A 108,938-nucleotide genomic window follows, 5' to 3' on the forward strand; every position below is an offset into this window, starting at 1 on the left:
ATGTGTGGGAGGTACTCGATCTACGAGAGCATGGACGACTACCTGCGGCAGTTGGCCCTCGATCTGGTGGTCATCAACGGATATGACCATGAGCGGATCAACCGTTACAACGTGGCGCCTTCTACTCGCGTGGAGGTGATAAGGCCCGCCCCGGGAGGACTGAACGTCGATCGGGTGAAGTGGGGATGGTCGCCTTTCTGGGCGAAGGGGAAGAGGGTCGACCCGATCAATGCGCGGGCCGAGACGGTGATGACAGGGAAGTTCTTCAAGTCGCTTTGGCCGAATGGCCGAGCCTTGGCGCCGGCCAATGGGTGGTTCGAGTGGATACCCGATGTTGCAGATCCGAAGCGCAAGCAGCCTTACTACATCCAAGCGGCGGACGGTAGGTCATTGTTTTTCGCGGCGTTGGCCGAGGTTCATCCAGGGCTGGAACCAGATGAACGCAGTGGCTTCGTTATCGTGACTGCTGCGGCTGATGAAGGTTTGGTGGATATCCATGATCGTAAGCCGTTAGTGCTTACTCCTGAGCTTGCCCGAGAATGGATTGATCCAGGCATAACAACTGAACGGCTGGCAGAAATAGTCCAAACAGGCTGCCGGCATAGTACCGACTTTCAATGGTTCCCAGTGAGCAAACAGGTCGGGAATGTTCGCAATCAGGGGCCGGAGCTGATAAAACCGGTTTAACCGTTTTGGGTAAAGTCGGACAAAATACACATATCTGTAAATATGCAAGGTGATCGATTGAAAATAAAGGTTGGTAGGGTCCGCGATTACTTGGTTGCCACACTGGAAAATACCCAGGCTCACGCAAATGAAGCCCCTGAGCTCATGCATTTGATTGCTGAGATGGATGATATTTTTCACGATGAGATTTTCTCTATTCCGCTCTCACAAGAGCCGACAGCAAACTTGCTTATGATAAATGCATATACCATGCTTCTGGCTGGGATTAGAGAGGCCTTGTCTGGGCATGTTGTTTGCGTTTTTCCAATAGTTAGAGCTGCGTTAGAGTCTGCCTGTTACGCTTATCTCATAGCAAATGACGCTACCAAGGCTGATGTTTGGCTTGAAAGACATTCGTCGGATAATGCTGTAAAGAGGTGTCGGAATGTATTTACTGCTAAAAAAGCTGTGGATATTTTAAAGTGCAGTGATCCGGTGATGGCCGATTATGTCTGGGGGTATTACGAGGCCTCAATAGATTTTGGTGCGCACCCTAACACCAAGTCTGTGATTGGTCATCTGTCTGACTCCGGGTCGGTTGGAGAAGGTTTGCATGGGTTTGAGCTTACTAGCGTGTACGGAGAAAATAGCTGGCAAGTCAACCACGCCTTGTTTGTCTGCGTTGAGGCAGGGCAGGCCATCGCGTATTTAATAGCGGCCTCAATCGCAAATCACCCTTTGATTCACGAGCGTAGTACAGTATTCCAAGGCTGGGTAGATGCCAAAAATCGGATGGTTGAGGAGCTAACTGGTGAAGCTTGCGATCGCAGTACGCCAGTCTATTCTTCCGTTAGCCCGCCGCTTTGACTACATCGAAGAGGTTGCTATGCTGAATATAAGTGAGAATGCATTCAGGGATTATATATTCAATAACCATAGAGAAGATTTTTCCTCTTTGATTGCAGGGCGGAGGGAGCCGGTGGAGTGGTACGGCGAAGAATTTCCACCGCTTCATTTCTTGCTACGCCGAAAGGTTGAACGTGCCATAAATGAAATTCTGGATCAGCTGGAAGAATTGGTCTTAACGGCTAAGGAGCTACGGCTTGAAAAAAATGGTCCTCATCCGACTCGCGTGGATCTTTTTGGGTGCTCAGAGTCTACGGGCATCACTATCATCGAGTTGAAAAAGTCGCAGCAAACCGAACGCCAAGCTTTTACTGAACTCTTAGCCTATGCAAATCACTTCTGCTCGATATTTCCTGGAGTTAACGAGACGGCAATCACCACTGTGTTGGTTGCGCCGATGGAGACCAGAACGGTAAAGGATGCATACGTTCAAGAGCTATTGCTGAATAAGAAGAACATTGTATCTCTTATTCCTTCTTGTCAGGATGGGCGCTATTGTCTTAATGTATTTTACCCTGATGAGAATTACTACAAATGGTTCGAGAATAACGTATTCAATGATCACTCCATGACCTGTGTGACCATGTCGTTTCCGCTGATTAAAGGCTGGATAGACTCTGAATATAGCGAGCCTCCGCAGTACGCAAAAGATGCGCTGAATCAAATAAGCAACTCTATTGCGCAGGTTTTAGAGTCCAAAGGGTTCCATTCTATAGTTTATGCCTCTCAGAAGTGGAGCGAGATCGCGGGTCTATTCCCCTATCCTAATATGATTGTTGTGGCGGCAATGAATCCATTTTCTTCGGTGAGAACGTATGCTGAGGATGATGAGATAGGGGGAAGATCTGCACCCGGGAGGCTGACTGAAGTTCAGTTAATTTATAACCAGCTAACCAAAGACGGTCAGCGCTTTAACTGGCTTGAGACGATGGAAAGTGACTTTACCGGTCGTTTGATTCGAGCCGTCCGCGATCAGCTGGAGTTCTGCCTTCTGAATGATTCGCGATCAATACATGTCGAAACTGGACTGCCGGATTGGTATGGGTTCAAGACGAGTATGGTGGATGCGGTATTTACACACAATTTGGAGGCGCATACTACTGGGCTCTTGAGGGAAGTGTATACTGAATATGTTTGTTATCTATATGAAACTGGCCAACAAGAAGTGATGTTTGGTTATCAGATGTTAACTCCGTTTCTCGCAGTGTGGGAGATTTGTCGTGGCTTCGGTTACGAATCGGAGTAATAGCATTCAGGGAAAAAGGCCACCGATTGGTGGCCCTTTTTTCATGTAGCTATAAGCTGTCTAGCAAGAGCCATTTCAACAGAGTCCCCATCCTGGTTCAGTGAGTCGAGCCCGGATTCCGGTACATCGCCCGAAGTGCTCTGCGCCACCGCGATCTTCTTGGCCATCAGTTGCAGGCAGGTAATCTGCGAGCTGCCGGCGTAGCCGAAGAAAATCACGCGGACCGGATGTTTCTGCCCAATCCTCCACGACCGCCGCGCGGCTTGCTGTAGGGTGTACACGTTGTACCCCGTCTGCAGGAACGCGATGGTTGGGAAGTCCAGCAGGTCCAGCCCGGTCTTGACCAGCTCCGGGTTGGTGAGCAGCACGTCGATACCGCGGTCGACCTGGTCGAGGATCCAGTCCTCGCGCCGAGCCGTTTCAACCGTGGCCCGCAGTACCGCAACGCGCAGACCGGCCTGCTCGAGGACCTTCTTCAGCCTGGACGTGGTATCGCGCGTCCCGCTGTAGACGGTGTATGCAAGGACCTTGCGGCCTTTCGCTTTCTCCTCGAGGCATAGGTTCAGCAGCGCCTGCTCCTTGGGCATCAGTTCATCGTCGCCGAAGAGCGCCGGCACAAAGGCTAGCGTGTCTCGGGTGCGAGGATGTTTGACCATCTCCGATCGGAAGCAGCAATCCGGCCAGGCCAACAGCACATTGAGCACCACTCCCAGAAGGGTGGTGTCTCTCCGGGCCAGAGCCTGGCGGAGTTCAGCTGTCAACGTGGCCGCCAAGCGCAGGTAGGCCGAGGCCTGCTCCGGCGCCATGGGCACGTCGATGAATTCCTCCTGGTAGCTGGGCAGCACATTGCCGCCGATATCCTTGAGTTTCAGGAACACGGTGAATGGCAGCACGAACCGGTGGATGCCTTTAGGGCCGAAGCCTGGGGCCTTCACGGTGCGTACCGACAGCTTCTTGCCCTTGGCGGTCTTGTGCGAATCGCCATCGCGCTCGGTGTAGATGTCCTTGAGCACGCCGTGATCGCGCATGAACGACATGGCTGCAGGCGCCATGCTGCCGCGTGCGTTGGGTCGGTAGCCGTCCTCGATCATGCGCTGGGTGAGGATGCGGAACAGGAGGTAGAACAGGTCGTCGGCGTAGCCCCCCATCAAGGTCCCGGTGAGGAGCAAGGTTTTACGCGCCTTCGCGGCCAACACTCCCATGGCCTGGCCTTGGGCCGAGCCGCTGTTCTTGTACTCATGCCCCTCGTCGACAACCAGCAGGTCGAAGAAGCCATCGGGTAAGTAGCGCTTGATGAACTCTGTCGGCTGGTAGCCGCCTTCGCCGAATCCGAACTCGATGTTGGCCATCGCCCGCTCCATGCGTTTGGCCTGGCGGTCGCTGAAGACGAAGTTGCCTTTCGCGTCCATCAAGTTGATGAACTCTGAGACGTTGTCCACCAGCATCGAGGCCAGAAAGTCCTCGCCGAAGTCGTTCAGCAGCCGGTCCGCCCGGACCGGGCCGATCGTCGGTATCCGGCACATCGACTTCAGGATCGTCGAGCGTCGGTCCCCACCATCGGCTTTGCCTGGGCGCATAAGCGTCCAGAGGGCAGCGTTGCAGGCCGTGCAGTTGCGACGGCGATCACCGCGCTCGAATTCGTCCACGGTGACCAGGTTGCCCTCCAGGTCCTCGAGGACCTGGCCACAATCTGGACATGCTGCCAGCAGCTGGCCACCTGCAGTACGCCGTTTCCAGCAGGCGAGTCGCCAGTGGAAACCCATCCGCATCCTGACTCGGCCGAGAATGAAGAACTCCGGCCGGCCGTCGTAGGTTTGCCCCGACTGGTCACGCAGCTTGAGCAGCTTGACCAGCGTGTCCGGGCCGTTGAGTACCCAGACGCGGGCGTCTGGCGTGGTTTCCAGGATCTCACGTCGCCACTTGTAGACCAGGTGGGGCGGTGAGATGACGAGTGTCCGACGGTAGCCTGATGCATGCATCACTGCAGCGACAGCGATGGCCATCATCGTCTTCCCGGTACCCATCTCGGCGTTGATGATCGCGGCTTGCTCGTTGCGATCGAGCAGTAGCGCCGCAATAGCTTGGACAACCTCAGCTTGCGCCACGAATGGCGTTCGCTTGAGGTTCGCCATCACGGCCTGCCGCTGTTCGTTAATGCTGCCGGTGTAGACCGGAGGGTTGGAGCGGTTGAGAGATTCCAAGAGCTCGTCGCCGAACTCGTCGATGAAATCGGTCAGGTTGATATTCAGGGGGGAGTTGGCCGAGGCGGCCGCCTGGGTCAGTGCGTTCATGTGCATCTCCTGCAGGGAAAACAGGGCATGCACAAACCCAGACGGGTATGGACATACCCTGTGGGTTGGTGTGGGGTGGGGAGCTGTTGTGGCGCTGGTCAGTAGTCGCTGGGAAGTAGCAGGGTAGTGGAGCTGCGGTCGGCTTCGGTGATGATCCAGAGCCTGGACTCGTCGCCGGCGTCGATGTCGTAGCTTGAGAACAAACGGTCTCCATGGGTAAGCGCGAGCTGATTGGAGGATCGATCGTCATCGCATAGCTCACCCCAGTCGCCAGCAAGATGGCGTTTCAGCGCGGGAGTAGGGTTGAGCTGCCCGGTTTCGACCAGATGGCTGACAGCAGCGGTCATCATGATCTGCCCCGGGTTGAACAGCGGCGTTGCAACTGACTGGTCGGTTGCAGGCGTTTCGTCGTTGCTCGCCGGTGAGGAACTGATGATCAGCACCTGGCCGTGGTTCACCGAGGAAGGTGTCATTTCCCAGGCGCGGATGATCGGAATGAACCGGTCGGTGAGGATCCTGACTTCTGAGACGTTACCCTTCTCGTCCTCAGTGAATTCGGTCTTGCGCACCTTGTCCTTGTAGGTATCACCCTTCACGACCAAGGTCCGCCCCGACTTCGAACGTACAACACCGGAGATTGCGCCGGCGGCCAGGGCCAGTGCGAGGTGCCAGCGTGAAAGCTCGCGGACAGGGGCTCGGGGTTGAAGCCCGGTTTTCCCGAAGTGCAAGTTGAAGTCTGGCCAGAGGCCCCGCAACCGCAGGATCTCGGAGGCGAATTGCTCCGGCTCCAGGGTAATGCGGTAGAAGTGCTCCAGCTCGCTAGCAGCTGACGGGACGAGGTACGGCTCCCATGTCCAGTTGGCTGGGATCTCCTCAGCTTGCTCCTGGCCGGCGCCGATCGCCTGCAGGCGAGACCTCACCTGGTTGGTGGAAACCCGGGCCAGGTCCTGCCGACGTACACGGATGCCGAAGATCACCACCTGTTTGAAGGTGGGGTCTGCAGCACCGTATACACGCATTTCGGTGAAGTGGTTGCTCAGCCATCCAGTGAACTCGTCGTCCAGCACGTAGTGAGGAACGATGAGCACCATGACGCCGCCGTACTGCAGAAGCGGGAGGCAGCGTTGATAAAAAGCTTTCTCCAAGCGCCGGCGGCCGCTGCCTTGGTACTGGGATGCACCGGAGTGATCCGCGACGAGGTCACCGTAGGGTGGGTTGAGCCAGAGCAAGCCGAACGACTGGCGGCTGATCAAGGTGTCGAAGAGGTCGCTGTGCAGCACCCGATCGAGCAGGCCACGCGCGTGATCCGCGCGTTCGCGATCGTACTCGACGGCGAATGCTTGGACCTGGTCGCGGCCCAGGAGGTGAGCTGCTTCAGCAAGGGCAACACCCTCGCCGGCGCAGGGGTCGCAGATCCTCATCCTGCCCGAGGTGGCGGGAGTGAGCGCCTGCAGCGTGCGTTCGAGCGTGATCTCATCGGTGGGGTAGTAGCCGTTGCGGGCAAAGTTGCGCGCCAGGCGCGGAAACATAAGGGCCATAAGCGTTCCTTGAGTCATAGGTGAGCCCAGGCCTACGCCTGAGCTTCGATAGTGAGTTCGCCGCGACGGATCAGCTCTCCGAGGGAGGGCTCGAGCACGTCGAGCTGAAGAGCGAGCCGCCAGGCGCAGACGTTGCCGATCGCCCCGGGTAGGGCAGTCAGCATGCGGTGCTGGGTGAGGACTTCCATCACGGGCTCGTGCCAGTGGGGGAGAAGGGGAAGCGGGCAGGTCTCGATCACCAGTGGCCAAAGCCGTTGGTGAGGGGCTTCATTGCGCTCCAGGAGGGCAAAAGCGAAGTGATTGGCTTGGTCGGGCACCGAAGCGCGCCGATCGAACAGCCAGAGGTGCAACATGCTGCCGAATAGGGTGCCGCGGAATTGCCGTGTGGTGCGCTTTTCCAGTAGGTCATGGTTAGGGAAAACGGGAATGCTCCGCCCGTCGACGAGAATGTGGAACTGCTCGATGCCATTCTCTTCTCGGCCAAGTGTGAGCCTGGCCAGAAACTCCTGCAGTGCGGTGTCACGACCCCAGGCCGACATGAACACCAGGTTGCGTTGCTCGTCGCACACACAGGCGTCGACGTACAGGTCCGGGCATTCTTCGATCTGGAACAAGGGGGATGGGTGCATGATGGCCTCCGTAGTGGAGGCGTCCGTCCCAGAGGGCGGAAGCCCCCCGGGGTGGTCTGGTGGTTAGTTGAAGGTCCTGGTGTCTGGATCGAACACCACGGGTTTCTCATTGTGCAGTGGCCCGTGACCAGCAAGGAAAATCTGGATGCGATACTGGTCACGCAGGCGGATAGCGGCCTCCGCCTGGTCCAGTGTGAGCTCCAACTCCTCGATGAACAGGTCGACGAGCTCCTCGTCAGTCGACACCTCGTTGTTGGACAGCTGGTCCTCGATGTTCGCGAGGGTTTGTTTGCTCAAGTTGCTGAAGATGGCGTTCATGGTGGTGCTCCAGGTAGAGAATGGAGCCCCCCGAGGAGGCCCCTCAGGGTGCGTGGTTCAGGTTGACCACGGCAGTGGTGTGGCAGGGCGCTTTAAAGCGAGGCCCTGGTCCAGGTTTGAGTTTTGAAGTCCATGGTGAAACCGAGCTGGTCCAGTCGGGTGCATTGGGCGCGAAGCCGTTGTCGGTCAACGGTAGTGTCGAGCCTCACGGTTTCGCCCAGTGGCCACACCGTGCCAAACAGCTCGGCATCGATGTCGTTCGTGCTTGGTGGTGCCGTTGGACTCATCCCGAAGGGCTCATCCGAGGCGAAGGCATCAGTTTGGGGCCGTCGCGCCGGTGTATTTGGAGTCCGACGTGGCGGTATCGGTGTGGATGGTGGCCCGTCCTCTTCAAGAGGGTCAGGGACGTTTGTTGGCAGGTGTTCTTCGTCCTCGCGACTGAGACCTGTGACATCCTCCAGGGTCATGCCCTCAAGTTCAGCCCTGATCTCAACAACGAGTCGACCGCCGTGCGAGTAGTACGAAGGTCGAATCTGCTTGATTGCGAAGTCACCTCGGTATTTACCCTCCTGGTACTGATCCAGGAGAGCATCCTTGATGGTGAACTCACCGATCGAGGTACTGAGGCGGCCGACGTTGAAGAGCCCGAGTCGACCGGAGATGGTGCGGATGGCCAACTGGCCGGTGATGGAGATCATGTGCGCTCCCCGTAAGGCATGGGGAACACCAGCGGGTGCTCCCCGCGAGGTGGAAGGTGATCAGTAGTCGAACAGAGGCAGACCGTAGAGAACGTTGCTGTTGGGGTCGATGACCAGGAACCTCACTTCAGCCTGAGCGGCAAGGGTGAGCACTTGGATGGTCTCCTCGCTGAAACCCTCGGCGGCTTGCAGAGCTTGAAGTGTCGACAGGTCGTACCCCCAGTGCTGTCCCAGATGTTGGTCGGTCCAGGGCGTACTGAGAAGTTTGAAGCCGATGGCGTCACTGTCGGGCAGGGTGAAGCACTCGAAATGAAGCAGAGCTGTATCAGCAGTTTCTACGAGTGCCTGCAGCTCCTCCCAGTCCTCCTCGGGCAAGTGTGCCGAGGCGATCTCGAACGCTTGGCTGTAGCAAGGATGAGGTACAGGGTGATCGCCGGTAGCGATGTGGAATGGGTTGGGTGATTGTGCCATGTGGCGTGCTCCTGGTTGAGAGAAGCCACCCCAGAGGGTGACCCCTCTGGGTGAGTAAAAATGGCTGTGTCAGGCGGGGTCTGCAGTGTGCTGCAGCTGGATCTGGATGTAGGATGGCTCGTCCTCGGGGGTCACGATTTGCAACATGAGGGCGACCCAGTCACGGTCGCGGCCGGTGTGGCGCTTCGTGTACACACCGAAGGACAGAGCACTGGCCTGAGGCTGCTGCTTGAGCTCTTGCCACGCCGCCTGGACGACAGTGGCGAGGCGTTGGCTCATCTCGGCCACCCGCATGGGGTTTTCGAGATAGACCGCCCGCATCCAAGCCGGGTTGTCCAAGACTACAGGAAGGGTGAGGTATGCCTCGGATGAGGCGGGGGAAAACGACATATGAGGTCTCCAAATAAAGCGAGGCCTCGTCCGCGAGGATGAGATCCCCGCAGGTAGGTAATGTAGAAGGCACTCCATCACTGGGTGATGCGATCGCGCTGCCGAGTGCTCGGCGATCTTGGGTGGGTTGGCGCAACGCGCTGGAGCCTTAAACCCTGGCTCCGGGAGGCACTGTCAACGACAGTGAACCAATACGGAATTCGTTTCCCGGACTGTAGGCTGAGGCCTCACAGTTGCCAGGTGTCTGCTTTGAAAGTCCCCCCGAAGGGATACCCTTCGGGGTGGAGGACTGGTGATACAGGGTGGGTCAGATCATGTCTTCGTAGATCTCTTCCCAGAGGTTGGAACTAGCTTCCTGTACAGCGCGGTAGTGCTCATCATCGAGCTGGAAGCCTTGCCGTTCTGCCTCACGTTTGAACAACTGGTCGTGAGGAAAGGTGAGAGCTGCATACTGATCGCGCAGCGTAGTGAGCAGGCTCATCTCGTACAGTTCGAAGTGTTGGCCACAGCGATCCAGGGCGAGGTTCGAGCTAGCTTTGATTGAGTCCGCGAACCGCCGCTCAAGCACGTCTACGCGGATGAAGGCCCCGGCAACTCGTTTCTCGAAGGGATTGGTGATGAACATGACGCCATTGAAGACTTGGGTGGCTTCAGACATGGTGATTCTCCGATGAGGGGGTCACCAACCCGCTCGGGTGATGTACCCGATAAGGTTTATAAGAGCGCAGCCGAAGGATGTCTGGTTGTTACAGCACGATGGCATACGTCGCATCGATTGGTACGTAGAGGAGTTCGAAATTTCGCTCGAAGTTCAGCGGAGGCATGATGTCTCTCCATTGAGGATCATCAGCCAGATCGGGTGATGTTCCCGATACGGTTAAGTGAAATGCTACAGATCATTCGGATCCATAAGACCCTGTATGACCCTGATAAGGCATGTATTAACCCGAAGATCCTTGGGAGTTATCTCGCCTCGGGCATAGGCCATGTCAGCTAGATGGTATTCACGGCCGCTGAGTTGCGCATAGACATCAACAAGACGATATCTGTCATTTGACAGTTCATCATCCGTGATTGACCAGGATGAGGCGAAGTGAGGAAGCAGCTTGGCGTAATCGCACCACTGCATGTTCGTGTAGTCTGGGATTCGCACCCCGTTATCATCGATCTCACAGCCCAGATGCGCGAATGAGGTCGAGTAGTACAGCCTAGGTTTCTGACCCTGGTTACGCAGCTCCTGAATATCTGAGCGCGCGGTAGCGAAGTCAGGGAAGCACTGCTGAATATCTCCAGCGACAGTGATGCAGTAGGGCATGGCGAAGTCCTTTGTGAGGAAAACGCCTCCCGAAGGGGATCGTCGTCCCCTATTGGGTAGGAATCAGGTTAGTGATCAGTGGGGGAGCGCAGTCGGGACTGTGCTGGCTTTGCGGTTGAGCACGTTAATCGCGAAACCGCTCAGCCCAATGAAAGCGCAGGCACCGAAAACAATGTCGCCGAGGATTACAGCGGCGACCAGGATTAGAAGGTTCAACGCGAACAGGATTTTCATGACTGCCTCCTTGGCAGAATATGAAGGCGCTGAAATCAGCGCCTTGATAGGGGTTATGCAGCCTGGTTGGCTTCCTTGGGAAGATCATTACCGAGGACAGGGTCGAGTTGCTCACCGAATTGGTCGGCGACTGGCTGTCCCTGATTCACGGGTTGCTCAGGTTGTTCCTGATTCAACGTTTGATCAACACCAGGTTGTCCCTGATTGTCAGTGGGCGGGGTGGCATTTTTCGGCTTCGCTTCGTAAACCAGCTTGCCGTCAACTTTGATCCAGCCGATGAAGAGCAGACGGCCTTTGAGGCTTGCGCCGGCCTGGCCCTTCTTGTCGCCTTTATCATAGGTGAAAGCGTCAGCCCAGATGTCGCCGATTCGGAAGGAGACGAGCACCTTCTTTTTGGCTTCAACGGCCTGCTGGCAGCGTTTAACCAGCGATTCTGCCTCAGCACCGACAACGTTGCAGTCGATGTAGGAATACTCGGCTTTATCAGTCGCGCCGTGCAAAGCTGCAACGGTGACACAGGTGAAGGGCTTGCCCTTGCGGGGGCTTACTTCACGGATACGGTTGAGGTAGCCGATGCCAGTGGTGTGCAGGTCGAAGAATTTGGCTTCGTTGGATTGGTTGCTCATGGTGATTCTCCAGTTTCAATAGCGAAAGCGGAGAAACACTTCGCCCATGGGGGAAAGTATTCCCCGCGTGGGTTGGGATGTAGCAAGTTGGGTGGGCTTCCATCAATCTCTCGATTGATCAATCGCGCTTCCGGAAGCTTGGCGATTTTGGGGAGATCAACACCGCAGTGGGTGTAGCAGTCTTTCAGATCATGACTGCTCGGGCTTGGGTTACTGACGACGTCAGCAGCTCACGGTCACAAGGATGGAAACGGAGAAACACATTGTCAAGCCCTGAAAGAAAAAAACCCTCCAGGTGGAGGGTTAAGTAGGGAAAATCGATGATCAATGTGCTCGAAGAATCTTCTGGCACCGGCGTTTGATATTAGGCCAATCGGCCCAAACTGCCATGCCGACGCAGATGACGAGCAGGGCGGTGAACATGAGGATGCCGAATGTGGTTTGGCTCATGTCATTCCTCCGGGGTGAGGTAAATGCCTGTGATCCAGATTACAACACCTACCACGAGGGCGAAAGCGGTCAGGAGACGGCTAGTGCTGAGGAAGATACCTACGAGGGCGGCGGCAACGGCCGTCGTTCCGATCTTGCGAAGGTCGTCTGCCACAGCGGCACGTTTTTTTGAAACCATGGCGTTCCTTTGATCGCCAGGCCCTCACCTTGCCAGGTGGGGTGCCTGGCACTGGGTGAGGTTGGAGGGAGTTAGATCGCAACTGGAGCTATGAGGTCGTTCAGCGGGCCCATACGCAGCTCTGATGCTTTGGGTTTGCTCGGCTTGCGCTGACGGGTACGGCGCTTGGTCGGTGGTACCGCTTTGGTGTTGTTTTCGAACCACTGGTTCAGATCAACACCGCGGCGTGCGAGGGTTGGAATGCGGCAAAGCTCATCCCAGTCGCTGCGGGTGGGTGCTATGTTCGCGAGTTGTACAACAGGCCGAACATGTGCTGGGACTACTGGGGCTGGACGTTTCATGGCGCGCAGGAACTCACGGGTGAGGGTGCCGAGCGCGTAGCCAAAACGGAAGCCGATGGAGGGTGCGGACATTGCGGTCATGGTGTTTCTCCTGCGGTTAAAAAATGCGGAGAAAACACTGTCCCTAACGGGGAAATGTATTCCCCGCTGGGTTTGCGGAAGGAGCTTCTATCGACGGAGGTCGACCGGTCGTGCTACCAGAAGCTAAACGACCTTGGGCTGGTGGATCACACAGACTTCGTGCTGCAGCATTACGGATCCGAGCTGCATGGGGCATGTTGCTGACGACGTCAGCAGATCACGGCTTAATAATCGGAGCGGGGAAGGGTTGTGTCAAGCGGAGGGGGAAAGGGGGGAGAGATGGAGGGAGAAGTCCGGCTGGATCAGCCCTTGAAAGGTGACCCAGCCGTGGTTGAAAAAAAAAGTTGAAGGAGCCACCTGTGTCGGAATCGTCGATCCCTGGGCATTGATCGTTTCGACTCTCATCACCTGGCCATTCTCGTGGCTTTGGCCAGCAAACATGAGGCACGCATCCGCGCACAAAAGGAGCCCGGCTTATCGCCGGCGGGCCACCGGCAAAGGAGAGAGTACCCATTGGGTAGCCTCATGGACCTTCGACAAGTCCATCAGGCTACCCAAGGGGAAGGAAAGAGGAGGGGCCACATTACCAATGTGGCCCTTGGATCAAAGAAGCACCGAACCTCTTGAAACTCTATGTGCCTGTGAACTCGATCATCACGAGTTAGACGGCTGCGCGACTAGAGAGAGCAGGGAGACACAGGGAGAGCTTTCAACCAGATCCGCACGCCCTTCCCGGAGCTATAGCGTGCTTACGGTTTGGTGTTGAGGCGAACCACAACACCTGGGCGCTACTGATGACCGTCAGTAGCCAGCGGGGTTGAACCAAAACTGATGTCATTATGGGTTGTACCATGGCCGGGATGCAAGGCTCGTAGGCTTTTTCGCGAGGCGTCAACTGTCAATAGACCGCAACGACTGCCCCCTCTGGGACGGGCGCTGGAACGGCTATGGCCATGTTACCCACCTTCGGTGAGAACAACTGGCCAGACCTCTTCACACCAACGGTGGCGGACTCAGTGCGCTCGGTCAGTGCAGCCGGCAGGCCGGCAGGAACCGTTCCCGCGATGTAGGTGTAGGACACACCACTCACGATGTATGTGGCGATCCCGCTTTGCTTGGTGTACCAGCTTGGAAGGTTCAGGGATGAGTCCGTCGGTGCTCCAGTGAACCCAGGGTTGGTCCGGGCATACTCTGCTGCGGCCGAGCGGTAGATCAACATACTCCGGCTGAGGGCATCGATCGTGGCCTGCTCAGTCACGGCCTCATCGGTGTGCTGCACCTGAGTGAAGATGCCTCCTGCCACGATCAGCAGGGTCATAGCGATCCAGTAGATGTACATGAGGAAATCCTGGGGGATGAGCGTTGTGGACTATAGTCCGCTGACGATTATAGTCAACAACCCGAAAATTCTGACCTTTGATCTCGTGATCTCGGGTTGGACTTTTGGAATTACAACCAGACTCTTCGAAAAAGCACAATCATGCATTCGGCATGGTGCTGGCCGAGCTGCGCACTGCTCGGGGCATCTCGCAAGAAAAGCTGAGCTTCGAAGCTGGTGTAGATAGGTCGTACATCAGTCTGCTTGAGCGTGGCCACAAATCTCCAACCCTGGATACCGTTTTCAACCTTTGCTGCGCATTGGAAATCCAATTCGACCAGCTGGCCAGGCTGCTGCAGGCCAAACTGGAAGAGTTGAATGACCCAGGACATGACGCTCGCTGAAGGCCTGACCCTTTATCGACAGAAAGTCTCCGTACTAAAGAAAGGCTTTGTACAAGAGAGTTACCGTATCTCAAGTCTGCTTAAGTCGAAGTATGCCGACAAGAACATGCGTGATTTTCGAAGCCCTGATATCGCTAGTCTCCGCGACGAGCGTCTCTTGCAGACCAACCCTAAAACGGGTTTACCCATATCACCATCTACGGTGCGCCTGGAAATGTCGCTGCTGTCGAACGTGTTCGACATTGGCCGGATCGAGTGGGGGGTGTGCGAGTCGAACCCGGTCTCGAACGTACGCAAACCGAAAGCAGCACCTGGCCGAGATCGGCGACTAACTGCCCGCGAGGAGCGCCAGATCATGCGTTATTGCCATGCGCATCCCACACCAGACCTCTATGTCCTGGTTGTGCTGGCGATCGAGACAGCTATGCGCCAGGGGGAACTGTTGAAGCTTGAGTGGGAGCACATCAGCCTACAGCGGCGAATTGCGCACCTCCCCGATACCAAGAACGGATCGAAGAGGGATGTGCCCCTGAGCCTCAAAGCTCGTGATGCGTTGATCCAGCTCGGGGCACGGACGAAGGGCAAGGTGTTTGGCTATACCGCTAATGGGTTGAAGTCGGCCTGGCGCATCATGCTGCAACGGCTGGACATCAAGGACCTTCATTTCCACGACCTCCGGCATGAAGCCTGCTCGCGCCTCTTCGAGCTCGGCACACTCGACATTATGGAAATTGCTGCGATCAGTGGTCACAAGAGCCTGGCGATGTTGAAGAGGTACACCCACTTGAAAGCGTCCCGATTGGTGAAAAAGCTTGAGGGGAACAAGCACCGTGGCCAGCAGGTGATCATCAATCACCTGGTGCCGTATCCTGCTGTCGTTTCGGAAACACCCAGCGGCGTCACCGTGCGGGTGCTCGACTTCGATGGTGTACAAGGCGCTGGGGGTACTGCAGAGTTGGCAAAGCGAGTGGCGGAAGATGCGCTGCTACGTCATCTGATGGTGTCGTTAAGGGACAAGGAGCCTATTCCAGCTCCTGATCAGTATCTGGAGCAGGTTAACGAGGGCGAAATAATCATGCTCGACCCGTTGAGCCAGAATTGCCCCTCAGATGGGGCTCACACTTTTTTGCGGTGATTAGGTGATGTCTTGAGATTGCCCAGGCCTTGTGGATTGGGCATCTTGGGGCAATCCTATTGCCAATCCGGGGTGTGGAAATCGGGCGGTTCTGCAGATGGTGTAGGTTCTGGCTTTATGACTGGGATAACCGGGCAGTACGTGAATAGATTTACCGGTGGATATAGCTGCCCGACGGGACTGGTTCCAAACCTGATCGGAGGTGTCCAGATAGGTGGCTGTAATCCATGCCTAACTTACTCTTGCAGCAAGCCTTAACAGGTTTGCCAATCCGGGGTGTGGACAGCCGCCGGCTCGGGCGAGCTTGGCGGATGGCAAATCGGCATTAACGGCAATACTGGGTACAGCGGCACCGGTAGCGTAACGGGTAGTCTGTTTTCTGGAACCATCAAGTGTCGGTCCAATGTATGCGGTGGTTTCGGATACGTGTTCTGTGGCAGTAGCGTCAGCTGTGCTGTGGCGAATGCAGGGGTCCTTACCCATTACAATTTCTATGGGTACACGGTTGGGGTTAAAGACCTACCAATAACCTCATCGATAAGGGAGTGGTGAGATGAATAGTTTGGATTTTCTCGTTTTCATCAAGGCCACTATTTCCAGCTTGAGCTCACAGCATGCTCTTCTTGAGCAGTTGGCGACCAAAGAACACTCTGAGGCTGTTGCAGAGTCTGCTAAAGCATTAGGGAATCTCCGAACAAGCCTTCAGTTATGCGAGAATCCCCGCAACACCTGATCCGAGCCGCCCATGAGCCAGATGAGCTTTTCCGACTTTGAGTACGCCGGCAAGCGCAAGCAGACCCGCCGAGAGCGCTTCCTCGCCGAAATGGATCAGGTGGTGCCCTGGGCAGGCCTGCTGGAGCTGATCGAACCGTTCTACCCCAAGGCCGGCGGCGGTAGAAAACCCTATCCTCTGGAAACCATGCTGCGCATCCATCTGTTGCAGAACTGGTTCTCCCTGAGCGACCCGGCCATGGAAGAAGCGCTCTACGAAATCACGCCCATGCGCCAGTTCGCACTCCTGACGCTGAGCGCGCCAATCCCCGAAGACACCACGATCATGAACTTCCGGCACTTGCTGGAGAAGCATCAGCTCGCACCGGCAATCCTTGCGGTCATCAATGGTTATCTGCAGGAAAAAGGCCTGTCGCTGCGCCAAGGCACCATCGTCGATGCCACCATTATTCATGCCCCCAGCTCGACCAAAAATAAAGAAGGCAAGCGTGATCCCGAGATGCACCAGACCAAGAAAGGCGGTCAGTATTTCTTCGGGATGAAGGCGCACATCGGTGCCGATGTCGAGTCCGGCCTGGTGCATCACGTCCATGGCACCGCTGCCAATGTGGCCGATGTCACGCAGGTGGCTGAACTGCTGCATGGCGAAGAAAACGCCGTGTATGCAGATGCCGGTTACACCGGTGTCGAAAGGCGCGAAGAGCATGAAAATCGGGGGGTGATCTGGCAGATTGCAGCGCGTCGCAGCACCTATTCCAAGCTGAACCAGCGCAGCGTACTGTACAAAGCCAAGCGCAAGATCGAGTTCTGCAAGGCTCAGACACGGGCCAAGGTCGAGCATCCGTTTCGCGTGATCAAGCGGCAGTTTGGTTACGTGAAAGTACGTTTTCGTGGGCTGATGAAAAACACGGCTCAGTTGACCACGCTGTTCGCCCTGGCAAACCTGTGGAGGGTTCGAAAACAGCTCATGGGTATGGGTGAGGTTCGCGTTTAACACGGAGAACCGGTCGAAAAAGCTCTCCGTACATGATTTTTCGGTCACTTTTCGTCCAATGACGCTGTAGGTGCCTGGAAAATTGCAACTTGCCGCGGCTGCACGACAAGTTGATCGGAGCATCCTTAGAGACTTTGCGACAGATTTCTCGAGGCTTGGCCGATTCCGACCAAATTTCGTCACTAGACCAACACTTGAACAACTTATTAAAACTACAAGGCCAGGCAAGCAGTTTGAATCGCCCCTGGTTTCGTAGACACCTCCAAGCCTCATAATGAGGCCCAAATAGGAGGTGCCATGAGTCGTCAGCGTTACCCCGAAGAATTCAAGATCGAAGCGGTCAAGCAAGTGACCGAGAAAGGCAAACCTGTCGCCGATGTCGCCCAGCGCCTGGGCATGTCCGTGCACAGTCTTTACGCCTGGATCAAGGTCTACAGCAAGCCCCAAGAGCAGCGTCAGCAAGACGACGATCAGCAGGCCGAACTGCGCAAGCTACGCGCTGAACTCAAGCGCGTGACGGAAGAGCGAGACATCTTAAAAAAGGCCGCCGCGTACTTTGCCAAGGAGTGCGGCTGAAGTACGCCTTCATCAAGAAGCACTCGACTGATTACCCGGTGCGGCGCCTTTGCCAAACCCTCAAGGTGCACCCCAGCGGCTATTACGCCTGGCTGGCCGAGCCTCAATCTGCCCGAGCAAAAGAAGATCAACGTCTGCTTGGCTTGATCAAACACGCTTGGCTGGAAAGCGGAGGTGTATACGGCTACCGCAAAATTCACGATGACCTGCGTGAGCTGGGAGAGGAATGCGGCCGAAATCGAGTCAGGCGCTTGATGCAGGCGGAGGGGCTGCGTTCTCAAACGGGCTATCGGCGGCGTCCAGGGTTCTATGGTGGAAAACCAACAGTGGCCTCGCCCAACCACCTCGCGCGGCAGTTCAAGGTAAGTGAGCCGAACAAGGTCTGGGTGACAGATATCACTTACATCCGCACCTATGAAGGGTGGCTCTACCTCGCGGTAGTGCTGGATCTGTTCTCACGCCAAGTAATTGGTTGGTCAATGAAGCCAAGGATGTGCAGCGACCTGGCTATCGACGCGATGTTGATGGCTGTTTGGCGACGCAAGCCTCAGCAGCAAGTTATGATTCACTCAGATCAAGGCAGTCAGTTCAGTAGCTCGGATTGGAAAAGCTTTTTGAAGGCCAACAATGTAATCAGCAGCATGAGCCGGCGGGGAAACTGCCACGACAATGCTGTAGCCGAGAGCTTTTTCCAGCTTTTGAAGCGAGAGCGAATCCGACGAAAGATCTACACAACCCGTGAAGAAGCCCGAAGTGATATTTTCGATTACATCGAGATGTTCTATAACCCTAAACGCCGACACAGCAGTGCTATGCAGCTGTCTCCAGTAGAGTATGAGAAACGCTATTTCCTGAGCTTGGAGAGTGTCTAGAAAACCAGGGGCGATTCAGTTCGACGTAACGCATAACCATCTTGCCAATCCGGTGCTTGGAAAGCAGTGTCGGCAAGGTTTGGGGGAGCATATACAGGAGTTGGGTCAATGACCGAATCAGGATGTGGTATTGCCAACCCCCAAACAGGTGCATGTAGTTGTCCGTTGGGATTTTCCTCAAACCTCACAGGTTTCAGTTACGCAGGTGCAACTCCATACTATTGGTATCACGTTTGCCAAAAGTAACCATCTTGCCAATCCGGGGTGTGGGCTGGCAGTGGTGATAGAAAACTTAAACATGAAGTTAGTCCAGCAAACACCTGGTATGCCGCCAACCAAGTTTGCGGTTCCAAGGGTGAGAAATGGCATTTGGCAAGCCTGTCGGAAATGCACATTTTGAGATCAATGGGGCTCAATAATGGAGTCTATTACTGGACTAGTGAATGGGGCTCGGCAGCGGCCTTCACTTTCCGCCTCAGTGACGCAGCCTTAGATATAGCTTCAGGTGGAGCAGCAGTTCCATTCTTTTGTGTCCAATAGGTTTGCCAATCCGGTGCGTGGCGGCAGGCTGCAGCAAAATTTGAGCTGACCGCCGAATACATTGCCGGCTACCAACAAACAGTCCGCATGATTGCGAGCACTGAAGGATTCTGCTTTCCCACCCTGATCAGCATGGCTTCTTTGAATAACTACGATAGTTATTGGGGGAAGATTTACATAGGGGCTGATGGTTTCTGGTATCTATCAACTGCTGATAGCTCATACCCAAGAGGGCAAAGTATGTACGCGCGATGCGTGCGATCCTAGGAGTGCGATCCATGAACCCCACCTTCTAAAAGATAGGGCCTCAGCTTACCGTGGTATCTCTGGCGAGCAGTTCCATGGCAGCAAGGCTTCGTAGTCTGAGAGCTGTCGGGGCGCATCATGCAGGGCTGGCTCCAGAAGGAAATCGGGAGCACAGCATCGGGCATCAGGTAAGCGCTTTGAATGTGGGGTTCATGGAGCACTTACGATCCTAGTAGCAGCTTCAGGCGTCTAGTTACATGCGATCACATAGCTACATGCACCGCCTGGGTTGAATGCACCTTTGTCATAGAAGCCACAGGTTACGATCCGATTGCTATCAGCGTAAGCGTAATTACCGCCAGCATAATCGGGTCTCGGGGCAGGGTGAGGGTTTGACGCATCGGAAGCCGACCAAGTACAGCTATCTTGGGTACTGCCGCTTGGAAGAGGGATTTGCTGGCCGTGGGTGATAAATCCAGTAAGAACCTTTCCACCGCCAGCTGAACGCCACACCCCGGATTGGCAAGAAGGTGTGAGGCACTGGCAGGTAAGGGGCGCGCCCAGGTTGTTTTTCGACTGGATGCCGATCTTCGGGCACGCCTGTCCTTCAACAGCGGTGCTCTCGATATCCAGATACTCCCCAACTGTCACACGTCCGTCCGCCTGCAGTGTCCCGCCGCGGATTTTTCCGCCTGTCAACAGGCCCTTGTCGTTAAGAACCCTGACCCAGTCTGCATCAGCTTGGTAGATGCCGCCCCCCCACTTCTCGTTCACCCACCCAGTGTCGTTCTGGCTTCTGAACCAGCCGTCCTTACTGGTGATGTCGCTCGTCGCGGTGACCGCGCGGGCATTGTTGATGTCGTTGCCACCCATATCGATCGCGGTGTTCATCCGGTTGTATTCAGGGTGGCCTGGGACAGCGTTGCGGTAGAGGTAGTCGTTGGCCAGCTCGCCGTCCATCAAGAAGAGCGCGCTCGCGGTATGTCCCTGCCCAGGGTTGATGCCGTAGTTGCTGAGCGCCACTTCCCATCCACCTCGCACACCCTGGATGACTCCGGGCTTGAGTGACGATATGAATCCGCCCGGCCCGCCAAGATGCTCAGCGATGGTCCGAATGCCGAGTTCCGGGATGACCTGGCCACCGGTGGTCACCACAATGGCCTCGAGCTGGTTAGCGTTGAGGCGCCTGGCCAGGCCGACGATGGTCTGGCCGAAGCTATTGGTCGAGCTGAAGCCCGCCGGCAGATATTTGGTGTTTTGCATCATGTCTACGGTGACCTGGACAGGCGTAGTCGGGCCAGCATTGCTGAGCACCACGGAGTAGTTGTCCTTGAGGTACTTGGCAAAAGCGTCAGCGACAGTCCGCTGGTGTTCCGCGGCGATCCGGTAGTCCTGCTGGTTGCCGTAATTGAGCATCCACCAACCCGCGAGAGACAGCATGATGCTCATCACTATCAGGCCGAACAGGCCATCAATGGTAAAAAATCCAGCCTGCCCGCGTTTACTGGCCATGCCAGAGACTCCTGTTCGATTGGGTGACGATGTCTTGCTCGATCATCTGAAGATGTCCGCTGCGGATCTTCTCGCGGATGGACGGCGCGTCATCCAGGGTCAGTGACAGCGTTTGGAGTGTGAGTCGCGGCTGTCCGTGGTCTGGACGGAGGAGGGTTTGGTGAATGACCACAGTCAGCCCCTGTGAGAGCACCTCCAGGGCATTCGGCATGATGGGCTCGGCAAGTACAGCCAGGCGCTGGATGGAGCTCCCGATGCTGCCGCCGTGCCCAGTGGAGAAAATGAGATGGCCATTGATGGATGCTTTGATGACTTCAGCGGCAGTGGCCGTGTCTCGAACTTCACCGACCAGGATGAGGTCAGCGCGAGTTCGAAGAGCGCGTATCAGCGTTTCTGAATAGCCGCCTTGCATACGGGAAACCGGCAACTGGATGCAGCGGCCAGAGCCATGTTCGCCTTGGAGGAGCGTTTCCGGCGGGTCTTCTACAGTCAGGCCCAGGCCGCCGCGTGATGTCAGGCGGGCCTTCACCGCCGAGGCAGCACTGCTGGTCTTGCCGGTGCCCATCTCACCAGCGAAGTACACCAGGCCCCGGGTTTCTTCGGCGAGCAGGCACTCGTAAATATGGTCCGGTAACCCAAGATCCTCGAGAGGGATGATGGTTGCTCTTGACCGATTCAGCACAAAAAACGGCTTAGTGAAGACGTCCAGGTTGTACGTCACTCGCAAGAGCACGCGATCCTCTAACACGAGGGCGAATTCAGGCTCACGTGTTGTCTCGTACTGATGCAGACACCGCGCCCTCAGTTCCTGGATCTCGGTCAACCACTCCGGAGGAGCGGCGGCCTTGCGGGGCTGACCTGCCAGCCCCTTCACATCGGCAAAATCATGGCCAAGATAGAGGTCCACGAACTCAGCATCTGCAATCAAGCTCACGCTGGCAGCCTTCAGTAAGTAGTCCAGGAGATCGAGTTCATTTCGTTGGAGCAGCTTGTTGTAGCGGCGGCGGGAAGGACCTCGCCACTGGTTGCCGAGCCACCATTGATGGCGGTGGTGGTCTGCTTGTCCTTGGCGATCTTGGTGGTCAGCGTGATGCAAGCCGCTTTGGGGACGTTGCTCTCGGAGAGGGTGAAGGTCATGCCATTGCTCACAAGCGTGACGGCGCCGTTCCACTGGTTGGTCAGGGTGGTGCCCGAAACGCCCATTGAGCCGGTTCCGTCGATAGCGATCAGCGAAGGCACGAGATTAGTCCCCGATGTGCCATATCCAGAAGATCCCTTCAGCTTTTTGGCGTTGGTGATGATGGTGGTGATGTTGCTTTGCTCTACAGCGGCATCGGAACTCCCCAGCATCTTGTAGCCGATCCAGGCGATGAAACCTAAGGCGATGGTAATGAGCATGATCCACATCACGCCGTCGATGGACAGGAAGCCACGTTGGTTTTTTGGGGTAGAGAGTGTCATTGGTTGCCTCTGGGCTGTGTGCTTAGTGTTGGATTGAGTCCATCAGGCCTATGGCCAGCTGGAAGATGCCGACCATCACGAAGATCATGAGCAGGCCCATGATTACTGCGGATAGGGCTGTAAGGGACTTCGAGACCGTTTCCACCCGCTTGAGCATTTGCTCGAGCCAGCGATTGGCGAACCTCTCCATCGATGCGGCGAAACTTTGGCGTGTGGCCAAGACCTGCAGGAAATGGATGGCCATCGGATCCGGGAACTGGTGCCCGGCTAATTTGAGTGCTGTACCGAAGTCTTTACCCGAACTGACGCCGTAGTTGATGGCGTCGATCCTTTCTCGCAGCCAGGGAGAGGCGCTCCGGCTGAGAATGCTGAGCGCACTCAGTTGGCCCACCCCGGCGCGGAGCATCACTGACATGTTCAGCAGGAAGATTGAGCCGTGCAGGACTTTGTAGATTGACCAGGGGGGAATGCCTTCGAGCCGCAGCCTGGTGGTCTGCAGTAGCAAGCTGAGCTGCGTTTTCCAAACCGGGCTGTTCGGTCGAACCTGCAGGCCGCAGAAGTATGGGAGGGTCACGAACGAGACGACGACCAGGGTCAGCACGACTGCAACGATCAGAAGTCCGTAGTTCGTGACTACCTTGGAAATTACATAGAGCAGACTTGGGATGCCGGTCCACAGCTCTGGATCTTGCCGCTGAGCCATCGACGGCACCATCCAGGTGGCGATGACATACAGCAGCGCCCCCATGAGGCTCCAGGTAATCGATGGAAGCGCTACGACGGAGACAACCAGGCGAGAAATGCGTTGGCGGGCCTCGATGAGCCGAACGCAGTCCCGGAAAGCCTCCACAAGGTTGCCGGTTTTCTCCCCGGTATCGACCAGGGAAGCCTCGTCATATGGCAAATGGCTCCTGCAGGCGTCGGCGAGAGATTTTCCTCCCCGCACTAGCATCGCCACCTGACCACAAATGACTGACACGGGATGCATCGTTTTACCGTCATTGCTGAACGCCTTGGCAACGGTCTCCAGTGCTTCTTCGATCGGGATACCGTCCTCCAGGACGCCCATCAGGCTCTCGTAGAACTGGATTCGCTCGTTCTTCCCAAACTGCTTTGCATAGAAGGTGACCGCCCAGCCCTGGGCGGCCTCCCGTACACCTGTCCAGAAGTCCTGAAGCAATTCAAACATCGGATTGCTCCATCAGCTGCCTGTCGAAGTCGAGCGGCCCAGCGAAGAGCTCGGCATCGCGTGGGTCTACTATCCCGCTGGTGACTTTCATGATCCCGTGGGCGATCTTGGTGATGCCACCCATCTCGTTGACCCAGTACCTGCGCGCAGCGCTTGCACCGCGCTTGGTGAACGTATCCATGAGCTTGACGTTGGTCAGCAAGGTTTCGGCGATAACGGTGCGATCGACGACCCCAAGGTTCCTGCACTTGCTACAACCTTCACCGACCAGATTGACTTGGTCGACGATCTGCAGCTGCTTCAGCCGGGCGAAGAGATCCTTGCTGATGCCGTGGTTATGCTCACGCAGCGGGATGCGGCAAGCAGGGCAGAGCACCGGCACTAATGACTGGTTAGCGATCCCAGTGGTCAGCAGTGGATCGGTGACCAGGTAATCAGCCACGCCCATGTCAATCAGGCGCTGGATGGTGGCGATCACGTTGTTCGTGTGCAGGGTTGACCAGCTCTGGTGACCAGTCATGGCGCCGGTGTACGCCGCCTGGGCTGACGCCAGGTCGCGCAACTCACCGTACATGAGGACATCTGGGTCAAGCCGTACGGCATTGGTAATACCGTCACCCCAAGTCTCGCCGGCGTAAATCGGTGACTGGTTAGCCTTGAGCGGATACTCAGGGGGATGCTCGAGCGTGAGGATGTGCCTGGAGCCACCAGTCTCGTCATACAGCGCGTTGAGATTGACCTGCAGGGTCTTGGATTTTCCGGATCCTGTTGGGCCAGTAATCAGGTTAAGTCCGTAAGGCAGGCTCCGCAGTCTTCTGAAGTGCTCGATCTGCTGAGGCAGGAAGCCGAGCTCTTCGAAGCTCTGCTTGGAGGTATCGTCGTACAGCAGACGCATCACCATCAGCGGGCCATCCACCAGCGGCCGGGTTGCAACCCGAGCGCCGTACAAGCCCAGTTGGTCGACAAACTTACGGCTGACGCGGGCATCCTGAGCGATGTGGGGCTGGTAGTAATCGCCAGAAACATCGCACATGCTGTTGTACAGAGCAGCGCAGAATTCACGCCCTACGTCGCTCTTTTCCTGGCGTACCTCCTGAAGGACCCCATACAGCCGATACTTGATCCGGGTGACATCGTGCGAAACGACGATGTGAACATCACTGGCGCCGCGCCGGTGGGCGTCCCCCATGAACTCCACCACCTGGGCTTGGCGCTGGGTTTCGACAAGTGCCTTCATGCCCCTCGACGCCGAGGCTTGATACAGCGTCTTGATCTCAGTCATCGAGGCTAAGACCACTTCGTAGTCAATGCCTTTGTGCTCAAGCTGGTCCATGAATGCCATCACGTAGGGGTCACTGACGTGTTGGGGAGAGATGTACAGCTTCCCATCGGCGGTCATGGCCAGGACCTGGCGCAAGTCTTCCTTAATCGCATGAGGGCCGCCTGGGGCGGTCAGTACCGCCACTGGCAACGGCGCCAAAGTCAGTTCGGCAGGCTCAAGATCGACGGGCTCTGCGGATAGCTCGGTCATGGTCAATACTCCTCAGGGTTGGCCGGGCAGGAGGCCGGGGAGGCTCTGTTGTGGCTGAGATACCACCCGGTTACCGAATCCAAGTGGGTATCGCTTTCCCTCCTTGGTCAGCACGACCCCATCGAGCGTGATCTGTTGGACCCGGAAACCGTTCGGCAGCTCGCTGCCAGGCTTGGCGTCAAGCTCGCTGCCGTCGCTGTAGATCAGGCTTGCCCGTAATTTCTGTCCGGAGCCGCTGATTTCTTTCACCACCGGCAATGCCGATTGGCGCGGCCCTGAGGATGTAGCCGTCATGGCGGGAGTGAGCCCGACAGTAGGAAACTGCGTCACTGGCTGGGGGGGGCTAGGTAGTGTGCCGTTTGCCTCGAGCTCTGCCTTCGCGCGTTCGGCTTTTGCCTTGAACAAGATGGTTTCGCTCTGCACCTTGCCGAGCTCGCCGACGCTGATGGCTGAGAGATCTGTCGCTGTCTGTGCTCCGGCAATTGGCATCCAGAGCGTGAGCAGGATCAGGCTGAAGTTATTTCGCATACAGGACTCCTGTGACTGACCAGATCAGGTGGTCGGCCTTGTATTCGGTCTTGATCTCCTGCAGGCGCAGCCCTTGGGTTGGAGCGCCATTGAAGGAGTCGTAGGGCAGCACGCCAGAGGTGTACGACAGCTGGTACTGCTGCCACTGGGGAGGCGGCGGCGGAGGTGGCGTGGGTTGACCTGGCAGAGCAGGTTCCTGAGGCGTAACAACGGGGATCGGTTGCAACTGCGGTTCCTGAGAGAAACCATGGAACCAACTGGTCAAATTCTCCAGAGCATCTCTGGCCTCAATGAGGGCGTCGTCACCGGCAGCATCAAGGGAAATGTCGAATTTCAGCAGCCCGGTCTTACCCTGATTGATGAACTCCGGGCGGATAGAGAAGAGTTCTGCGACAGCCATCGTGAACTCGTGAGCGGTGCTGTTACCTGCGCGTTCGTAGGTCGCAATAACCTGTGAACTGTTGCACTTTGCCTCCATGAAGGGCCAGCCGCGGATACTCAGCGGCAATCGGTTCATGAACCTGCTGCAGGCCTCAACGAAATCGGTGACCGAGGGCTGTTTCGCCCAGGGGTGCTCCAGCGCCTGGATGGGTTGTTCCGTGCCTGTTTGCCTCTGCAGCTCGGCCAGCTCCTCGAGGCGTTTCTTCTCCGCCTCGATGGCAGCTTGACGCGCGATCTCTGCCTGATGGGATTTCCATTGTGACCAGGCCAGTAGCCCTCCACCGATCAAGAGGGCCACCAGGAGCAACTGAGCCAGCTCAGGCTTGGACATACCGAACACGAGTGGACGCAGCCGGTATTCACGCTTGAGCCGGGACGGCTGGAGCAGCTCATCGATGTCGATGAGGTCGCCGCCCATGCCAAACTCGGTTGGTAAGAACTCTCGCTCAAACTGGATGCCGCGACTGCGTTGCTGCAACACCCGTTTACGGACTTCCGATGCCGTGGCAATCAGGTCGCAACCCGGGATGATCCTGCCCTCATGGACAGCGACGATGGCATAGCGATCTTGATCGGCGTCGACGGCCCAGGCAGCAATCCATGAATCACCGAGCTGGCCAGCCAAGGTCGCAGCCAGCGAGTACATGCCTTTGTGAACGTCAGCGGAGCGGGAAACAAAGCCCGCCTGGATCATGAGCGACGTTCTTCGGATAGCCACGATGTCCAGGCCGTGCTCATGGCCATACTGACGGGCTTCCTTCATGTAGCTGGTCATGTTGCCCAGGGGCGTCCAGAGCATGCCAGTGACGAAGACACGCCCCCGGTGCTGGATGGTCTGCACCCGGCTCGAAGGTTTGTGTGTATCGGTGTTCATGAGCGCCGCCACTTACAGGTTGTCCGGGAGGACGATTGGTGTCACCAGTACCACCAGGGCGCTGTGGGACGTCGAGCGGGTTCGCCCACCGCCCAAGCCAAAGAAGCTAGGACTGCCAACGCCGGATTTACGGGCGTCATCCCCGTTCTCGTCGAACCCAGTCAGAATCAGTGTCTCACCGCTGCGCAGACGGACCTTGGGCGCCACGTTCTTGGTGTCGTAGTCCGTGGTCTGGACCTTGGAGTCGTTGCTCTCGAAGTCCTTGAAGATTGGCTTGCTGCTGATGCTGAGGGTGATCATCAGCAGCATGTTTTCTTTGTCCAGGAGCTTGGGCAGCAGCATCATGTTGAAGCCACTGGTGATCGTCGCCGGTGTCAGTGCGGTGCTGGAACCGACGGAAGCGGTGGTGGTGGTCGAGCTGGAGGCGACATAGCTTTGGACGTTGCCGATCTGGATCGGTGCCGGCTGCAGGTTCAGCGTGGTCACCGATGGCGAGCGCACTTCGGAGACGCGCCCCTGTTCTGACAGGGCTTGCACGACGGCCTTGGAGCCTGCCCACGGAGAGCTGGACGTATCCAGAATGCTGCCGCTGGCAGAGATCGCCTCGGAACTGATGCCGGCGACGGTGTTGCTCAGGCCGAAACCCCATTTCCCGGAGATGGACTTGTAGACAGCGCTCCAGTTGACAGCCGTCTGGTCGCTGTCGCTGAAGTTAACCTCGTAGACCTTGACGTTGAACAGCACCTGTCGAGTGATGCTGCGGTTGGTATCTTTCAGGTAGGCCGAAATTCGATTCAGCACCTCCGGCCGGTCGCTGACGGTGAGCGTGCCGGTAGAGCGAGAGAGATACAGCCGCCCTGGAGGCTGCATGCTGAGCATGGCCTTGACGTTGCTCTCGATGTCGCTCATCAGTGAGGTTTTGTACGTCGACTTGGTGCTCTGGTTGCTGCCGGATTCACCCGTGGCTCCCCCCGAAGATGTCGAAGAGCCCGAGTCGCCGTTGCCGGTGGAGGTCAGCAGGCCCGACTTGACGGTACTCTCGATCTCCAACTCGTCGCCGAATGTCCAGACGTCGAAGGTGCGGGTGTCGAAGTAGGTAATGCGCACGCCCTGCAGCTCAGGGTCGAAGTGCCACGACAGCCCCAGGCGTGAGGTGGCCTGGTTAAGCAGCCCGGAGGTTTTGCCGTTGTAGTTCAGGCCGGAGATCAGTCCTCCGCTGCCGAGGCCCAAGTCGAATGAGCTTGCGCTGCCAGGCATTGCCCCCGCCATGCCATTTGGCAGAAGACCCGCTAGGCTGTCTGGATCAGGTACAGCCTGAGCGGCGCCGCGAGCGGTAGTGCCGGCAGACTTCGAGGAGAGGATCCCGGGGTTCAATGCGTCAGGCGCTACAATGACCTGCAGCCCGGTTTCCTTGGTGATCAGCTGAGCCACGTCGGTGATCGACACTGGGCCTGCAGGCCGATAGGCAATGTCACGGTCCAGGCTGAACGGGAGCCCGCGCCTGGTCACCAGCGGCTCAGTGGAAACCCAGGGCTTGTTGCTGAAAACGACCGTGTCGCGGTTTTGTTGTGGCTGCTGGTTCTGCAGGAACTTGGTGTACTGGCCAGCCGTGCGGCCCTGGAACTCTGCTCGGTCGAACGACTCATTAACCCGTTGCACGGCACAGCTGCTCAGCAGGGCCAAGGCGATCGGGGTCAATGCCCAGCGGACCCAAGAAAACTTGTTCATTTCTTCTTCCTCTCAGCGACGTACAAGACGCTCTGGGAGCCTTCGCTACCGTCGACGACGAAGGATCGCGGGGCATTGTCGTAGAGCGGGAACAGCTGCTTAATGGCTTCCTGGAACGGGCCTTCGAAGTGCAGCGGTGCCTCGATCGGATAGTTGAGGTCTTCCTGGGCCCAGATCACCCGCCACCGGGCTTTTTTGGCCCATTCTTCAACGGTATCGCGCAGGGTTGATCCAACTTCGGCCGTCCATACTTGGGGCAGCGGCCGGGGTGGTGTGGCGGGCTTGACCTCGATGGCCGGGGCCACCACTGCTGTAGTGGTCACGGCAGCCGCTGGCTTGGATGCTGCAAGTTGGTTGGGCGCATTCGGTGCTGGGGACGCAGGTGTCGAAGGTTTAGCCGCGGTGGTTACCATCGCAGCCGGGATAGAGCCATCCTTGGCGGGTGCCATTGGGGGGAGCGCGGGAGCCACTGCCGCTGGGGCTGCGACAGCGGGTGTAGTCGTGGAGATGGGGGCGGGAGTAGGCACTGCGGCGACGACTACGCCTGGCGTCGAGGCTGGTGTGGCGGGGCTGGTTCCAGGAGCCCGCGCTTTGTCGGCGTAGAGTTGGCCTGCCGGCGTCGACGGGGTTGGCAATTGGTAACCGGGGCGAAGCACGAAGCACACCTGACGGTTCACCTCATCGACTTTCACCTGCCAGGCCGGGCCCGCGAGGACCTGCAGGGTGTTTCGCAGAGTCATTGGGCCGAGCTTGTACTGGGCTGCTGGCAGAGGTCGGGTGTACAGGATGTTGACGTGTTGCGAGCTGGGCGGGCAGAGGGCGTAACCTGACCGGTCGACCACGTAGAGCATGGCGTCCCGAACGCTGGGGTTCATGCTCGATGGGATGGTCACGTCGATGATCTGTGCCATCAGGTCGCGCTGGCTCGCGTCGGGTTGGGTGCTCACCAAGGTGTAGCGGCCATACCGAACGACGGGTTCCTTCTCCGGACTTGCTCCGTTCGGGTAGATGTCCGGAGACAGCCATTCGGGATTGCGGCTGCTATCGAACGCCGGCTTCGGCGGCTGCTCAGCCTTCTGAATCGCACAACCCGCAACGAGTGCGGCGAGCGAGAGAGTGGTCAACTGCCTGATCATGAGGCCCCCTGTAGTCATTGAAGGCAACGGTGACAGCCGATAGCTTTCCGCGCAGCTGGAAATCAATATCTCGCAGGACCAGATTTTTCCGGTGGGCTGATGAGTTCGTGCAACGGGTTGTCTTGGGTGCCCTCGGCAGCGGCCAGGGGGGCATGATTTTCTTGGCGTAAGGCTGATCGGCCTATCGCTGAGAGTATCTCTTGGCCTAAAGTGCATTTCATCACCGCCCAGGTCGGCGATCATGTCCGCTTCAATACCAAATTAAAAAAGATAACCATGAAAGAAACACTAGGTAGGTTGTATTTGTGGCAAATAGCACTGGCTAGGGTTTTGGATCTCCTGGCGCTTATGCAACGAGTAGACCGCTTCTGCAGAACTGGAAGGCCAAAAAATATTACTGAGCTGTATGATCAGGAACGTCGCAGATTAAAAACTGGTCTGCGACTTGAGGGCGAGGCATTAGATAGTTTTGAATCAGAGCATGGCTCCTTGTTTCCTGATGTTCACGATGTTCACCTTATTGATGAATTAATCACAGAAGAAATCATTATAAAGTTGTGCACTATTTTTAATTCTGGTTGGGGTAAACCCGGGGTTATTGCGGGAAATAAGAAATCGTTTTGGGAGCCGATTGTCGCTGAGGTGATTTCTGAGGCCTTCTCAGGTGACGTTAAAGTCAAGTTTTATGAGTTTCTAGAGGCCGCGAAGGGATACAGAGACAAGCATGGTGCCCACTTTGATCACGAAAGCTTCAACATGACTCATGGGGACAAAGAAATCGGTGAGGATGGGGTTATCTACAGCGTAGGATGGACCAGCGCCTTACTGACTTTTGATTGGGTTTTTGTGAATGAGACCCTGCCAGTATTTGCTAAGGCGTTGAACTCCTATATCGCCAAGTTACAGAGAGACGCCGGTATAATCTGATGGCCCATGTTTGGCAGCAATGCATCGGCCTGTTTTCCAAGGATTTAGGTTGGTAGTAGTCATTGGGTTCACGTTGAAAGGGTTAAGTTTCGGAGCTATATCATTCATGAGCTCAAACTGTGATTCCCAAGCGATCCTACTTATTGGATAGTCGCTGCAAGCATTGCCTTGGCCAGCGCGTCCTGCTGCTCTTCCGGCTCAATGAGCTCCAAGCTGACTTGGCGCTTCGCTAAGAGCATCTGCCAGAGCTGCTGATCGATGCTGTTCTCCACGAGGGGGATCTTCACGATCACCGTCCTGAGCTGACCATTCCGGTACGCCCGGTCCTCGGCCTGATCCTGTTGTCCGGGTGTCCAGGGCAGGCCCAGGAAGAAGACGTAGTTGGCGGCCGTGAGGTTGTTGCCGGTACCGGCGGCTTGGGTGGTGCAGATGAAAGCCCTGCAGTCGGGGTCGCCCTGGAACTTGTCGATCGCCTTCTGGCGTTTGGTGAGTGTGTCACTGCCGACCAGGGTGACGTTCCCGATACCGGCTGCATCGCACAGCTCCTTGAGGCGCGCGACGGTGGGTTTGAACTCGCAGAACAGGATGACCTTGTCTTCGGGGTCCAGCTCGCCCAGCAGGTCCATAGCGACTCTGACCTTCACCTGTTCCAGGTAATGGCGAAGCGCGCCGAGCCTGGCAAAGATGGGCCTGTCCTCGAGGCGAATGCTGTCGTACTTCTTCCGCTCCTCCACCCCCATCGCCACGGGCAGCAACTGCCGGTGCTTACCCTTGAGCCCGGGCAGAACGTCTTTGCGCCGGCGAAGCATCCAGTCGCCCAGTTCTGCCCGGAGGTTTTGCCGGAACTCTGGGCTGCCGGCGAAGCGTTCGCAGAAATCGCTGAGGGGCAACTGGCCGACCGGGTGCCCCGATAGACGTAGCAGGGTGTGCAGCTCTGTCTCGCGATTGAGGACAGGCGTGCCTGTCAGCAGATAGCGATTCGGCACCTTGGCTGCGATATCGAAGCCATGGCGTGTACGCTCGGCAGTCGGCTCCTTCAACTGGTGCGCCTCGTCGACCACTAGAACGTGGTAATGCTCAGCCAGCAGCACGTAGTCGCCGAGACGCTCGTAATTGATCAGCATCCATTGGACCAGCGGGTCGTGCTTCTGCACAGCGACTGTCGCGTCGGGGTAGACCGCCAGGATTTCGCGCTGCCAGTTGATCAGCAACGAGGAAAGGGTCACCACCAGGATCGGGCGACCGGCTGCACTGATATGCGCCGCGATAATGGCCTGGCGCGTCTTGCCGAGGCCCATATCATCAGCCAGCAGTGCGCTGGTGCGCTGGAGCAGGTGAGCGATGCCAGCAGGCTGGTGATCGAGCAGGGAATAGCCGACCAGGGCCTGGGCGATCGTGGCATCTGAGAACTCGGTGCGTTCAATCGGCGAGACGGCAGCGAGGTAGATGTCGTTGGAGCTCTCCTCACCGCTGGCGGCTGTCGAGGGTTCCTGAGGAGCACCGCCCAGGCTGATGCGTGGAATGTCTGCTGCTGGAACCACAGAGCCATCGCCCAGGAGCTCCTGTACCACGTCCAGGATCTCGAACTGCTCCTCCACAAGACCGAGCTCCAGGACCAGGTTGCTGCGCAGGATTTCGGCGGTGGCGTTGACTCGCCACGAGCTGGATTTGCCCAGGAACACTCCCCGCATCCGGCGGGCCACTGCAACTACTCCAGGATGATAATCTCCGGACAGCAGCACACCGCCGTCGGCGAGCGGGGCAATTCGCAGTAGCATTCCCGAGATGAACGCGTCCCGGCGTGGGTTGGCCAGCGCGCTCTCGATCTTCTGGCGGAAGGCCTGCCATGACTCAGTGACCTTGCCACCGGCCAGCTCGATCAGCTGGTGGTACACCAGGTCCAGCTCGTCGATGAGCTTGGCCTTGGGCACGCGCCAGTAGCGGCAGAGCGGGTGATCACTGCGGCGAATGAAGAACCCGCTCCGTGCGAACATGACCTTGTTTGCGCCTTCAATGTAAGGCATGAGGATGCCCATGTCGTAGCCGTCGAATACGGCGGCTTCGAGCAACACTGGTTGGCTATTGAGGAGGCGTGGCCGTTTCAATTGGCGTCCGCGCTCTTGGACTTCATCGGCACAGTCTGGTCCAGGTGGTAGGCAGGCACCCATCGGGTTAAGAGTACTGAGCCATGAAGCGACCCTCCCTGGCCACTGATTACGTACGCCGCAGGCTCTGAGCCCTTCGGCACACGTCTGCGTTCCTGCTTCCAGTACCCAGCGGTTTTGATGTCGTCAGGTTGTAACGGCCAGCACGACTCGCCTGGCCGGGATTCATAATGAGGGACCTTCGGATTGTCCGCCTGCTCGGCCTTCAACCGGTCAATGACTTTCTTGGAACGGGCCACAAGCACCTCCGGGAGGATGAGTAGTCAACTCGTCATCATTCAAGGTGCGCCTACCCGCACCCGTAAGAGCGAGCAGATTGGCAGTTGGGGGAAACCTGCTACAGGAGAAATGGATTACCGCCTTCGAAACATTTCGCCTACATGCCCCTGGGCTTGGTCATATCAGGTTTGTCGCCCACTGTGGGGTAGCTCACGCGGCAGTTGTTCGCTTTGAACCCGGTGCATCCCCAGAAGTCGTAACCGCCATCGCCGCGCTTCTGTCGGCGCGCGAGAGGCATCCCGCACTTGCCGCAGGAGTAGCCGTCCTGGGCGCCCGATGAGGATTCAGGCGACCGCGCCTTCATCGCCACTGTGGGCGCCTGTCGGAGGCTTTCCAGCTCACTCTGGAGGTGCTCGTAGAACTTGGCGACCACAGGGCCGTACCTATCCTCACCGCGGGCGATTCGATCCAAGTCCTTCTCCAGCGTGCTCGTGAAAGCCAGCTCGAGGAAGCTGAATCGGCCTTCCAGCTGGGCGACGGTAGCCTCTCCCAGCGGTCCTGGTACCAGCTTGCGCTTTTCCTCGACGACCAGGCCCTTGCTGGTGATGTTTTTAACGATCGCGGAGAAGGTGCTGGGCCTGCCAATCCCACGACGCTCCAGTTCCTTGATCAAGCTGGCCTTAGTAAAGCGCCCTGGCGGTTTGGTCTTCTGGTTCAACACCTCGCCCTGGAGTACGTTGAGGATCTGCTTAGGTTGCAGCGCCGGCACTGGATTTTTGGGCAGGTCGGTCGACTCCTCATCCGTGTCGTCTTGCTGCAGGAGCTTCATCCAGCCGAGATAGGCTACCGAGCTACCCGTCGCAGCGAAGCGCAGCGGCCTTTGATCCGGCCCCTTGGCCAGCAACTTTGCGGTACGCACGTCGTAGATGGCATCGGCGAGCTGGCTGGCCAGTGCGCGGATCCGAATGAGCTTGTACAGCGCCTGTTCATCGGAAGACTCTCCCGCAACCTCATCATCCCAAGCGGTTGGCGCGATCGCAGGGTGACCTTCCTGTGCGCTGTCTGCTGCCTTGAACGTCCGGCGTTCGTCTACAACGTCGAGCCCCTGGCGTCGTGCGACAGCCTGGATGTCAGGCATGGCCTCATCGGCCAGGTTGGGGTTGTCCGTCCGGTGGTATGTGATGACACCCTGCTCGTACAGGCGTTGCGCAATCTGCATCGTCTTGTCGGGGTCCCACTTCAACGCCACGCTGGCGGCTTGCTGCAAAGTGGACGAAATGAACGGTGCGGGCGGCGGACGCCGCTTCTTGCCGTCTTCGCACGATTCCACGATAACTGCACGGGTGGCGGCGACCCGGGCGGCGAGCGTGCCGTCCTGGACGTAAGGGTGTTCTTTGCTGGCAAAATCCGGCACCGGCTGCCATGCGGCAGTCCAGGCCAAGCTGGAAGCTTCGTCCCTGAAGGTCAGTTCTGCGCCGAAGTGGTGGATGACCTTGAAGTTGCGGATCTCCCGTTCGCGCAGTACAACCAGGTAGAGCGCAGGTGACTGTACACGGCCCGCAGACGTGGGTTGCCCCATGACTCGGCGCAGCTCCTGAGTGACGGGGTAGCCCACCAAGCGGTCGAGCACCCTACGGCACTGTTGTGAAGCAACGAGCTGGCCGTCGATCTTGCGGGGGTTAGCCAAACCCTCCCGCACACGATTCTGTGTGATTTCATTGAAGGTGACGCGCTTGTACTCGCTGATGCGCAGCGCCTGCTGAATGTGCCAGGCGATGCTTTCACCTTCGCGATCCGGGTCAGTGGCAATATAAACCTCGGTGGCGTCCTTTAGCGCCTTGCGGATCGTGCTGACGTTGCGGGCACTCTTGGGCAGCATCTCGTACACCGGCCGGAGGTTCTTGAGCACCCCAGTGGTGATCATCGTCTCGTCCATCCCCTTTTCAGGGAGGTCTCGGATGTGGCCACCAGTGGCTACAACCGTCCATTGCTCGCCAGGCCGGATCTTCTTCATCATGGGCCCTAGCTTCTTCAGCTTGCCCGGTGCCTCGATGATCATGAGTTTCATAAGGTGACCCTGAACAGTTCGAACAGAGCGCACTCTTGCCGCCGGCCGGAGGCGGCACAACGCGAAATGGTCAACTGAAAGGGCGGGAATTCGTTGGGATTGCTTTTATGAATTGCGTGATGAGGAGTGGTGCAATTTAGTCTCCTTGATCAGATTCCAAAGAGCTTCCTGGGGAATCCAGCTTCTGGAAGCCCAAGTGAGGAGAATTGGCAACCAGGCAAGGAGGGCTTAGAGTCGAGTAGATCTGCGACCTGTTTTATCCAGCTTGAACTTGGCCCCAAGCGTTGAACAAGCAGCCAGATGACGCTGATTAGCCCGAATATTCGAGATCGGGCATTTTGGTCAAGCGCCAGGTTTTGAAAATAAGGGTTGTCAAGAACGGAGAGCGGGTTGGCCGCTACTTGGTTCCAAATACGAGTATGATGTGCGCACCTGTTGCGCAAGGTATTTATCTCTCGTAGCCACTGAGTTAGCACGTGGGTATCACTAATACCTAGTCGAGCCGCAATGCGATTTTGATGGTTGCCTTTGAGGATTTCGAAGTATTTCGATAGTGTACCAAAATCCCATGCCTCCACAGCTACCCAGAACGGAATAGCTTTGTGCGCGCGTCTATGCCATTCAATGGAGTCTTCTTGGCTACGATCCAACAGATTTTTTTGGCGTTTTTGCCACTCTAACCAAGTATTTCGTTTTTGGTTAGTTTTGCGGTCATTCCAGTCTTCGGTCTGTTTAGGGCCCTGAATTCAACACATAAGTGCAACGCTCACCCCTGTATGCACTTCGTACGGCGTCTTCCAGCCCAAGCGCTTGCGCGGGCGTAGATTGATCCTCGCTACTGGTCATCTGCGCTTGAATCCTTCGGTGTGAGAGCCTGGATTCTACCGGTGGCTGGCTCTCTGCCTCTCGTTTCAAGCGTTGCGCTTATTCTATGAATTCAGGGGCGAATGAACTGCGAGTCCGTATACGCCATTGGTGAGTGGTAGCCAACCTCGTGAGCAATTACAGTCCTGACCTGGATCTCAATCCGTTCAATCGCGTCAAGCATGAGTTGTCTAAGTTTCTTATCAAAAAGATAAAGATCGACGGCGTCATTGAAGGTTGTGTCAGGTAGAAAATTGCTTTTTCTACGCGGTTTGCGTGTTACTTGGCAGATAAGGACATTCTGTTGCTCGTCCCTATCAAAGTCGCGCGCGGGCTGCCAGTAACCACTGAGCCGATAATAGCCGATCTGTGAAATCTTCCGTTCTGCTCGGTTGGGGTCAGGTACGAGCATGCCTCTGGTAATCAGTAGCTCAACCAGTTCGGAATAATTTTTGAATGGCTTAGGAGGGGCTAGCTGCTGCAACATCCATGTTCCAGATAAAAGAAGGCCCAAACATAATACTGGACAAAGCCAGCACCAGAGGTTCAGGCGCGATTGGGCGGTGATTCTAGGGAGAAGGCGGAGGGGTGTCAAGACAAAATCAGCAGGTTGGCTGTGAAGGCCACCGCAAGCTGGAGGCTGTAAGAGCAAGAGGTCAGAGGCTGAGGATGAGCTGCTGGGCTCGATTGTACCCTTTAAGCCAAGAGGCCAACATGGCGGGGTGCTTGTAGGGACAAGCATACACGGGCAGCCCTTTCTCGGCGGCTTCCACTCCGGCAGCCTCCACCGCAGGATGGGGGTTGTTGAACTGGCGCCTATCCGCTTTTCGCTCCTGGGCCACTACATGCTGCATCGAATGCTCCTCATCAGTGCCCCTGCACCTGCCGGGCAGATCACGCCTCAAACATTCTTGATACCGGAAGCCTCGCGACAAGGCGCTTTTTTCGACTCCAGTAGCTAATTTTTAAACACGTTAGCAGCTGTAGGGTGGAGATGCCTTCAGGAAATGGTAATTTGCCAATGCGACGATTTCAACCGCCTCCTGACCTGGGCAAGCGCTGCTTGCAGCGCCCCTTCGGCCACGACTTGCCGTCCTGGTTGCGGGAGCTTCCCGAGGCGCGCGACCCTGGGCAGTAGGTTCTGGCCGCCAGGAGTTGTGTGGCATCTGACGCCAAGTGTCGAGTGGGCGGTCGCGTCGATCTGTTCTGGCTCCCAGAAACTTCACGAATGGCGGCGGAAAAATTAGGCCCCACACCAATGCCCGTGTGCCAGACCTAGTGGGGAATCATGCTTGAGCGGTAGAGTGCCGACCAAGCCAGCAGCGTCGCGCTGGGGTCCTCCAATGCGGCACGAACCATCACCTCAGCGTGTTGGCCTGTGATGTCGCAAACTGCCTGCCCAAGTCGCAGGAGCTCAGCCGTCACTCCTGCATCCCGGGCCTTGGTCGCAAACTGATACTCCTCGGCCTGCCCATACTCAAAGGTGGCCTTGAACTGGGAGCGAAGCATTTCGATGGCCTTCACCTCAGCCTCGGGCAGGAGGATGGTTTCGCCGTCGCAAAAGACCTGGGGAACGCCTTCGAGAGCATGTACGGCTTCCATGTAGCGCGAGGAGTCTACCGTCGCTTTGACGGATGGATATTCCGGGTAGTCGTGGTGCACGGGACGTTACCTCGAAGCGGAAATAGGTGGCGAGGCGCTGTCCTTGTCATCGGCAACTTCACGAACGGCGCCTGAAAAATGCCTGCCAAGATGTAGTTGGGTTTCTACGGCGAAGCTTCATCGAAGGGAGGGGTAGCTCGTAGTGACATCCTTGTCACCAGGAGCTTCGCGATGTGGCGCGCCAAATTAAGGGGGGGCTACAGAGGGATGTCGTCGTCAAAGCCTTCGCCGTAGTGGCGCATGTCCTCGGGGCTCGGCTGAGGCACGTTTTGAGCCTGGCCACCGCTGGTCTGACTGCGCGCCTGACCCTGCGGTTGGTTGGTCGGACGCTGACCGCCGCCGCCGCCAGACAGAGATACGTGCTCGATGCGATGTGGAAGAATCGCGATCCGGCTGGCTTCGACCTTGAGCGCAGACACCTCCTGGCCACTTTGTTTATCCGTCCAGCTGTCCATGATCGCGCGGCCAATCACCACAACGCGCATGCCCTTCTGGAACAGCGCTGCGAACCGCTCGGCATCCTGGTGCCACCATTCGACGTTGGCCCAGAAGCCACCACGATCCTTGTAGCCACCCTGGCCATCAGGGATCGAGTTGTCGAACATCACATTGAGTCGCAGCATGTGCCGCGGATCTTTGTTGCCGTTGGCGAACGACCGGTGCTCGGCAGCGTTGCCGACGTTGCCTTCCCAAACTACTGGTGTACCCATGGTGTATCTCCGTTCAGTGTTGAGGTGGGTTCATGACCTGCTGCAGTCGAGCCTGATATTCGGCCTCGGCCTGCCCCATTTTTTCTGCGCACTCGGCGGCCTGTTTGCCGATTGAGTGGATGAGGCTGATCTGCATGTTCAGGGTGATTCGGTGTTGCTCCAGGGCAAACAGGTCCTGCAGCAAGTGGGTTGGTGTTTTGGGGGCGTGGATCATCTGGGCCCATACGCCGACACCCATGCGCCGACCTTGCACGCTTTGCCAGCGAAGAAAGGTTGTGCCAGCCGCTGTGTTTTGCTCGATGAGCCTGACGGGCAGCAGGGCGAATGGATGTTGACGGACCTGGGCCAGCACTTCCTGGGTAATGGCGCGCAACCCTGCCTCCAGCGATGCGCAATGCTCCGCCAACTGGATCAGCTCCCCCTTACCTTTAAAGGGCTTTAAAAGGCCTTTTAGTGAGGCACTCTGTTGCAGCGCCTGATAGGCACCCTGTTGCAGCGGTTTGAAGGCACCCTGTTGCAGGGCCTCCATGGGTTGGGGGTCCAAACGCATCAGGATCAGGCCTCGCCTTCGAGATCGTCATCCAGATCCTCGACCGGGTCTGCGGAACCACGGCGGATGGGCGGGGCAAAGTTCGACCTGCGGGTGCCTTCCAGGATGTCCTGGGGGATGTCGCCGTAGCGCTTGTACATCTCGCGCGCGTTTTCAGCCCGTGCATTGTTGGCGGCGAAGTCGTCACGCGATGCACCGGAGAATCGATGGAGCTGGGCCAGTCCAAAAAGACTGCGCAGCAGGTGAGCACCCTCGTCTATCCAGATCTCGCCATCGCGGCGGCCGATCATGGCGACGTGCTGAGCCAGCAGGATGCGGCGGACGACTTCGTCGTATTGAGTCAGTAGATGGACGCCCTTGAAGCCCAGCGGGTTGGAAATGAAGAGTGGCAGCTTCAGCGGTTGAATGGAGAGGTTCTCACCGATTTCGAGCGCCTTGGGCAACTGGGCCATCACTTCATCCAGGCGGCTGTCGATGGCCTTCAGGGCATCGTCCACTTCCTGAATCTTCTCTTCGATCCTGATCATCCACCAGTCCGAGTATGGGTCGTCCTGGGCCGCTCCACGGTCGATCTGGTTGATCTTGAGGCAGAAGCCCGCCAGCCCGAGGATGCTGTGTTTGTCATCGGTCTTCTGGCGGCCCAGCCAGATTCGGGCAGCATGGTGGGTGTGGAGAGTCAGCTGGACCTGGCTCCTGAGGGAGCCGATGTTGAGCTGATAGTTGTCAGCCATGGACATGGTTTCCTTATATAAGGTGGGTGAACGATGTCCATGCTGCTTTTAGGCTGTTGGGCGCGCAGTAATAAATGAAGAACCCGGGGTGCTGGATTTGTCATAGTCGGCGCACACCATCCTGGTGTTGCGGGCCGCAACACTCCCAGGTGGTGCCGGTGACAACACTCGATCGGGCTCACGGCGGTGCCGGTGCCGGTGAATGATGCGGGCCGCATCACTGTCAGGTGGTTCCAGTGGAACCACTCGACCTGGCTCGCGCCGGTGCCGGTGCCAGTGAATGATGCGGGCCGCATCACTATCAGGGGATTCTGGTGGAACCACTCGACCCGGCTCGCGCCGGTGCCGGTGCCAGTGAATGATGCGGGCCGCATCACTATCAGGGGATTCTGGTGGAACCACTCGACCCGGCCTCGGCGCCGGTGTCGAATCAGGTGAGTGATGCGGGCCGCATCACTATCAGGCGATTCCAGTGGAATCACTCGACCTGGCTCACGGCGGTGCCGGTGCCGGTGAATGATGCGGGCCGCATCACTGTCAGGTGGTTCCAGTGGAACCACTCGACCTGGCTCGCGCCGGTGTCGGTGCCAGTGAATGATGCGGGCCTCACTATCAGGGGATTCCGGTGGAACCACTCGACCTGGCTCGCGCCGGTGTCGATGCCGGTGAATGATGCGGGCCGCATCACTCGACTAATGGTCCATGGGTTATTAATCAATGAGTTAGAATCACAAATGCGCTCCAGCCTGCGGCGGAGATGAACGGACCAAATGGAATTCTTGCGTCGGTAGATCGCTTTCCCAGGAGTATGAGAAGCATTGCGGCTAGACCTGCACCTAGCAGAGAGCAAACTACAGTCCAGCCAAGTACCTGTAGGCCACCCCACGCACCCATCAATGCCAACAGCTTAATGTCGCCTCTACCGATGCTTTCTCGGCCAGTGATTAGTCCGGTTAGTTGACTCACAGACCAGAAGAAGCCAAAGCCAACGACACACCCCCAAAGAGCGTCCTGCAGTACCGTGAACAGTCCGAAGGAGTTGAGGACTAAGCCGGCCCAGAGTCCTGGTATTACCAGCGAATCCGGCAGTAGGTGGTGCTCACTGTCGATCAAGCTCAAAGCCAGAAGCATCCAGGTAAACAGCAGGGCACAGAAGGCCTGCATAGTTGGCCCAAAATGCATTGTCACCACGAGTGACAACGCAGCGCAGCTAATCTGCGCGGTCCAGATTACTCGCGAAGGGGTTCTGGCCGGTTGAAGGTCGGAATGTTTCTCTGAATCCAGCCCCAGCAGTTCCCGTGCATCCCGCTGCCATTGGCGCTTGAGGAGTGCAGGTAGGCAGCAAGCGCCCCAGGTACAAACGCGGCCCGCCAGCATACCAATCACAACAGAGGCAAATCCCAGGGTGATCGTAGAACCCATCCAATCACTCATCGGTGGGCTCCACGCGGCGTCGAGGGTCAAGCAGGGCCTGCAGCGAGGTCAGCGCGGAATTTGCTGTCTGCATCGCAGTCGCTGTCGGTGCCGGCTTGGGAACGGCGGGCTGAGTGGGCCGTGCTACCACGCTGGCCGCTGGCGATGACGTCGGAGTTGCAGCAGGCGCTGTAGGGCTCCACTCTGCGTTGAAGTCACCCCGTATGGCCTTGCCTGCAAGGCTCGTCAGGTACGCGAGGGGCTTGGCGACACTCCCGCTAGTACAGCGATGCTTCCACTGGTTGATCACCGCCTCTCGGAGATTCTCCGGTACCGGCCCCATGATCTCACGTGCCTTCACACGGTCCTCTGGCTTGAGGAGATCTAGGGCAAGTAACCAGTTCACACCTGCACTCTCGCGCGGTTGTACAGAGCTTTTAGATACAGACTTGTCTGTATTTGTATACGTACTAGCTGAGTTCGGAATCCGAACTGAGGGTGAACTCAGTGGTTTCAGGCTGAGTTCGGAATCCGAACTGAGGGGGAGGGCCCCCTGTTTCGCTGAGTTCGTACTGAGTTCGGATTCCGAACTCAGTCCATCCACGGCTAAGTCTTGCTGAGTTCGGATTCCGAACTCAGGCGCAGGCAGTGCATTTTGTTTGGTTTCAACTGCCCAGGTCTGGGCGTTCAGTCGATCGCTAATCGTGTCAATGCGCGAGGGAAGTCGTCGCCCAACGTCTGGATCGCTGGTGAATTCTCTCCAGGTAATTGCCGCGATGTCCTTGATCGCTTTGTTCTGATGCTCCATGGATTGCATCAGCAAGGTCATATAGTCCTTGTCGAACTCCAGGGCCTCCGCCGGCGTGACAGGCTCGTCGTGTAGGAGGTAGACGTTCCCCTGAACCTGGCCGTTGATCTCATTCCGCACCGTCCGGCCCAGGCTTAACCAGCGGGTCAGACGGAGCACCGTCAAGGCTTTTGCCACGGTTTCTCTAGAGGCGTGTTTACCTGGATTCATGCCGAGGTAGGGCCGCAGTTGGTCATAGGTGGGGAAAGCCGTGATTCCATCTTCATTGACCAGCAGTCGAAAGACTTGCCAGCAATTGCGTTCCAAGGGGGTCAACCGATTGTCGAGTAGGAGTTTACGCGGGACCGTTTCATGCGGATTTCCGCTGAAAATTATCCCGGAGTAGGGTGTAGCAGGCGCTGCAGTAGGGGCGGTGTCCTCAGCTCTCTTCTTCTGCACATGGGCCTCGAGTTGCCCCGAGGCCGAATCTAGGAGCGTGGAAATCGGGAACCGTGTGAGCTTCATCTTCTCTGATCGCCTTCTCCAGGATGGATAGAGGCGGTGCCGCTTTCATCGACATGACGTAGGCCGCCCTCATCCAAAAGGGTGAGCTGTCGTCGCTCAGTGACTCGGGAGCGTTCAGTGCTGCCTGGATACAAGCCTTGTTCGACCCACTGAGTGATCCGTGACCAGATCTGCGCAAGCGTGAGACCGTCCGTGCTCAGCTCCTCGGCAACCAGCATGGCCACGTCGAGCATGGCCAAGCTGTCCTCGAGCTCGACGCGGTGCTCATCCATCAACTTGGTCCAGCGATGCCAAATATGGTGATCCTGATCTTCAGAGAGCTCTGGCCATCGACCGCGTGGGGCACGCACCCCAATGACGGTACGCTGCAAGGCTATCTCTTGAGGTGTGAGCCCGAAGAACTTGCCGAGCAAGCTGGTCGTGGCCCCCAGCCGGATCGCGCGCTCGATAAGCCGAGTTTCCTCTTCTGTACGCGCGGCGCCGGTCAGCAGCTTGAGGATCATTGAGCTGTTGATTGACACGTTGACCCATGAAACAGGGGTATTGCGGAGCAAACTGAGGACTGTTGGGTGCTGGATCTGGCCCAGCACCTCTGGTTCAACTCCCATCTCTACACAGCGCTGAAGTTGACCGTTACGCATGAGGTCAAGCAGCTGTGAGAGAACCGCTTCGTTAAGTGTTGACTTGGACATTGAGACTCCCTCCCATTCATCTCATCGAGTGTTCAGTTGTCCTGGACTGGCGAGGACCGTTTGAACTCTTCGATTTCCAAGTCGATCAGGCGTCGAGCCAGCCGAATGATGCGGAATAACTTGACCAGCGCACCGTCACTCAAACGACCTTCGTCACCTGGTGCCTGCTCAGCACCCAGAGGTTGGCCCAGCAGCAGTTGGCCCAGGCCGGCAGCAAACTCAAATTCGCCCAATGCACTGGCAGGGTTTGGTTGCTCGTTCAGCATCTTGAGTGCGATAGCCATCGCACCGCTCAATGACTGAAGCAGTGTCAGCGTATGTTGAGCTGTTGCAGTGACTTCAACTTCGGTCTCCGGCTGTTTGTACTTGAACCCGATCCCTCCATCGATTACCTGGATATCGCCAGGGCCGTTGACAGATTCGAGGATCTCCACGGCCAGTTGGGCTACCTGGTTGCGCAACTCGCCAGGTTGGTCAATCTGACGCTCGATGTACCAGAGGTCGGTAATGGGGTGCAGTCCGCCGGCTTGCACGGGGATGGCGACCAGGCAGTTCGAGTTGAAATCGGGCAGCGTTTCCCCGCTGAGGGCGGCAACCTTCGCTTTTGTCTCGATCACCCGCTGGCTGAGGTTCGTTGGGGACGCGATATGCCCTGCAATCCGTTCCTGCTCTTGCTCTGGTGTGAGCGAAGCTCCCGGCATTGGAGCAGCTGGCTGGTGGGGAGGCTGAGAAGGCTTCGGCGAACTCCCAGTAGCTTCAGGTAGCTGTTGCGATGCCGGTACCGGTACCGGTGAAGCTGTACCAGTACCCAAAAGACTGGCGGGATGATTACTGGACTTGCCGGTACTCGGCACTTCTACCACTGGCGTTGAGCGACGGAGCTTATCCTGCTGCTGGGTAATCTCCAGCAGAATGTCCTCGTAGCCGAGCTGCAGCGATTTTTTCATCGTGCCGATGAGCTCGTCCTGGAAGCGCTGGAACAGGAATTCTTCCGCTTCTCCCTCGAACTGGGCAAGGACGTCCTGGAACAGCATTTCGAAGTCAACGCCTTCATTGCTGTAATGCTTGTCCCAGCAAGCCAATGCAGATTTTCTCAGCGCGATTATTTTCGTGATCCGGTCGATACCGAGACCGGAGTAGAGCAAACCAGGCACTGCAGGCAGCAAAAATTGCAGGGTATCCAGCATCCTGCTGATATGGGACTGAGAAATAGGGTACCCATCTTTAGATAGGCGTCGAGCGAGCTCGCGCTGGGAAATGGTCTCGCCGCTTTCCTCCTCATAAAGCGCCTTCGCTCGACCCACCGCGACAGCTCTCTCGATGAATTTGAGCTCACCTTTGAGATCCTCGGCCAGGTGACCGGTGAGCATCACGATCTCGCCTCGGATCTGATCCCATGGGCGGAACAGAACATTAATCCTCTGAAACCTTTCGTCGCCAGTTTCCTGGAACAGCTCCTTCAGAATTGTGATTCGCGTGTTCCCACCGTTGCGGATCCGGTATTTTTCCTCTCCAGGTCTGCGTGTTACAGGCGGAGGGGTGTCGAGGCCACGGTGGCGGATCGACTCCTTGAGTTCATCGTATCGTGGGTTGCGAGTGGTACGAGGGTTATCCTCCCAAGGGAGGACCTGCTCGACAGTCAGCACCAATGGGGTGTCCGCGATAGGGTCACTCATGGCCGCGGTGGTGCCTGTAGGGGTGAAGCCTGGAGCGAGAAGCTTGGCTTTGAGGTCTGTAGCGGCCATCTCAAGCTCCTACCGCAGCAACGTGCGGGTGAGCCAGAGGAGAGTGGCGAACCAGGTGCAGCACTTCCTGAATGTCGTCTTGAGTTGGAACAGCATTTTGCAACAGGCGATCGATGATCCGGTATGCGCGGGTCAGCTCGGATCTCAACTCCTCTGCGTTGGCGCCGTCGCCCTGGGCTTTCTGCGCCGGCTCAAATTGACCGTTGAGTAGCGATTGCTCGAGGCGATCGATGATTTCGCTGTTCATGGAACGATGGTTCTTGCGGGCGACTTCTGCCACTTGTTCACGCATGCCATTCGGCAGGCGAACCACGAACTTGTCAGCGGTACGGGAATTGGTTGCGTTCATGGTGGTTCTCCTTACTGGCGGCGTTTGAGTTGGTCGGTGAGCTGAGTGGGCAGGTTCTTGATCGTCAGCGAGCCGGTGTCGGCGTCGTAGGTGACGTTGGAACCGAGCAGGTGCGCCTCAAAGCTGATCGACAGACCTTCGGCGCGGCCGGTGAAACGGCGGAACTGGTTGAGTGTGCGCTTATCGGCCGGGATCTCAGGGGATAGGCCGTAGTCGCTATTGCGGATGTGGTCGTAAAACGCCTGAGGGCGGTCTTCATCGAGAGTCTGGGACAGCTCTTGAAGAGAGAGGGGCTGCCCCAGCTTCGTTTGGGTGGTGGCATAGTCGAGCAGCGCGTGGGTTTTCTCCCGGGCGCTTTCTTCTGGGAGATCCTCTTTCTCGACGTAGTCGGTGAATGCCTTGAGAAGCGTGCGGGTTTCACCTGGCCCGTCGACGCCTTCTTGGCACCCGATGAAGTCGCGGAAGTAGTCCGAACTCTTCCTGCCGTTTTTGCCTTTAACGAAGGAAATGTACTGCTTCGAGTTAGGGTTGTTGCGCCACTCGCTCAGGTTGATCCGGGCCGCGCAGGAGAAGTTGCTGGTGTCCAGGTAGCGAGAGGCTACAACATTAAGATCACCGTCCAGGCTGACGGTTTCGACCTGCTGGAGGACAGCGATCATCAAGTACTCAGTCAAGCCTTGTTGGTAATGGCTGAAGAACACGTGGCCACCGGTGGACAGGTTGACCTCTTCAAGCAGTTTCTGCAGGTGTTCGACAGACACACGGCTGAAGCTGGTGAAGTCTTGCTGCTCCTCCAGGTACTGTTTCAGCCAACCGCTGAATGGGTACGCACCCGACTCCCCATGGAAGAAGCCCCACGCTTTGCCTTGCTTGGCGTTGTAGCTGTCGTTCAGGTCGCCCTGGAGACTCACGATAGCATCGGACGGTGGGAGCTCAGTGTCACGGGCATGAAGGACGGCGGGGCTGCCGTCGGGCTGCTTGTCGAGCTGGTGAATAATTACGTGTCGGATCGGCATTATTGAATCCCCCGCGAGGAGCTGTTTTGGACTTCCGCACGTCGAAGCAACGCCCGGGTGTTGCGCTCGGAACGGTGGTCGCTAGGTGTGCAGGAAGTGAAAATCGGTGCGAAGCCGGACTTGCTGAACTTCAGGTGGCCGCTATTGGACCTGGAGAGAGTCCAGCCCTCGGAGAGGGCAAACTCAGCAAGCCGGCGGACACTGTCGTGGGCGCCGCGAAGAAGGTTACGCATTGGATCCGGCCTCCTTCGGGCAAAGTGCATCACCCGCTTGGATGGCCACGATTTCCGGGGTGCAGCCCGGATATTGGGTGGCCAGGTCGGTGAGGAACTCACGTGCAGTCTCGCGCGATCCAGGAATCCGGAAGACCACGGTGCAGTGATGAGCCTCGTCCACGGAGCTGGTCAGATGGGGGGTTACTGCAACCTTCAGACCGCAGCTCAGGAGGTGCCTTGGTACCCATACTGACCAGAAGTAATTGGTCAGCAGGGCTGGTTGGCCAAGGAGGGTCGCTGCCAGCGTTCCAGCATCATGGCTTTCCAGCTCGACGTACTGCAGCTGTGCAAGCTCTTGCAGAGCCTCATTCAGCTCAACAGGCACCGTGGTTTCACCGAACTGGGTGAGCCGTGAGACAACCTGGCTGAGAGCATCCAGCCAAACCGCGTTTACGCCAGACTGGTGCGCGAATGCCAAGGCCGATTGGTCGGTGTTTGCGATTGCAGGGATCGAAGGGTAGATCTGCTCAGCCTGCATTGGGCACCTCCGAGAGAGGAACGGGGTCATAGCTGCCGCAGACCGGGCATACCAGAACCTCTGCCTCACCTTCAGGGGTATGCTCAGCAGGATGCACCTGCCGTACCTGATGAAGCGCGAAGTGCCGGCCACAGTTAAGGCAGCCATGCGTAATCAGATGGGATTCTGTGAGCGTCATGCGGCAGCTCCTTGCCAATGGTCAGCAGTGAGGTTTGCGAAGCGAGTTTGGTTGGCGATAAAGGCTGCGCGTACATAGCCCGTAGGCCCTTGGCGTTGTTTGCCGATAATCAGCTCGGCAATCCCCTTGAACTCGGTGTTTTCGTTGTACACCTCGTCTCGGTACACGAAGAGGATGATGTCGGCGTCTTGCTCGATCGCTCCGCTGTCGCGCAGATCGGCGTTGACTGGTCGTTTGTTCTGACGTTGCTCCAGAGCCCGGTTGAGCTGAGAAAGAGCTACGAAGGGGCAGTTGAATTCCTTCGCGATTCCCTTGAGGGAACGAGATATCTCGCTGATCTCATTGGCCCGGTTCTCTTGCCCAGGGCAGCGCATGAGTTGCAGGTAATCCGCCATGATCAAGCAGGGCCTCCCAAAGCGCCGGCTAGCGCGTCGAACCTTGGCGCGCATCGCAGCAGGAGTGAGGTTTGCACTGTCATCGATGACCAGACGGTTGCCGTATGCGCTCATGCGATGCACGGCGGCGGAGAGTTTGGGCCAGTCCTCGTCCTGCAACTGACCGGACAGGAGCCTGCTCAGGTCGATGTGGCCCAAAATTGCCAGCATTCGGTAGATGAGGGCCTCGGTAGGCATCTCCATGCTGAAAACCAGCACGATCTCGTCAGGCTTACTGTTCAGCGCGGCATCTACGATGCTCAAGCAGAACGAGGTCTTGCCCATGGATGGGCGCGCGCCGACGATGATCAGGTCTGCTGGCTGCAGGCCGCGCGTCATTTCATCGAGATCGGTGATGCCTGTTGGCACCCCCGTTACGGTCACATGACCGTTGAAATTCGCGTCGATCTTGTCGACGACAGAGAGCAGTGCCTCGTTCATGTTGGCGAATTCACGTACAACGCGACCTTCGCCCAGCGCGAACAGCTTCTGCTCGAGCGTGTCCTGAACCTCCGCCGCGTCAGCAGCAAGTTCAGCTGCATCCCGTGTCCCCTGGAAACACAGGGACATGATGCGACGAAGGTGTGCGCGATTACGCACGATCTCCGCATACGATTGGATATTCGCTACAGACGGGGTGTTCTTGGCCAGCTCTGCCAGGTAGGAAAGTCCTCCAACCTCCTCGGGGACGGCCATCTGCTCGAAAATCGTGACCACGTCGAAAGGGCTGTTTTTCTCTGACAGTTCTTGGATAGCGGTGAAAATCAGCCTGTGTTCGCCCCGAAAGAAGTCATCTGCCTGCAGTAGGTCACCGACGAGATCCCAGGCTTCGTTGTCCAGCATCAGCCCGCCCAGGACGCCCTGTTCCGCCTCCATGGAGTGAGGAGGTGAATAGCTCAGGTCGGTCATCTGGCACCCCCGTGGGAAATGCCAGGCTGTTCGGTGCGGCCAACTCCGTGGTGGAGCTGAGCATGCCGGCCTTGCCGAATACCTGCGTACAGAGAGCTACGATCGTGGCCTTTGGCTTCGCTTGGCGTGATGTCGCTTTGCTTCAAGTCAGGGTGATGCACGGTCAAGTAGGCCGTGATCTCAGCCTTGATCTCCGGAGCCAGGTCACCCGCGAACTCTCGAACTTTGTAGGCCACTGCTCCAATCCAACCCTCCGCAAACAGTTGGCCGCGGCGTCGTTTGGTCTTCAGCTGGCACCGTTTCTGCTGCGAGACATGCTCGCGACGTGCTTTCTGTAACTGCAGGACGAGGCTGCTGTAGGCATAGGCAGCCAGATCCGGACCGATACCCTTGCCCAGGAACTTGAAGCAGTAACCCTTCAATGGGTGGTAGTAAGAGAGGTGGCTGCAGTCGAATGCGGCTGCACATGTTCCGGCGAGGGCATGCAACCAATCCGCTGGGGATCGACGTGTGCCCGTGGGGATACTTGCTTCAAGAACTTGGCTGGCCCGCAGTTCGTCTGCGTCGATGTTGTACTGGGCCATGAGCGAGCGGGCCTGGCGCAATGCGATTGCTGCCTCGTTCGTGTTTGCCCCTGGGCTGTTGGCCAAGGCCATCAGCTTGGTGACTTTGTCGAGGATCTTCTGCTTGTCCATCAGGAGCCCTCCCCAAGTTGGCGAGGTTGTCCACGCATAGCTGATGCGATCAGCACCAGGAGATTCAGCGTCCCGACCGTGCCGAGCGCATAGGCCGAGTAGACCGAACCCTGCAGAGCGATTTCGGCGAGCGGGGCTTTGAAGATCGAACCCAAGCCATAGGCGGTCGCCAGTGCCACAGAGCAGTTCATGAGGTACAGGCAAAGCGTGCCAGCGAACTGGGAAATAGAGGCAGGATTCATCATGCAGCCTCCGCGCGATGAGCCTTCGAAGCCGCTAAGGCCGCTTTGTAACTGGCCTTGGCGTCTTTCTTGGTCTTGCACCACTCGCCCGTAGCACGGCTTGAGCTCATGCGACAGCCGGACTCTATAGAGATCAGGCTGCCCACTTCGCTGTAGCCGAATGACTTACAACGATGCTCAATCGTGGGTTTTTCGATCCCGAGCCATTCGTGAAACTCAAGCCCGCTGTCTGCATCCAGAAACTCGTCATACCGAGTGAGTTTTGGTAGCGGAGGGAGGCTGGTCTCTGCGAAGTGCTGGCCCTGACTCGTAGCGCGATAAACAACTTCATCCTGGGGACAAAAAGCTGGAGGCTTTCCGCACGACATGAGCCCTGCTGCGACGAGCACGTCGAGCTGTCGTGCATCGCTGCAACCTGGGCTTGTGAGAAAGTAATTGCGGCTAACTGTGCGCCGGTGTCTGTTTTCGGCGGACAGACCCAAGGTGTGCCAGAGAAGGTCGAGCTGCTGTTGGCTGACGTTGTTCATGCTTGGCCCTCCTGCTTCGCCCCATCGGGGGAGAGAGCCTCTTTCCACAGGCGCAGGGTCTCGCGTTCGTCTGCTGTCAAGGCAGCCAGGCCAACAGCTTCGGCCACTTTCTCCTGCAGGAGTCGCAGACGTTCCTCAACCGACGAACCATCGTCATAAGCAAGGTGGCTGGTCAGGTCGCTGATCATGAAGTAACGGAGTGTTTGGATATTCCCGACCCGGTGTTGCTCAGGTGAGGCCCCGTAGAGTCGATCAGGCGTCTTCAGATCGCTCCTGACGTAGAGGTTGAATTCAGATGGGTTGTAGGAGGTATGGAACTGTCGTGCACGATTCAGGATGAGTGCAGCCTTGATCGTCTCGAGCCGTTCTTCATGGGTTTCGGTGGGCAAGGGGAATGTACGCGCAACGAGCTGCTTCGCCAGTGCATCACGGGCATCTTGCCGGCGTTTCGTGTCCTTCTCGGTCCGAACAAGTTTTTCCTTGGCATGAGTAACGTTGTTGCCGATGGATTCAACCAGGCGCGATGCGTCGAGCAGAAGCTGCCGTTGAGCATCGGTCAGGTGCTCTCCGAGTTTTCCGAGTAGCCCAGACTCTTTATTCCAGTGATACCCGAACTTGCGCAGATCACCTGCGATGGAGGTGAGCCGGGTTTGGACGCTGCGAAGGTCCTTGGCGGAGTGCGTTCTCCCGAGTTGCAGAACCAGTTCGGTAGTGATGTCGCTGGCATCGGTGATGACGATGGGTCTCTTGGCCATCTCAGCGCCCTTCTTTGACGATTTGGGCTACACGCTCTTCGGTCATTGCCTCGAAGCGGTCCGTCCACTCAGGGAAGGCCTCGATCGCCAAGCTGCGGATGATGTTCAGCGCCGCCGGCGACTTACGGTTCGAAGGTTGACGATATTCAAGCCGATGCGCCGGCACGCCTTGGCTCGCGGCTTTCTTGAAGATGACGGCATCTGGAATGATCGATTGCAGGACGGTGTAGTCTGGGTTCCCGTCGAAGATTTCACGGACGGTGCGGTGGATCTCGCGCGCGTCAGCAGTTTCATCCAGGCCGTTGATGATGATGTTGATGTGGGGAATGGTGAGGCCGAGACGAGCGTAACTGCGCAGGCCATCCATCATATGGATGGTTCCACGGCTGAATTCGCGCGCGGCCAACATGTTCGGGGGGAGGGGGGAGAGGATGATATCAGATGCAAGAACGACCATCTCCAGCATCGCAGAGCGGGCGCCCTGGGTGTCAAAGAGGATGAGATCGTAATCGGCATCGAAAGCCGACATCAGGTTGGCTAGTCGCAGTCTGCCATCAGGCGCCTGCAGTATGAGGTTGTTGAGCTGGTTGTTGGCATCGTTCGAAATGATGACGTCGAGATTCTTGATCGACGTGCGGGAGATGATCTTGGCCGGGTCGGTCTCGTTGTACGACAGCAGCTCGAAAATGCCGCCCGGGGCAGTGTACTCCAGGGGGAAATAGGAGGATGCGGAAGGCTGGACGGGGTCCAGATCGATGAGGAGGGTGCGCAACCCAGCGTCTGCTGTGAATGCCCCCAGATTGGTGGAGCCGGTGGATTTACCGGTGCCGCCTTTGGTTGAAACCTTACCTGCTCGTTTTGCTTTCTTCGGATGTGTCATTGCCATGCCTCTAATGTGGATTTCATTAGAGGCTGCGTGCCTAGGCGCGGAATGGTGCTGAAAACCCCTCCCTAGGTGGAATTATCGGCCTAGATCCCAATTGTCTTTTAACCAATTGGTCGTAGGTTCGAATCCTACACGACCCACCATATGCAATAAGTCAGAGCCCGCAACCGGCAACGGTCGCGGGCTTTGTCGTTCCCGGCCTTCATGAACGACAAAGGCCGCAACCTCGACGGCTGCGGGCCTGGCCAATCAGCACAACTTCAGTTCGAAGAAGTTGTACTTGCCGTTGTTGCTGCCCCAGCTCACATGCAGGGTTGGGCCTTGGCCATAGTTAACGACGCTGGCACCGGCGTGATAGCCGAAAGCGGAGATGCCGCCACTGACCTGTTCCAGTTCGTCATCGTCGAGTGTGCGCAGGGTTTCGTGCTCGGTATTCATGGATTAGTCCTCTTCCAATTGAGTTGTTCCGTCACCGGCAAGGCATTTACCGGGCCTGGCAAATCATGTGAAGTGGCCGCCACTTGGGGCAATAGGACGGGTGACCTAATGTCCTATTGCCATACTGTGATGCCGTTCTCGCGGAGCACACCACTAGTGCATCTGTACTAGTGCCCGGTGTGACTGGCTTGTTTAGTCTGGCCTAGCCCGGAGCCGGACTTGCTGCGGGGCGACTTCGTAACTGCCAGTAGTAGGCCAGGGAATGCTATTTCGTAAGGAAGCACTGCTTTCAGGGGCACGCAACGACCTGGGAAGCGTGATTTTGCTCTCGCCACCGTCCTTGCGCATCGCCAGCGCCTGCGCAGTGCTGTTCTGTATCGCCGTTGGCCTGTTCATCACCTTTGCCAGTTACACACGGCGCGAGGCCGTAAGTGGTGTGCTGGTTCCCGAGGCTGGGGTGGTCAAGGTCTTCGCCCCTCAGGTCGGGGTGGTGGAGGGGCTGCAGGTCAGCGATGGCGAGCAGGTGAAGGCGGGCCAGGCCCTGTTGACCCTGGCCAGCGACACGCGCAATGGCGAGGCTGCCGCCAACCAGGATGCCATCAGCCGGCTGCTTGCCCGGCGAAACAGTAGTCTGGCCGATGAAATAGATGAAACCCGGGTGCTTCATCAACAAGAACGTGAAGGCAAGTCTCGTCGCCTCGGCATGCTGGAAGGCGAACAGGAGAAAGTCGCCGCTCAGATTGCCCTGACCCGCCAGCGCCTAGCCCTGGCCCAGGGAATCGCCGAACGCTACGCCGAGTTGCAGCGCCAGGACTTCGTTTCCCGTGACCTGCTCCAGGCCCGCCAGGATGCCGTGCTGGAAATGCGCCTGCGCACCGAGGAGCTGAACCGCTCGCTGCTCGCCCTGCGCAGCGAAAGCGCCGCGTTGCGTGCCGAGCTGGCTGAACTGCCCTACAAGCAGACCAAGCAGATGTCGGAGCTGCAGCGGCGCTTGCTGGAGAGCCAGAGCAGCTTGCTGGAAAGCGAGGGCAAGCGCCAGGTGATGATAACCGCCCCGGTGGCAGGGGAGGTGGCGGCGCTGGGCGTGGTCAACGGGGCGCGCGCCGATACCAGCCGGCCACTGCTCAGCCTGGTACCGCAGCACAGCAGCCTGTACGCGGAACTCTATGTGCCAAGCCGCTCGGCCGGCTTCGTGCGGCCGGGCAATAGTGTGCTGCTGCGCTACCAGGCGTTCCCCTACCAGCATTTTGGCCTGGCCCGCGGTACCGTGGCTTCGGTTTCCCGCAGTGCCTTGCCGGCTGACGAGGTCATGACCGTGGGTGTGCCCTCCGAGGCATTGCGCGAACAAGGGCCCCTGTATCGGGTCAAGGTCACGCTGGAGCGACAAAGCCTGTTCGCCCGCGGCGGTGAGGAGCGCCTGCGTTCCGGCATGCAGTTGGACGCGGACATCATGCTGGAGAAGCTGCCGCTGTATGAATGGCTGCTCGAGCCCTTGCGCGGCATAGGAAAACGCCTGTGAGCCTTTACCAGTCCCTGAGTTTCGGCATCGGCCGCAAGCTGCCCGTGATGCTGCAGGTCGAGGCTGCCGAATGCGGCCAGGCCTGCTTGGCGATGATTGCCGCCTACCATGGCCAGGTGCACGACATGCACGGCTTGCGCCAGAAGCTCTCGCCCTCCATGAAGGGCGCCACGCTCAAGCAACTGATGGCCATGGCCGGCAACTTGGGCCTGGCCACGCGACCGCTGCGCCTGGACCTGGAGGCACTGCCGCAATTGCGTCTGCCGTGCATACTGCACTGGGAGTTCAACCACTTCGTGGTGCTCAAGGAAGTCGGCCCGCGTGGGGTGGTCATCCATGATCCGGCGCGCGGGGTGTGCAAGCTGGGTCTTGAGGAGGTCTCCAGGGCCTTCACGGGCATCGCCCTGGAGCTGTGGCCGCACAGCGATTTCCAGCCGGGCGAGGCGAAGACGCCGCTGTCCCTGCGGCGCTTGCTGGGCAGGGTCGAGGGCTTTGGCGGCGTGTTTACCCAGGTATTGGTGCTGGGCCTGGCGCTGGAGCTGTGCACGGTGTTGGCGCCGTTCTTCATGCAGACGGTGATCGACAAAGTGCTGGTCAGTGCCGACCGCGACCTGCTAGCGGTGCTGGCCATCGGCTTCGGCCTGATGTTGCTGGCCCAGCAGGTGCTGGCGCTGGGCCGTTCGTGGGCGTTGATGTACCTGGGTACGCTGCTCGGCAGCCAGTGGCAGATCAATGTCTTCAACCACCTGGTGCGCCTGCCGGTGGCGTTCTTCGAGCGGCGCCATCTGGGCGATATCGTTTCTCGCTTCGGTTCGCTCAAGGCGATCCAGCGCACCCTCACCACCTCGTTCATCGAAGCCATGCTCGATGGCCTGATGACCGTGGTCACGCTAGTTCTGATGTTTCTCTATAGCCCGCCACTGGCGCTGATTGCGGTGTTTGCCATGGTGCTGTACGGAATGGCGCGCTGGGCGTGGTTCGGACCGCTGCGACGGGCCAGCGAGGATGAACTGGTCCATGCGGCCAGGCAGCAGAGCCATTTTCTCGAAACCATGCGCGGTGTGCGCACGCTGAAACTGTTCGCTCATCAGGAACAACGCGCGACCACCTGGAGCGGCCTGCTGGTCGACGAGGTCAATGCCGGGTTGCGGCCGCAGAAGCTGCAACTGCTGTACCGGGCATTCAATGGTCTGCTGTTCGGCATGGTGACCCTGCTGGTGATCTGGCTAGGCGCCCGGCAGGTGATGGACGGTGCATTCAGTGCCGGCATGCTGATCGCCTTCAGTGCCTACAAGGACCAGTTCAACAGCCGCGTGTCCGGATTGATCGACAAACTGGTGGATGTCGTGATGTTGCGCCTGCATGGTGAGCGTCTGGCCGATATCGTGCTGGAAGCCGCCGAACCGCAGTCGCCGCCGTTGCCGGAGGCAGACGAAGGGCCCGTGCCGCGCCTGGAAGTGCGTCAGCTGAGGTTCCGCTATTGTGCCTACGAGCCTTGGGTGCTGGACGGTGTTTCGCTGGTGATCGAACCGGGTGAGTCGCTGGCCATCGTCGGCCCTTCAGGTTGCGGCAAAAGTACGCTGCTGAACGTGATGCTGGGCATCCTGACTCCGGTGGAAGGGCAGGTACTGCTCGATGGCGAGCCCATCGACGCCCGCTCGATAGGCCGCCTGCGCCGGATCAGCGCCACGGTGCTGCAGGACGACGTGCTGTTCGCCGGCTCGATCGCCGACAATATCAGCTTCTTCGCCAATGACGCCGACCCGGCCTGGATCGAGCAGTGTGCCCGCCTGGCTGCCGTGCATGACGACATCGTGCGCATGCCGATGGCCTACAGCACGCTGGTCGGCGATATGGGCGCGGTGCTCTCCGGTGGGCAGAAGCAGCGCATCCTGCTGGCCCGGGCGCTGTACCGGCGGCCGAAGCTGCTGTTCCTCGACGAAGCGACCAGCCATCTGGACATCCAGCGCGAGGCAGCAGTCAACCAGGCCCTGGAAGCGCTGCACATCACCCGCGTGATCGTCGCCCATCGGCCGGATACCATCCGCTCGGCCCGGCGGGTGGTGGCGCTGCTCGACGGGCGAGTGACGAACGCATCATGAAGCGCCGTGCAATGCTGGCCATGGTGATTTGCCTGTGCAGCTTGCAAGGCCAGGCCGCGCAGTCCTTGCAGGCCTGCCCCGGGCCATTGCCCGCCGACCAGCCGCTGGCCTTGTCCCGCGCCGTGGCCATGGCCTTGTGCGCCGACCCCGAGCTGCAGGCCGCTTGGCGAACCCAGCTAAGCAGCCAGGCCAGCATGGAGGCCGAACGCTCGGCCTACTGGCCGACCCTGCAGGGGCAGGCGAACATCGGCCGGGCCAACCGCAGGACGCGCTATGACGGTTTTCCCGAAGCCAACTCCAGCCTCAATGCCCGGACCAGCGGCTATGGGCTGAGCCTCAACTGGGTGCTGTACGACTTCGGCTTGCGCGAGGCCAGGGTGGAAAGCGCCCGCCAGTTGCTCAACGCGGCCAGCAGCAGTCGAGTGGAAAAGATCCAACAGGTGGTGCTCGCCACCAGCAAGGCGTTCTACCAGGTGCAGGCCAGCAGCGCCTTGCTCGAGGCCCGGCGCAGCATCGAGGCGCTGGCGGCCGACAGCTTGCGGGTGACCACTGCCAAGCACCAGGCCGGGGCGGGGGAGCGCGCCGATCGTCTGCAGGCGCAGACCACCTTCGAGCAGGCGCAGTTGGAGAGAGTGTTGGCCGAGGGCGACCTGGCCATTGCCAACGGTGCGCTGGCCAGCGCCTTGAACTTGTCACCTTCCGCGCCGCTGCGCCTGGAGGCGCTGGACGAGCCGCAGGGCCAGGAAGCACGCTTCATGCAAAGCGTCGATGCATTGATGGAGCAGGCCCGGCAGGTCCACCCTTCAGTGGACAGCGCCCGCGCCCAATGGGCCTCCAGCCTGGCCAAGGCCGAGGCGGAGCGGGCCCAGGGGAGGCCGACGTTCTCGTTGTACAGCGACTACCGGCATGACGATACACCGGTCGAACAGGTGGCCTCGCGGCAGCAGATCGAAACCTGGACCGTGGGCGTGCAAGTCAGCGTGCCGATCTTCGATGGCTTTCTCGCCCGTCGCCGGGCGCGGGCGGCCGAGGCGGAAGCGGCGGCGCGGGAGCAGGACCTTTATGGTGCGCAGCGAGCCATCGCCCTGAGTGTCTGGCGTAGCCGCCAGTCCCTGGAGGCGCGTACCCAGGCGCTGGTCATCAGCCGCCGGCTGGTCGCCAGTGCCAGTCAGTCGCACCGGGTGGCGCTGGGGCGGTACAAGGCCGGGGTCGGCAGCATCATCGAGCTGCTGAATGCCCAGAACGATCTGGCCAACGCGCAGCAACGGCGGGTCGCGTCGATGGTCGACTGGTACACCGCGCGCTTGCAACTGGCCGCTGACCTCGGCCAGCTGGACGGCCGCGAGTACTAGCGAGCGCGGTTTATTCCGCCCAGGCCGGATCGCCGGTAAACACCACGGTGATCCAGCGATCCGGGCCTTCGCCACCAACGGCCTCGCCGACCTCGTCGCGCAAGGCATCCCACTCGGCGATCGAGCGTGCCGGCATGTCCGCGGGCACGATGAAGTAGAGTTCGATCTCGCGTGAGCGACCGACCTTGGCCACGTAGGCCTTGTAGGACTTCAGGCCGTACCTGGCAACGAATTCTCGGGCGACGGTGTCGACGTGCAGCTTGAGGTCCCCGGGGGTCACCAGGAAGATCTCCGACAGTGCCTGGCGCACCACCGACAGTGGCAGCGGAATGATCACCAGGCAGACCAGTGCCAGGACCGCAGGGTCGATATAGGGCGATACCCATTCCCACTGCGTGCCCTGCACCGCGTAGCCGAAGCAGAAGGCGATCAGCAATGCGGCGGTGATGCTGGCCGACATCACCCAGCCTTTGACGTCCATGCGCACAAAGTCGGACTTCAGCTTGCGGTTGGCGCGGTTCTCGACCACGGCGATGGTCGCGCAGGCGACCACGGTGAGCAGCGCATAGACCATCGCGATGCCGAACTCCAGGTGGCGACCGCCTTGCAGCAGGCTGCTCACCGCGTTGATCAGCGCGTAGATGGCGACGCCGCTGAGCAGGATGCCATTGAGTGCCAGGACCATCGGCTCCAGGTGCCAGAAGCCCATGGTGAAGCGCTCGCGCAGCTTGCGCGAGAGTTGCAGGCTGGTGGCGTGGGAAGTAATCAGTTTGACCACGACCAGCGACAGCCCGCTCATGCTGGCGTCGACCAGCGAATAGACGCCGTCGAAGACGATCGAGAACGAGCCAGAGGCCAGGCCGAAGCCGATGCCGATGGTGGCGATGAACAGGGTGACGGCGATCGAGGTGCGTAACAGGCCCTGTTCGCTGGTGATATCGAAGAAAGAAGAACGAGTTGCGATTTGCATGTATTTTGCTCGGTAAATAACGATGTTGCTGTGTTGACTGTGCTGGCCGCTACGCGACGCAGACACATTGGCCCTTACAGGCTAGACACGAAACTGCTCCATCAGCGCCTGCTGCTGGTTGGCCAGTCGATTCAGCGCCTGGCTGATGCGTGCCGATTCGTCGGCCTGGCCCGACAGCGACTCGGTCACGTCGCGAATCCCGGCCACGTTGCGGTTCACTTCCTCGGCCACCGCACTCTGTTCCTCGGCCGCCGAGGCAATCTGCAGGTTCATGTCGCTGATCACCGCCACGGCCTCGCCAATGCGCTCCAGCGCGGGCAGTGCCTGTTCCATGCGCGTGGCGCTGGCCTGGGCCTGGCGCTGGCCTTCATGCATGGCGCCAACCACGTCTTGGGTGCCTTGCTGCAGCCCTTCGATCACCTGGCGAATCTCTTCCACCGACACTTGGGTGCGTTGGGCCAGGCTGCGCACTTCGTCGGCGACCACGGCAAAACCACGCCCGGCCTCGCCTGCGCGTGCGGCTTCGATGGCGGCGTTGAGGGCCAGCAGGTTGGTCTGCTCGGCAATCGCGCGGATCACCTCGAGCACCGAGCCTATCTGCTCGCTGCGCTGCTCCAGCGCACGGGCCTCGTCCATGGCGGTGTCCATGCCGCTGGCCAGCTGGTCGATGGTCTGGCGGGTGCTGGCAATCAGCTGCAAGCCTTCGCGGCTGGCCTGATCGGCACCGCGTGCAGCCTGGGCCGCCTGGGCGGCGTTGTGGGCGACATCCTGGGCGGTGGCACTCATTTCGTTGGCGGCGGTGGCGACCTGTTCGATTTCCCGTTGTTGCTGCTGCATGCCATTGCTGGTCTGGCTGGCGATAGCGGCGGACTGGTCGGCGGTGCCGCGGGCTTCGAGCAGCGAACCTTTGACTTGAGCAATCACCGGTTGCAGCTTGTCGAGGAAACGGTTGAACCAGCCTGTCAGCTGGCCCAGTTCGTCCTGGCGGGCGTAGTCCAGGCGGCGGGTGAGGTCACCTTCGCCGCTGGCGATGTCTTCCAGGCGGGCGGCTACGGCCAGAATCGGCCGGGTAACGCCACGCGCAGTCAGCCAGACCAGCAGCAGGCCAATGATGGCGGCGCCCAGGCCGATCAGCAGGCTGGTCAGGTTGGCGCTCTGGTTATGGCTGTCCAGGCGCTGGTTGAGGGCCAAGGCCGGCGCTTGCAGTACCGCCTCGGGCAGTTCCAGTTGCACCTGCCAGGGGGTGGCGTCAGGAATCGGCGTGAACGGCCGGGCCACGCGCAGCAGGCCTTGGTCCACCTGCTTGTCCAGCAGCTGGCCCAGCTTGCTGGCGTCACGGCTGTTCCCGGCGAGCAGGCCGGCAGCGCTGACGATGCTGACCTGGCCTTGGCCGTCGAACAGTTCCTGGCGGCCATCCAGGCTCAGTTGCTGGAGGTTGTCCAGGCCGATGTCCAGGCCGACCACACCGACCACCTTGCCGTTTTCCAGCAGGGGCAGGGCGATGCTGGTCATCAGTACCTGATGGCCATTGACGTCGTCGAGGTAAGGTTCGAGCACGCAGGCCCTTGCGGTTTCCTGCGGGCAAGTCAGCCAGCGGTTCTTGGCCAGGCCATTGGTGCCAGGGCTGTTGTCGTTCAGCATCGATTCGGGCATCGCCTCAAGGTCCAGGGTGCCTGGGCGAGGCTGCGACCAATACAGCGAGAAGCGCCCGCTTTCGTTGCTGCCGCTGGACTCCTGGCCGATGAACTGGTTATCCAGGTGGTCGAGCGCATTGGGCTGGAACACCAGGTACAGGCCGATCACGTCCGGGTTGCCGGCCAGGCTGGCGTGGGCCTGGCGGGTCAATTCGGCGCGCAGGTCGGTGCCGCCCTTGGCCTTGAGCACCTGTACCAGGCGGGCGAAGCCGTTGCCGTACTGGTAGGCGTCCATGAAGTAGCGCTGGATGCGCAACGCTTGGGTCTCGGCGTGGGCCTGCAGGCGCAGGCGTGCGCTGTGTTCGAGCATTTCGGTACTGGCCTGGTTTACCAGCGCTGCGCTACGCCGCGACTGGGTCAGCGAGCTGGCGACCAGCAAGGCGACGATGACCAGCAGGCAGAGGCCGGTGAGCAGGGTGATCTTCCACTGGATGGACAGGCGACGCAGCAGCATGAGGACTTTCCTTATCGTTCAACAACAACGCCCGCGTTCAGGCGCGGGCGTTGTCGGTGGCTGGAGTCAATCAGCGACGTAGTTCGGTGGCGAGACCCGGAAAGCCTTGGTCAGCCAGGCCAGGTGCAGCAGCCCTGCCAGTGCCCAGAGGCCGCCGAAGATCAACGAGTTCTCGTTGAGGTCGAGCCAGAGCTTGGCGATGATGCAGAAGCCGATGGTCGGCAGCACCAGGTACTTCATCTTGTTGGCCAGCCCATGGCGATTGCCCTCGCGCAGGTAGCAGTGGTTGATCACCGACAGGTTGACAAAGCTGAAGGCAACCAGCGCGCCGAAGTTGATGATCGAGGTGGCGGTTACCAAGTCGAAGAAAATTGCCGAAAGGGCGATAACACCGACCACTGCAATGTTCACGATCGGGGTCTTGTAGCGTGGGTGCAGGCGGGCGAACACGCTGCTCGGGATCACATTGTCACGGCCCATGACGTACAGCAGGCGCGACACGCTGGTCTGCGAAGCCAGGCCCGAGGCGATGGTATTGATCACCGTGCAGGCAATGAAGATCGACTGGAACAGCTTGCCACCGACATACAGGGCAATTTCAGGCAAAGCCGCTTCCGGGTCCTGGAAGCGTGCGTTGGTAGGGAAGTACGCCTGCATGAAATACGACACAGCGATGAACACCACGCCACCGATCAAGGCAGTGAGGAAGATTGCCCGCGGGATGATCTTGCCCGGGTCCTTGGTTTCTTCGGACAGGCAGGTGACCGCGTCGAAGCCCAAGAACGAGAAGCACAGAATGGTTGCACCGGCAGCCAGGGCGCTGAGGTGCGTCTGCGAGTCGGCGAACGGCAGCAGGCTCCAGGTGGTTCCCAGCCCCTCGCCCTGGTCCAGGCCACGAACGCAGAGGTAGATGAACACAGACATGATCATCAACTGCACGACCACGAACAGCAAGTTGAAATGCGCGACCAGGTTGATACTGCGCATGTTGATCAGGCTGATCAGGGTGACGAAGCCGGCCACCCACATCCACGCCGGCACTTCAGGGAACATGGCCGAAAGGTAGAGTTTGGCCAGCAGCGCGTTGACCATGGGCAGCAAGAGGTAATCCAGCAGCGAAGACCAGCCGACCAGGAAGCCCACGTGCGGGTTGATTGCGCGTTGGGTGTAGGTATAGGCGGAGCCGGACTGCGGGAAGCGGCGGACCAGTGTGCCGTAGCTCACCGCGGTGAACAGAACGCCGGCCAGGGCCAGCAGGTAGGCGCTGGGGACGTGGCCGTTGGTAACGCCGGACACGATGCCGAAAGTGTCGAAGACGGTCATGGGCGTAAGGTACGCCAAACCGATGATGACCACGTGCCAGAGGCGCAGGGATTTACGGAATTGGCCGTTGCCGGTGGCGTTGTGGTCATGCTGCATGCTGGTGTGGCTCCATGTTGTTCACCTTTTTTGTTTGGAGCAGAGATAGGCGCGTGCTAGGCGCCGGCGTCAGGCTGGCAGTGCCTTGGCGAGGAGGTTGAAGCGTGCGGGCAGGGGCATCCGAGCATCATGACGGCGCGACTTTTTCTTCTTCGTGGATCGGGCGCTGGGCGAGGTGGTGAAAATAAAAAACGATTGATAGGTAGGCGTCAAGTTAAACATGACAAGATGTTGCGAAATTGAAATATTTATCGGTTAAACGGCCTGAATGTTCGGTTTTTGCTCGTTTTTTTGCGATTTCGATCGACTTGAATGTTCGTAAAAATTAACGATCAGCTGGATTGTCGGACATTTCCCAAATCGCCATATCTGCTCAGGGGGCGTCACCCGCCTGCCACCGCAGTGATATCCTTTTGCATCCCGCCCATATGGACATCGATCGGTTCTATTCATGAAGAAATCATTAGGCATCCTTTCCGGCCTGGCCATCGCCATCGCCGTCGTGAGCACAGTTGGCGCCTGGTACACCGGCAAACAGCTGCCTGGCGAGCTGGACAACGCCGTCAGCCGCAGCAACGAACAGCTCAAGAAGGCCCTGACCAACTATGGCGGCAGCATGACCGTCGAGTTGGTCTCGCTCGATCAGCATTTCTTCAGCAGTACTGCGCAGTACCGGCTCAAGGCCAAGGACATCAACCTTGGCCACGGCGAAGTAGTCAGTTTCGACCTCGGCATGACCGACCAGATCGAGCATGGCCCGTTCCCGTGGTCGCGGGTCAAGGCACTGAAACTGATGCCGGTGCTGGCTGCGAGCAGCAGCAGCCTGCAGAAGGATGATCTCACTGCGCCGTGGTTCGCTGCCGCAGGCGAGCAGTCGCCGATCATTGCGTATACCAGCCTGGGCTTCTCGGGCAATGTCGACAGCAACATCACCTTGGCACCGCTCAAGCGTACCGAGGCCGATGGCAGCAGCCTGGACTTTTCGGGGATGTCGCTGGAGGTCAGCGGTGATCAGGAAGGCAAGGCGTCGAAGTTCCATGGCAGCGCGGATCGCTTCGTGATGAAGCTGGTCGGCGAGGACCATCCGCCGGCCACCCTCGAGCTCTCCGGGTTGAAGGTGGGTGGCAATCTGGCGGCCAGCAAGCATGACGCCGTGTACGTCGGCAATGTCGACCTGCTGCTGGCCGAGGCCAAGGCGACCTTGGGTGGCAAGCAGCAGGTGCTGGTGCTCAAGGGCCTTGAGCAGAACCTCCTGCAAACCCTGGATGGCCCGGACACCGTTGGCGGCCGCGTGGATTACCGGGTAGCGGACATCACCTGGGATGGCCGCGCAGTCGGTAACGCGCAGATGGGTGTGAGCATCAAGTCGCTCAATGCCCCGGCCTTGCAGTCGCTGTCGAAGTGGTACCAGGCCCACCTGCCGGAGTTCGAAGCGGCTCAGGCGGCCGGGCAGCCGGTGCCGGAAATCCAGATGGATGAGGCGGAAAAAGCCAGGTTCCACGGCGACCTGCAACAGTTGCTGGCCTCCAAGCCCAAGCTGGCCATCGAGAACCTGGCGTTCCGCACTGCCAACGGCGAGAGCCGTTTCGACCTGTCGATGGATTTCGCCAGCCCGGCCTCGTTCGACCTGCCGCCTGACCAGTTGAGCAAGCAACTGATCACCGAGGTGAAAAGCAAGCTGTCGTTGTCCAAGCCGATGATCGGCGACCTGGCGACCTTGCAGGCGCTGCTGGAAGGGCAGACCGATGCCCAGGCGATTGCTTCGCAATCGAGCCAGGCTGGGGAGATGGTCGGCATGATGGCGGTGCAGAGCGGCATGGCCACCGTGCAGGGCAACGATGTGGTGTCGAGCCTGCACTATGCCGATGGCATGGTCGACTTCAACGGCAAGAAGATGACCGTCGAAGAGTTCGCCATGCTGCTGGCGGCACATTTTGCCGCCATGCAGCCGCAGGGCTGATGTGATGCCTGTGCTGGCCTCTTCGCGGCCAGCACAGGCATCACAAAAACCGCTTTTGAATTCCCCTGATTGTCTGTAGCCTTCGGCGTCCGATAATAATCCGCGCCCGCAGAGGGCCGTGGCGGCACGCCTGCCGTCCGGCACCCCTAGCCGATCTGCCAGGGCCGGGTGATACACTCGATTTGACGCGCACACGCGCCTGCAGGTCCAGCGATCATGACCCAGATTTCCGAACGCCTGTTGGTTCAGGCCCACCTTGACGCCAAGCAGCCCAACCCGCTGACCGCCGAGCAGGAGGCCGAATACCGTGCGGCCATCGCTGCCGAGCTGAAAGCGCAGAATGCCGTGCTGGTAGCCCACTATTACTGCGACCCGGTCATCCAGGCGCTGGCCGAAGAAACCGGCGGCTGCGTGTCCGATTCGCTGGAAATGGCCCGTTTCGGCAAGAACCATCCGGCCGAGACGGTGATCGTCGCCGGTGTGCGCTTCATGGGCGAAACCGCCAAGATCCTCACCCCGGAAAAGCGCGTGCTGATGCCCACCCTGGAGGCCACCTGCTCGCTCGACCTGGGCTGCCCGGTCGAAGAGTTCTCGGCCTTCTGCGACCAGCACCCCGAGCGTACCGTGGTGGTATATGCCAACACCTCCGCGGCGGTGAAGGCGCGGGCCGACTGGGTGGTGACGTCGAGCTGCGCGCTGGAAATCGTCGAAAGCCTGATGGACAACGGCGAGACCATCATCTGGGGCCCGGACCAGCACCTGGGCCGCTATATCCAGAAGCAGACCGGTGCCGACATGCTGTTGTGGGACGGTGCCTGCATCGTTCACGAAGAGTTCAAGTCGCGCCAGCTGGCCGACATGAAGGCGCTGTATCCGGATGCCGCCATCCTGGTGCACCCGGAGTCGCCGGAAGCGGTGATCGAGCTGGCCGACGCGGTGGGCTCCACCAGCCAGCTGATCAAGGCGGCGCAGACCCTGCCGAACAAGACTTTCATCGTCGCCACCGACCGCGGCATCTTCTACAAGATGCAGCAGCTGTGCCCGGACAAGGAGTTCGTCGAAGCGCCGACAGCCGGTAACGGCGCGGCGTGCCGCAGCTGCGCGCACTGCCCGTGGATGGCGATGAATACCCTGGAGCGGGTGCTGCATTGCTTGCGCAACGGCGGGGATGAGATTTTCGTCGACCCGGCGCTTGTGCCGAAGGCGATCAAGCCGCTGAACCGCATGCTCGACTTTACCCAGGCGGCTCGCCTGAAGCTCTCCGGTAACGCCTGAGTCAGCTGGGGCGCAAAGCGCCCCCAAATTATCAGCGGCCCATCATTTCCTGAACCATGCGCTTCTGTTCCATGATCTCGCGCTGGCGCTGGTCGATCTGCGAAGCCAGCGGGAAGTTGCTGCCCGCACGGCGCTTGGCGTAATCCAGCTGCTGTACCGCCTGGTCGAAATCCCCCACCAGAGTGAAGTACTCCGCCCGTGCCCGGTGCAGGCCGATGGTGTTGCCCGATAACCCGCGCACTTCAGCCATGTCGTACCAGACGTCCGGGTCATCCGGCCGGCTCTTGAGCAGGTCGTCCAGCACCTTCTCCGCCTCGGCCGGCTTGTTCTGCTTGACCAGCAGGTCGGCACGCACCTGTTTCAGCGGGTAGTTGCCCGGGTACAACCCCTGCATGCGCTCGGCGCGTTGCTGCGCGTCGGCCAGGCGGTTGTTGGTGATGTCCAGGTCAATCTGCGCCAGGTTGTAGGTGATGTCGTTAGGCGCCTTGGCCAGCAGCGGCTTGAGGTTTTCCCGCGCTTCGTTGAGCTGGCCGCCCTTGATCTGCGCCAGGGCCAGGCCATAGCGCGCAGCGTCCAGTTTCGGGTCTTCGTCGAGCTGCGCGCGGAAGCGCTTGGCTGCCAGGCCTGGCGTGCCCTCGTAAGTGAGGGCCACACGGGCGCGGATCAGCTGGTAGCGCTGGCTGTCCTCGACGCCGCCCTTGGGCGCTTGTTCGGCGCGGTTGCGGGTGTCGGCGATACGCGATTCGGTCACCGGGTGAGTCAGCAGGAATTCAGGCGGCTTGGCATCGTAGCGGTACTGACGCGCCAGGCGTTCGAACATGGTCGGCATGTTGCGCGGGTCGTAGCCGGCCCTTTCCAGATTCTGGATACCGACGCGGTCGGCTTCCTGCTCATTCTGCCGCGAGAAGCGCCGTTGTTCCTGGATCGCTGCCGCCTGGGTGCCGGCGATCATGCCGATGCCGGCATCGCCAGCGCCGCCTGCCGCCAGCACGATGCCGGCCAGCAGTGCCGCCATCATCGGCAGCTGCATACGCTGCTGGGCCTCGACGCCACGGGCGAAGTGGCGTTGCGACAAGTGAGCCAGTTCGTGCGCCAGTACCGAGGCGTACTCGCCTTCGGTCTGGGCGTTGAGGAACAGGCCGCCGTTGACCCCGACGATGCCGCCAGGCGCAGCAAAGGCGTTGAGCTCGCGGCTGTCGATGAGGATGAATTCCAGGCGGCGGTCCTGCAGCTGGCTGGTTTCGGCCAGCCGATACACGGTGGTTTCGACGTAGTCCTTTAACTGCGGATCATTGAGCTGGTTGACCTGGCCACGCAGCAAGCTCAGCCAGGCGCGGCCGAGGTCGTGCTCCTGCTTGGGTGAAACGATCGCGGAACTGGCGTCGCCCAGTGACGGCAGGTCGTCGGCGTGGCCGGGAAGGGCCATCAGGCAGGCCAGCGCAAGCAGGGTGGGGCGCAGTAGATTCATGCAGAAGCTCGCGTCGATGAAAAAGCCTTACTGTAGCCGGGTCGCGCGGAGCAGACCAGTGGCGGTATGCTACCGAGCTTTACCCAAGACTATCCGCCCCGCCCTGGAGACGCGCCCGATGAGTAACACCCTGACTTGCGACGCTGAGCTCGACGCCAGCGGGTTGAACTGCCCGCTGCCGCTGCTCAAGGCGAAGATGGAGCTCAACCGCCTGGCCAGCGGGGCGGTACTGAAAGTCATCGCCACCGATGCAGGTTCGCAGCGCGACTTCCGCACTTTCGCCCAGCTTGCCGGTCATACCCTGCTGCAAGAAACGGCCGAGGCCGGTACCTACACCTACTGGCTCCGCAAGGCCTGAGCCAACCCAAGGATCGTCAATGTTCAAAGTGCTTCGCGACTGGATAGAGCGCTACTTCTCCGATGAGGAAGCAGTGGTGCTGGCGGTCCTGCTGTTCCTCGCCTTCACCGCGGTGCTCACCCTCGGAGGCATGCTCGCGCCGGTGCTGGCGGGCATGGTCCTGGCGTTCCTGATGCAGGGCCTGGTCAATGCCCTGGAGCGCCTGCGGGTGCCGACCGGTGTTGCGGTGACGCTGGTGTTCGCCCTGTTCATGGGGGCGCTGGCGGTGTTCCTGCTGGTGCTGGTGCCGCTGCTCTGGCACCAGCTGATTACCCTGTTCAACGAGCTGCCGGGGATGCTCGGCAAGTGGCAGTCGCTGCTGCTGCTGCTGCCTGAACGTTATCCGCACCTGGTCTCGGACGAGCAGGTGCTGCATGCGATCGAATCGGTACGTGGCGAAATCGGCAAGTTCGGCCAATGGGCGCTGACCTTCTCGCTGTCGAGCCTGCCGCTGCTGGTGAACGCGATGATCTACCTGGTGCTGGTGCCGATCCTGGTGTTCTTCTTCCTCAAGGACCGAGTGCTGATCGGGAGCTGGGTCAGCAGTTACCTGCCGCGTCAGCGCACCTTGCTGAACCGCGTGGGCAGCGAGATGAACCGGCAGATCGCCAACTACATTCGCGGCAAGGGCATCGAAATCCTGATCTGCGGGGTTGCCACCTACATTGCCTTCATCAGCCTGGGGCTCAATTACGCCGCGTTGCTGGCGCTGCTGGTGGGGTTGTCGGTAGTGGTGCCCTATGTGGGCGCGGTGGTGGTGACCGTGCCGGTAACGCTGATCGCGCTGTTCCAGTGGGGCTGGGGCGACCAGTTCATCTACCTGATGACGGTATACGCGATCATCCAGGGGCTGGATGGCAACGTGCTGGTGCCGTTGCTGTTCTCCGAGGCGGTGAGCCTGCACCCGGTGGCGATCATCTGTGCGGTGCTGCTGTTTGGCGGGCTTTGGGGATTCTGGGGGATCTTCTTTGCGATCCCGCTGGCGACCTTGATCAAGGCCGTGCTGGATGCCTGGCCCAGGCAGGAAGCCAGCGTCTCACCAATGCTCTGATGCAATTGGGGCTGCAAAGCAGCCCCTATAAATCTCAGCCTTTATTCAAGGCCTGCGCAGCCGCCAACACGGCATCCACATGCCCAGGCACCTTCACGCCACGCCATTCCTGGCGCAGCACACCGTCCTTGTCGATCAGGAAGGTGCTGCGGTCGACGCCCATGTATTCCTTGCCATACAGCTTCTTCAGCTTGATCACGTCGAACAGCTGGCACAGGGCCTCGTCCTTGTCGCTGATCAGCTCGAACGGGAAGCCTTGCTTGGCCTTGAAGTTCTCGTGCGACTTGATGCCGTCGCGCGACACGCCGAACACCGCGGTGTTGGCGGCGGCAAAGGCGTCATGCTGGTCGCGGAAACCCTGGCCTTCGGTGGTGCAGCCCGGGGTGCTGTCCTTCGGGTAGAAGTACACCACCACTTGCTGGCCCTTGAGCTCGGCCAGGCTGACGGTCTGGCCGCTGGTGGCCTGGGCCTGGAAGTCGGCAACGGGTTGATCGAGTGCTACTGCCATGGTCGGTTTCCTTACATGGGGTTCTGTGGACGCCACGGCTCGATCAGTGCATCGAGGTTCAGGGCATCGGCGAAGTCCAGGAACTGGTCGCGCAGCCAGCTGATCTGCGTGCCGGCCGGCAAAATCACGGTGAACTGGGCGTTGAGCATGCTGCTGCCGGTCTGCGGCGCCAGGTAGGTGTCGCAGGTCATGGCTTCGAGCTCGACGCGGTGGTCGAGGAAGAACTGGCACAGTTCGTTGATGATGTCCGGGCGATAGGCGGCGCTGACGTAGGCCACGTAGGGCAGGGCCTGCGGGCGCACTTCCTGGTCGGCGCTGCGCACCACATCGAGGGTCAGGCCGTGTTTCTTGCCCAGGCCCGGCAGCATGGCTTCGAGGCGCGCCAGGGCATCCCAGCTGCCGCCTACTTGCAGCACCAGGGCGCTGGTCTCGCCGTGGCGGCTCAGGCGCGAGGTGACCACCGCGCAGCGGTTTTCGAAGGCAGCGCGGCTGAGGACGTTGGCCAGCTCCATGGGGTTGGGGCCCAGGGCGCTGATGACAAGGAATTGTTCGCGGACGGTGGGGGTGGACATGCAGCATTCCTAAAGCGATGAGCGGTCGGTGCAGGACGGGCGAAAGCCTCCTGTCGGCAGGGCCCGGGGCTCGCATGCGAGGACGTGGACGCTGGCCGGGGAGCAAGGTCGACGGCCCGGCGGGCCGCGCTGCACCGATCAAAGGATCAAGGGTAGCGAAATAAGGCGCTGAGGGGAATGCTCCGCCCGCCTGCTTCGCTTGTGCAAGGCCGATGCCCCCAGTACCATTACCGCTCTCTTTTTCCGGCAGGAGCAGTTACATGATTGCGGGCAGTATGGTGGCGTTGGTCACACCCATGGATGCACAAGGGCGTCTGGACTGGGTAAGCCTCGACAAACTTGTAGACTTCCACCTGGAAAACGGCACCCACGCGATCGTCGCTGTCGGCACCACCGGTGAGTCGGCCACGCTGGATGTCGAAGAACACATCCTGGTCATCAAGCATGTGGTCGAGCGCGTCAAGCGCAGCAACAAACCGATCCCGGTCATCGCCGGCACCGGTGCGAACTCCACCGCCGAAGCCGTGCACCTGACCCAGAACGCCAAGAATGCTGGCGCCGACGCCTGCCTGCTGGTGGTGCCGTACTACAACAAGCCGACCCAGGAAGGCCTGTACCAGCACTTCAAGCACATCGCCGAAGCCGTCGACATCCCGCAGATCCTCTACAACGTGCCTGGCCGCACTGCCTGCGACATGCAGGCCGAGACCGTGATCCGCCTGTCGAAGGTCAAGAACATCATCGGCATCAAGGAAGCCACCGGCGACCTGGCCCGTGCCAAGGCCATCCTCGATGGCGTCGACAAGGACTTCATCGTCATGTCCGGCGATGACCCGACTGCTGTCGAGCTGATCCTGATGGGCGGCAAGGGCAACATCTCCGTCACCGCCAACGTCGCCCCGCGCGAAATGGCCGACCTGTGCGAGGCTGCCCTTGAGGGCAATGCCGAGAAGGCCCGCGCAATCAACGAAAAACTGATGCCGCTGCACAAAGACCTGTTCTGCGAAGCCAACCCGATCCCTGTGAAGTGGGCGCTGGTGGAAATGGGCCTGATGCACAAAGGCATTCGCCTGCCACTGACCTGGCTGAGCGAAGGTTGCCACGAAAAAGTCCGTACTGCCTTGCGCCAGTCCGGCGTACTGGTTTAAGAGGAAGTACACCGCATGAAGCGACTGGCTGGTCTTTCCGCGCTCGCCCTGATCATTTCCAGCACCAGTGGGTGTGGCTGGCTGTGGGGCGAGGATGGCTATTTCCGCGACCGCGGCAGCGATTACCTGCAGGCGCACCCGACTGCGCCGATGCAGTTGCCGCCGGACGCCGGCAACGTCAAGCGCCTTGACCCGTTGCTGCCGATCCCGCGTAACGTCGCCGACGATCGCGCCACTGGCGAGTTCGAAGTGCCGCGTCCGCAACCGCTGACCGCTGGCGCCGAAGCCAGCGACTACACCTTGCAGCGCAGCGGCAGCAGCCGCTGGGTCCTGGCCCAGCACTCGCCAGCCGAAGTGTGGCCGGTGGCGCACCAGTTCTTCGAGGACAATGGCTTCCGCATCGCTGAAGAACGCCCGCAGACTGGTGAATTCAGCACCACCTGGCAGCGCTTCGATGAACTTTCGGCAGCGCTCGGCCAGCGTCTGTCGAGCACGGCCAGCAGTGGCGACAGCGAAGTGCGCGTCCGTGTGCGCATCGAGCCTGGCGTGCAACGCAACACCTCCGAGGTGTACATCGTCAGCGTCGAGCGCCCGGCCGGCAGCACCGCCGATACTGCGTTCCCGTCCACTTCGGCCAACACTGGCGCCGACGCGCTGCTGGTCGACGAAATGCTGGCCAGCATGAGCCGCAGCGCCGAGAAGGGCGGTTCGGTATCGCTGTTGGCTGCCCGTGATTTCGACGCCCCTAGCCGTGTCAGCCTGAGCGAAGACGGCAGCGGCAACCCGGTGCTGTTCCTCGGCTCGGACCTGGACCGTGCCTGGTCCGGCGTGGGCCGTGCACTGGAGCAGAGCGGCCAGTGGCGTGTCGAGGACATCAACCGCAGCCTGGGCCTGTACTACATCAACCTGTCGGAAAAGCCTGAAGACAAGCACAACGAGCCTGGCTTCTTCAGCCGCATGTTCGGCAGCGCACCGACCAAGGAAGAGCGTGAAGCCCGTGCCGAGCGTTATCAGGTGCGCCTGAGCAAGGTCGGCGAGAGCGTGCAGGTTACCGTGGAGAAGAACATCAACACCGTGGCCCCGGCCGATGTCGCCCGCCGCGTGCTGAGCGCCATTCAGGACCACCTGGGCTAAGTGCGCTTCGCGGTACTCGGAAGCGGCAGCCAGGGAAATGGCACGCTGATCGCCAGTGGTGACACGTTCATCCTGGTCGATTGCGGCTTTTCCCTGCGTGAAACCGAGCGGCGCCTGGCGCTGCTCGGGGTGTCGGCGGCACAACTGAGCGCCGTGCTGGTCACCCACGAACATGCCGACCACGTGCATGGGGTGGGGTTGCTGTCGCGGCGCTACAATGTACCGGTCTACCTCAGCCAAGGCACATTGCGCGGCATGCGCAAGCCGGTGGAGGTGGCCGGTTTTCTCGCTTGTGGCGAGCGGCTGCAGATCGGTGGCCTGGAAGTGAGCGCGGCGCGGGTCGAGCACGATGCCTACGAGCCGCTGCAGTACGTGTTCAGCGACGGCAAGCGGCGGTTCGGCATGCTCACCGACCTGGGTTCGTACGATGCGCTGCTGCTCGAGCGCTACCAGGGTCTGGACGCACTGCTGATCGAAGCCAACCACTGCCGCGACTTGCTCGCACGCGGTCATTACCCGGCTTTCCTCAAGCAGCGGGTGGGTGGCATGCAAGGACATTTGAACAATCACCAGGCCGCGCGCCTGGTGCAAGAGTTGGGCTGGAACAACCTGCAGCACCTGGTGCTGGCCCACCTCAGCAGCAAGAACAACCTGCCACACTTGGCCCGCCAGTGCTTCGTCGACACCCTTGGGTGCGACCCGGACTGGCTCCAGGTGGCGAATCAAGAACACGGGCTCGACTGGCGCGAAATCGCCTAGCCCAACACCTCAGCAAGCGGAGCCCAATCATGGAAAAACGCGACGAACTCTACCGCGGCAAGGCCAAATCGGTTTACAAGACCGACGACGCCGACCGCTTGATCCTGCTGTTCCGTAACGACACTTCGGCGTTCGACGGCAAGCGCATCGAACAGCTCGACCGTAAAGGCATGGTGAACAACAAGTTCAACGCCTTCATCATGCAGAAGCTCGAAGAAGCCGGCGTGCCGACCCAGTTCGACAAGTTGCTGGGCGACAACGAGTGCCTGGTGAAGAAGCTGGACATGATCCCGGTCGAGTGCGTGGTGCGCAACTATGCCGCCGGCAGCCTGGTCAAGCGTCTGGGCGTGGAGGAGGGCATCAAGCTGGAGCCGTCCACCTTCGAGCTGTTCCTTAAGAACGACGAGAAGGGTGACCCGTTCATCAACGAATCCCACGTGGTCGCGTTCGGCTGGGGTACCGCCGAGCAACTGGTCGAGATGAAGAAGCTGTCGCTGAAGGTCAACGAAGTGCTGAGCAAGCTGTTCGATGACGCCGGCCTGCTGCTGGTCGACTTCAAGCTGGAATTCGGTGTGTTCCACGGCCAGATCGTCCTGGGTGATGAATTCAGCCCGGACGGCTGCCGCCTGTGGGACAAGGAAACCCGCAAGAAAATGGACAAGGACCGCTTCCGTCAGGGTCTGGGCGACGTGATCGAAGCCTACGAAGAAGTTGCCAAGCGCCTGGGCGTGCCGCTGTAAGGCGCGCGTTCACGCAAGCGTCTGATACCACGCGATTTTTTTTGAAAAAAGATTTGCGTTTCAATAAAACGCTGGTATGATGCGCGGCATTGGAGAGATGCCGGAGTGGTCGAACGGGACGGATTCGAAATCCGTTGTACTGGCAACAGTACCTAGGGTTCAAATCCCTATCTCTCCGCCATATTAAAGGCCCCGAGCGCTGTATAGCCCTCGGGGCCTTTTTCATTTGGGGGAATTTTGGGGGAATGGGGGAGCGTGTATTTCCCCCAAGCGTTCGCTATCATTTCCCCCATGGCCTACTACGAGAAGCGCGGGGACGCCTGGCGCGCCCAGATCCGCCGCAAAGGATATCCAACCCTTTCCGCCACCTTTGACACCAAGGCAGAAGCCCAGCGATGGGCCGCCGAGATCGAGGGTGACATGTCGCGTGCACGCTTTGTGGACATGCGCGAGGCCGAGAGCACCACACTGGCCGAGGCCCTGGACCGATACCTGTCCGAGGTGACTTCTACCAAGAAGGGCGCCAAGCAGGAGCAGGTCCGCATCAAGAAGTGGAAGGAGCACAAGCTGGCCGGCAAGGGCCTGGCGGCTATCCGCTCGAGCGACATGGCCGCCTACCGCGATGCCGAACTGAAGGAAGGGAAGTCGACGGCGACAGTGCGCCTCAACCTGGCGGTGATCAGCCATCTCTACACGGTGGCCACCAAGGAATGGGGTATCGAAGGACTGACCAACCCTTGCCGGGCGATCCGGATGCCAAAGGGCAGCAAAGAGAGGGATCGGCGCCCAACGCCGGCGGAGCTCACCGCGCTTTACAAGGCAGCTGGCCAGATGAATGCCCAACTTCCGGTGTTCATTGAGCTGGCCGTGGAGACGGCTATGCGCCGGTCTGAGCTGCTGATGCTGCGCCGCGACCAAGTGCGAGGCAAGGTTGCCTATCTGGAGGACACCAAGAATGGCGAGCGCCGCGCCGTGCCATTGTCCTCGCGGGCGATTGCCCTGTTGGAGGGGTTGCCCACGCCGATCGGTGGAGGCCGGTACTTCAACCTAGCGCTCAACACGATCAGCAACTACTTTCCCCGGGCCTGCGTCGCGGCCGGCATTGAAGGTCTGCGCCTTCACGACTTACGCCATGAGGCGACCAGTCGCTTCTTCGAACGCGGCTTCACGATGATGGAAGTCGCGAGTATCACGGGCCACAAAACCCTGGCGATGCTCAAGCGATACACGCACCTCAGCCCGCAGGACCTCGCCGAAAAACTCGGTTGAATTACTATTTCAGGGAAGACTTAATTTTGCCATTCAGACCAACAGATGTTTCCGAGTCCTGCTTTGCCCGCGCCAGGCTTTTGTTGATGGCTGTTATTGACGAGCCGGATATGGAGTTTGTCCACAATGACACCTGCAGGGCTGCATTAATCATAGCTGTTAGTGCATTGGATTCTTATATGCACTGGCTTATATATGACAAATTATCTGATATTAGGAAGGGTAAAGATATTCCAGGTTCGCTTCGTAAAGTGGCAGTTTCTTTTGTGGACATAGCTGAATTAGCCGATGCTGTCTTGGCCGATAGGGAAAAAATTCGCCCTTGGGTTAAAGTCAAAAATACTTTGCAGAAGAAACTGTTGACCGAGACGTTCCAGTCTTTTGAACAAGTGGGTACTGCTATGTCGATGGCAGGTATTACTGAAGGATGGAAGAAGGTTTCGGCTGAGATTGGCGAGACCAGCCCCGAGATCAAGAAGCGCCTTAACCATATTGTTCACAGAAGAAATCAGATCGTTCATGAGGGCGATGTCATGAGGAAGTCAAGACCTCGTAATGTTTTGCTGAACGATATCGGCATGGACCAGACAATTAAAGACATTAACTGGCTAAACGACCTTGTCAAAGCGATAGATCAAATTCGATAACTTGTTACACCATTTTTAGAGTTGGTGGCGCTCTCCGCTTGCGGCCAGCCGTTTGTTGTTTGTGGGCGCCATCCCTAAATTCACGCAGAAATCTGCGCACGTCCTCTTTCAGCCAGCAGTGCCGGTTACCCATCTTGAAGCTCTTGGGTAGCCACGGCACGCCGCGGCGAATCCCTTCCCTAATCGACGCCTCGGTGCGACCCAGCAGCTTGGCCAGGCCCTCAACCGTCAGCACCTCGGTTTCCTCGCTCATTCCTTCCTCCCGACCTGACTCGTCAGGTTCTCTTCTTCAGCCTGACCTGTCGCGTCAGCGTTTTTCAGTTCATCCACCACAGACTGGATGCCTGCCGCATAGCTACCAGGTCTGCCCTCAGTTGCTCCGGTGAGCCGCTCGACTACCAGCTCGACAGGCGCGGCCCGGAGAGAGGCGACCATGTCGATCGCCCACTCGCGCCCCTGAAGGAACATGTACCGGTTGATTGGTCCGGTGATGACCACATCCTTGGTCGCTGGCGCAATGGTGGTGGCCACAGCTGGAGTTGACTGGCTTCCCGCTGCTCGGGATTGAACAGAGTTCAACTGCCCACGCGCTCGCCGAAGCGCCATCGATGCGAGGATGTTCATGGGGCCACCCGAAAGTGGTCGGCCAGCACCCGGCGCCCATCCAGGCCACAAGCGGCAGACAGGTCGAGCACCTGCCCGAAGGTGGTGTCGCGCTGCTGCAGGGCGTCCCATAGCAGCAGGAGTAGGCCGGCCTGGCTCATGGCTGGCGCTCCAATGCGGCTCGCGCGCGCCATCCGATCCAGGCGCACTCCAGGTAGAAGCCGACGTACTGGCCAGCATCTTTTTGCTCGAAGTCCTCATTCGGGTTGATGAGCTGCATCGCTGCCTCGAAGCGTGCTCGCTCATCCTGCTCAGTTGGCACGCCGCCTGGTTCCGAGCTGCCGGAAAGGGCCGCAGCGATACGCTCAGAAATTCGGCGGGTCTTCCAGGGGTCTTGGGGAGGGTCAGTCATCAGCAGCGAGCCATGGCTTGCCTGAGCATCGCGCAAGAGCGTGTGCGCTTCTGCCAGCTTACCCTGCAGATCGCCTTCGCTGACGCTGACGATCCTCGCCAGGCCGCGCCCGGCTGATGCCAACTGACCAGGCTTGGCAAAGGGAAGGATGTTCGACAAGGGCGCAGCCTCGCAGGCGCGCAGCACCAGTGTGATGCGATCAGGCGCTTGCATGCTGGCCACCCTGCGCGGCGTTGAAGCCGGCGAGAAACACCTTGTAGTGGGCGCGGGTGCAGGCGTCCTCGAAGCTGGAGCCGCTTTTCACCAGGTGCTCCTCGGCTAGGCCGGAAGGGTTCAGTTTGATGAAAAGGTCAACCGGGTCGGTGATGACGCCTGGTGTGGTGACTGGCAGCTGACCACCTTCGGCCTGGATCTTGTCGAAGATTTCCTGGCGGTGAACAGAAACGCCGGAAGGTGCTTCGATGCCGATGCGCGCCTGCATGCCTTGCACGCCCAGCAGAGTTACGGTGATGTCCGCGTTGATGCGGAGGGTTTCGTTTACGCGACGGGACAGGATCAACATGGGCAAACTCCTTGTGGGGGAGGGCGGCGTTTGCCGCCCTTCCATTCACTGCGTGGTGCGCAGTTCGTTACGTGGCACCCAGCCGCCGGCGGTTTTCACCATGCAGCCGACGTAGGGGGCGAACTTGGTCAGCCGCTCGGTCTGATAGCCGTACCACTGGCACGACCCCCAGCTCACTGCGGCGGTGATAGCGAGCGCGGACAGGGAGAGCCCTGCAACCGCTCCCAGGCCTATGTGCTTCCGCTTCACACATCGATCCCAAAGTCTTTCGGGCGAAGGCCAAGCTGCACGCCTACGTCCGCTAGGACTTTCAGTTCTTCCGGGCTGATGTTCCCGTCACCCTCGGCGACGGTGATCATGTTCACGAACACCTCTTCAGCATCGAGAGGGTTGTTCTTGATGTCCGCGATCTCGCGCATGATGTTCATGCGGCCGAGGCGGAAGCCGGCTTGCAGTTGCTCTGTGAACAGATTCACGGTGGCGGTGATTTCCTGGCCGAAGTGCTCCAGGTTCTTGTTGGCGCGGATCTGGATGTCGATCTGAGCCGCCTCGTTCTTGCTGATCTCGCCGTCCGCCGCAGCGACGAGCAGGCAACCGCCGACGATGGCCTGCATGAGGTCGCGGTTTTCCAGTTTCTTGACAGCGCGCTTGGCGCCGAACAGTTTCTTTCCGATACCGAACATGGTGTTTCCTCTGGTTGTTGAGATTTCTCAGGGCGAGCAAAGGCCCGCCGCGTTTGTTGGCTTTCGCAAAAATCAGGGGTGGATCAGGTCAGGTGGCTGGCATCACGCCGCCGCAAGGGAGCACTCGGCGCGCCTGGTCGCCACTCGGACTTCAACTTTCCGCTCTCCGGTGTTTCCGCTGCGGCGAACACGCAGAAGGTGTTCTTCATCGATCGCTGCTTGGCCGACTAGCGCAACGCACATGAACATGGAAAGCTTGCGAGCTATGCCGCGATAGAACAGCTCGGTTGGTACAGCGGAGCGACTGCTGATGCCGAGCTTGTAGAAGACCCGTTCAATCGATTTTTTGATGGTTGCGGGCGAGCAGTCGAGCTCTCTGGCGATCTCTTTGTTGCCAAGGCCACAGCAGATGCCGAGTGCTGCTTTCAGTTCTTGAGCAGCAAGAATTCCGACACTTCCTTCCATGCCTCTGAAGCTGATTACGTTCTGCATTGGGCACCTCCGTGTGTAAGCTGATGAATCAAAATATAAGCAGATTGATATTCAAGCGCAAGCGTCTTGCTTATATTTTTTATCAAGACGTTTATTTTCTGATCGGCGGGCACAAAAAAGCCCGGGATCACCGGGCTCTTGAGTGAGGTATTCAGCTAGTAGAAGGAAGCGCCCCAGAAAACGCGCCCGATAATCTCGATGGATTTTTCGGCCATTTCCTCTGCGGTGTATGTCTCGTCAGGGTGCTCGCCTTGGTTGAAGCTTCGGAAGCGTACGCCGCCTCCTGGCACGCGATACAAAACCTTCACCCGCAGCTGGCCATCATGCTTGATGGCGTACATTTTCCCATCGACAATCTGGGTTTGGCCGATGTTCACACCAACCGTGCTCCCATCTGGAAGAACGGGCTCCATGGAGTTTCCCGACACCACCACGCATACGGCCTGGTCGAATTGGACGTTATGCGCGCGTAGCGATCGCTTCCCGAATCTGAGCTTTGCAGTGGAGCTTCTTTCAATCACTGTGCGACCGCTTCCTGCAGACAATTCGACTTCTCGAAGAAATGGGATCTCTACCTCGTCATCGTCGAGAGGAGTGTCATCATCCCACAAGCTAATCGGGTCCAGACCTGCGGCAACGCCCGCGGAATTCACCTCGTTGAATCCCTCCTCGTAGCCCTCTTTGAACTGACGCTCCAGATCGGCGTCGTGGGGCTGCGCATCAGAAATCAGCATCCCTCCCATGCCAGTCACCAGCCAGGTGGCCGACACGCCGCACGCTTCTGCGATTTGGAAGAGGTAGGTGGAGCGCTGGGTCTTACCGGATTCCAGCTGGCTGATCGCGGTCTGAGCTATCCCCACCTTCTCGGCGAGCTGGCTCTGGGTGAGGTTCGCGTGGCTTCTTGCAGCCTTGATTCGTAGTGAGAGATTCATCCGCTGATCCTATAAAGATACTTATCTGCTTGCAAAGAAGTGTGCTTCTGTGCAGCATATAAATTGACTTATCAGAGACCCCTTCGATGGCTCGTTCAATCAGCAAGCTGATAAACCATTTCGGCACCCAGGCGTTGACTGCGAAGGCGCTGGGCGTGTCCCAGGCCACCGTTTCGTATTGGCGGTCTGGGGCCGTGAAGATCAGCGCTGAAAAAGCATTTCTTGCCGAACTCGCCACCGGAGGCGCTGTGAGCGCCGCATCCCTGTGCCCTCTGATTGCTCAAGTCGAAGCTCGCCACAAGGTAGGTGAATCATCTACCAAAGCTGCCGCTGGCGCACCTGGGCCTGATGGCTCTGTATGTCCGTCCAGTGAGATTCAGGTGGCAAGCGCATGAAGAAAATTCTGCATGCGAAAACCTATTCCCGCGCATGCGCGGATCAGGAATGCATTCGATCGTATGGCATAGATGCCCAATCCAATGGCATATCAGCCATATCAAGTTTTTGTCAGATTTTCTGTCCCGAGAAGGGGCTGTCGCCGCCCACTTCTAAGGTGTGACTTGCAGTTTTTGGAGATGTGATATGTGCGCACGAACAACTATTCGCCAGCCCCGCCCAGGGTAGGCCCAGACCCTCTCAGATGAGGGGGTTGCAGATTTTGTGCTCTGTGGATGATGGGGCTTACCCAAATCCCGGGCACAAAAAACCCGGCTTCGCAGGCCGGGCTTCTTAACCAGCTCCTTGCAGGGAGCCTTTTGTGAATCTTCGTCTGTGGAGGACGATATCGTGCACCCAAAAAATACCACCGAGCCATCACCAGCGCAACAAATCCTCACTCGCAAGATCGGCTTGCTCAACACGCCAATCACGAACACCAGTGATCAACTGCTCAGTGTGGAGGCAGGCATGGGAGCAGAAGACGCGCTGCGCGCGGCCCGAACTCTGTCCTCCGGGTTGAGCCAGCTCTGTCAGCACATGCACGACAGCCTGAACATGGGGGAAATGGCTTACTGCGATGGCATGGCCGCCCTGTGCTTCCTCGGAGAGACCGTGAGCGCCTTGATTTTCTCCGTTGAGAAAAGCGTGGCTGCAGCTGCTGGAAACGGGGGTGATGTATGACGGCCGCCCCGACAGTTGCAGATGTGGCTGCAGAAGCTGAATTCCAGCTCATGGTTTGCAAGGAAAATCTCGAGTGGATGGCGGCTCTGGCAGGCGCCATCCACCTAAGCCATACGCAAGACGGGGGTCGTACCGCAGACGCGCTGGCCAACTTGGCCAAGTACCTTGAGGACACCAATTTCGGTGACGTCGAGCATCAGATCAAGCATTTCCGAAAGACTTACGAGGAGAACTCCGCGCCACAGAAAGCCACCACTCGAAATCGTGGCGCGGGAGGCGCGGCATGAGCCTGCCTTCTGCCGCCTTCACCACCATGGACACCCTTGAGCTGCTGGCGCTCGTCAACGAAGCCCGCGCTGCGTTCGGCGAAGGGGCGGTTCGTCATAACGATTTCGTTGCTCGCTGCAAGGATGAGCTCGACGGGGAGCACTACGAAACTTTCGTAGTGCAAAATTTGAACAATACCCAGTCCGAAGGGCTTCGCCTCACCGCCGATCAGTGCAAGCTGGTCGCCATGCGCGAGTCGAAGGGCGTTCGCCGCCGTGTGCTTGCCCGTCTGAACGAACTGGAGGGCCAGCAAGCCCGCCCCATGACCCAGGCCGAGATCACCGCCGCCAACGCCAATCACCTGGTGGCCGTCGAACGCCAGCAGCGCGAGCAGCAGATCGCCCTGGAGCGAATCGAGAGGCGAGTGGACGACCTCAGCCAGACCACGGTGTGGGATCACTGCCCGCAAAACTGCCAGTCGCTGACCCGCATCAAGGAAACCATGCTCAAGCGTCACGGCCTGTCGGGCGCCGTCGTGGACTATGTGCTGAAGGTCTGGCCCAACCAGCCAAACCCGGCCGGCATGGTCCGCAATGGCCACGAAGAAGCCCTCGGCTCGCAGTACCTGGTCTGGTCGAAAAGCCACGTCACCGCCGCCTTCCACCGCTTCGTGTCCGAATCCACGATGGTAACCGCCACCCAGGCGACCCACCCATATTTTGAGGGCCGGTTCCGCCTGGTCCAGAAGGCCCAATGATGAGCAACGTTCTGAATTTCCCTGCGCCTGCGGATGTTGAGGTGATCAGCGAAGAAGCCTTCCGGAAGTACACCGACGCGGCCCTGCTGCTGAAGTGCTTCGAGGTCATCAAGGACACGCTCGACGTGATCAACGAGCCCGAGTACTCAATCGAGAAGGAGGACGACACTCACATCGACCTAATCCGGGCCTTCTACGCGCTCAAGGTGCTGTTCGCGCGCAAGACAGGTCATGACGCAGCTGTCGTGGCTCAAGACCACTGGGAGGCCATGGGCCGGCACTTGCTGGAGGGCGCCCCTTACCCGGACCAGCTGATCCCGATCGCGGGCGCGTTCATCAGCCCAACCCCTCCAGATGGCTACTCCCACCTTGGCAACCTGGAGCTGGCCTGCGCCGCGTACAACGCCAGCGATAAGGTCAGGCTTGGCACCAACGCAACCCTGTCCGCTGACAACGCGCAAATCAAGGCGACCGTGGCCGTGGAGGCAATCAACGCCACCACCGCCCTTGGCATCCTGGTCCGCCGACTCTCCGGTGGCACGCTGACGGATATGGCGCAGGTGGTGAGCGGTATTACGGGTCTCTCATCGGAGACTCTCCAATGACCATTACCACGAACCCAGCCCAGGAGCTCCCGCAGCGCGCAGGAGCAAAGATCATCAATGGACCTTGGCCAACCTACACCCAGTTCAAGGGCTTGCCCGAGCGCGAGCGCTGGACTATCTACGAGCTGGCCAAGGCTGGTCGGCAGGCCATGGAAGACAAGGGCTTCGAGATGACCGAGAGCTACGACGCCTTTGTGCGCCGAGTTACGGAGGAGCTTGACCTGTGAGCACCATCCTAATGACCGCCTGCTGGCCGCTCGAAATGAGCGCCGCTCAAAAGTCGGTCCTGATCTCGCTTGCGGATAACGCCAATGACGATGGCGTCTGCTGGCCGTCCATTGCCAGGATCTGCGAGCGCACATGCCTGAAGGAGCGGGCTGTGCGCAACGCGATCCGGTGGCTGGAAAGTGTCGGCTTGCTGGTGGCAAAAGAGCGCGCAGGGCGGTCGACCTACGAACCGTAAGAGGGGAAATGACGGTTTCACGGTCGAGCAAATGCTTGAGTTGGCACCGCCTGATCTGACCGAACAGACCGCCCGTGACTACTTCCAGTTCCGGAAGAAGAAAGGCCCGCTCAATACGACGATCTGGAACACCGTGCTGAAGGAGCTGGAGTCGTGCCGCCAAGCTGGCATCAGCTCCGACAAGGCACTGGCTGAAGCAATGACGGCTGGCTGGCAGGGGTTCAAGACGGAATGGCTTGTGAATCGACTCAAACAGGACGCTTGGAGCGCTCCAGCTACCGGATCGCGTAGCGCAGTACTGCAAGTGCCCTCCCATCACCAGGAGATGTACCCTGATGACCTCATCTAAATTCAGTCCAGCCCCAGGCGAGCGCGCCACCGGCATTGCCAAATGTGAAGCACCTGGTCATGGCCAGTACGAAACGAAGCAGGTCGAGCAGTTTGGTGGAGGGTGGAAGGCGACTGAGTGCCCGCGCTGCCGCTGGGAGGCTCTGAACCTCCAGTGCGAGGGCAGCGTGCGTGACGCTGCGTACGCTGAGAAGGAAGCCGAAGAGCTCAACCGTGACCTTTTCGCCACCGGCATCACGCCGCGCTTCCGGGGCTGCACGTTCGACAGCTTCATCACCAACGCTGAATCGGCCAAGGTCCGCGCCCAGTCTATTTGCCGGCGCTACGCCGAGGAGTTCGAAGGCCACTACCGGGCTGGCCGCGCACTGATGCTACTGGGCGAGGTCGGGAACGGGAAAACTCACCTGGCCTGCGCCATCCTGCAGCACGTTGTTCGGGAATACGGCGCCAAAGGCCTGAATGTGACTGCCGAGGCAATCATGCAGGCCGTGACGGACAGCTTCCGTAGCAACGCAGGGCCTTCGAAGTCCGACCTGCTGGCTGAGTTGGCCGCTGTCGACTTGCTGGTGATCGACGAGGTCGGCATGCACACGCCCCGCCCAGGCAAGGACTTCATGCCGAGCCTGCTGCACGAGGTGATCGACCGGCGCTACCAGCTTGTTCGCCCAACGATCCTGATCAGCAACCAGGACCGTGAGCAGCTACCGGCCTACATCGGGCCGCGAGCCATGGACCGCCTGCGCGAGAACGGCGGCCTGCTGGCGCCCTTCACCTGGTCGTCAGCGCGTGTAGGAGGGGCGGCATGATCAGCCAAGATTACGCGGCTTGCACAAAGGATGTGTCACGGTTGCACAGCCCTGAGTCAGAACACGCCCTGATCGGCGCCATGATCCACCAGCCAGCGCTCATTGACGACGTGAAGCTTGAGGTCGGTGATTTCTACCAGTCCGACTGTGCTGAGCTGTTTGAGCTGCTGCTGGCGCTCAAGGCGAAGGGGCGGCAGATAGACGTGGTAACCCTGTCAGATGCCAGGCCGACCTTGGCAGACGGCCGTGGCACGCTGGCGGTGGCTGCTCACATCGCTCACAACACGCCGAGCGCGGCAAACTTCGCGGAGTACGCCCGGATCGTGAAGCAGCGGTCGGTGGCCCGCCGGGTGATCGCCGCTGCGCACATCATGTCGGAGCGCCTGAAAGATGGCGACTCGCTGGACGAAGTGCTGGCGCAGGGGCAGCAGGCCTGGATCGCCCTTGAGGCGGAAGGTCTGGATGCCCGCAAGCGGTACCGCTTCGTGAGAGAGATCCTGCCCGAGGCAATCGACGGGATTGATCGCCGGTTCAATCGTGAGGTGGTGCTGGGCTTCGACACCGGCCTGCCATCGCTCGACAAGTTCATTCCCGGCATCTGCGCCGGGCACATGGTGGTTATTGCCGGCGCCCCAGGCAGCGGCAAAACCACCTTGGGCCTGGGCATCGCTGAGCGAGTGGCGCTGGTGGCCAAGTCCACGTCGCTGGTGTTCAGCCTTGAGATGACAGATGTGGAGCTGACAAACCGGTCGCTGGCCTCGGTGGGTAGCGTGCAGCTGAAGCACATCACCGAAGGTCATTCGATGGCCGACAACGATTGGCCAGGCCTGACGGCGGCTGTGAGCAAGCTCGATGGTGCACCGCTGATCTTCTGCGATGACGCCTCGTTGACGATGCGGGATATCAGGCAGATCTGCCGGACCGTCAAGCGCGAGCACGGCCTGGGCTCCGTCACGCTGGACTACATCGGCCTGGTCAATGGCGAGAGCAAGTCGGCCAGCAGATACGAGCAGGTGACCGACATCAGCAAGTCGATCAAGCGCTTGGCGAAGGAGCTTGGCGTCCCGGTGATGGTGCTGGCGCAGTTGAACCGCGGCCCAAGCAACCGCGCCAACAAGCGCCCCACGAAGAGCGACCTTCGCGACTCTGGCCAGATCGAAGCCGACGCCGACGTGGTGGTGCTGGTCCACCGAGACAGCGAGTCCGAAGAGGGGCAATCGGGCGTCACCGAGCTGATCGTGGACAAAAACCGCCACGGCGAGACCGGATTCTGCCGAGTGCAGCATCAGGGCGCCTATCACAGGTTTGCCGAGCTGGTCGGGTATCAGCCGAGCAACGAAGAAGTCGAAATGGGCAGGACATTTGCCGGCCGCCACCGCACCAAAGGAGCTAAGCATGAATCTTTCTAATTTCTGGCCACGCGCTGGCGCTGGCAAATCTGCAACCCCGGTCGTGTCGGTGAGCGTGACGAGGCGTGCCGGCGCGGAACAGCCAGTTGCCACTGGCAATACCCCTAAGCTTGCAGAACCGCACCCGCGCCTAGTTGGGCCCCGCGAGCTGCCCGACACCCTGGAGGCCTGCGAGACCCTGCATGAGCAGCTGGTGGCTGACGCTATCTGCCTGGAGCTGTCGCTGGCGCAGGCCGTCGAGCGTGCCATCCAGGGCACGCCATACGACCGAGCCTGGTACAACCGGGCGAAGGCAGCGCTCAAGCACATCAACCATGACCGTACCCGCGCCCTGTACCGCTGTGGACAGTTACGTAAGGAGGCCAAGCAGCAATCCCAGCAGGGCCTGGACCGGATGATCCTTGACGTGATCAAAGAGTCGATGGCGGCTGACCAGTTTCTGGGGTATGTGCGAATTGCCGAGGCCCGTGCGGCCCAAGGGGGTTCTCGATGAGCAACGTAACTGTGGCATTGCCGCGCAAAAGCCTGACCGCCGTGGAGTGCAAGTTCCTCAAGGTGGGCAACCGCATGTTGCTGGAGCAGAACAACGGCCGCATCGCATCAGCGGCCCTGATGGACATCGTGGCTGACTGGCACGCCGCGCGCGCCAATGTTGGCTTCGAGCAGTTCGCCAAGGGCTGGATCACCGAAGGCAACGCCAAGAACAAACACGCTGACAAGCTGCTGCGCGAGCTGTTCGGCCTGGACACCGACCCAACGCCCCGGAGGGCTGCATGAAGAAACGAACCTACGTGGACAAGGCGCTGGGCGACACCGAATACATGCTCGAGCAGTGGGGCTGGTGGCGAATGAGTGAGATGGGGGTGCCACGCTACGTGTCACCACTCTATGCGCTCATGCGCGACAACGTACCCAGCGAGGGCGGTGCTCGGCAGCATGTCATCACAGACGACCTGGCCCTGATCATCGACGGAGCGGTGGCCAGGCTGACGAAGCGCAACCAGCAAATGGGTGACTTCGTCTGGGCCTACTACGGCTCAAAGCACCCAGCCATGCGAGTCGGAAGGGAAGCAGGCATGTCCGAGCGCAAGGCCCGGGAGATCATCAAGGCCGGCGTGGCATGGATTGACTGCGCGCTCGAAGAAATTCGAGAGGCGGCTTAAAAATCTCTATGCGGGCGGATAAACACCTGCTTTCATAGCAGCGTGTCCAGCTTGCAAGCAACGCGACACCAACGAACCCCGGCCATTGCGTCGGGGTTTTTATAGTGATGGCTTTTTGATATATTTCGCGCCCTCAAACCGGAGGGAACCATGAAGAAAGCCGTACTCGCAGTCATCGCCGCAGCCGCAATCGTATCTGGCTGCACTGTTCGTGTTGCAGACATGACGGTGGCCAGCACCAAGAATTACAACATCAACTCCTCGAAGTTTGTGAAGGGACCGCGAGTGATTGGTGAGGATAACTATCCTGTCATCATCTTCCCCACCGGCATCCCTAACATGAAGACCGCTATGGATCATGCGATTCAGAAGGACGAATGTGCTGTGGGCCTTACCGATGTCGTGATGAGCCAGCTGAACCACTCCTTCCTGTTCGGTATGATCGGTTTCCGTGTCGAGGGCGACCTGATCATTGACACCTCTAGGCCGGGGTGTGAGCGCCGAGCCTAAAGCGAAACTATTTCAAGAAGCCCAGCTTTCCCGCTGGGCTTTTTCTTATGCGGATGACACGCTCGGGCAGCCGGGCTAAGTCGGTAGTGGCGTCGATCAAAGCCGTGCGCTCCCTGATCGACTACGCGATGAGAGTCTGGGGTACGTGACCCAGCGATCCAGACCAACAAGCCGGATACGCGCCGGCCCTCCGCAACTTATTCCAAGGCCTCGCCATTTCGCGGGCGCCTTTAATTTCTGACGATCTCCCGATGCCAGTTATCCATTCTCCATTTTTTGCGATAAGCCTAAAATTGTGAGTGGCCATGCCGATACCCTAGGTTCGAATAACCGTTAGGCGTGAAAAAGAGACAATGCGTGACCAGTTTGAGGCTTCCAGGCCTGAACATTTGCTTGCCCGGTTGAATGAAGGCTATTTGGATGTGTCTACCAACCTCGAATGGACTATCTGGCAGCAGGCATGGCAAGCCGCACTAGAACATAAATCATCAGTGCTCGCGGAGCATTCCCCGAAACGAGGTCTGACTGCTGATGAGTTTGAATTTATCAGGCAGTTGTTCGATGTTTCCGAAGCGCAAGGACATGCGAAACTACTTTAGGGTTTGGGCGTGAAGATCGAGCGAACTATTTCAAGCCTCGGCATTTACCGGGGCTTTTCGTTTCTGGAGCATCACCTATGGCCGAGCCGAGTACCGGCGCCCTTGCAGTGACCGGCGTACTTCCCAGCGTCGGCCTGGGTATCCCGATATAGCTATTTATCCCCCTCAATGCGTACATCCGAGATACCCAAATCGGCGACCGCAATGCGCAGATCATCATGTGATAAGCGGCGCGGTGCGCGCATCTCGGACAGGGCGTCAGTGGAGGCATGCAGGCGGAGGAGAGCGGTGAGTACATTGTCTTCGCTCGGCCTAGTAGACCAATCGCAGATCCAAAACCTGGTATGGCCTCTGAGGTTGTAGTCAATGCGGTACTTCATAGGGTGGCTGACCTCCGCCATTGGACGTCGGTTATGCCGAAGCGCTCAGCAACAGGTCGAGAGACCTTCCTGATATCTGAAGCAGTGAATTTAGGAATGACTCCTACGCCAGCTTCGCAGGCCGCCCAGTGCCAAGCCTCAGCGTTATTCATTCGCTCGGCGCGGACGATGAATTCGCGAGCCTCCCCGTGGAGCTTGTAAGCGATTAAAAAAATGTCACTGATCGGCATTTATTAGTTCCCTCTAGTGAGGCCAGATCGGGCAACATTCCTTTTAGCCTCTAGGGGGCTCCTGGGCAAGCATCCGACCGGTTTTACGTCGGTGCACGAATTTTCATTTACGGAGCAAGCAATGGCCCGACCGACCTCGGCCCAGGCGCAGCCACCTCGCTGGGCATAAGGCTCCTCTACTGTTCTCGCTGGGTGGTTGGTCGCCCCAGCCTTCCGCACCCACTCCTAGGCTCGCCACAACGGCGGGCCTTTTCTTTTTCCGCTCCCCGCAAAGGGAGGAATCGAGATGGCCCCGATGCCCGAGAAAGACCCTGGCCTCTGGGCCGCACTCATCGCTTGGGTGATCGCCCACCAGCCGCAGCTCTACGCCGCCGGCCTGTCGGTCGCCATCGCTGTATTCCGCGTGATGTATGGCGGAGGCAACCGTCGGCAGATGTTGCTGGAAGGTGCGCTGTGCGGCCTGATCACCCTAGCCCTGGTGCCGCTGCTCGAATGGATGGGCTTGCCACAGGGTATGGCCACATTCGCCGGCGGCGCTGTCGGGTTCATGGGTGTGGAGAAGCTTCGCGGCTACTCCGACCTTTTCCTTTCTCGCAAGGCTCAGGGGTGATCAATGAGGACGGCAGAGCAATCCCGTATCAAGTACCTGCTCTCCTCGCGGCCTTTGGTCGTCAAGCGCGACGGCATGCACGTTTGCCTGCATGACGCGTTCAGCGGCGAGGTGTTGGCAGGGCAGACCAAGGTCCAGCTGATTCAAGAAGCTGGACAGGTGACGCGGCTGGTCGTTGAGTTCAACTGTGACGGTACTCATGTTCGGCTGGACGGTGAGTGATGGCCTGCAGTGGATGCGCCGCCCGGCGCGAGTGGAGGGACTGAGCAGTGATTCCCATCGATAGATTGAGGCAACAGTTAACCTACGACCCTGCTTCCGGCGTGCTTAGAAGGGTTGTAGGGCCGAACGCGGGCAGGATTGAAGGAGCGAAGAGCTCCAACGGTTATCTGAAGCTTCGCCTGGATGGTGTGAATCTCTACGTCCACCGGGTAGCTTGGGCTCTCGTCCATGGCGCCTGGCCCAGCCATGACATTGATCACATCAATGGTGAGAGAGATGACAATCGGCTCTCGAACCTGCGGGTGCTTAGGCGCCACGAAAACTTGCAGAACATGCGCAAGCGTCGACCTGGCGCAAGCGGCGTCCGAGGGATTACATGGGATAAGCAGACGCAAACCTGGAGGGCTCAGCTGAGCACCCAAGGAAAGCGAATCAACATAGGCCGATTCAAGGATAAAGAGATGGCAGAGGCCGCTTACCTCGAAGCGAAGCGGCGCCATCACCCTTTTTCTGCGGAGGCCGCTTAATGACATGCGCCACTTGTATGAAGCATCGAGAGTGGGCGTTGAAGTGGACAAAGGTAGCGTATGAGCGAGCAAGAAACCTTTTCACACCAGATCGAGCAGCTGAGCCCGAAGAAGGGCGACCTGCTGGTGATCAGCGTTCCATTCCCGATCAAGGCGGAGGTGCGCGAGCGACTGACTCAACACCTGGCGGGGACGGCTGATCGACTCAAGTGTGAGCTGATCGTGCTTGAGGCGGGCATCACTGCTCAGCTGCAACCAAGCGTGAGCGACTTGCTGGCCGAGCAGCGGAAGCAGACTGCGCTACTGGAGCAGATCGCCACCCAGAACCTGGCGCTGATCGAAGCGCTGGCTGACGGTGACGATGTAGATCCTGACGCCGTGCCATTGGCCTACCTGGATGGCACGCCCGTTCACGGTGGCCGCTGATGGCCAGGCTCACGTCCCTCAAGCCACCGATGCAGGCGCAGCCATCAAGGCTGGCGACGGTCAACCCGGAGTCATGGCGAACGGCGAAGGGTACAGCTGCCCAGCGTGGCTATGGGTACAAGTGGCAAGTGGCGCGGGCCGAATGGCTCCAGGCCAACCCGCTGTGCGTGTACTGCCAGCGTGAGGGGCGGGTGACCGCAGGTACTGTCGTCGACCACATCGTCCCGCACAGGGGCGACATGAAGCTGTTCTGGAGCCGAAGCAACTGGCAGACCCTGTGCCGGCATTGTCACGATGTGGTGAAGGCAGCCGAGGAGGCCGCCGGCCAGATCGGTTGATGCACGTCAATGGCGTGCTTCATCTGTTTGAAGCACGTCACTTCCCCGATTTTAAGGGGAGGGGTGGGTGGAGAGTTCATGGCTTTTCGCTTCCAGACCACCCGTCCCCGCACGCGTGAATTTTTTTCCCGTTTCAGAGGTTTTTGTTAATGGCGTTAACATCGAAAAAGCGCCGTTTTGTCGAGTCAAAGGCTGCTGGTGCCTCGAATCGCGAAGCGGCGGAAGCCGCAGGCTATGCGGCGGGCAGCGCTTCGGCAGCAGGTTCTCGACTCGCCAAAGACCCTGACGTTGTTGCCGCCCTGGAAAAGTTAAAGGCGCCCCGAAATGTTAAGCCGGAGCCAGAGCGAGAGGCGTTCGAGTCCGACCCAGCGGGTGACGAGTCGGGCGACCTGGTCGACCTGCCCAACACCGACGATCCGCTCGTTTGGCTGCTGGCGCTGATGAACGATCCCCAGGCCAAGATCTTTGATCGGCGCAATGCTGCCCAGTCGGCGCTCCCGTACTTTCACGGCAAGAAGTCCGGCATGGGCAAAAAGGAACAGAAGCTCGAAGAAGCGGCGAAGGTGGGAGCCAGCGGCAACCGCTTCGGGCTGCGTGAGCGCCACCTGAAGGCCGTCAAATGAAGAAGTGGACTACCGCGTGCCCCGATTGGGAGAGCAGGATCGTCCGTGGCCAGGCACTTGTGCCGGTGGAGCCCATCTTCCCCGAGCAGGCAGAAGATGCTCTCGACGTGTTCTGCAACCTTCGAATGGTTGATGCCGACGGCAGCCCCCTGATGGGGGATACCTGCCGCAGCTGGGTGCTCGACGTTGTGGCCGCGCTCTTCGGCGCGTATGACGCCGACGCCGGCCGCAGGCTGATCACCAACTACTTCCTGATGGTCAGCAAGAAGAACGGCAAGTCGACGATCGCCGCGGGCATCATGCTCACGGCCCTGATCCTGAACACCCGACCCTCTGGCGAGTTCCTGATCCTGGCGCCGACGAAGGAAGCGGCTGACAACGCCTTCAAACCGATCCGAGACATGATCGATGCGGACGAAGACCTGCAGGCCAGGTTCCATGTGCAGGAATACAACCGGATCGTCACCGACAACCTGAACAAGGCAAACCTGAAGGTGGTGGCGGCCGACTCGGCCACTGTCACTGGCAAGAAAGCGACTGGTGTGTTCATCGACGAGCTCTGGGAGTTCGGTAAGCAGGCCAAGTCGGCGAAGATGCTGGTCGAGGCCACCGGCGGCCTGGCGTCACGCCCAGAGGGGTTCGTTTTCTACTGCACCACCCAGTCCGATGAGCCGCCGGCCGGCGCCTTCAAGGCCAAGCTGGACTACGCGCGCAAAGTGCGTGACGGGGAGATAGAGGACCGGCGCTTCCTGCCGGTGATCTACGAGTTCCCGAAAGAGATGATCGAGCGGAACGAGCATCGTGACCTGGCAAACGCCCATGTGACCAACCCCAACTGGGGGCTTTCTGTCGATCAGGAGGTGATCGAGCAGAAGTATCAGGAGGCGCAGGCAGAGGGCGAGGGGGCAATTCGCGGTTTCTTGGCGAAACACCTCAACGTCGAAATCGGGCTTGACCTGCGATCTGACCGCTGGGCGGGCGCTGATCATTGGGAAGCTGGAGCCGAGGCTGGCCTGACTCTGGAGAGCCTGCTGCAGCGCTCTGAAGTGGTCACGGTGGGGATCGACGGAGGCGGCCTTGACGACTTGCTCGGCCTGACTGTGCTCGGTCGCGAGCCCTTCACTCGCCAATGGCTCCACTGGGCGCACGCCTGGGCGCACAACATCGTGTTCGAGCGGCGGAAGGATATCGCCAGTGCGCTGAGGGACTTCGAGAAGGCGGGCGATCTGACCGTCGTTGATCTACCAGGTGATGATGTCCAGCAGGTAGCCGACATCATCTGCGACATCAGGGACCGCGGCCTGCTGCCGGAGAAGCTGGCAATCGGCGTGGACTCGGCCGGTATCGGCGACATCGTCGACGAGCTCACCACCCAAGAGCGCGGGATCACCATGGAACAGATCGTGGCCATCTCGCAGGGCTGGAAGCTCAACGGCGCGATCAAGACGACCGAGCGCAAAGTGGCCGGGGGCGAGCTGGTCCACTGCGGCAGCGCGCTGATGAACTGGTGCGTCGGTAATGCCCGTGTCGTTCCGCAAGGCAATGCCATCACGATCACCAAGCAGGCCAGCGGCTCGGCGAAGATCGACCCGTTGATGTCGACATTCGATGCTGTTTCGCTGATGGCGCTGAATCCGGAAGGCTCTGGTGATCTCCAGGGCTTCTTTGATAACCCGATCATGGTAGGAATCTGATGGCCGACAAGAAACCGGGCCGGGTGAAGGCTGCGCTGCAAAACTGGCTCGGGGTGCCCATCGGCCTGAAGGACGGCGCATTTTGGCAAGAATGGTTCGGCAGCTCTGCATCTGGTAAGCACGTATCGGTCGACAAGGCCATGCAGCTGTCCACGGTATGGGCGTGCGTAAGGCTGCTGTCAGAGTCCGTCTCTACCCTGCCGCTCAAGCTTTACCGGCGCCTTCCCGATGGATCACGCGAGGTCGCCAAAGACCATCCGCTGTTCCGCGTGCTTTGTCGCATCCCGAACGCCGAGATGACCCCGCAGCGCTTCATGCTGCTGGTGGTAGCGAGCATCTGCCTTCGAGGCAATGCGTTCGTCGAGAAGAAGATGATCGGCAGCCGGATCATCGCCCTGGTGCCGCTTCTGCCCCAGTCCATGAGGGTGAAGCGGCAGGATAACGGGCGCCTGAAGTACACCTACAACGAGAATGGCGTGGACCGCGACATTCCCGAGAAGAACCTGATGCACATCCGTGGCTTTGGCCTGGACGGGGTGTGCGGGATGCTTCCGGTCACCACCGGGCGCGAGATCTTCGGCTCGGCGATGGCGATCGAGGAAGCCGCGGCGAAGGTGTTCGCACAGGGCATGCAGGCGTCCGGCATCCTGAGTAGCGACGCCAAGATCACGCCCCAACAGCGCGAGCAGCTGCGGGCCAGCATGCAGGCGTTCATGGGATCGAAGAACGCCGGCAAGATCATGGTGGCGGAAGCGGGCTTCAAGTATCAGGGCATTACGATGAACCCTGAGGCGGCCCAGATGCTGGAGTCCAGGTCATTCGGAATCGAGGAAATGTGCCGCTGGTTCCGCGTGCCACCGTTCATGGTTGGGCATATGGACAAGCAGTCGAGCTGGGCTGCCTCAGTTGAGGCGCAGAACCTGCACTTCCTCACCAACAGCCTACGTCCGTTGCTGGTCAACATCGAGCAGGAGATCACTCGCTGCCTGATCGGTGAAGCCGATGCTGAAGACTACTTCGCTGAGTTTGCGGTGGAAGGCCTACTGCGCGCGGACAGCGCCGGCCGCGGCGCCTGGTACAACACGGCCCTGCAAAATGGCTGGATGTCCCGCAACGAGGTGCGCCGACTGGAGAACCTGCCGCCTATACCGGGTGGCGACACCTACACGGTCCAGTCTGCACTGGTGCCCCTAGATCAGCTCGGGAAGCCGAGTGCAGGCGTCTCGCCAGCGGCCTCGGCATTCATGCTGCGGTTGGTCTCGGCGCGCAATAACGATGACCGAGAGGCCATCGACAAGGCGGTCGAGCTTGCATCCCAGGCTCTGGAAGCCGGGAACCCAGACGGACCCATGATGGCCCACGCGCTGATATCGATGCCGCTGCTCAAAGCGGCCTGACCTGGAGTAACCCATGACTCTCAAGACACTACCGGCGGCGCCGGCGGTGCGACCGCACGCGCGCGTCGAGTCCGACCTACTGCCGAAGGCCATGGAGCGCTGGAATCCAGCGATCAAGGCGGCGGCCGGTGACGACTCCACCACCATCACCATGTACGACCCGATCGGCATGGACTGGTGGACGGGCGAGGGCGTCACCGCCAAGCGTGTCAGTGCTGCACTTCGCAGCATCGGCGACAAAGACATCACCGTGAAGATCAACAGTCCCGGTGGCGATGTTTTCGAAGGCTTGGCGATCTACAACCTGCTGCGCGAGCACAAGGGCAAGGTGACCGTACAGGTGCTTGGCCTGGCAGCCTCGGCGGCATCGTTCATTGCCATGGCTGGCGATGAAATCCAGATCGCCCGAGCCGGCTTCATGATGATCCACAACGCTTGGACCATTGCTGCAGGGGACCGAAACGACTTCACCGAAGTCGCTGACTTCCTCGACCAGATCGACGGCACCCTGGCAGACATCTACTCGGTCAGGACCGGCGATGAGGCCGCAGCGATGCGCGCCCTTATGGACGTCGAGACGTGGATGGGCGGCAGCGCGGCTGTCGACGCCGGCTTCGCTGACGGGCTTCTCCCATCGGATGCCGCGCAGGAAGACCCGCAAGCCAGGGCGCCGCACCAGATCGCAGCTCGCCGATTGGACGCGATTCTGGCCAAACAGGGCATGCCCCGCTCCGAGCGGCGGTCCCTCATTCAAGAACTCAAGGGTGGTACGCCAGGCGCTGCCCCCTCCGGTACGCGCAGCGCTGCCGAAAACCAGGCCGATCTGGCCACCCACTTTGCCGAACTACAGGCCGCCATGTCGCGGTTCTCGGCAGCAGCCCTCAAGTAACCGGAGACAATCCCATGGCAGACAATACCGCTGACCTGCTCAAGCAGGTTTCCGCCGAGCTCAAACAGGCCACCAGCGATTTCAGTAAACAGGCCGAAAACGCCCTGGCCGAGGCCAAGAAGGCCGGCAGCCTGTCCGAAGAGACCAAGGCCGCCGTCGATGAGATGGCCACCAAGTTCAACAGCCTGACCGAGGCCGAGAAGCAGCTGAAAGCCCAGCTTGGCGAGCTCGAACAGGAGTTCGCACGCCTGCCTTCGCCAGGCACCCCGCAAACCCAGGACAGCCTCGGCGGCGTGGTGATCAAGAGCGAAGCTCTCAAACAGTTCGCGGCCAGCATCGAGGGCGGCAAGCGCGTCAACATCCCGGTCAGCGCCGCGCTGCTGTCCACCGATGTTCCCGCCGGCATCGTCGAGCCTCAGCGCCTGCCTGGGATCGACACCGCGCCGAAGCAGCGGCTGTTCATCCGCGACCTGATCGCCCCGGGTCGAACTACCGCCCCGGCGATCTTCTGGGTGCAGCAGACCGGTTTCACCAACGCCGCCAAAGTCGTGGCCGAGGGCACTGCCAAGCCGTACTCGAGCATCGAATTCGCGTCGAAGCTCACCGCGGTATCGACCATCGCCCACATGTTCAAGGCCTCCAAGCAGATCTTGGACGACTTCGCCCAGCTGGGTTCGACCATCGACGTAGAAATGCGCTACGGCCTCAAGTACGTCGAAGAGCAGGAGATCCTGTTCGGTGACGGCACTGGCGTGCACCTGCACGGCATCGTCCCTCAGGCCTCGAAATATGTCCCGGCCTTCGAGGTGGAGGATCGTTCGGGCATCGATGATCTCCGCCTGGCGATGTTGCAAGCCCAGCTGGCGCGCTTGCCGGCTTCCGGCCATGTCCTGCACTTCATGGACTGGGCCAAGATCGAGCTGACCAAAGATACGCTGGGCCGCTACATCCTCGCCAACCCGCTGGGCCTGGCTGGCCCTGTGCTGTGGGGGCTGCCTGTTGTGGCTACCGAGGTCGCTGCTTTCATGGGCAAGTTCCTGACTGGCGCATTCCAGACCGGCGCTCAGTTGTTCGACCGCGAAGACGCCAACGTGGTCATCTCGACCGAGAACGCCGACGACTTCGAGAAGAACCTGATCTCGATCCGTTGCGAAGAGCGTGCCGCCTTGGCGGTGAAACGTCCGGAAGCGTTCATCTTCGGTGACTTCGCCGCGCCGGTCGCCCCGTAACCCTGAACGAGGGCCGCCCCATCGGCGGCCCCTGGAGGCATTCATGAAACTGAAGACCCTGAAACCTCTGTACCTGGGCGGCCAGACGCTGGTTGCGGGAACGTCCTTCGAAACCATCGAGCAGCACGGGCGCCAGTTGATCCAGAAGGGCTATGCCGAGCTGGACGACTCCGAAGGCGAGGTGGTGGTGACCATTTCGCATGAAGATGCTGCTGGCGCTGGCGTACTGACCACCGACAGCCTGGGCGCCGCTACTCTGCCGATCGCGCAGCCAGTCGCCGCCTTCAAGGCGAAGCACAAGGGCGCAGGCAAGTACATCGTCGTGGACGCCGAAGGCAATCAGGTTGGCGAGTTCTCCGGAAATCAGGAAGAAGCCCACGCGGAAGCTGAGCGGCTGAGCGCCGGCGGCGAGCCGGTGCAGGCCGAGGACTGACCCATGCCAGTAATCGCCATCGATCTGGCCATGCATCACCTGCTGGCCGAGCCGGAAGACCAGGTGCTGGTCGAGGCGCAACTTGGCGCGGCGGAGGATGCGGCGATGAATTTCCTCAATCGTCGTTTCTACCTGGATCAGGTGGCTCTCGACCAGGCCCGCGCCGGCGTATCGGCTTCGATGCAGCAAGCCAGGGAGGCAAACGCGGCGGCGGTTGCTGCTGCTGATGGCGAGCAGGATCATACACTGCGCTGCCGCCTGCTTGAGCATGCCCGCCAGGCGCTGGCCGACGCCTACGATCAAGCCGACGCCGTCGCCTACGGCATGGTAATCAACCCTGCGATCCAGGCTGCTTGTCTGCTGAAGCTGGGTCACCTGTTCGCCAACCGTGAGGAAGTGGTAACCGGGACGACCGCAGTCGAGTTGCCGCTGGCGTCCCAGCACCTGCTGATGCCGTACCGCATCCGGATGGGTGTGTGATGCAGGCCGGTAAGCTCCGGCACCGCATCGACATCGAGGAAATGACCATTCCCCGGGATCCGGTTACCGGTGAATACGGCGAACCCCAGTGGTTGGCGCGCTGGACGAAGTGTCCGGCGCGTGTCGAGCCGCTATCGGCCCGCGATCTGGTGGCGGCTCAGGCAGCCCAGTCCGAAGCCACGGCGAGAATGGTGATCCGATACCGGCCCGGCCTGCTGCCCACTATGCGCATCGTTTACCGCGATGAGGTTTACAGCATGGAGGGGCCGCCCTTGGCGGATCCCAACTCGGGGCTGGAGTACCTGACGATCCTGGTATCGAAGGGGGTGAAAGATGGCTGACGGTATCAGTGCCAGCCTGCAGGGGTTGAAGGCTGCCACCGACAAGATGGTTGGCCTGGCTCCCAAGCTGCGCCGCAGTGGCCTGCGTAAGGCTGCCCGGCAGGCCATGAACATCGTCAGGGACGACGCCAAGGCGCGGGCGCGGACGCTCGACGATCCAGAAACCGCCGAGAAGGTCTGGAAGAACATCGTCACCCAGGAATCTGCCCGCCAGGGGCGGCGCGAAGGCGGCGTGGTGATGAAGGTCGGTGTTCGCGGTGGCGCCAGTTCCAACCAACACAGCCAGGACGCCAGCGGCAATCCCGGCGGCGACACCCGACACTGGCGCTACCTGGAGTTCGGCACCCAGCACAACCCGCCCGCCCCATTCATGCGGCCGGCGTTCTCCACGAACGTCAACGCCGTGACTGAGCGCTTCGTGCAGGTGTTCGCTCAGGAAATCGACGCAGCACTGTGAGGAATCCATGGAAGCGCCAATTTTCGCCGTTTGCTCGGCAGACCCCGGGGTGGCCGCGCTCATCGGCTCAGGCATCGATTGCCGCCTGTATTCCTTCGGGGAAGGGCCGGAAAAACCGCTGAAGCCATATGTCGTCTGGAGCGTGATTTCCGGTAGTCCTGAGAACTACCTGGCCGGCAGGCCAGACACCGACGGCTTCACCCTGCAGCTGGACGTGTATGCCGCAACCGGCGCGCCGGTGCTGGCCGTCACCAAGGCGCTGTGTGCAGCGATCGAGCCGCGCGCCTATGTCGTCCGCTGGGGAGCCACTGACCGCGACCCGGATACCAAGGACTTCCACCGAAGTTTCGACGTGGACTGGATAGTCCCCCGATGAACCAACCGAGCCCGCCCAGTGCGGGCTTTCTTTTACCCGACAGGAGACCACCATGTCGATTTTGACCCAAGGCACCCAGGTCTTTGCCCTGGTACCGCCTGCCACCGGTACCGGCCCGATGACCGTGATGGAGGTGGAGTGCGCCACCGCCTTCAACCCCGGCGGCTCCCCCAAAGAGCAGATCGAGGATACCTGCCTCAGCTCCGACGAACGCACCTACAAGCCGGGGCTTCGTACTCCGGGCCAGGCTTCGTTGACCATCAACGCTGATCCGAAAAGCCCGAGCCATGTCCGGCTGCATCAGCTGTCCGAGGCAAATGGTGACACCACCTTGAAATGGGCAGTGGGTTGGTCCGACGGCCCGCGGGATGCTGAAGGTAAGCCGACCGCGCTGCCGACAGTAAACGCAGACGGCGATGACTTCGAGTTGCCAGCGAGTCGAACCTGGTTCTTGTTCCAGGGCTATGTCGCTGACTTCCCCTTCGACTTCGCCGCCAACACCGTGGTCAGCACCGCGGTTTCCATCCAGCGCTCGGGCGGCTCCGCCTGGGTACCGAAAACCGCTTAAGGGGTAACCATGGATCTCGCGCAACTGAAGAAGAAAGGGGGCGTCATCGCCGACGCCCTGGTGCCGAAGGAAGTCGAGTGGAAGCACGCCGACAAGAACGGCAAGCCCATCACCGACAAGTTCACCGTGCACGTGCGCCGGCACGCCTTCGGCGTCATGGAGGCCATGTTCGCCGGCGGCGAGGCCGAGCGCTTCAAGAACGCCCGCTACCTGGCCGCCTCGATCATGCTGGGCAAGGACGGCACCGAGGAGCTGCCGTTCGATGATGCCGTCAACCTCGACTCGGCCCTGGGCATCGTCCTGCTCAATGCCGTCAACGAGGTGAACAACCCGCCGGCAAAGAGCTAACCCTGGCCGACGAACTGTGGCATGAATTGGTTCTGAATGGAGTGGGTGGGAATACGATCGCCGAGGCAAAGGCCACGCTTTCCTATGCGGAAGTGCTGGCCTGGGTCGCTTACCGAGACAAGCACGGATCGCTAAACGTTGCGCGCCGAGCCGAGCTCACCGGAGCCCTAATAGCGCTGCAGATCAACCGCGGCGCTGGTGGAAAATCGGAGCTGTACGATTTCATGCCACATCACCCTCGGCCGGGGACTTCACTGGAACAGGCAATGGCGGAATGGAACTGACGTGGTAGATTCCTTCATTTTGCCAGGAGGCAATCATGAGGAAGGTATTTACGGCAGCCGCTGTGCTCGCTTTGTCCGCTTGCGCGAGCTACGGGAAACCGGTTACCCAGGCACAGCTGGATGCTATTCAGCAGGGAACGACGACCCGCGACGATCTGGTTGCCAGCTTCGGCAAGCCACTGGCTGTGACAAAGAACTCTGACGGCACCCAGATCATGTCTTGGGGTTACTCGTATGTTGGCTTCGCTGGGAGCAACTACAAGAGCCAGGGGCTGAGCGTGATACTCGACTCATCCGGCAAGGTAGTCAGCTACACAACAACCGATATGGCGAACCCATATCAGTAATGAATTAACAAAGCCCGCTTCGGCGGGTTTTTTTTCGCCTGGAGGAAAGCATGGCGAGTCGCTCCCTGGGCACACTGACGCTCGACCTGATCGCCAGGATTGGCGGTTTCCAGCAGGGCATGGATCAAGCCGCCAGATCAACTCAGAGGAGCATGGCTCATGTTGAGCGTCACGCGGACAGTGCTTCAGCGGCCGTCATGTCCTCTTTCAAAGCCATCGCCGGTGCCGCTGCTGCATATCTTGGCGCCCAGCAGATCGTCCACTATTCGCAGGCGTGGGTTGGCGTCCAAAACCGAATCAAGCAAGTTTCGGAAACCTTCGAAGATTTTTCCAGACAGTCCCAAGCAGTCTTCTCGATCGCGCAGAACTCTCAGTCGTCGCTGGACGCAACTGCGGAGCTCTACCAACGCATCGCAGCGTCCTCCGGCCAGCTTGGCGCAAGCCAAGAGAAAATCGCCCAGGTAACGCAGAACATCAGTAAAGCAATGTCCGCGAGCGGTATTTCTGCGGAAGCGGCCCAGGGCGCCTTGGTGCAATTGGGCCAAGCATTTGCCTCCGGCGTGCTTCGCGGGGAAGAATTGAACTCTGTCCTTGAGCAGGCACCAGGCCTGGCACAGGCGATTGCAGATGGTCTTGGTGTCGCGCGCGAGTCTCTTCGCTCTATGGGCGAGGCAGGAAAGCTGACCTCCAAGGAGGTGTTCGCCGCGATCCTCAACCAGACCAGGGCGATTGATGATTCGTTTGCGCGATCGCAAACCACCATCTCCGGAGCCTTCCAGGTGATGGAGAACAGCGCAATGAGGGTGATTGGCACGCTTGACGAGTCGCTTGGGGTGACGAAAACCTTCGTAAGCTCAGTCCTTGAGCTATCCAAGGCATGGGACACCAATGGCGTTCAAACCTATACCCAGTTGCTGAAAACCGGGCTCTATGTGGCTCTGGCGCGTGTGGCTACCGGTTTTGTAAATGCCAGCGCTGCAAAATGGGCGGACTTCCAGGCCACTAAACAGCAGACTTACATGACCTCGGTCGCCGCTGCCGGAGAGCTGCGCAGGGCGGAGGCGGTTCGTGCTGGGGCTGCTGCTGATGTGGAAGCCGCGGCACGGGCTGTGGCGAGCGCTAAAGCTAGGGTAAGCGCCGATCGCCAGGTCTTGGCCTCGGACGTTTCTAGGCTGCAATCAGTTCAGGCAGCATTGGCTGCTGAGAAAGTGCTGGAAGCCCAAAGGCTCCAAGCGCAGATCACCGATGTTGGCCGTCAACAGGCGGTGGCAAGAATGGCCGAGTTGCGGCTGGCTGAGGTTGCGATTACCAATCAGCTTGCAGCGGCAGAGGCAAAACTGGCAGCCACGACGCTTGCAACATCTGCTCAGATGACTGCGGCGATCAATCAGCAAACGGTGGCCAAGGAAGCCCTGGCCGTGGCGACCACACAGGTTACCGTTGCCCAGACGGCATCGACTGTAGCAATGGGAGCATGGTTCTCGGCCGCCACCACAATGGGCGCTGCTCTCGTGACGCTGCGGACAGCTGGCGCAGCTGTATTGCGCATGGCCGCCGGATGGCCAGGCCTGATTCTAACCGTCGGCGCGCTGGCGCTGTCCTTCATCGACTTTGGCGATAAAGCCGAGGAGGGCGCTGGCAAGGCGGCGAACGCCTTCGAGGATGCCTCGACGCGCATTCGGCAGGCCTCCAGGTCGATGCTGCCAGAGAACCTGAGCACCCAGTCCTACGACCAGCTGCAGGATCGGCTGAAAGGTCTGCAGGCCGAGCTCAAGGAAACCGAAAAGCTGCAGGAGCGCTTCCAGAAAGGGGTCGACGACAAGAGCGATGTACCGTTCGAAACGTCGCTCGATGCCTCGAAGGAGAAAGCTGACGCGCTCAAGCTGGCCATCCAGTCGGTGCAGAAGGAGCTGAACAGCTCCCGCCTGGCGTCTGACAAGGAGGGCAGCACCTACCTCAAGAATCTAGAAAAACAGGCAGTTGTCGCGGGCAAGCTGACCGAGGTCGAGAAGCTGCGGGCGCAGATCGCCGCCGGCGCAGTGAAGTTTTCGCCGGACGACGAGAAAAAGGCCCTGAATGCCGCCGCCGCAATCGACAAGGCGAACAAGGCTTTGAAGGAGTCGAAGGCGGGCGACAAGGATAGCAAAGCTCTAGGCCGCCGCTTTGAAGACATGGAAGAGGGATATCAGCGACAGATCGAGCTGATCAACACAACGACCGACAAGCGCAAGAACGCCACCGAAGTAGATAAGTTGGCCTTCGAGATCTCGGCGGGGAAGTTGGAGGGCGTTAACGCACAGCAGCGTAAGCGACTGGAAGGACTGGCGGCAGAGTTGGACGCCAAGAAGGCTCTGCTCAAAGCAGATCAGGATGCCAAAAAGCTCGCTGCGCTCCAGTTCAACCTCGGTGAGGATAACCGAACTGCCAAGGAAGGCCTGGACATGGAGCTTGCTGGCGCTGGCCAGGGCGACAAGTACCGCGAACGCTTCCGAGAGATTCTGTCCATTGAGCAGGATTTCAACAAGCAGCGTCGCGAGATGTACAAGGAGTACAAAGAGGCGGTACTTGCTGAAGATCCGGACGCAGAGGCGAATTACAAGAAAGAGACCGATGCTCTCGACAATGCCCTGGCGATTCGCCTTGAGCATCAGCGTAACTTCTACGAGCAGCAGGACGAGATGCAGGGCAATTGGCTCAATGGCGTGCGAGATGCGTGGCAGAACTTTGCTGATGAAGCGAAAAACTACTCCGCCATGGCTTCCGATGCCACGAGCTCTGTTCTCGGGAGTGCCAGAAGCGAGCTCAGTTCGTTCATGTCGGATGTGGCCACTGGTTCGAAGGATGCCGGCGACGGATTGATCGACATGGTGACAGGCTTCGCCAAGTCATTCGTTCAGGCTCTGTCAGACATGGCGGCGCAATGGCTTGTTTACCAGGCCGTGCAGTTAACGGTCGGCAAGACGACTCAAGTGTCAGCAGGGCTGGCGATGGTTGCCAATGCGCAGGCTACCGCGTTTCAGGCGAGCCTGGCTGCGTTCGCGTCTACTGCAGCAATACCGATCGTTGGCCCGGCAATGGCTCCCGCAGCCGCAGCGGCTGCCGCTGCTACTGCAGCACCTTTGGTGGCCGGCGTAGCGTCTAGCGCTTTGATGGGCATGGCGCACGACGGTATCGACAACATCCCCCGAGAAGGTACCTGGCTGCTCGATGGCGGCGAGCGCGTGCTTAACCCGAACCAGAACCAGGACCTGACCCAGTACTTGCGTAATGCGAACAACTCTGACGCCGGCAGCGGAGGGGGCGGCGGTGTCACCATCAACGCCCCTGTCACTGTCCAGGCGCAGCCCGGCATGAGTGACGACGCCGCGCGCCGGCAGGGTGAAATGATGGCCAAGGGGCTGGAGGAGCAGATGGAGCAGGCGATCTACAAGGCCACCCAGCAGGGCGGCATTCTCTGGAGACGGTGATGGCGGAAACGTTCAGCTTCTGCACCCGGGTGGGTGCGGCTGGTGAGATCAAGCAGCGGGTGTGGGAGAACGACTTCGGTGACGGTTACACCCAGGCCGGCGGTACCGGGATCAACACCAAGACCCAGGAGTGGTCGCACAAGGCCGTGGGCAGCCTCGACGCCGGCGAAGAACTGCGCCTGATGCGCGACTTCCTCGACCGGCACGAAGGCTACAAGTCCTTCCTCTGGACGCCGCCGGGCGGCACGCAGGGCCGGTACAAGGCCAACGGCTACAAGCTCGACCCGAAGGGCGCCGGGCTCTTCGAGATCAGCTTCACCATGAAGCAGACATTCACCCCCTACTGACCCCGCACTGCGGGGTTTTTCTTTCTGAGGCCCCATGACATTCGAATCCGATATCCAGAAGCTCGAGCCGGGCAACCAGATCCGGCTGTTCGAAGTGGACGCGACGCGCCTGGGCGGCAACATCATGCGCTTCCACGGCCACGCCCAAGAGGCCGACATCATCTGGCAGGGCCAGCTGTACTCGGCGATGCAGCTGGAAGCCAAGGGCTTCGACATCCGTGGCGACGGCCGGCCCGCCACGCCGACGCTGCAGCTGGTCAACGAAATCAACGGGGTGAGGGGCGCGGTCACCGCGCTGTGCCTGGCCCTGAAGGACCTGGTCGGCTCCAAGGTGAAGGTCATCGAAACCTTCCGGCACTTCCTCGATGCGGCCAACTTCCCCGACGGGAACCCGGAGGCGTCCAACCAGGCGCGGGAAAACCTCTGGTACATCGAGCAAAAGACCGATGAAGACCGCCAGCAGGTGACGTTTCAGCTGTCCAGCCCGCTGGATATGGGCGGCATCATGCTGCCGAGCCAGCAGATCACCAAGTTGTGCCGCTGGGCCTGCCGGGGTCAGTACCGGGGCGAGGCTTGCGCCTACACCGGCGCGGCCATGTACACCAAGCAGGACGAGCCCACCGACAACCCGGCGCTCGACCGCTGCCCGGGGCGCTGGAAGAGCTGCAAGCTCCGCGGCAACACCCGCCGTTTCGGCGGCTCCATGGGCGCGAGCCTGATCGCCAGTTCGAGGTAATCGATGCGCATCAACCAGACATTGCAGGCCGCGATCCGCGAGCATGCCGAACGCGAGTACCCGGCCGAAGCCTGCGGGGTGCTGATCAAGACCGACCAGGGGCGTAGCTACGTGCCTTGTCGCAACCTGGCGAAGACGCCGCGGGAGAACTTCCGCCTGCACCACGAGGACCTGGCCAACGCCGAAGACCAGGGCGAGCTGCTGGCGATCGTGCACAGCCACCCCGACGCTGCACCCATGCCGAGCATGGCCGACCTGGTCAGCTGTGAATTGCACGAGGTGCCTTGGGGTATCGTCGGCTGGCCCGGCGGCGATATGCAGTGGTTCAAGCCGTCCGGCTACCAGGCCCCGCTGCTGGGCCGTGAGTTCGCCCACGGCTTGCTCGACTGCTGGGGCGCCTGCCGCGACTGGTACGCCCGCGAGGCCGGCCTGGTGCTGCCCAACTTCGAACGGGATGACCTGTGGTGGGAGCAGGAGGATGGCCCGAGCCTGTACGAGGCGAACTTCGCTGGCGCCGGCTTCTACCAGGTGGACGTGCCGCAGCGTGGCGACATGCTGGTGTTCATGGTGCCATCGCCTGGCCGGCCGTGCTTCCACCCGAACCACGCGGCCATCTACCTGGGTAGTCAACCGGACCTTACCAGTGAGCCGGCGGCATCGCTCGGCGGTAGCGGGCCATTCATCTACCACCACATGGCCGGCCGAGCCTCGACCCGCGAGGTGTACGGTTGGTCGATGGCCAGCCGCTGCCGGCTGATCCTGCGGCACAAGGACTACCAGCCATGAAGCGCACGGTGAAACTGTACGGTGTGCTGCGCAAGCACTTCGGGCGCGAGTACTTTCTGGATGTTAACAGCACCCGCGACGCCATCCAGGCCCTGTGCAACATGGTCCCGGGCTTCGAAAAATTCCTGTCCAACGGCGAGGAGCGGGGCTTGGTGTTCACCGTATTCTCCGGCAACCGGAACCTGTCGGCCGACGATCTGGATCTGAAAGGCGACGATGCTGGCGACATCCGCATCGCGCCGATCATCCAGGGCAGCAAGCAGGCAGGGCTATTCACGACCATTCTCGGCGCGGTGCTGATTGTCGCTGGCGCCTTCACATTCGGGACAACCTCTGCGATCGGCGTTGGCATGATGGTCGGCGGCGCTGCCATGGCTGCGGCGGGCGTCGTGCAAATGCTTTCACCCACCCCGAAGACCGGCAGCCTCGACCGCAACGAGGATGGCAACAATCCCAGCTATGGCTTCGGTGGCGCGGTAACGACGATTGCTCAGGGCAACCCCTATCCGCTGTTGTACGGCGAGCGGGAGATCGGCGGGGCCGTCGAGTCCGGGGGGATTTACACGCAAGACCGGCTTTGACCGGCGGCAACACCTGACCCGCTTCGGCGGGTTTTTTCGTTTTTGGAGAGTGGAATGGGTCAAGCACTGAAGCGCGCGCCGCGGCGCGCCACTGCAACCAGCAAGCGGCAGGTGGCCGGCAGCAAGGGCGGTTCCGCCAAGCAGAAGCAGCCCAGCATCGCGTCCAACAGCGTTCCGTCAATCGCCACGGTGCGGATGCTCTACCTGTGGAGCTGGGGGCCAATCGTCGGCCCGGTGAACGACCTGCGCTCGGTGAAGCTGGACGGTACGCCAGTCATGGCGGAAGACGGCACCCTCAACTATCCGGGCGTCAAATGGCAGTTCCGCTCCGGTGAGCTGAACCAGGAGCGCATGACCGGCATCAGCGAGTCGAGCAACGAGATCGCGGTCGGCCAGCAGCTGCTCAGCACCACGCCCTACATCTACACCATCACCAACTCGATGCTGGACGCAGTGCGCCTGCGCTTTTCGTGGCCGCAGCTGCAGTCCCAGGACTCCGGCGGCAACATCGATGGCGTGCGCATCGAGTATGCGGTCGACGTGTCCACCGACAACGGCCCTTATCAGCAGGTGCTGGTCTCCGAGGTCAATCGCAAGAACGTCACCAAGTACGAGCGCTCGCACCGCATCGAGCTGCCCGCCGGCTCCCGCTGGGCGATCCGTGCGCGCCGGATCACGCCGGAGGCAAACAGCTCGCTGGTGCAAGACGGGATGTACGTCGAGGCCATCGCCGAGGTGGTCGACAGCGATCAGGAATACCCGCTGACCGCTGTCAGTTGCGTGGAGTACGACGCCGAGCAGTTCGGCGGTGACATCGCCAAGATCGCCGTGCTGATGCGCGGGAGGATCGTGCGCGTCCCGATGAACTACGACCCGGTGACCCGCACCTACGCCACCAGCGGCGCCGGCACCACCAACGGTGTCTGGGATGGTACCTACAAGGAGGCCTACACCAACAATCCGGCCTGGGTGTTCTACGACCTGGCCCTGCACCCGTACTACGGCCTGGGCGACCGCATCGACGCGACCATGATCAACCGCTGGTCGCTGTACCGCATCGGGCAGTACTGCGACCAGCTGGTGCCGGATGGGAAGGGTGGCGAGGAGCCGCGCTTCACCTGCAACCTGTACCTGCAGAAGCAGGCCGAGGCCTGGGCGGTGCTCCAAGACCTGGCCGCCATCTTCCACGGCCTGGCCTTCTGGGACGGCAGCCAGATCACCGTCAACGCCGACATGCCACAGGACCCCGTGTACAACTACACCCTGTCGCAGATCCTCGACGACGGCGCGGTCAAGTACACCGGCAGCAAGCTGCGCGAGCGGCACAGCCAGGCCATGGTGTCGTTCGATGACCCGGATCGTGGCTACGACACCGACAAAGAGCCGGTATTCGATGAAGATGCCATCGCCGAGTACGGCGTGCGCGAGATCTCCGTGGAGGCGGTAGGGTGCACGTCACGCGGCCAGGCCCAGCGCGCCGGCCAGTGGGCGCTCATGACCGAGCAGCTGCAGCTGCGCGGTGCCAGCTTCCGCGTCGGCCTGGATGGCTACATCCCGAAGCCGGGCAAGGTGGTCACCCTGTCCGACCCGATGCTGGCAGGCCGCGCCAATGGTGGGCGTATCGCCGCCGTGGTCGGGCGCGTCGTGACGGTCGACCGTGACATCGAGGTGCCGACTGGTGCCCGCCTGCTGGTCAACCTGCCCAGCGGCAAGTCCGAGGCGCGCCAGGTGCGCTCTGTGGCCGGCCGCCAGATCACTGTCATGGCGGACTTCAGCGAGGTGCCGCAGCCTGAATCCGGCTGGGTGCTGGACTTCGATGATCTGAAGCTGATGCAGTTCTACGTGCGCAACGTCACGCGCCCGGAATGGCACCAGTTTCAGCTGGAATGCATCCAGTACGAGCCGAGCAAGTTTGACGCCATCGACTACGGCACGGTTATCGATGACAGGCCAATCAGCGTGCTGCCGCCAGGCGTGCAGGACGCCCCGGCGCGGGTGCTGATCAGCAGTCATTCCGCTGTGGACCAGGGTATTGCCGTCACCACCATGACGATCTCGTGGGATGCGGCACCTGGTGCTGTGGCTTACGACGTCGAGTGGCGCTGGGGTTCGCGGGACTGGGTGAAGGTGCCAAGAACCGGCGAGCTTGCCGCCGATGTGCGTGGCGCATATGCCGGCCAGTACCTGGCCCGCGTGCGCGCGGTCAGCGCTATGGATGTTTCGTCAATCCCGACCACCTCCATACTGACCAACGTCGCCGGCAAGACCACGCCACCGCCGGCGGTCACCCACCTGACGACCAAGCCGTTGGTGTACGCCATCGGTCTGGCGTGGGGTTTCCCTGCTGGCGCGGAGGACACCGAACGCACGGAGATTTGGTACAGCACCTCCAGCTCCCGCGAGGACGCCATCAAGTTGAGCGACTTCGCCTACCCGCAGAAGGATCATACCCTGCAGCTTGGCGCGGCCGGCGTGCAGTACTTTTTCTGGGCGCGCCTGGTCGACCGTACCGGCAACATCGGTCCCTGGTACCCGACTGGAGTCGGTGTGAGCGGTGCGACGAGCAGCGACGAGTCCGAGTATGAGGAGTATTTCAAGGACAAGATCGGCAACGGCGCCTTGTACCCTGAACTGCGCGAAGACATCGCGCTGATCACCGCACCGCCGACCGTGCCTGGCTCGGTCAACCAGCGCGTGGAGGGCGTGCGCGCCGACCTGGGCGAGCAGATCACCGAGGTGAGCAACCACGTCAACGACGTGCAGAGCGAGCTGCAGCGGCAGATCGACACAATTGCCGACCTGGCCGACTCGATGCCGTACAAGCCAGACCAGGCCTACACCGCTGGCCAGGGTGTGCTGGGTGCCGATGGAAAGCTGTACCAGGCCAAGGGCGCTGTGCCGGCCGGCAACCCGCCGCCGAACACCACCTACTGGATCGACGTCGGTCAGGCGGCCGGTGTAATCGACTGGTCGCAGGTCATCACCGCCGAGGCCAAAGCCCAGGCTCAGCAGGAGCTGCTGCTGGCCGGCGTCACTGCTGAGGTCGCCCAGCGCCGCGCTGCAGCTGACCAGGCCATCGCGCCCCTGCAGGATGCTGTCGACCTGGAGGAGGCCACCGAGGCCGAGACCGACCAGCTCAAGTTATGGAAGCGCTACCGCGTGGCGCTGAGCCGTCTGCACGAGCAGGAAGGCTACCCAACCGAAATCGACTGGCCCGCGCCACCGGCCTGACCCGATCCCGCAACAACCCCGAGACCGCCGCCTGGCGGTATTTTTTTGCCTGGAGAAAACCCATGCCTTTCATCGTCATCAACCGTACCAACGCTCTCGACCCGATCCGCACCGTGGAGTACGCCACCGAAGCTGAAGCTGACGCGGCTGCCCGCAATCTGCTGAGCAGCCAGCCCGGGTCCGAAGTGCTGACCGCCAAGCTGCTCAAGCGCTACTCCGCGAAGGTCGAAGTTACCGAGCAGGAAGCGGCAGACATCGCGCCTGAGGCGCCGGCAGAGGAGGCTGGCCAATGAGCACTCCGCGCGGCGTCCGCAACCGCAATCCAGGCAACATCGATTTCAATCCCCGCAACGACTGGCAGGGTCAGATCGGCAAGGAACCTGGTGGCCGCTTCGCCATCTTCGACACGCCCGAGAACGGCATTCGCGCCCTGGGCAAGCTGCTGATCAACTACCGGGGCAAGGACGGTATGCCCGGTGTGGGCGGGAAGGGCATCGACACCGTGCTCGAAACCATCAACCGCTGGGCGCCGAGCAACGAGAACGACACCCAGGCCTACGCCGGCGCCGTGGCGAAGCGCCTGGGCGTGCGCACCACCGACCCGATCAACATCAAGGACGCGGCCACGCTGCGCGGCATGGTGCTCGGCATCATCATCCACGAGAACGGCGGCAACCCGTATACGCCGGCAGTCATTGATGAGGGCGTGCGGAGGGCGCTGGCGTGAATGCCTGGTTGCTGCGAGCCGCTGGCGCCGGCCTGCTGATCCTGCTCGGCATGGTGGTGGGCGCCTGGGCCACCACCCGCCACTTCCGCCCGCTGCTCGACGCCGAGCAGGGCCAGGTGGCCACCTGCAAGGCTGCGCGCGACAACCTGGCCGGCCTAGCCGCGGAGCAGGGCAAGGCCCTGGGCGACTTGGCCTTGGCCACGAACGAGCGCCAGGCCAGGGCAGAGCAGGCTGTGACCGAAGCCAAGGCCATCGCTCAGGCTGACTACGCCGCAGCGAACCGGCTGCAGCAGGAGCGTACCGGCGGCGATCAATGCGCAGCGGCCACCTCGATCATCGACAAGGAGCTTGGACTATGAAGCTGGTCCTGAAACCGCTCACCTGTGGGAGCGGGCTGGTGCTGTTGCTGGCGCTGGCCGGGTGCGCAGGGGAGGTGGAGCCGCAAGTGAAATACGTGCGCGTTGAGGTTCCAGTGCAGGTGCCGTGCCGGGTGCCAGAGGTAGCGATACCGGCCTGGGCGGCTGACGGCCTTCGAAAGGCCGACAGCCTGGAGGTAAAGGTGCGGGCGCTGCTGGCTGAACGTCGGCAGCGAATCGGATACGAGCGTCAGCTGGTAGCGGCCACCAGTGCTTGTAGGTGATCAGGAGCTCTATGCCGCTCCGCCTGAGCCGCCCCAGAGCTTGGAAATCACGTCCCAGTACTTGTAGCCGGCTCCGAGAAGGGAAGCCAAAAGTACGATCAAAGTCGTGATCCAATGAGTCTTTACCTGTTCGAGGATGTAAACGGGGTGGATGCCGTTCACGTCGAACCAACTGCCGAGGGTTTTCAAATTTTTCGCATGCATCCGCTCGAAGATATTGC

General features: G+C 59.9%; 128 protein-coding genes, 1 tRNA gene and 2 pseudogenes (1 of these 131 only partly in view). 67 read left to right on the top strand and 64 right to left on the bottom strand.

The window, feature by feature from the left end:
• From BGP85_RS05010 to BGP85_RS05020, 3 genes are read left to right on the top strand one after another with little or no spacing between them, the layout of a single operon-like run.
• The gene (locus BGP85_RS05010) at positions 1-687 is read left to right on the top strand and encodes an SOS response-associated peptidase family protein (RefSeq protein WP_028692962.1); all 687 of its coding nucleotides are present in this window, start codon (positions 1-3) and stop codon (positions 685-687) included.
• 57 nt (positions 688-744) lie between these two features.
• Positions 745-1,533 (top strand): hypothetical protein, encoded by a 789-nt coding sequence (locus tag BGP85_RS05015; protein WP_081011201.1) that lies wholly within the window; start codon positions 745-747, stop codon positions 1,531-1,533.
• The gene (locus tag BGP85_RS05020) at positions 1,478-2,818 is read left to right on the top strand and encodes a hypothetical protein (protein ID WP_028692963.1); all 1,341 of its coding nucleotides are present in this window, start codon (positions 1,478-1,480) and stop codon (positions 2,816-2,818) included. Before BGP85_RS05015 ends, BGP85_RS05020 begins: the two co-directional genes overlap by 56 nt.
• A 41-nt stretch (positions 2,819-2,859) precedes the next feature.
• On the opposite strand, the gene BGP85_RS05025 is transcribed toward BGP85_RS05020, so the two are convergent.
• The 14 genes from BGP85_RS05025 to pilM all read right to left on the bottom strand — a co-directional run bounded on the left by BGP85_RS05025 (position 2,860) and on the right by pilM (position 13,717).
• On the bottom strand, positions 2,860-5,109 hold the full coding sequence (locus BGP85_RS05025; protein ID WP_028692964.1) for an SNF2-related protein: 2,250 nt from the start codon (positions 5,107-5,109) through the stop codon (positions 2,860-2,862).
• Positions 5,110-5,207: 98 nt separating this feature from the next.
• Positions 5,208-6,647 carry a DUF6094 domain-containing protein gene (locus BGP85_RS05030; RefSeq protein WP_023629560.1) on the bottom strand — a complete coding sequence of 480 codons (1,440 nt, stop codon included), beginning with the start codon at positions 6,645-6,647 and terminating at the stop codon, positions 5,208-5,210.
• A gap of 32 nt (positions 6,648-6,679) precedes the next feature.
• Positions 6,680-7,276 (bottom strand): hypothetical protein, encoded by a 597-nt coding sequence (locus BGP85_RS05035; protein ID WP_023629561.1) that lies wholly within the window; start codon positions 7,274-7,276, stop codon positions 6,680-6,682.
• Positions 7,277-7,339: 63 nt separating this feature from the next.
• Positions 7,340-7,594 carry a hypothetical protein gene (locus BGP85_RS05040; RefSeq protein ID WP_023629562.1) on the bottom strand — a complete coding sequence of 85 codons (255 nt, stop codon included), beginning with the start codon at positions 7,592-7,594 and terminating at the stop codon, positions 7,340-7,342.
• A gap of 92 nt (positions 7,595-7,686) precedes the next feature.
• Positions 7,687-8,292 carry a DUF3275 family protein gene (locus BGP85_RS05045; RefSeq protein WP_023629563.1) on the bottom strand — a complete coding sequence of 202 codons (606 nt, stop codon included), beginning with the start codon at positions 8,290-8,292 and terminating at the stop codon, positions 7,687-7,689.
• Between the two features lie 60 nt (positions 8,293-8,352).
• Positions 8,353-8,763 (bottom strand): DUF5983 family protein, encoded by a 411-nt coding sequence (locus BGP85_RS05050; RefSeq protein ID WP_023629564.1) that lies wholly within the window; start codon positions 8,761-8,763, stop codon positions 8,353-8,355.
• A 69-nt stretch (positions 8,764-8,832) separates the two neighbouring features.
• Complete coding sequence (locus BGP85_RS05055) at positions 8,833-9,153, bottom strand: hypothetical protein (RefSeq protein WP_031314724.1); 321 nt, start codon at positions 9,151-9,153, stop codon at positions 8,833-8,835.
• 307 nt (positions 9,154-9,460) lie between these two features.
• Positions 9,461-9,811 carry a hypothetical protein gene (locus tag BGP85_RS05060; RefSeq protein WP_023629565.1) on the bottom strand — a complete coding sequence of 117 codons (351 nt, stop codon included), beginning with the start codon at positions 9,809-9,811 and terminating at the stop codon, positions 9,461-9,463.
• 231 nt (positions 9,812-10,042) lie between these two features.
• Positions 10,043-10,468 carry a hypothetical protein gene (locus BGP85_RS05065; protein WP_023629567.1) on the bottom strand — a complete coding sequence of 142 codons (426 nt, stop codon included), beginning with the start codon at positions 10,466-10,468 and terminating at the stop codon, positions 10,043-10,045.
• A gap of 75 nt (positions 10,469-10,543) precedes the next feature.
• Positions 10,544-10,702, bottom strand: coding sequence for a hypothetical protein (locus BGP85_RS28845; RefSeq protein WP_023629568.1), 159 nt, complete (start codon positions 10,700-10,702; stop codon positions 10,544-10,546).
• Positions 10,703-10,755: 53 nt separating this feature from the next.
• Positions 10,756-11,328, bottom strand: coding sequence for an STY4534 family ICE replication protein (locus tag BGP85_RS05070; protein WP_028692967.1), 573 nt, complete (start codon positions 11,326-11,328; stop codon positions 10,756-10,758).
• A 324-nt stretch (positions 11,329-11,652) separates the two neighbouring features.
• The gene (locus tag BGP85_RS29140; RefSeq protein WP_023629570.1) at positions 11,653-11,778 is read right to left on the bottom strand and encodes a hypothetical protein; all 126 of its coding nucleotides are present in this window, start codon (positions 11,776-11,778) and stop codon (positions 11,653-11,655) included.
• Positions 11,779-12,027: 249 nt separating this feature from the next.
• Positions 12,028-12,378: a hypothetical protein gene (locus BGP85_RS28635; protein WP_023629572.1), complete on the bottom strand. Its 351-nt coding sequence runs from the start codon at positions 12,376-12,378 to the stop codon at positions 12,028-12,030.
• A gap of 898 nt (positions 12,379-13,276) precedes the next feature.
• Positions 13,277-13,717, bottom strand: a complete 441-nt coding sequence (pilM, locus tag BGP85_RS05080; protein ID WP_023629574.1) for a type IV pilus biogenesis protein PilM — start codon at positions 13,715-13,717, stop codon at positions 13,277-13,279.
• 104 nt (positions 13,718-13,821) lie between these two features.
• On the opposite strand from pilM, the gene BGP85_RS05085 reads away from it, so the two are divergent.
• From BGP85_RS05085 to BGP85_RS05100, 4 genes are all read left to right on the top strand, one after another.
• Complete coding sequence (locus BGP85_RS05085; RefSeq protein ID WP_230852927.1) at positions 13,822-14,100, top strand: helix-turn-helix domain-containing protein; 279 nt, start codon at positions 13,822-13,824, stop codon at positions 14,098-14,100.
• Entirely contained in the window at positions 14,075-15,235 is a 1,161-nt protein-coding gene (locus tag BGP85_RS05090; protein WP_028692968.1) for a tyrosine-type recombinase/integrase, read from the top strand. Before BGP85_RS05085 ends, BGP85_RS05090 begins: the two co-directional genes overlap by 26 nt.
• Before the next feature lie 745 nt (positions 15,236-15,980).
• Positions 15,981-16,961, top strand: coding sequence for an IS5-like element ISPa41 family transposase (locus tag BGP85_RS05095; protein ID WP_004576175.1), 981 nt, complete (start codon positions 15,981-15,983; stop codon positions 16,959-16,961).
• Positions 16,962-17,258: 297 nt separating this feature from the next.
• Positions 17,259-18,409, top strand: a protein-coding gene (locus BGP85_RS05100) for an IS3 family transposase (RefSeq protein ID WP_087535084.1) whose coding sequence is annotated in 2 segments (ribosomal slippage) — positions 17,259-17,493 and positions 17,493-18,409 — 1,152 coding nt in all. Because the reading frame shifts where the segments join, the coding sequence is not laid out codon by codon here.
• A gap of 1,035 nt (positions 18,410-19,444) precedes the next feature.
• On the opposite strand, the gene pilV is transcribed toward BGP85_RS05100, so the two are convergent.
• The 9 genes from pilV to pilL2 are packed head-to-tail and all read right to left on the bottom strand — an operon-like array spanning position 19,445 to position 29,595.
• Positions 19,445-20,707 carry a shufflon system plasmid conjugative transfer pilus tip adhesin PilV gene (gene pilV / locus BGP85_RS05110; protein ID WP_023628937.1) on the bottom strand — a complete coding sequence of 421 codons (1,263 nt, stop codon included), beginning with the start codon at positions 20,705-20,707 and terminating at the stop codon, positions 19,445-19,447.
• Entirely contained in the window at positions 20,697-21,641 is a 945-nt protein-coding gene (locus BGP85_RS05115; protein WP_023628938.1) for an ATPase, T2SS/T4P/T4SS family, read from the bottom strand. The genes pilV and BGP85_RS05115 overlap by 11 nt, the downstream gene beginning before the upstream one ends.
• Before the next feature lie 11 nt (positions 21,642-21,652).
• Positions 21,653-22,168, bottom strand: a complete 516-nt coding sequence (locus BGP85_RS05120; RefSeq protein WP_023628939.1) for a type 4 pilus major pilin — start codon at positions 22,166-22,168, stop codon at positions 21,653-21,655.
• A gap of 22 nt (positions 22,169-22,190) precedes the next feature.
• Positions 22,191-23,357 (bottom strand): type II secretion system F family protein, encoded by a 1,167-nt coding sequence (locus BGP85_RS05125; RefSeq protein ID WP_023628940.1) that lies wholly within the window; start codon positions 23,355-23,357, stop codon positions 22,191-22,193.
• Positions 23,350-24,888, bottom strand: a complete 1,539-nt coding sequence (locus BGP85_RS05130; protein ID WP_023628941.1) for a GspE/PulE family protein — start codon at positions 24,886-24,888, stop codon at positions 23,350-23,352. The genes BGP85_RS05125 and BGP85_RS05130 overlap by 8 nt, the downstream gene beginning before the upstream one ends.
• A 12-nt stretch (positions 24,889-24,900) precedes the next feature.
• Positions 24,901-25,416, bottom strand: coding sequence for a type IV pilus biogenesis protein PilP (gene pilP / locus BGP85_RS05135; protein ID WP_023628942.1), 516 nt, complete (start codon positions 25,414-25,416; stop codon positions 24,901-24,903).
• Entirely contained in the window at positions 25,406-26,731 is a 1,326-nt protein-coding gene (gene pilO2, locus BGP85_RS05140) for a type 4b pilus protein PilO2 (protein ID WP_028692969.1), read from the bottom strand. The genes pilP and pilO2 overlap by 11 nt, the downstream gene beginning before the upstream one ends.
• Positions 26,732-26,743: 12 nt before the next feature.
• Positions 26,744-28,459, bottom strand: coding sequence for a PilN family type IVB pilus formation outer membrane protein (gene pilN, locus BGP85_RS05145; RefSeq protein WP_023628786.1), 1,716 nt, complete (start codon positions 28,457-28,459; stop codon positions 26,744-26,746).
• Entirely contained in the window at positions 28,456-29,595 is a 1,140-nt protein-coding gene (gene pilL2, locus BGP85_RS05150) for a PFGI-1 class ICE element type IV pilus protein PilL2 (RefSeq protein WP_038707446.1), read from the bottom strand. The genes pilN and pilL2 overlap by 4 nt, the downstream gene beginning before the upstream one ends.
• 276 nt (positions 29,596-29,871) lie before the next feature.
• Here pilL2 and BGP85_RS05155 point away from each other — a divergent pair, with 276 nt between their 5' ends.
• On the top strand, positions 29,872-30,522 hold the full coding sequence (locus BGP85_RS05155; RefSeq protein WP_023628785.1) for a hypothetical protein: 651 nt from the start codon (positions 29,872-29,874) through the stop codon (positions 30,520-30,522).
• 140 nt (positions 30,523-30,662) lie between these two features.
• Here the strand turns inward: BGP85_RS05155 and BGP85_RS05160 are convergent, their stop codons facing one another.
• The 9 genes from BGP85_RS05160 to BGP85_RS05205 form a co-directional block, all read right to left on the bottom strand.
• Positions 30,663-32,627, bottom strand: coding sequence for a DEAD/DEAH box helicase (locus BGP85_RS05160; protein WP_023628784.1), 1,965 nt, complete (start codon positions 32,625-32,627; stop codon positions 30,663-30,665).
• A 436-nt stretch (positions 32,628-33,063) separates the two neighbouring features.
• Complete coding sequence (gene topA / locus BGP85_RS05170; RefSeq protein WP_023628782.1) at positions 33,064-34,974, bottom strand: type I DNA topoisomerase; 1,911 nt, start codon at positions 34,972-34,974, stop codon at positions 33,064-33,066.
• Positions 34,975-35,123: 149 nt separating this feature from the next.
• Positions 35,124-35,720, bottom strand: coding sequence for an Abi family protein (locus BGP85_RS05175; protein WP_103446248.1), 597 nt, complete (start codon positions 35,718-35,720; stop codon positions 35,124-35,126).
• A gap of 191 nt (positions 35,721-35,911) precedes the next feature.
• Complete coding sequence (locus tag BGP85_RS05180) at positions 35,912-36,325, bottom strand: Abi family protein (RefSeq protein ID WP_258035840.1); 414 nt, start codon at positions 36,323-36,325, stop codon at positions 35,912-35,914.
• 169 nt (positions 36,326-36,494) lie between these two features.
• On the bottom strand, positions 36,495-36,692 hold the full coding sequence (locus tag BGP85_RS05185) for a CrpP family ICE-associated protein (protein ID WP_023628780.1): 198 nt from the start codon (positions 36,690-36,692) through the stop codon (positions 36,495-36,497).
• 421 nt (positions 36,693-37,113) lie between these two features.
• Complete coding sequence (locus BGP85_RS05190; RefSeq protein WP_023628779.1) at positions 37,114-37,500, bottom strand: hypothetical protein; 387 nt, start codon at positions 37,498-37,500, stop codon at positions 37,114-37,116.
• 197 nt (positions 37,501-37,697) lie between these two features.
• Positions 37,698-38,210 carry a single-stranded DNA-binding protein gene (locus BGP85_RS05195; RefSeq protein ID WP_023628778.1) on the bottom strand — a complete coding sequence of 171 codons (513 nt, stop codon included), beginning with the start codon at positions 38,208-38,210 and terminating at the stop codon, positions 37,698-37,700.
• A 13-nt stretch (positions 38,211-38,223) separates the two neighbouring features.
• The gene (locus BGP85_RS05200) at positions 38,224-38,739 is read right to left on the bottom strand and encodes a DUF3158 family protein (RefSeq protein ID WP_230852995.1); all 516 of its coding nucleotides are present in this window, start codon (positions 38,737-38,739) and stop codon (positions 38,224-38,226) included.
• A gap of 26 nt (positions 38,740-38,765) precedes the next feature.
• A complete protein-coding gene (locus BGP85_RS05205) occupies positions 38,766-39,491 on the bottom strand; it encodes a PFL_4669 family integrating conjugative element protein (protein ID WP_023628776.1) in 726 nt (241 codons plus the stop codon).
• 392 nt (positions 39,492-39,883) lie between these two features.
• Here BGP85_RS05205 and BGP85_RS28640 point away from each other — a divergent pair, with 392 nt between their 5' ends.
• The gene (locus tag BGP85_RS28640) at positions 39,884-40,252 is read left to right on the top strand and encodes a hypothetical protein (protein ID WP_143524245.1); all 369 of its coding nucleotides are present in this window, start codon (positions 39,884-39,886) and stop codon (positions 40,250-40,252) included.
• On the opposite strand, the gene BGP85_RS29535 is transcribed toward BGP85_RS28640, so the two are convergent.
• The 14 genes from BGP85_RS29535 to BGP85_RS05290 form a co-directional block, all read right to left on the bottom strand.
• The gene (locus BGP85_RS29535; protein WP_023628774.1) at positions 40,206-40,925 is read right to left on the bottom strand and encodes a prepilin peptidase; all 720 of its coding nucleotides are present in this window, start codon (positions 40,923-40,925) and stop codon (positions 40,206-40,208) included. The genes BGP85_RS28640 and BGP85_RS29535 overlap by 47 nt on opposite strands.
• On the bottom strand, positions 40,918-42,216 hold the full coding sequence (locus BGP85_RS05220) for an STY4528 family pathogenicity island replication protein (RefSeq protein WP_023628773.1): 1,299 nt from the start codon (positions 42,214-42,216) through the stop codon (positions 40,918-40,920). The genes BGP85_RS29535 and BGP85_RS05220 overlap by 8 nt, the downstream gene beginning before the upstream one ends.
• On the bottom strand, positions 42,213-42,908 hold the full coding sequence (locus BGP85_RS05225; protein ID WP_023628772.1) for a DUF2857 domain-containing protein: 696 nt from the start codon (positions 42,906-42,908) through the stop codon (positions 42,213-42,215). Before BGP85_RS05225 ends, BGP85_RS05220 begins: the two co-directional genes overlap by 4 nt.
• A gap of 32 nt (positions 42,909-42,940) precedes the next feature.
• Positions 42,941-44,653 (bottom strand): ParB family protein, encoded by a 1,713-nt coding sequence (locus tag BGP85_RS05230; RefSeq protein ID WP_023628771.1) that lies wholly within the window; start codon positions 44,651-44,653, stop codon positions 42,941-42,943.
• A 1-nt stretch (position 44,654) separates the two neighbouring features.
• Complete coding sequence (locus tag BGP85_RS05235) at positions 44,655-45,002, bottom strand: Arc family DNA-binding protein (RefSeq protein ID WP_023628770.1); 348 nt, start codon at positions 45,000-45,002, stop codon at positions 44,655-44,657.
• An 11-nt stretch (positions 45,003-45,013) separates the two neighbouring features.
• Positions 45,014-46,018, bottom strand: a complete 1,005-nt coding sequence (gene yejK, locus BGP85_RS05240) for a nucleoid-associated protein YejK (RefSeq protein ID WP_023628769.1) — start codon at positions 46,016-46,018, stop codon at positions 45,014-45,016.
• A gap of 225 nt (positions 46,019-46,243) precedes the next feature.
• The gene (locus BGP85_RS05250) at positions 46,244-46,771 is read right to left on the bottom strand and encodes a hypothetical protein (RefSeq protein WP_028692975.1); all 528 of its coding nucleotides are present in this window, start codon (positions 46,769-46,771) and stop codon (positions 46,244-46,246) included.
• Positions 46,772-46,945: 174 nt separating this feature from the next.
• Positions 46,946-48,292, bottom strand: a complete 1,347-nt coding sequence (gene dnaB, locus BGP85_RS05260; RefSeq protein WP_028692976.1) for a replicative DNA helicase — start codon at positions 48,290-48,292, stop codon at positions 46,946-46,948.
• Positions 48,289-48,987: a DUF2786 domain-containing protein gene (locus BGP85_RS05265; RefSeq protein ID WP_023628766.1), complete on the bottom strand. Its 699-nt coding sequence runs from the start codon at positions 48,985-48,987 to the stop codon at positions 48,289-48,291. The genes dnaB and BGP85_RS05265 overlap by 4 nt, the downstream gene beginning before the upstream one ends.
• Complete coding sequence (locus BGP85_RS05270; RefSeq protein ID WP_023628765.1) at positions 48,987-49,232, bottom strand: hypothetical protein; 246 nt, start codon at positions 49,230-49,232, stop codon at positions 48,987-48,989. Before BGP85_RS05270 ends, BGP85_RS05265 begins: the two co-directional genes overlap by 1 nt.
• Positions 49,229-49,756 (bottom strand): hypothetical protein, encoded by a 528-nt coding sequence (locus tag BGP85_RS05275; RefSeq protein ID WP_023628764.1) that lies wholly within the window; start codon positions 49,754-49,756, stop codon positions 49,229-49,231. The genes BGP85_RS05270 and BGP85_RS05275 overlap by 4 nt, the downstream gene beginning before the upstream one ends.
• Positions 49,753-50,511, bottom strand: coding sequence for a hypothetical protein (locus BGP85_RS05280; protein ID WP_023628763.1), 759 nt, complete (start codon positions 50,509-50,511; stop codon positions 49,753-49,755). Before BGP85_RS05280 ends, BGP85_RS05275 begins: the two co-directional genes overlap by 4 nt.
• A 1-nt stretch (position 50,512) precedes the next feature.
• Entirely contained in the window at positions 50,513-51,391 is an 879-nt protein-coding gene (locus BGP85_RS05285) for a ParA family protein (protein ID WP_023628762.1), read from the bottom strand.
• A gap of 255 nt (positions 51,392-51,646) precedes the next feature.
• The gene (locus BGP85_RS05290; RefSeq protein ID WP_103446249.1) at positions 51,647-51,835 is read right to left on the bottom strand and encodes a bacteriocin; all 189 of its coding nucleotides are present in this window, start codon (positions 51,833-51,835) and stop codon (positions 51,647-51,649) included.
• A gap of 262 nt (positions 51,836-52,097) precedes the next feature.
• On the opposite strand from BGP85_RS05290, the gene BGP85_RS05295 reads away from it, so the two are divergent.
• The 3 genes from BGP85_RS05295 to BGP85_RS05305 are packed head-to-tail and all read left to right on the top strand — an operon-like array spanning position 52,098 to position 56,808.
• Positions 52,098-53,354 carry an HlyD family secretion protein gene (locus BGP85_RS05295; protein ID WP_103446250.1) on the top strand — a complete coding sequence of 419 codons (1,257 nt, stop codon included), beginning with the start codon at positions 52,098-52,100 and terminating at the stop codon, positions 53,352-53,354.
• Positions 53,351-55,456 carry a peptidase domain-containing ABC transporter gene (locus BGP85_RS05300; protein WP_103446251.1) on the top strand — a complete coding sequence of 702 codons (2,106 nt, stop codon included), beginning with the start codon at positions 53,351-53,353 and terminating at the stop codon, positions 55,454-55,456. The genes BGP85_RS05295 and BGP85_RS05300 overlap by 4 nt, the downstream gene beginning before the upstream one ends.
• On the top strand, positions 55,453-56,808 hold the full coding sequence (locus BGP85_RS05305; protein WP_103446252.1) for a TolC family protein: 1,356 nt from the start codon (positions 55,453-55,455) through the stop codon (positions 56,806-56,808). The genes BGP85_RS05300 and BGP85_RS05305 overlap by 4 nt, the downstream gene beginning before the upstream one ends.
• Before the next feature lie 10 nt (positions 56,809-56,818).
• Here the strand turns inward: BGP85_RS05305 and BGP85_RS05310 are convergent, their stop codons facing one another.
• The 4 genes and pseudogenes from BGP85_RS05310 to BGP85_RS05320 all read right to left on the bottom strand — a co-directional run bounded on the left by BGP85_RS05310 (position 56,819) and on the right by BGP85_RS05320 (position 61,345).
• Complete coding sequence (locus BGP85_RS05310; RefSeq protein ID WP_103446253.1) at positions 56,819-57,778, bottom strand: cation diffusion facilitator family transporter; 960 nt, start codon at positions 57,776-57,778, stop codon at positions 56,819-56,821.
• A gap of 81 nt (positions 57,779-57,859) precedes the next feature.
• A complete protein-coding gene (locus BGP85_RS29540) occupies positions 57,860-58,615 on the bottom strand; it encodes a methyl-accepting chemotaxis protein (RefSeq protein ID WP_374755311.1) in 756 nt (251 codons plus the stop codon).
• Positions 58,616-58,717: 102 nt separating this feature from the next.
• Positions 58,718-59,926, bottom strand: a pseudogene (locus tag BGP85_RS29545) (PDC sensor domain-containing protein); the annotation flags it as partial.
• A gap of 66 nt (positions 59,927-59,992) precedes the next feature.
• Complete coding sequence (locus BGP85_RS05320; RefSeq protein WP_103446255.1) at positions 59,993-61,345, bottom strand: APC family permease; 1,353 nt, start codon at positions 61,343-61,345, stop codon at positions 59,993-59,995.
• Positions 61,346-61,796: 451 nt separating this feature from the next.
• On the opposite strand from BGP85_RS05320, the gene BGP85_RS05325 reads away from it, so the two are divergent.
• The gene (locus BGP85_RS05325) at positions 61,797-63,305 is read left to right on the top strand and encodes a YdgA family protein (RefSeq protein ID WP_103446256.1); all 1,509 of its coding nucleotides are present in this window, start codon (positions 61,797-61,799) and stop codon (positions 63,303-63,305) included.
• A 216-nt stretch (positions 63,306-63,521) separates the two neighbouring features.
• Positions 63,522-64,580, top strand: a complete 1,059-nt coding sequence (gene nadA / locus BGP85_RS05330; RefSeq protein WP_016711984.1) for a quinolinate synthase NadA — start codon at positions 63,522-63,524, stop codon at positions 64,578-64,580.
• A gap of 31 nt (positions 64,581-64,611) precedes the next feature.
• Here nadA and BGP85_RS05335 read toward each other — a convergent pair whose 3' ends face one another.
• Complete coding sequence (locus BGP85_RS05335; RefSeq protein WP_103446257.1) at positions 64,612-66,048, bottom strand: M48 family metalloprotease; 1,437 nt, start codon at positions 66,046-66,048, stop codon at positions 64,612-64,614.
• A gap of 118 nt (positions 66,049-66,166) precedes the next feature.
• On the opposite strand from BGP85_RS05335, the gene BGP85_RS05340 reads away from it, so the two are divergent.
• Positions 66,167-66,406 carry a sulfurtransferase TusA family protein gene (locus BGP85_RS05340; protein ID WP_003254745.1) on the top strand — a complete coding sequence of 80 codons (240 nt, stop codon included), beginning with the start codon at positions 66,167-66,169 and terminating at the stop codon, positions 66,404-66,406.
• Between the two features lie 19 nt (positions 66,407-66,425).
• A complete protein-coding gene (locus BGP85_RS05345) occupies positions 66,426-67,496 on the top strand; it encodes an AI-2E family transporter (RefSeq protein ID WP_103446258.1) in 1,071 nt (356 codons plus the stop codon).
• A 34-nt stretch (positions 67,497-67,530) separates the two neighbouring features.
• On the opposite strand, the gene BGP85_RS05350 is transcribed toward BGP85_RS05345, so the two are convergent.
• Positions 67,531-68,004, bottom strand: coding sequence for a peroxiredoxin (locus BGP85_RS05350; RefSeq protein WP_103446259.1), 474 nt, complete (start codon positions 68,002-68,004; stop codon positions 67,531-67,533).
• 11 nt (positions 68,005-68,015) lie between these two features.
• Positions 68,016-68,576 carry a glycine cleavage system protein R gene (locus tag BGP85_RS05355; RefSeq protein ID WP_013973793.1) on the bottom strand — a complete coding sequence of 187 codons (561 nt, stop codon included), beginning with the start codon at positions 68,574-68,576 and terminating at the stop codon, positions 68,016-68,018.
• A gap of 260 nt (positions 68,577-68,836) precedes the next feature.
• Between BGP85_RS05355 and dapA the strand changes: the two genes are divergently transcribed.
• From dapA to BGP85_RS05390, 7 genes are all read left to right on the top strand, one after another.
• Positions 68,837-69,724, top strand: coding sequence for a 4-hydroxy-tetrahydrodipicolinate synthase (dapA, locus tag BGP85_RS05360; protein WP_103446260.1), 888 nt, complete (start codon positions 68,837-68,839; stop codon positions 69,722-69,724).
• Positions 69,725-69,739: 15 nt separating this feature from the next.
• Complete coding sequence (gene bamC, locus BGP85_RS05365) at positions 69,740-70,858, top strand: outer membrane protein assembly factor BamC (RefSeq protein WP_103446261.1); 1,119 nt, start codon at positions 69,740-69,742, stop codon at positions 70,856-70,858.
• Positions 70,859-71,617 carry an MBL fold metallo-hydrolase gene (locus BGP85_RS05370; RefSeq protein WP_103446262.1) on the top strand — a complete coding sequence of 253 codons (759 nt, stop codon included), beginning with the start codon at positions 70,859-70,861 and terminating at the stop codon, positions 71,615-71,617.
• 29 nt (positions 71,618-71,646) lie between these two features.
• A complete protein-coding gene (purC, locus tag BGP85_RS05375; RefSeq protein WP_011535129.1) occupies positions 71,647-72,357 on the top strand; it encodes a phosphoribosylaminoimidazolesuccinocarboxamide synthase in 711 nt (236 codons plus the stop codon).
• A 91-nt stretch (positions 72,358-72,448) separates the two neighbouring features.
• Positions 72,449-72,538, top strand: a tRNA-Ser gene (locus tag BGP85_RS05380).
• A 110-nt stretch (positions 72,539-72,648) separates the two neighbouring features.
• A complete protein-coding gene (locus tag BGP85_RS05385) occupies positions 72,649-73,626 on the top strand; it encodes an integrase (protein ID WP_103446263.1) in 978 nt (325 codons plus the stop codon).
• Between the two features lie 86 nt (positions 73,627-73,712).
• On the top strand, positions 73,713-74,273 hold the full coding sequence (locus BGP85_RS05390; RefSeq protein WP_103446264.1) for a HEPN domain-containing protein: 561 nt from the start codon (positions 73,713-73,715) through the stop codon (positions 74,271-74,273).
• A 4-nt stretch (positions 74,274-74,277) separates the two neighbouring features.
• On the opposite strand, the gene BGP85_RS05395 is transcribed toward BGP85_RS05390, so the two are convergent.
• The 9 genes and pseudogenes from BGP85_RS05395 to BGP85_RS05430 form a co-directional block, all read right to left on the bottom strand.
• Entirely contained in the window at positions 74,278-74,526 is a 249-nt protein-coding gene (locus BGP85_RS05395) for a helix-turn-helix transcriptional regulator (protein WP_103446265.1), read from the bottom strand.
• Positions 74,523-74,897, bottom strand: a complete 375-nt coding sequence (locus BGP85_RS05400; RefSeq protein WP_103446266.1) for a hypothetical protein — start codon at positions 74,895-74,897, stop codon at positions 74,523-74,525. The genes BGP85_RS05395 and BGP85_RS05400 overlap by 4 nt, the downstream gene beginning before the upstream one ends.
• Positions 74,894-75,037, bottom strand: coding sequence for a hypothetical protein (locus BGP85_RS28850; protein ID WP_181004456.1), 144 nt, complete (start codon positions 75,035-75,037; stop codon positions 74,894-74,896). The genes BGP85_RS05400 and BGP85_RS28850 overlap by 4 nt, the downstream gene beginning before the upstream one ends.
• Positions 75,034-75,501: a hypothetical protein gene (locus BGP85_RS05405; protein WP_103446267.1), complete on the bottom strand. Its 468-nt coding sequence runs from the start codon at positions 75,499-75,501 to the stop codon at positions 75,034-75,036. The genes BGP85_RS28850 and BGP85_RS05405 overlap by 4 nt, the downstream gene beginning before the upstream one ends.
• Positions 75,502-75,688: 187 nt before the next feature.
• Positions 75,689-75,850, bottom strand: a pseudogene (gene csrA, locus BGP85_RS29150) (carbon storage regulator CsrA); the annotation flags it as partial.
• Between the two features lie 45 nt (positions 75,851-75,895).
• Entirely contained in the window at positions 75,896-76,099 is a 204-nt protein-coding gene (locus BGP85_RS05415; RefSeq protein WP_103446269.1) for a hypothetical protein, read from the bottom strand.
• A complete protein-coding gene (locus BGP85_RS05420) occupies positions 76,096-76,533 on the bottom strand; it encodes a tellurite resistance TerB family protein (protein ID WP_103446270.1) in 438 nt (145 codons plus the stop codon). The genes BGP85_RS05415 and BGP85_RS05420 overlap by 4 nt, the downstream gene beginning before the upstream one ends.
• 102 nt (positions 76,534-76,635) lie before the next feature.
• Positions 76,636-77,025: a LuxR C-terminal-related transcriptional regulator gene (locus tag BGP85_RS05425; protein WP_103446271.1), complete on the bottom strand. Its 390-nt coding sequence runs from the start codon at positions 77,023-77,025 to the stop codon at positions 76,636-76,638.
• 155 nt (positions 77,026-77,180) lie between these two features.
• Positions 77,181-77,957: an XRE family transcriptional regulator gene (locus BGP85_RS05430; RefSeq protein ID WP_103446272.1), complete on the bottom strand. Its 777-nt coding sequence runs from the start codon at positions 77,955-77,957 to the stop codon at positions 77,181-77,183.
• A gap of 86 nt (positions 77,958-78,043) precedes the next feature.
• Here BGP85_RS05430 and BGP85_RS05435 point away from each other — a divergent pair, with 86 nt between their 5' ends.
• From BGP85_RS05435 to BGP85_RS28645, 15 genes are all read left to right on the top strand, one after another.
• Positions 78,044-78,352 carry a transcriptional regulator gene (locus BGP85_RS05435; protein WP_103446273.1) on the top strand — a complete coding sequence of 103 codons (309 nt, stop codon included), beginning with the start codon at positions 78,044-78,046 and terminating at the stop codon, positions 78,350-78,352.
• 391 nt (positions 78,353-78,743) lie between these two features.
• Positions 78,744-79,076: a hypothetical protein gene (locus tag BGP85_RS05440; protein WP_103448204.1), complete on the top strand. Its 333-nt coding sequence runs from the start codon at positions 78,744-78,746 to the stop codon at positions 79,074-79,076.
• A complete protein-coding gene (locus BGP85_RS05445; RefSeq protein ID WP_103446274.1) occupies positions 79,073-79,363 on the top strand; it encodes a hypothetical protein in 291 nt (96 codons plus the stop codon). Before BGP85_RS05440 ends, BGP85_RS05445 begins: the two co-directional genes overlap by 4 nt.
• Entirely contained in the window at positions 79,360-80,100 is a 741-nt protein-coding gene (locus BGP85_RS05450) for a phage antirepressor (RefSeq protein WP_103446275.1), read from the top strand. Before BGP85_RS05445 ends, BGP85_RS05450 begins: the two co-directional genes overlap by 4 nt.
• Positions 80,100-80,705 carry a hypothetical protein gene (locus tag BGP85_RS05455; RefSeq protein ID WP_060519589.1) on the top strand — a complete coding sequence of 202 codons (606 nt, stop codon included), beginning with the start codon at positions 80,100-80,102 and terminating at the stop codon, positions 80,703-80,705. Before BGP85_RS05450 ends, BGP85_RS05455 begins: the two co-directional genes overlap by 1 nt.
• The gene (locus tag BGP85_RS05460; protein WP_060519512.1) at positions 80,702-80,932 is read left to right on the top strand and encodes a hypothetical protein; all 231 of its coding nucleotides are present in this window, start codon (positions 80,702-80,704) and stop codon (positions 80,930-80,932) included. The genes BGP85_RS05455 and BGP85_RS05460 overlap by 4 nt, the downstream gene beginning before the upstream one ends.
• Positions 80,929-81,168, top strand: a complete 240-nt coding sequence (locus BGP85_RS29155) for a helix-turn-helix domain-containing protein (RefSeq protein WP_258036113.1) — start codon at positions 80,929-80,931, stop codon at positions 81,166-81,168. Before BGP85_RS05460 ends, BGP85_RS29155 begins: the two co-directional genes overlap by 4 nt.
• A 31-nt stretch (positions 81,169-81,199) precedes the next feature.
• The gene (locus BGP85_RS29160) at positions 81,200-81,517 is read left to right on the top strand and encodes a hypothetical protein (protein ID WP_258036114.1); all 318 of its coding nucleotides are present in this window, start codon (positions 81,200-81,202) and stop codon (positions 81,515-81,517) included.
• Entirely contained in the window at positions 81,504-82,322 is an 819-nt protein-coding gene (locus tag BGP85_RS05470) for an ATP-binding protein (RefSeq protein ID WP_060519514.1), read from the top strand. The genes BGP85_RS29160 and BGP85_RS05470 overlap by 14 nt, the downstream gene beginning before the upstream one ends.
• Positions 82,319-83,731 carry a replicative DNA helicase gene (locus BGP85_RS05475; protein WP_060519516.1) on the top strand — a complete coding sequence of 471 codons (1,413 nt, stop codon included), beginning with the start codon at positions 82,319-82,321 and terminating at the stop codon, positions 83,729-83,731. The genes BGP85_RS05470 and BGP85_RS05475 overlap by 4 nt, the downstream gene beginning before the upstream one ends.
• Positions 83,718-84,224 carry a hypothetical protein gene (locus BGP85_RS05480; RefSeq protein ID WP_060519518.1) on the top strand — a complete coding sequence of 169 codons (507 nt, stop codon included), beginning with the start codon at positions 83,718-83,720 and terminating at the stop codon, positions 84,222-84,224. The genes BGP85_RS05475 and BGP85_RS05480 overlap by 14 nt, the downstream gene beginning before the upstream one ends.
• Positions 84,221-84,508, top strand: a complete 288-nt coding sequence (locus BGP85_RS05485; RefSeq protein ID WP_019752326.1) for a hypothetical protein — start codon at positions 84,221-84,223, stop codon at positions 84,506-84,508. The genes BGP85_RS05480 and BGP85_RS05485 overlap by 4 nt, the downstream gene beginning before the upstream one ends.
• A complete protein-coding gene (locus tag BGP85_RS05490; RefSeq protein ID WP_012313237.1) occupies positions 84,505-84,894 on the top strand; it encodes an antiterminator Q family protein in 390 nt (129 codons plus the stop codon). Before BGP85_RS05485 ends, BGP85_RS05490 begins: the two co-directional genes overlap by 4 nt.
• 150 nt (positions 84,895-85,044) lie before the next feature.
• Positions 85,045-85,404: a hypothetical protein gene (locus BGP85_RS05495; protein WP_103446276.1), complete on the top strand. Its 360-nt coding sequence runs from the start codon at positions 85,045-85,047 to the stop codon at positions 85,402-85,404.
• 353 nt (positions 85,405-85,757) lie between these two features.
• Positions 85,758-86,003 (top strand): hypothetical protein, encoded by a 246-nt coding sequence (locus BGP85_RS28645; RefSeq protein ID WP_146048962.1) that lies wholly within the window; start codon positions 85,758-85,760, stop codon positions 86,001-86,003.
• A 376-nt stretch (positions 86,004-86,379) separates the two neighbouring features.
• On the opposite strand, the gene BGP85_RS29165 is transcribed toward BGP85_RS28645, so the two are convergent.
• Positions 86,380-86,613: a DUF6555 family protein gene (locus BGP85_RS29165; protein ID WP_054886663.1), complete on the bottom strand. Its 234-nt coding sequence runs from the start codon at positions 86,611-86,613 to the stop codon at positions 86,380-86,382.
• 286 nt (positions 86,614-86,899) lie between these two features.
• Here BGP85_RS29165 and BGP85_RS05510 point away from each other — a divergent pair, with 286 nt between their 5' ends.
• The 29 genes from BGP85_RS05510 to BGP85_RS05650 all read left to right on the top strand — a co-directional run bounded on the left by BGP85_RS05510 (position 86,900) and on the right by BGP85_RS05650 (position 108,717).
• Positions 86,900-87,223, top strand: a complete 324-nt coding sequence (locus BGP85_RS05510) for a phage holin, lambda family (protein ID WP_047594930.1) — start codon at positions 86,900-86,902, stop codon at positions 87,221-87,223.
• A gap of 3 nt (positions 87,224-87,226) precedes the next feature.
• Positions 87,227-87,445 carry a hypothetical protein gene (locus tag BGP85_RS05515; protein WP_103446278.1) on the top strand — a complete coding sequence of 73 codons (219 nt, stop codon included), beginning with the start codon at positions 87,227-87,229 and terminating at the stop codon, positions 87,443-87,445.
• A 188-nt stretch (positions 87,446-87,633) separates the two neighbouring features.
• Positions 87,634-87,972, top strand: a complete 339-nt coding sequence (locus tag BGP85_RS29550) for an HNH endonuclease signature motif containing protein (RefSeq protein WP_225785886.1) — start codon at positions 87,634-87,636, stop codon at positions 87,970-87,972.
• 60 nt (positions 87,973-88,032) lie between these two features.
• On the top strand, positions 88,033-88,398 hold the full coding sequence (locus BGP85_RS29435) for a hypothetical protein (protein ID WP_103446279.1): 366 nt from the start codon (positions 88,033-88,035) through the stop codon (positions 88,396-88,398).
• Positions 88,398-88,736 (top strand): HNH endonuclease, encoded by a 339-nt coding sequence (locus BGP85_RS05530; protein WP_009685291.1) that lies wholly within the window; start codon positions 88,398-88,400, stop codon positions 88,734-88,736. Before BGP85_RS29435 ends, BGP85_RS05530 begins: the two co-directional genes overlap by 1 nt.
• A gap of 149 nt (positions 88,737-88,885) precedes the next feature.
• Positions 88,886-89,359 carry a terminase small subunit gene (locus BGP85_RS05535; RefSeq protein WP_103446280.1) on the top strand — a complete coding sequence of 158 codons (474 nt, stop codon included), beginning with the start codon at positions 88,886-88,888 and terminating at the stop codon, positions 89,357-89,359.
• Positions 89,356-91,053 carry a terminase large subunit gene (locus BGP85_RS05540; protein ID WP_103446281.1) on the top strand — a complete coding sequence of 566 codons (1,698 nt, stop codon included), beginning with the start codon at positions 89,356-89,358 and terminating at the stop codon, positions 91,051-91,053. Before BGP85_RS05535 ends, BGP85_RS05540 begins: the two co-directional genes overlap by 4 nt.
• Positions 91,053-92,450: a phage portal protein gene (locus tag BGP85_RS05545; RefSeq protein WP_258035841.1), complete on the top strand. Its 1,398-nt coding sequence runs from the start codon at positions 91,053-91,055 to the stop codon at positions 92,448-92,450. The genes BGP85_RS05540 and BGP85_RS05545 overlap by 1 nt, the downstream gene beginning before the upstream one ends.
• 13 nt (positions 92,451-92,463) lie before the next feature.
• On the top strand, positions 92,464-93,339 hold the full coding sequence (locus BGP85_RS05550; RefSeq protein ID WP_103446283.1) for a head maturation protease, ClpP-related: 876 nt from the start codon (positions 92,464-92,466) through the stop codon (positions 93,337-93,339).
• 14 nt (positions 93,340-93,353) lie between these two features.
• Positions 93,354-94,568 (top strand): phage major capsid protein, encoded by a 1,215-nt coding sequence (locus BGP85_RS05555; RefSeq protein ID WP_103446284.1) that lies wholly within the window; start codon positions 93,354-93,356, stop codon positions 94,566-94,568.
• Positions 94,569-94,611: 43 nt separating this feature from the next.
• Positions 94,612-95,001 (top strand): DUF7210 family protein, encoded by a 390-nt coding sequence (locus BGP85_RS05560; protein ID WP_103446285.1) that lies wholly within the window; start codon positions 94,612-94,614, stop codon positions 94,999-95,001.
• A 3-nt stretch (positions 95,002-95,004) separates the two neighbouring features.
• Positions 95,005-95,481: a head-tail connector protein gene (locus tag BGP85_RS05565; RefSeq protein ID WP_103446286.1), complete on the top strand. Its 477-nt coding sequence runs from the start codon at positions 95,005-95,007 to the stop codon at positions 95,479-95,481.
• On the top strand, positions 95,481-95,822 hold the full coding sequence (locus BGP85_RS05570) for a phage head closure protein (protein WP_103446287.1): 342 nt from the start codon (positions 95,481-95,483) through the stop codon (positions 95,820-95,822). The genes BGP85_RS05565 and BGP85_RS05570 overlap by 1 nt, the downstream gene beginning before the upstream one ends.
• The gene (locus BGP85_RS05575) at positions 95,815-96,279 is read left to right on the top strand and encodes an HK97-gp10 family putative phage morphogenesis protein (protein ID WP_103446288.1); all 465 of its coding nucleotides are present in this window, start codon (positions 95,815-95,817) and stop codon (positions 96,277-96,279) included. The genes BGP85_RS05570 and BGP85_RS05575 overlap by 8 nt, the downstream gene beginning before the upstream one ends.
• 7 nt (positions 96,280-96,286) lie before the next feature.
• Positions 96,287-96,655 (top strand): DUF3168 domain-containing protein, encoded by a 369-nt coding sequence (locus BGP85_RS05580; RefSeq protein WP_103446289.1) that lies wholly within the window; start codon positions 96,287-96,289, stop codon positions 96,653-96,655.
• Positions 96,656-96,707: 52 nt separating this feature from the next.
• Positions 96,708-97,223, top strand: a complete 516-nt coding sequence (locus BGP85_RS05585) for a phage tail tube protein (protein ID WP_103446290.1) — start codon at positions 96,708-96,710, stop codon at positions 97,221-97,223.
• Between the two features lie 9 nt (positions 97,224-97,232).
• Positions 97,233-97,571, top strand: coding sequence for a phage tail assembly chaperone family protein, TAC (locus BGP85_RS05590; protein ID WP_054886651.1), 339 nt, complete (start codon positions 97,233-97,235; stop codon positions 97,569-97,571).
• Positions 97,572-97,585: 14 nt separating this feature from the next.
• Positions 97,586-97,855: a phage tail assembly protein T gene (locus tag BGP85_RS29170; protein WP_371418630.1), complete on the top strand. Its 270-nt coding sequence runs from the start codon at positions 97,586-97,588 to the stop codon at positions 97,853-97,855.
• A gap of 35 nt (positions 97,856-97,890) precedes the next feature.
• The gene (locus tag BGP85_RS05600) at positions 97,891-98,202 is read left to right on the top strand and encodes a hypothetical protein (RefSeq protein WP_103446292.1); all 312 of its coding nucleotides are present in this window, start codon (positions 97,891-97,893) and stop codon (positions 98,200-98,202) included.
• Positions 98,203-98,252: 50 nt separating this feature from the next.
• On the top strand, positions 98,253-101,669 hold the full coding sequence (locus tag BGP85_RS05605; protein ID WP_103446293.1) for a phage tail tape measure protein: 3,417 nt from the start codon (positions 98,253-98,255) through the stop codon (positions 101,667-101,669).
• On the top strand, positions 101,669-102,016 hold the full coding sequence (locus BGP85_RS05610; RefSeq protein ID WP_103446294.1) for a phage tail protein: 348 nt from the start codon (positions 101,669-101,671) through the stop codon (positions 102,014-102,016). The genes BGP85_RS05605 and BGP85_RS05610 overlap by 1 nt, the downstream gene beginning before the upstream one ends.
• 34 nt (positions 102,017-102,050) lie before the next feature.
• Positions 102,051-102,752 (top strand): phage minor tail protein L, encoded by a 702-nt coding sequence (locus BGP85_RS05615; protein WP_029885683.1) that lies wholly within the window; start codon positions 102,051-102,053, stop codon positions 102,750-102,752.
• A gap of 3 nt (positions 102,753-102,755) precedes the next feature.
• Complete coding sequence (locus tag BGP85_RS05620; protein ID WP_029885684.1) at positions 102,756-103,538, top strand: C40 family peptidase; 783 nt, start codon at positions 102,756-102,758, stop codon at positions 103,536-103,538.
• A complete protein-coding gene (locus BGP85_RS05625) occupies positions 103,535-104,119 on the top strand; it encodes a tail assembly protein (RefSeq protein ID WP_103446295.1) in 585 nt (194 codons plus the stop codon). Before BGP85_RS05620 ends, BGP85_RS05625 begins: the two co-directional genes overlap by 4 nt.
• A gap of 54 nt (positions 104,120-104,173) precedes the next feature.
• Positions 104,174-107,350, top strand: coding sequence for a TipJ family phage tail tip protein (gene gpJ, locus BGP85_RS05630; RefSeq protein WP_103466443.1), 3,177 nt, complete (start codon positions 104,174-104,176; stop codon positions 107,348-107,350).
• Between the two features lie 62 nt (positions 107,351-107,412).
• Entirely contained in the window at positions 107,413-107,643 is a 231-nt protein-coding gene (locus BGP85_RS05635) for a hypothetical protein (RefSeq protein ID WP_103446296.1), read from the top strand.
• Complete coding sequence (locus BGP85_RS05640) at positions 107,640-108,077, top strand: structural protein P5 (protein WP_103446297.1); 438 nt, start codon at positions 107,640-107,642, stop codon at positions 108,075-108,077. The genes BGP85_RS05635 and BGP85_RS05640 overlap by 4 nt, the downstream gene beginning before the upstream one ends.
• Positions 108,074-108,436, top strand: coding sequence for a hypothetical protein (locus tag BGP85_RS05645; RefSeq protein ID WP_103446298.1), 363 nt, complete (start codon positions 108,074-108,076; stop codon positions 108,434-108,436). The genes BGP85_RS05640 and BGP85_RS05645 overlap by 4 nt, the downstream gene beginning before the upstream one ends.
• Positions 108,433-108,717 (top strand): hypothetical protein, encoded by a 285-nt coding sequence (locus tag BGP85_RS05650; protein ID WP_103446299.1) that lies wholly within the window; start codon positions 108,433-108,435, stop codon positions 108,715-108,717. Before BGP85_RS05645 ends, BGP85_RS05650 begins: the two co-directional genes overlap by 4 nt.
• 9 nt (positions 108,718-108,726) lie before the next feature.
• Here the strand turns inward: BGP85_RS05650 and BGP85_RS05655 are convergent, their stop codons facing one another.
• Positions 108,727-108,938, bottom strand: partial view of a hypothetical protein gene (locus BGP85_RS05655; RefSeq protein ID WP_181004457.1) — the 3' portion only. The gene runs 637 nt beyond the window's last position; 212 of the gene's 849 nt are visible here — the last part of the coding sequence; the start codon falls outside the window, past its right edge; the stop codon is at positions 108,727-108,729.

The sequence above is a fragment of the Pseudomonas putida genome (assembly GCF_002906855.1).
Classification (GTDB): domain Bacteria; phylum Pseudomonadota; class Gammaproteobacteria; order Pseudomonadales; family Pseudomonadaceae; genus Aquipseudomonas; species Aquipseudomonas putida_N.

Bases quoted from the DNA above. Each gene is read 5' to 3' on its own strand.
- BGP85_RS05610 (WP_103446294.1), top strand. From the start codon at position 101,669: ATGGCGGAAACGTTCAGCTTCTGCACCCGGGTGGGTGCGGCTGGTGAG.
- BGP85_RS05320 (WP_103446255.1), bottom strand. From the start codon at position 61,345: ATGCAGCATGACCACAACGCCACCGGCAACGGCCAATTCCGTAAATCC.
- BGP85_RS05055 (WP_031314724.1), bottom strand. From the start codon at position 9,153: ATGTCGTTTTCCCCCGCCTCATCCGAGGCATACCTCACCCTTCCTGTA.
- pilM (WP_023629574.1), bottom strand. From the start codon at position 13,717: ATGTACATCTACTGGATCGCTATGACCCTGCTGATCGTGGCAGGAGGC.
- BGP85_RS05130 (WP_023628941.1), bottom strand. From the start codon at position 24,888: ATGACCGAGCTATCCGCAGAGCCCGTCGATCTTGAGCCTGCCGAACTG.
- nadA (WP_016711984.1), top strand. From the start codon at position 63,522: ATGACCCAGATTTCCGAACGCCTGTTGGTTCAGGCCCACCTTGACGCC.
- BGP85_RS05070 (WP_028692967.1), bottom strand. From the start codon at position 11,328: ATGAGCAACCAATCCAACGAAGCCAAATTCTTCGACCTGCACACCACT.
- BGP85_RS05225 (WP_023628772.1), bottom strand. From the start codon at position 42,908: ATGTCCAAGTCAACACTTAACGAAGCGGTTCTCTCACAGCTGCTTGAC.
- BGP85_RS05510 (WP_047594930.1), top strand. From the start codon at position 86,900: ATGGCCCCGATGCCCGAGAAAGACCCTGGCCTCTGGGCCGCACTCATC.
- BGP85_RS05445 (WP_103446274.1), top strand. From the start codon at position 79,073: ATGACGGCCGCCCCGACAGTTGCAGATGTGGCTGCAGAAGCTGAATTC.
- BGP85_RS05090 (WP_028692968.1), top strand. From the start codon at position 14,075: ATGACCCAGGACATGACGCTCGCTGAAGGCCTGACCCTTTATCGACAG.
- BGP85_RS05195 (WP_023628778.1), bottom strand. From the start codon at position 38,210: ATGGGTACACCAGTAGTTTGGGAAGGCAACGTCGGCAACGCTGCCGAG.
- pilP (WP_023628942.1), bottom strand. From the start codon at position 25,416: ATGCGAAATAACTTCAGCCTGATCCTGCTCACGCTCTGGATGCCAATT.
- BGP85_RS05275 (WP_023628764.1), bottom strand. From the start codon at position 49,756: ATGAACAACGTCAGCCAACAGCAGCTCGACCTTCTCTGGCACACCTTG.
- BGP85_RS05230 (WP_023628771.1), bottom strand. From the start codon at position 44,653: ATGGCCGCTACAGACCTCAAAGCCAAGCTTCTCGCTCCAGGCTTCACC.
- BGP85_RS05270 (WP_023628765.1), bottom strand. From the start codon at position 49,232: ATGATGAATCCTGCCTCTATTTCCCAGTTCGCTGGCACGCTTTGCCTG.
- BGP85_RS05435 (WP_103446273.1), top strand. From the start codon at position 78,044: ATGGCTCGTTCAATCAGCAAGCTGATAAACCATTTCGGCACCCAGGCG.
- BGP85_RS05635 (WP_103446296.1), top strand. From the start codon at position 107,413: ATGCCTTTCATCGTCATCAACCGTACCAACGCTCTCGACCCGATCCGC.
- BGP85_RS05155 (WP_023628785.1), top strand. From the start codon at position 29,872: ATGAAAGAAACACTAGGTAGGTTGTATTTGTGGCAAATAGCACTGGCT.
- BGP85_RS05025 (WP_028692964.1), bottom strand. From the start codon at position 5,109: ATGAACGCACTGACCCAGGCGGCCGCCTCGGCCAACTCCCCCCTGAAT.
- BGP85_RS05325 (WP_103446256.1), top strand. From the start codon at position 61,797: ATGAAGAAATCATTAGGCATCCTTTCCGGCCTGGCCATCGCCATCGCC.
- BGP85_RS05200 (WP_230852995.1), bottom strand. From the start codon at position 38,739: ATGGAGGCCCTGCAACAGGGTGCCTTCAAACCGCTGCAACAGGGTGCC.
- BGP85_RS05565 (WP_103446286.1), top strand. From the start codon at position 95,005: ATGCCAGTAATCGCCATCGATCTGGCCATGCATCACCTGCTGGCCGAG.
- BGP85_RS05395 (WP_103446265.1), bottom strand. From the start codon at position 74,526: ATGAGCGAGGAAACCGAGGTGCTGACGGTTGAGGGCCTGGCCAAGCTG.
- BGP85_RS05350 (WP_103446259.1), bottom strand. From the start codon at position 68,004: ATGGCAGTAGCACTCGATCAACCCGTTGCCGACTTCCAGGCCCAGGCC.
- BGP85_RS05295 (WP_103446250.1), top strand. From the start codon at position 52,098: ATGCTATTTCGTAAGGAAGCACTGCTTTCAGGGGCACGCAACGACCTG.
- BGP85_RS05590 (WP_054886651.1), top strand. From the start codon at position 97,233: ATGGATCTCGCGCAACTGAAGAAGAAAGGGGGCGTCATCGCCGACGCC.
- BGP85_RS05045 (WP_023629563.1), bottom strand. From the start codon at position 8,292: ATGATCTCCATCACCGGCCAGTTGGCCATCCGCACCATCTCCGGTCGA.
- BGP85_RS05600 (WP_103446292.1), top strand. From the start codon at position 97,891: ATGAGGAAGGTATTTACGGCAGCCGCTGTGCTCGCTTTGTCCGCTTGC.
- BGP85_RS05180 (WP_258035840.1), bottom strand. From the start codon at position 36,325: ATGTTGCAGCAGCTAGCCCCTCCTAAGCCATTCAAAAATTATTCCGAA.
- BGP85_RS28635 (WP_023629572.1), bottom strand. From the start codon at position 12,378: ATGACCGCAATGTCCGCACCCTCCATCGGCTTCCGTTTTGGCTACGCG.
- BGP85_RS05420 (WP_103446270.1), bottom strand. From the start codon at position 76,533: ATGTTCGGTATCGGAAAGAAACTGTTCGGCGCCAAGCGCGCTGTCAAG.
- BGP85_RS05250 (WP_028692975.1), bottom strand. From the start codon at position 46,771: ATGCAGGCTGAGCAGATCTACCCTTCGATCCCTGCAATCGCAAACACC.
- BGP85_RS05290 (WP_103446249.1), bottom strand. From the start codon at position 51,835: ATGAATACCGAGCACGAAACCCTGCGCACACTCGACGATGACGAACTG.
- BGP85_RS05485 (WP_019752326.1), top strand. From the start codon at position 84,221: ATGAGCAACGTAACTGTGGCATTGCCGCGCAAAAGCCTGACCGCCGTG.
- BGP85_RS05430 (WP_103446272.1), bottom strand. From the start codon at position 77,957: ATGAATCTCTCACTACGAATCAAGGCTGCAAGAAGCCACGCGAACCTC.
- dnaB (WP_028692976.1), bottom strand. From the start codon at position 48,292: ATGACCGACCTGAGCTATTCACCTCCTCACTCCATGGAGGCGGAACAG.
- BGP85_RS05185 (WP_023628780.1), bottom strand. From the start codon at position 36,692: ATGCAGCATGTAGTGGCCCAGGAGCGAAAAGCGGATAGGCGCCAGTTC.
- BGP85_RS05035 (WP_023629561.1), bottom strand. From the start codon at position 7,276: ATGCACCCATCCCCCTTGTTCCAGATCGAAGAATGCCCGGACCTGTAC.
- BGP85_RS05425 (WP_103446271.1), bottom strand. From the start codon at position 77,025: ATGCAGAACGTAATCAGCTTCAGAGGCATGGAAGGAAGTGTCGGAATT.
- BGP85_RS05530 (WP_009685291.1), top strand. From the start codon at position 88,398: ATGGCCAGGCTCACGTCCCTCAAGCCACCGATGCAGGCGCAGCCATCA.
- BGP85_RS05050 (WP_023629564.1), bottom strand. From the start codon at position 8,763: ATGGCACAATCACCCAACCCATTCCACATCGCTACCGGCGATCACCCT.
- BGP85_RS05285 (WP_023628762.1), bottom strand. From the start codon at position 51,391: ATGACACATCCGAAGAAAGCAAAACGAGCAGGTAAGGTTTCAACCAAA.
- BGP85_RS05490 (WP_012313237.1), top strand. From the start codon at position 84,505: ATGAAGAAACGAACCTACGTGGACAAGGCGCTGGGCGACACCGAATAC.
- BGP85_RS05345 (WP_103446258.1), top strand. From the start codon at position 66,426: ATGTTCAAAGTGCTTCGCGACTGGATAGAGCGCTACTTCTCCGATGAG.
- BGP85_RS05220 (WP_023628773.1), bottom strand. From the start codon at position 42,216: ATGAAGCTCACACGGTTCCCGATTTCCACGCTCCTAGATTCGGCCTCG.
- bamC (WP_103446261.1), top strand. From the start codon at position 69,740: ATGAAGCGACTGGCTGGTCTTTCCGCGCTCGCCCTGATCATTTCCAGC.
- BGP85_RS05040 (WP_023629562.1), bottom strand. From the start codon at position 7,594: ATGAACGCCATCTTCAGCAACTTGAGCAAACAAACCCTCGCGAACATC.
- BGP85_RS05575 (WP_103446288.1), top strand. From the start codon at position 95,815: ATGGCTGACGGTATCAGTGCCAGCCTGCAGGGGTTGAAGGCTGCCACC.
- BGP85_RS05550 (WP_103446283.1), top strand. From the start codon at position 92,464: ATGACTCTCAAGACACTACCGGCGGCGCCGGCGGTGCGACCGCACGCG.
- BGP85_RS05305 (WP_103446252.1), top strand. From the start codon at position 55,453: ATGAAGCGCCGTGCAATGCTGGCCATGGTGATTTGCCTGTGCAGCTTG.
- BGP85_RS05460 (WP_060519512.1), top strand. From the start codon at position 80,702: ATGACCATTACCACGAACCCAGCCCAGGAGCTCCCGCAGCGCGCAGGA.
- BGP85_RS05340 (WP_003254745.1), top strand. From the start codon at position 66,167: ATGAGTAACACCCTGACTTGCGACGCTGAGCTCGACGCCAGCGGGTTG.
- BGP85_RS05555 (WP_103446284.1), top strand. From the start codon at position 93,354: ATGGCAGACAATACCGCTGACCTGCTCAAGCAGGTTTCCGCCGAGCTC.
- BGP85_RS05640 (WP_103446297.1), top strand. From the start codon at position 107,640: ATGAGCACTCCGCGCGGCGTCCGCAACCGCAATCCAGGCAACATCGAT.
- BGP85_RS05625 (WP_103446295.1), top strand. From the start codon at position 103,535: ATGAAGCGCACGGTGAAACTGTACGGTGTGCTGCGCAAGCACTTCGGG.
- BGP85_RS05495 (WP_103446276.1), top strand. From the start codon at position 85,045: ATGAAGAAAGCCGTACTCGCAGTCATCGCCGCAGCCGCAATCGTATCT.
- BGP85_RS05620 (WP_029885684.1), top strand. From the start codon at position 102,756: ATGCGCATCAACCAGACATTGCAGGCCGCGATCCGCGAGCATGCCGAA.
- BGP85_RS29540 (WP_374755311.1), bottom strand. From the start codon at position 58,615: ATGCAGCAGCAACAACGGGAAATCGAACAGGTCGCCACCGCCGCCAAC.
- BGP85_RS05560 (WP_103446285.1), top strand. From the start codon at position 94,612: ATGAAACTGAAGACCCTGAAACCTCTGTACCTGGGCGGCCAGACGCTG.
- BGP85_RS05585 (WP_103446290.1), top strand. From the start codon at position 96,708: ATGTCGATTTTGACCCAAGGCACCCAGGTCTTTGCCCTGGTACCGCCT.
- BGP85_RS29435 (WP_103446279.1), top strand. From the start codon at position 88,033: ATGAGCGAGCAAGAAACCTTTTCACACCAGATCGAGCAGCTGAGCCCG.
- BGP85_RS05030 (WP_023629560.1), bottom strand. From the start codon at position 6,647: ATGGCCCTTATGTTTCCGCGCCTGGCGCGCAACTTTGCCCGCAACGGC.
- BGP85_RS05475 (WP_060519516.1), top strand. From the start codon at position 82,319: ATGATCAGCCAAGATTACGCGGCTTGCACAAAGGATGTGTCACGGTTG.
- BGP85_RS05385 (WP_103446263.1), top strand. From the start codon at position 72,649: ATGGCCTACTACGAGAAGCGCGGGGACGCCTGGCGCGCCCAGATCCGC.
- BGP85_RS05450 (WP_103446275.1), top strand. From the start codon at position 79,360: ATGAGCCTGCCTTCTGCCGCCTTCACCACCATGGACACCCTTGAGCTG.
- BGP85_RS05540 (WP_103446281.1), top strand. From the start codon at position 89,356: ATGAAGAAGTGGACTACCGCGTGCCCCGATTGGGAGAGCAGGATCGTC.
- BGP85_RS05390 (WP_103446264.1), top strand. From the start codon at position 73,713: ATGGCTGTTATTGACGAGCCGGATATGGAGTTTGTCCACAATGACACC.
- BGP85_RS05125 (WP_023628940.1), bottom strand. From the start codon at position 23,357: ATGTTTGAATTGCTTCAGGACTTCTGGACAGGTGTACGGGAGGCCGCC.
- BGP85_RS05205 (WP_023628776.1), bottom strand. From the start codon at position 39,491: ATGGCTGACAACTATCAGCTCAACATCGGCTCCCTCAGGAGCCAGGTC.
- BGP85_RS05650 (WP_103446299.1), top strand. From the start codon at position 108,433: ATGAAGCTGGTCCTGAAACCGCTCACCTGTGGGAGCGGGCTGGTGCTG.
- BGP85_RS05480 (WP_060519518.1), top strand. From the start codon at position 83,718: ATGAATCTTTCTAATTTCTGGCCACGCGCTGGCGCTGGCAAATCTGCA.
- BGP85_RS05120 (WP_023628939.1), bottom strand. From the start codon at position 22,168: ATGACACTCTCTACCCCAAAAAACCAACGTGGCTTCCTGTCCATCGAC.
- BGP85_RS28645 (WP_146048962.1), top strand. From the start codon at position 85,758: ATGCGTGACCAGTTTGAGGCTTCCAGGCCTGAACATTTGCTTGCCCGG.
- purC (WP_011535129.1), top strand. From the start codon at position 71,647: ATGGAAAAACGCGACGAACTCTACCGCGGCAAGGCCAAATCGGTTTAC.
- BGP85_RS05545 (WP_258035841.1), top strand. From the start codon at position 91,053: ATGGCCGACAAGAAACCGGGCCGGGTGAAGGCTGCGCTGCAAAACTGG.
- BGP85_RS05280 (WP_023628763.1), bottom strand. From the start codon at position 50,511: ATGGCCAAGAGACCCATCGTCATCACCGATGCCAGCGACATCACTACC.
- BGP85_RS05605 (WP_103446293.1), top strand. From the start codon at position 98,253: ATGGCGAGTCGCTCCCTGGGCACACTGACGCTCGACCTGATCGCCAGG.
- BGP85_RS05570 (WP_103446287.1), top strand. From the start codon at position 95,481: ATGCAGGCCGGTAAGCTCCGGCACCGCATCGACATCGAGGAAATGACC.
- BGP85_RS05400 (WP_103446266.1), bottom strand. From the start codon at position 74,897: ATGAACATCCTCGCATCGATGGCGCTTCGGCGAGCGCGTGGGCAGTTG.
- pilN (WP_023628786.1), bottom strand. From the start codon at position 28,459: ATGAACAAGTTTTCTTGGGTCCGCTGGGCATTGACCCCGATCGCCTTG.
- BGP85_RS29535 (WP_023628774.1), bottom strand. From the start codon at position 40,925: ATGAGTGATTGGATGGGTTCTACGATCACCCTGGGATTTGCCTCTGTT.
- BGP85_RS05060 (WP_023629565.1), bottom strand. From the start codon at position 9,811: ATGTCTGAAGCCACCCAAGTCTTCAATGGCGTCATGTTCATCACCAAT.
- pilO2 (WP_028692969.1), bottom strand. From the start codon at position 26,731: ATGAACACCGATACACACAAACCTTCGAGCCGGGTGCAGACCATCCAG.
- BGP85_RS05335 (WP_103446257.1), bottom strand. From the start codon at position 66,048: ATGAATCTACTGCGCCCCACCCTGCTTGCGCTGGCCTGCCTGATGGCC.
- BGP85_RS05095 (WP_004576175.1), top strand. From the start codon at position 15,981: ATGAGCCAGATGAGCTTTTCCGACTTTGAGTACGCCGGCAAGCGCAAG.
- dapA (WP_103446260.1), top strand. From the start codon at position 68,837: ATGATTGCGGGCAGTATGGTGGCGTTGGTCACACCCATGGATGCACAA.
- BGP85_RS05310 (WP_103446253.1), bottom strand. From the start codon at position 57,778: ATGCAAATCGCAACTCGTTCTTCTTTCTTCGATATCACCAGCGAACAG.
- BGP85_RS05235 (WP_023628770.1), bottom strand. From the start codon at position 45,002: ATGAACGCAACCAATTCCCGTACCGCTGACAAGTTCGTGGTTCGCCTG.
- BGP85_RS05580 (WP_103446289.1), top strand. From the start codon at position 96,287: ATGGAAGCGCCAATTTTCGCCGTTTGCTCGGCAGACCCCGGGGTGGCC.
- BGP85_RS05405 (WP_103446267.1), bottom strand. From the start codon at position 75,501: ATGCAAGCGCCTGATCGCATCACACTGGTGCTGCGCGCCTGCGAGGCT.
- yejK (WP_023628769.1), bottom strand. From the start codon at position 46,018: ATGCCGATCCGACACGTAATTATTCACCAGCTCGACAAGCAGCCCGAC.
- BGP85_RS05470 (WP_060519514.1), top strand. From the start codon at position 81,504: ATGACCTCATCTAAATTCAGTCCAGCCCCAGGCGAGCGCGCCACCGGC.
- BGP85_RS05455 (WP_060519589.1), top strand. From the start codon at position 80,100: ATGAGCAACGTTCTGAATTTCCCTGCGCCTGCGGATGTTGAGGTGATC.
- pilV (WP_023628937.1), bottom strand. From the start codon at position 20,707: ATGGCCAGTAAACGCGGGCAGGCTGGATTTTTTACCATTGATGGCCTG.
- BGP85_RS29160 (WP_258036114.1), top strand. From the start codon at position 81,200: ATGCTTGAGTTGGCACCGCCTGATCTGACCGAACAGACCGCCCGTGAC.
- BGP85_RS28850 (WP_181004456.1), bottom strand. From the start codon at position 75,037: ATGAGCCAGGCCGGCCTACTCCTGCTGCTATGGGACGCCCTGCAGCAG.
- BGP85_RS05010 (WP_028692962.1), top strand. From the start codon at position 1: ATGTGTGGGAGGTACTCGATCTACGAGAGCATGGACGACTACCTGCGG.
- topA (WP_023628782.1), bottom strand. From the start codon at position 34,974: ATGAAACTCATGATCATCGAGGCACCGGGCAAGCTGAAGAAGCTAGGG.
- gpJ (WP_103466443.1), top strand. From the start codon at position 104,174: ATGGGTCAAGCACTGAAGCGCGCGCCGCGGCGCGCCACTGCAACCAGC.
- BGP85_RS28845 (WP_023629568.1), bottom strand. From the start codon at position 10,702: ATGAAAATCCTGTTCGCGTTGAACCTTCTAATCCTGGTCGCCGCTGTA.
- BGP85_RS05265 (WP_023628766.1), bottom strand. From the start codon at position 48,987: ATGGACAAGCAGAAGATCCTCGACAAAGTCACCAAGCTGATGGCCTTG.
- pilL2 (WP_038707446.1), bottom strand. From the start codon at position 29,595: ATGATCAGGCAGTTGACCACTCTCTCGCTCGCCGCACTCGTTGCGGGT.
- BGP85_RS05535 (WP_103446280.1), top strand. From the start codon at position 88,886: ATGGCGTTAACATCGAAAAAGCGCCGTTTTGTCGAGTCAAAGGCTGCT.
- BGP85_RS29140 (WP_023629570.1), bottom strand. From the start codon at position 11,778: ATGAGCCAAACCACATTCGGCATCCTCATGTTCACCGCCCTGCTCGTC.
- BGP85_RS05065 (WP_023629567.1), bottom strand. From the start codon at position 10,468: ATGCCCTACTGCATCACTGTCGCTGGAGATATTCAGCAGTGCTTCCCT.
- BGP85_RS05515 (WP_103446278.1), top strand. From the start codon at position 87,227: ATGAGGACGGCAGAGCAATCCCGTATCAAGTACCTGCTCTCCTCGCGG.
- BGP85_RS29165 (WP_054886663.1), bottom strand. From the start codon at position 86,613: ATGCCGATCAGTGACATTTTTTTAATCGCTTACAAGCTCCACGGGGAG.
- BGP85_RS05615 (WP_029885683.1), top strand. From the start codon at position 102,051: ATGACATTCGAATCCGATATCCAGAAGCTCGAGCCGGGCAACCAGATC.
- BGP85_RS05355 (WP_013973793.1), bottom strand. From the start codon at position 68,576: ATGTCCACCCCCACCGTCCGCGAACAATTCCTTGTCATCAGCGCCCTG.